This is a genomic window from Acinetobacter tandoii, assembly GCF_008867985.1.
Taxonomy (GTDB): domain Bacteria; phylum Pseudomonadota; class Gammaproteobacteria; order Pseudomonadales; family Moraxellaceae; genus Acinetobacter; species Acinetobacter tandoii.
In genome coordinates, this window is sequence record NZ_VXLD01000002.1 from 519,044 (window position 1) to 634,386 (window position 115,343).

At 40.8% G+C, this 115,343-nt stretch carries 96 protein-coding genes and 1 tRNA gene (1 of these 97 cut by a window edge); 42 read left to right on the forward strand and 55 right to left on the reverse strand.

The window, feature by feature from the left end:
* Positions 1-43, forward strand: partial view of a winged helix-turn-helix transcriptional regulator gene (locus F4W09_RS05480; RefSeq protein WP_016165779.1) — the 3' portion only. 344 nt of this gene lie to the left of the window's left edge; only the last 43 of its 387 coding nucleotides appear in the window; the start codon falls outside the window, past its left edge; the stop codon is at positions 41-43.
* Positions 44-70: 27 nt separating this feature from the next.
* Here F4W09_RS05480 and F4W09_RS05485 read toward each other — a convergent pair whose 3' ends face one another.
* The 8 genes from F4W09_RS05485 to rplU all read right to left on the reverse strand — a co-directional run bounded on the left by F4W09_RS05485 (position 71) and on the right by rplU (position 7,886).
* The gene (locus F4W09_RS05485) at positions 71-553 is read right to left on the reverse strand and encodes a tRNA (cytidine(34)-2'-O)-methyltransferase (protein ID WP_151504246.1); all 483 of its coding nucleotides are present in this window, start codon (positions 551-553) and stop codon (positions 71-73) included.
* Between the two features lie 106 nt (positions 554-659).
* Positions 660-2,033 carry a siroheme synthase CysG gene (cysG, locus tag F4W09_RS05490; RefSeq protein ID WP_151504247.1) on the reverse strand — a complete coding sequence of 458 codons (1,374 nt, stop codon included), beginning with the start codon at positions 2,031-2,033 and terminating at the stop codon, positions 660-662.
* A 75-nt stretch (positions 2,034-2,108) separates the two neighbouring features.
* Complete coding sequence (gene serS, locus F4W09_RS05495) at positions 2,109-3,380, reverse strand: serine--tRNA ligase (RefSeq protein WP_016165776.1); 1,272 nt, start codon at positions 3,378-3,380, stop codon at positions 2,109-2,111.
* A 129-nt stretch (positions 3,381-3,509) separates the two neighbouring features.
* A complete protein-coding gene (locus F4W09_RS05500) occupies positions 3,510-4,307 on the reverse strand; it encodes an RsiV family protein (RefSeq protein WP_044737316.1) in 798 nt (265 codons plus the stop codon).
* A 208-nt stretch (positions 4,308-4,515) separates the two neighbouring features.
* Positions 4,516-5,214 carry an outer membrane lipoprotein periplasmic chaperone LolA gene (gene lolA / locus F4W09_RS05505; RefSeq protein WP_044737328.1) on the reverse strand — a complete coding sequence of 233 codons (699 nt, stop codon included), beginning with the start codon at positions 5,212-5,214 and terminating at the stop codon, positions 4,516-4,518.
* Between the two features lie 220 nt (positions 5,215-5,434).
* A complete protein-coding gene (locus F4W09_RS17400; RefSeq protein WP_272482702.1) occupies positions 5,435-7,069 on the reverse strand; it encodes a YadA C-terminal domain-containing protein in 1,635 nt (544 codons plus the stop codon).
* A 228-nt stretch (positions 7,070-7,297) separates the two neighbouring features.
* Positions 7,298-7,555: a 50S ribosomal protein L27 gene (gene rpmA, locus F4W09_RS05515; RefSeq protein ID WP_044740894.1), complete on the reverse strand. Its 258-nt coding sequence runs from the start codon at positions 7,553-7,555 to the stop codon at positions 7,298-7,300.
* Positions 7,556-7,574: 19 nt separating this feature from the next.
* Complete coding sequence (rplU, locus tag F4W09_RS05520) at positions 7,575-7,886, reverse strand: 50S ribosomal protein L21 (RefSeq protein WP_151504248.1); 312 nt, start codon at positions 7,884-7,886, stop codon at positions 7,575-7,577.
* Between the two features lie 438 nt (positions 7,887-8,324).
* On the opposite strand from rplU, the gene sdsA reads away from it, so the two are divergent.
* From sdsA to F4W09_RS05565, 9 genes are all read left to right on the forward strand, one after another.
* Positions 8,325-9,302, forward strand: a complete 978-nt coding sequence (gene sdsA, locus F4W09_RS05525) for an All-trans-nonaprenyl-diphosphate synthase (RefSeq protein ID WP_044740895.1) — start codon at positions 8,325-8,327, stop codon at positions 9,300-9,302.
* 21 nt (positions 9,303-9,323) lie between these two features.
* Positions 9,324-11,375 (forward strand): site-specific recombinase, encoded by a 2,052-nt coding sequence (locus tag F4W09_RS05530; RefSeq protein ID WP_104441018.1) that lies wholly within the window; start codon positions 9,324-9,326, stop codon positions 11,373-11,375.
* Positions 11,376-11,508: 133 nt separating this feature from the next.
* Positions 11,509-12,108 (forward strand): phosphatase PAP2 family protein, encoded by a 600-nt coding sequence (locus F4W09_RS05535; protein WP_151504249.1) that lies wholly within the window; start codon positions 11,509-11,511, stop codon positions 12,106-12,108.
* Between the two features lie 37 nt (positions 12,109-12,145).
* The gene (locus F4W09_RS05540; RefSeq protein WP_104441019.1) at positions 12,146-13,402 is read left to right on the forward strand and encodes an efflux RND transporter periplasmic adaptor subunit; all 1,257 of its coding nucleotides are present in this window, start codon (positions 12,146-12,148) and stop codon (positions 13,400-13,402) included.
* Positions 13,403-13,414: 12 nt separating this feature from the next.
* The gene (gene adeJ, locus F4W09_RS05545) at positions 13,415-16,591 is read left to right on the forward strand and encodes a multidrug efflux RND transporter permease subunit AdeJ (RefSeq protein WP_104441020.1); all 3,177 of its coding nucleotides are present in this window, start codon (positions 13,415-13,417) and stop codon (positions 16,589-16,591) included.
* Positions 16,591-18,048, forward strand: coding sequence for a multidrug efflux RND transporter AdeIJK outer membrane channel subunit AdeK (adeK, locus tag F4W09_RS05550; protein ID WP_044740900.1), 1,458 nt, complete (start codon positions 16,591-16,593; stop codon positions 18,046-18,048). Before adeJ ends, adeK begins: the two co-directional genes overlap by 1 nt.
* Before the next feature lie 103 nt (positions 18,049-18,151).
* Positions 18,152-18,508, forward strand: a complete 357-nt coding sequence (locus tag F4W09_RS05555; RefSeq protein ID WP_016165763.1) for a YbjQ family protein — start codon at positions 18,152-18,154, stop codon at positions 18,506-18,508.
* A gap of 3 nt (positions 18,509-18,511) precedes the next feature.
* Complete coding sequence (locus F4W09_RS05560; RefSeq protein WP_016165762.1) at positions 18,512-18,949, forward strand: YbjQ family protein; 438 nt, start codon at positions 18,512-18,514, stop codon at positions 18,947-18,949.
* Positions 18,950-19,123: 174 nt separating this feature from the next.
* Entirely contained in the window at positions 19,124-20,158 is a 1,035-nt protein-coding gene (locus tag F4W09_RS05565; RefSeq protein ID WP_151504250.1) for an agmatine deiminase family protein, read from the forward strand.
* Positions 20,159-20,228: 70 nt separating this feature from the next.
* Here F4W09_RS05565 and F4W09_RS05570 read toward each other — a convergent pair whose 3' ends face one another.
* Positions 20,229-21,035, reverse strand: coding sequence for an SDR family NAD(P)-dependent oxidoreductase (locus tag F4W09_RS05570; protein WP_104441023.1), 807 nt, complete (start codon positions 21,033-21,035; stop codon positions 20,229-20,231).
* A gap of 33 nt (positions 21,036-21,068) precedes the next feature.
* On the reverse strand, positions 21,069-21,731 hold the full coding sequence (locus F4W09_RS05575; RefSeq protein WP_151504251.1) for a hypothetical protein: 663 nt from the start codon (positions 21,729-21,731) through the stop codon (positions 21,069-21,071).
* A gap of 182 nt (positions 21,732-21,913) precedes the next feature.
* On the opposite strand from F4W09_RS05575, the gene F4W09_RS05580 reads away from it, so the two are divergent.
* Positions 21,914-24,808: a valine--tRNA ligase gene (locus F4W09_RS05580; protein ID WP_151504252.1), complete on the forward strand. Its 2,895-nt coding sequence runs from the start codon at positions 21,914-21,916 to the stop codon at positions 24,806-24,808.
* A 108-nt stretch (positions 24,809-24,916) separates the two neighbouring features.
* Positions 24,917-27,202 carry a KAP family P-loop NTPase fold protein gene (locus tag F4W09_RS05585; RefSeq protein ID WP_151504253.1) on the forward strand — a complete coding sequence of 762 codons (2,286 nt, stop codon included), beginning with the start codon at positions 24,917-24,919 and terminating at the stop codon, positions 27,200-27,202.
* Between the two features lie 99 nt (positions 27,203-27,301).
* Here the strand turns inward: F4W09_RS05585 and F4W09_RS05590 are convergent, their stop codons facing one another.
* Positions 27,302-28,324, reverse strand: coding sequence for a coiled-coil domain-containing protein (locus F4W09_RS05590; RefSeq protein ID WP_151504254.1), 1,023 nt, complete (start codon positions 28,322-28,324; stop codon positions 27,302-27,304).
* Between the two features lie 641 nt (positions 28,325-28,965).
* Between F4W09_RS05590 and F4W09_RS05595 the strand changes: the two genes are divergently transcribed.
* The 5 genes from F4W09_RS05595 (at position 28,966) to F4W09_RS05615 (ending at position 33,744) form a co-directional block, all read left to right on the forward strand.
* Positions 28,966-29,907, forward strand: coding sequence for a transporter substrate-binding domain-containing protein (locus F4W09_RS05595; RefSeq protein ID WP_016165753.1), 942 nt, complete (start codon positions 28,966-28,968; stop codon positions 29,905-29,907).
* Positions 29,908-29,979: 72 nt separating this feature from the next.
* Complete coding sequence (locus F4W09_RS05600) at positions 29,980-30,723, forward strand: amino acid ABC transporter permease (RefSeq protein ID WP_016165752.1); 744 nt, start codon at positions 29,980-29,982, stop codon at positions 30,721-30,723.
* A complete protein-coding gene (locus F4W09_RS05605; RefSeq protein WP_016165751.1) occupies positions 30,723-31,406 on the forward strand; it encodes an ABC transporter permease subunit in 684 nt (227 codons plus the stop codon). Before F4W09_RS05600 ends, F4W09_RS05605 begins: the two co-directional genes overlap by 1 nt.
* Before the next feature lie 14 nt (positions 31,407-31,420).
* A complete protein-coding gene (locus tag F4W09_RS05610) occupies positions 31,421-32,146 on the forward strand; it encodes an amino acid ABC transporter ATP-binding protein (protein ID WP_171284982.1) in 726 nt (241 codons plus the stop codon).
* A gap of 410 nt (positions 32,147-32,556) precedes the next feature.
* Positions 32,557-33,744, forward strand: coding sequence for an ammonium transporter (locus tag F4W09_RS05615; protein ID WP_151504256.1), 1,188 nt, complete (start codon positions 32,557-32,559; stop codon positions 33,742-33,744).
* A 64-nt stretch (positions 33,745-33,808) separates the two neighbouring features.
* Here the strand turns inward: F4W09_RS05615 and F4W09_RS05620 are convergent, their stop codons facing one another.
* The gene (locus F4W09_RS05620) at positions 33,809-34,504 is read right to left on the reverse strand and encodes an HAD family hydrolase (RefSeq protein WP_151504257.1); all 696 of its coding nucleotides are present in this window, start codon (positions 34,502-34,504) and stop codon (positions 33,809-33,811) included.
* Between the two features lie 190 nt (positions 34,505-34,694).
* Between F4W09_RS05620 and F4W09_RS05625 the strand changes: the two genes are divergently transcribed.
* Positions 34,695-35,438 carry a phosphatase PAP2 family protein gene (locus F4W09_RS05625; RefSeq protein WP_151504258.1) on the forward strand — a complete coding sequence of 248 codons (744 nt, stop codon included), beginning with the start codon at positions 34,695-34,697 and terminating at the stop codon, positions 35,436-35,438.
* Between the two features lie 221 nt (positions 35,439-35,659).
* Here F4W09_RS05625 and F4W09_RS05630 read toward each other — a convergent pair whose 3' ends face one another.
* The 5 genes from F4W09_RS05630 to F4W09_RS05650 all read right to left on the reverse strand — a co-directional run bounded on the left by F4W09_RS05630 (position 35,660) and on the right by F4W09_RS05650 (position 42,009).
* Positions 35,660-36,991, reverse strand: a complete 1,332-nt coding sequence (locus F4W09_RS05630) for a sensor histidine kinase (protein WP_151504324.1) — start codon at positions 36,989-36,991, stop codon at positions 35,660-35,662.
* Between the two features lie 24 nt (positions 36,992-37,015).
* Complete coding sequence (locus F4W09_RS05635; RefSeq protein WP_151504259.1) at positions 37,016-37,693, reverse strand: response regulator transcription factor; 678 nt, start codon at positions 37,691-37,693, stop codon at positions 37,016-37,018.
* A gap of 15 nt (positions 37,694-37,708) precedes the next feature.
* A complete protein-coding gene (locus F4W09_RS05640; RefSeq protein WP_151504260.1) occupies positions 37,709-39,385 on the reverse strand; it encodes a phosphoethanolamine transferase in 1,677 nt (558 codons plus the stop codon).
* A 119-nt stretch (positions 39,386-39,504) separates the two neighbouring features.
* Positions 39,505-40,626, reverse strand: a complete 1,122-nt coding sequence (locus tag F4W09_RS05645) for a porin (protein ID WP_151504261.1) — start codon at positions 40,624-40,626, stop codon at positions 39,505-39,507.
* Between the two features lie 135 nt (positions 40,627-40,761).
* Positions 40,762-42,009, reverse strand: a complete 1,248-nt coding sequence (locus F4W09_RS05650) for an MFS transporter (RefSeq protein WP_151504262.1) — start codon at positions 42,007-42,009, stop codon at positions 40,762-40,764.
* Between the two features lie 141 nt (positions 42,010-42,150).
* On the opposite strand from F4W09_RS05650, the gene F4W09_RS05655 reads away from it, so the two are divergent.
* The 5 genes from F4W09_RS05655 (at position 42,151) to putP (ending at position 46,900) form a co-directional block, all read left to right on the forward strand.
* Positions 42,151-42,777 (forward strand): 1-acyl-sn-glycerol-3-phosphate acyltransferase, encoded by a 627-nt coding sequence (locus F4W09_RS05655; protein WP_151504263.1) that lies wholly within the window; start codon positions 42,151-42,153, stop codon positions 42,775-42,777.
* A gap of 60 nt (positions 42,778-42,837) precedes the next feature.
* Positions 42,838-43,764 carry a patatin-like phospholipase family protein gene (locus F4W09_RS05660; protein ID WP_151504264.1) on the forward strand — a complete coding sequence of 309 codons (927 nt, stop codon included), beginning with the start codon at positions 42,838-42,840 and terminating at the stop codon, positions 43,762-43,764.
* A gap of 99 nt (positions 43,765-43,863) precedes the next feature.
* Entirely contained in the window at positions 43,864-44,337 is a 474-nt protein-coding gene (locus tag F4W09_RS05665; protein ID WP_151504265.1) for an NfeD family protein, read from the forward strand.
* Positions 44,338-44,351: 14 nt separating this feature from the next.
* A complete protein-coding gene (locus F4W09_RS05670) occupies positions 44,352-45,206 on the forward strand; it encodes an SPFH domain-containing protein (RefSeq protein WP_016165738.1) in 855 nt (284 codons plus the stop codon).
* Between the two features lie 203 nt (positions 45,207-45,409).
* Complete coding sequence (gene putP / locus F4W09_RS05675; protein WP_151504266.1) at positions 45,410-46,900, forward strand: sodium/proline symporter PutP; 1,491 nt, start codon at positions 45,410-45,412, stop codon at positions 46,898-46,900.
* An 87-nt stretch (positions 46,901-46,987) separates the two neighbouring features.
* Here putP and F4W09_RS05680 read toward each other — a convergent pair whose 3' ends face one another.
* The 3 genes from F4W09_RS05680 to prpF all read right to left on the reverse strand — a co-directional run bounded on the left by F4W09_RS05680 (position 46,988) and on the right by prpF (position 50,506).
* A complete protein-coding gene (locus F4W09_RS05680) occupies positions 46,988-47,896 on the reverse strand; it encodes a polyprenyl synthetase family protein (RefSeq protein WP_151504325.1) in 909 nt (302 codons plus the stop codon).
* A 249-nt stretch (positions 47,897-48,145) separates the two neighbouring features.
* Positions 48,146-49,117, reverse strand: a complete 972-nt coding sequence (locus tag F4W09_RS05685; protein ID WP_151504267.1) for a GGDEF domain-containing protein — start codon at positions 49,115-49,117, stop codon at positions 48,146-48,148.
* 198 nt (positions 49,118-49,315) lie between these two features.
* On the reverse strand, positions 49,316-50,506 hold the full coding sequence (gene prpF / locus F4W09_RS05690; protein WP_151504268.1) for a 2-methylaconitate cis-trans isomerase PrpF: 1,191 nt from the start codon (positions 50,504-50,506) through the stop codon (positions 49,316-49,318).
* A gap of 317 nt (positions 50,507-50,823) precedes the next feature.
* Here prpF and F4W09_RS05695 point away from each other — a divergent pair, with 317 nt between their 5' ends.
* The 7 genes from F4W09_RS05695 (at position 50,824) to F4W09_RS05725 (ending at position 57,254) form a co-directional block, all read left to right on the forward strand.
* Entirely contained in the window at positions 50,824-52,179 is a 1,356-nt protein-coding gene (locus F4W09_RS05695; RefSeq protein WP_151504269.1) for an amino acid permease, read from the forward strand.
* Positions 52,180-52,262: 83 nt separating this feature from the next.
* Positions 52,263-52,338, forward strand: a tRNA-Arg gene (locus F4W09_RS05700).
* A 198-nt stretch (positions 52,339-52,536) separates the two neighbouring features.
* Positions 52,537-53,661 (forward strand): tyrosine-type recombinase/integrase, encoded by a 1,125-nt coding sequence (locus F4W09_RS05705; RefSeq protein WP_151504270.1) that lies wholly within the window; start codon positions 52,537-52,539, stop codon positions 53,659-53,661.
* 143 nt (positions 53,662-53,804) lie between these two features.
* A complete protein-coding gene (locus tag F4W09_RS17300; protein WP_244948550.1) occupies positions 53,805-54,791 on the forward strand; it encodes a hypothetical protein in 987 nt (328 codons plus the stop codon).
* Between the two features lie 140 nt (positions 54,792-54,931).
* A complete protein-coding gene (locus tag F4W09_RS05715) occupies positions 54,932-55,222 on the forward strand; it encodes a helix-turn-helix transcriptional regulator (protein ID WP_151504271.1) in 291 nt (96 codons plus the stop codon).
* A 2-nt stretch (positions 55,223-55,224) separates the two neighbouring features.
* Positions 55,225-55,446, forward strand: a complete 222-nt coding sequence (locus F4W09_RS05720) for a helix-turn-helix domain-containing protein (RefSeq protein WP_151504272.1) — start codon at positions 55,225-55,227, stop codon at positions 55,444-55,446.
* Positions 55,443-57,254, forward strand: a complete 1,812-nt coding sequence (locus tag F4W09_RS05725) for an AAA family ATPase (protein ID WP_151504273.1) — start codon at positions 55,443-55,445, stop codon at positions 57,252-57,254. Before F4W09_RS05720 ends, F4W09_RS05725 begins: the two co-directional genes overlap by 4 nt.
* Positions 57,255-57,546: 292 nt before the next feature.
* On the opposite strand, the gene F4W09_RS05730 is transcribed toward F4W09_RS05725, so the two are convergent.
* The 6 genes from F4W09_RS05730 to hsdR all read right to left on the reverse strand — a co-directional run bounded on the left by F4W09_RS05730 (position 57,547) and on the right by hsdR (position 66,246).
* On the reverse strand, positions 57,547-57,936 hold the full coding sequence (locus F4W09_RS05730) for a hypothetical protein (protein WP_151504274.1): 390 nt from the start codon (positions 57,934-57,936) through the stop codon (positions 57,547-57,549).
* Positions 57,937-58,161: 225 nt separating this feature from the next.
* Complete coding sequence (locus F4W09_RS05735) at positions 58,162-60,069, reverse strand: DUF262 domain-containing protein (RefSeq protein ID WP_151504275.1); 1,908 nt, start codon at positions 60,067-60,069, stop codon at positions 58,162-58,164.
* A gap of 26 nt (positions 60,070-60,095) precedes the next feature.
* Entirely contained in the window at positions 60,096-60,557 is a 462-nt protein-coding gene (locus F4W09_RS05740; RefSeq protein WP_151504276.1) for a hypothetical protein, read from the reverse strand.
* Positions 60,557-62,332 (reverse strand): restriction endonuclease subunit S, encoded by a 1,776-nt coding sequence (locus tag F4W09_RS05745; RefSeq protein ID WP_151504277.1) that lies wholly within the window; start codon positions 62,330-62,332, stop codon positions 60,557-60,559. The genes F4W09_RS05740 and F4W09_RS05745 overlap by 1 nt, the downstream gene beginning before the upstream one ends.
* 15 nt (positions 62,333-62,347) lie before the next feature.
* A complete protein-coding gene (locus tag F4W09_RS05750; RefSeq protein WP_151504278.1) occupies positions 62,348-63,823 on the reverse strand; it encodes a type I restriction-modification system subunit M in 1,476 nt (491 codons plus the stop codon).
* A gap of 56 nt (positions 63,824-63,879) precedes the next feature.
* Positions 63,880-66,246 (reverse strand): EcoAI/FtnUII family type I restriction enzme subunit R, encoded by a 2,367-nt coding sequence (hsdR, locus tag F4W09_RS05755; protein ID WP_151504279.1) that lies wholly within the window; start codon positions 66,244-66,246, stop codon positions 63,880-63,882.
* Positions 66,247-67,281: 1,035 nt separating this feature from the next.
* On the opposite strand from hsdR, the gene F4W09_RS05760 reads away from it, so the two are divergent.
* The 3 genes from F4W09_RS05760 (at position 67,282) to chrA (ending at position 70,897) form a co-directional block, all read left to right on the forward strand.
* Complete coding sequence (locus tag F4W09_RS05760; RefSeq protein ID WP_151504280.1) at positions 67,282-67,866, forward strand: hypothetical protein; 585 nt, start codon at positions 67,282-67,284, stop codon at positions 67,864-67,866.
* 755 nt (positions 67,867-68,621) lie between these two features.
* The gene (locus F4W09_RS05765; RefSeq protein ID WP_151504281.1) at positions 68,622-69,542 is read left to right on the forward strand and encodes a chromate resistance protein ChrB domain-containing protein; all 921 of its coding nucleotides are present in this window, start codon (positions 68,622-68,624) and stop codon (positions 69,540-69,542) included.
* A gap of 2 nt (positions 69,543-69,544) precedes the next feature.
* Complete coding sequence (gene chrA, locus F4W09_RS05770; RefSeq protein WP_151504282.1) at positions 69,545-70,897, forward strand: chromate efflux transporter; 1,353 nt, start codon at positions 69,545-69,547, stop codon at positions 70,895-70,897.
* Between the two features lie 95 nt (positions 70,898-70,992).
* Here the strand turns inward: chrA and F4W09_RS05775 are convergent, their stop codons facing one another.
* The 6 genes from F4W09_RS05775 to F4W09_RS05800 form a co-directional block, all read right to left on the reverse strand.
* Positions 70,993-71,697, reverse strand: coding sequence for a response regulator (locus F4W09_RS05775; RefSeq protein WP_151504283.1), 705 nt, complete (start codon positions 71,695-71,697; stop codon positions 70,993-70,995).
* Between the two features lie 10 nt (positions 71,698-71,707).
* The gene (locus tag F4W09_RS05780) at positions 71,708-74,353 is read right to left on the reverse strand and encodes an ATP-binding protein (protein WP_151504284.1); all 2,646 of its coding nucleotides are present in this window, start codon (positions 74,351-74,353) and stop codon (positions 71,708-71,710) included.
* Positions 74,354-74,366: 13 nt separating this feature from the next.
* Positions 74,367-75,002 (reverse strand): potassium-transporting ATPase subunit KdpC, encoded by a 636-nt coding sequence (gene kdpC / locus F4W09_RS05785; protein ID WP_151504285.1) that lies wholly within the window; start codon positions 75,000-75,002, stop codon positions 74,367-74,369.
* Positions 75,003-75,011: 9 nt separating this feature from the next.
* Positions 75,012-77,024, reverse strand: coding sequence for a potassium-transporting ATPase subunit KdpB (gene kdpB / locus F4W09_RS05790; RefSeq protein ID WP_151504286.1), 2,013 nt, complete (start codon positions 77,022-77,024; stop codon positions 75,012-75,014).
* Between the two features lie 16 nt (positions 77,025-77,040).
* Positions 77,041-78,738, reverse strand: coding sequence for a potassium-transporting ATPase subunit KdpA (kdpA, locus tag F4W09_RS05795; protein WP_151504287.1), 1,698 nt, complete (start codon positions 78,736-78,738; stop codon positions 77,041-77,043).
* Between the two features lie 617 nt (positions 78,739-79,355).
* Positions 79,356-80,132, reverse strand: coding sequence for a class II aldolase/adducin family protein (locus F4W09_RS05800; protein ID WP_151504288.1), 777 nt, complete (start codon positions 80,130-80,132; stop codon positions 79,356-79,358).
* A 474-nt stretch (positions 80,133-80,606) separates the two neighbouring features.
* On the opposite strand from F4W09_RS05800, the gene F4W09_RS05810 reads away from it, so the two are divergent.
* Entirely contained in the window at positions 80,607-81,575 is a 969-nt protein-coding gene (locus F4W09_RS05810; RefSeq protein ID WP_151504290.1) for an MBL fold metallo-hydrolase, read from the forward strand.
* Between the two features lie 53 nt (positions 81,576-81,628).
* Here F4W09_RS05810 and F4W09_RS05815 read toward each other — a convergent pair whose 3' ends face one another.
* Complete coding sequence (locus F4W09_RS05815; RefSeq protein WP_171069569.1) at positions 81,629-82,210, reverse strand: LysE family translocator; 582 nt, start codon at positions 82,208-82,210, stop codon at positions 81,629-81,631.
* Between the two features lie 463 nt (positions 82,211-82,673).
* On the opposite strand from F4W09_RS05815, the gene F4W09_RS05820 reads away from it, so the two are divergent.
* Positions 82,674-84,287 carry an oleate hydratase gene (locus tag F4W09_RS05820; protein ID WP_151504291.1) on the forward strand — a complete coding sequence of 538 codons (1,614 nt, stop codon included), beginning with the start codon at positions 82,674-82,676 and terminating at the stop codon, positions 84,285-84,287.
* Between the two features lie 125 nt (positions 84,288-84,412).
* Here the strand turns inward: F4W09_RS05820 and F4W09_RS05825 are convergent, their stop codons facing one another.
* Positions 84,413-84,604, reverse strand: coding sequence for an NF038215 family lipoprotein (locus F4W09_RS05825; RefSeq protein ID WP_044740934.1), 192 nt, complete (start codon positions 84,602-84,604; stop codon positions 84,413-84,415).
* 276 nt (positions 84,605-84,880) lie between these two features.
* Between F4W09_RS05825 and F4W09_RS05830 the strand changes: the two genes are divergently transcribed.
* The 5 genes from F4W09_RS05830 to F4W09_RS05850 all read left to right on the forward strand — a co-directional run bounded on the left by F4W09_RS05830 (position 84,881) and on the right by F4W09_RS05850 (position 90,482).
* Complete coding sequence (locus F4W09_RS05830) at positions 84,881-85,429, forward strand: TetR/AcrR family transcriptional regulator (RefSeq protein ID WP_151504292.1); 549 nt, start codon at positions 84,881-84,883, stop codon at positions 85,427-85,429.
* A gap of 12 nt (positions 85,430-85,441) precedes the next feature.
* Positions 85,442-87,091 carry an MFS transporter gene (locus F4W09_RS05835; RefSeq protein ID WP_151504293.1) on the forward strand — a complete coding sequence of 550 codons (1,650 nt, stop codon included), beginning with the start codon at positions 85,442-85,444 and terminating at the stop codon, positions 87,089-87,091.
* 33 nt (positions 87,092-87,124) lie between these two features.
* The gene (locus F4W09_RS05840; RefSeq protein ID WP_151504294.1) at positions 87,125-88,285 is read left to right on the forward strand and encodes an HlyD family secretion protein; all 1,161 of its coding nucleotides are present in this window, start codon (positions 87,125-87,127) and stop codon (positions 88,283-88,285) included.
* A gap of 63 nt (positions 88,286-88,348) precedes the next feature.
* The gene (locus F4W09_RS05845; protein WP_151504295.1) at positions 88,349-89,218 is read left to right on the forward strand and encodes a 1-aminocyclopropane-1-carboxylate deaminase/D-cysteine desulfhydrase; all 870 of its coding nucleotides are present in this window, start codon (positions 88,349-88,351) and stop codon (positions 89,216-89,218) included.
* 64 nt (positions 89,219-89,282) lie between these two features.
* Positions 89,283-90,482: a BaiN/RdsA family NAD(P)/FAD-dependent oxidoreductase gene (locus F4W09_RS05850; RefSeq protein WP_151504296.1), complete on the forward strand. Its 1,200-nt coding sequence runs from the start codon at positions 89,283-89,285 to the stop codon at positions 90,480-90,482.
* 89 nt (positions 90,483-90,571) lie between these two features.
* Here the strand turns inward: F4W09_RS05850 and F4W09_RS17105 are convergent, their stop codons facing one another.
* From F4W09_RS17105 to eat, 6 genes are all read right to left on the reverse strand, one after another.
* Entirely contained in the window at positions 90,572-90,715 is a 144-nt protein-coding gene (locus tag F4W09_RS17105; RefSeq protein ID WP_158654327.1) for a hypothetical protein, read from the reverse strand.
* 144 nt (positions 90,716-90,859) lie between these two features.
* Positions 90,860-91,015 carry a hypothetical protein gene (locus F4W09_RS17110; protein ID WP_016166005.1) on the reverse strand — a complete coding sequence of 52 codons (156 nt, stop codon included), beginning with the start codon at positions 91,013-91,015 and terminating at the stop codon, positions 90,860-90,862.
* A gap of 64 nt (positions 91,016-91,079) precedes the next feature.
* Positions 91,080-92,759, reverse strand: coding sequence for a mechanosensitive ion channel (locus tag F4W09_RS05855; RefSeq protein WP_151504297.1), 1,680 nt, complete (start codon positions 92,757-92,759; stop codon positions 91,080-91,082).
* A gap of 618 nt (positions 92,760-93,377) precedes the next feature.
* A complete protein-coding gene (eutC, locus tag F4W09_RS05860) occupies positions 93,378-94,193 on the reverse strand; it encodes an ethanolamine ammonia-lyase subunit EutC (protein ID WP_044740941.1) in 816 nt (271 codons plus the stop codon).
* A 15-nt stretch (positions 94,194-94,208) separates the two neighbouring features.
* Entirely contained in the window at positions 94,209-95,594 is a 1,386-nt protein-coding gene (locus tag F4W09_RS05865) for an ethanolamine ammonia-lyase subunit EutB (RefSeq protein WP_151504298.1), read from the reverse strand.
* A gap of 12 nt (positions 95,595-95,606) precedes the next feature.
* Positions 95,607-97,052 (reverse strand): ethanolamine permease, encoded by a 1,446-nt coding sequence (eat, locus tag F4W09_RS05870; protein WP_151504299.1) that lies wholly within the window; start codon positions 97,050-97,052, stop codon positions 95,607-95,609.
* Between the two features lie 241 nt (positions 97,053-97,293).
* Here eat and F4W09_RS05875 point away from each other — a divergent pair, with 241 nt between their 5' ends.
* The gene (locus F4W09_RS05875) at positions 97,294-97,716 is read left to right on the forward strand and encodes a hypothetical protein (protein WP_016166011.1); all 423 of its coding nucleotides are present in this window, start codon (positions 97,294-97,296) and stop codon (positions 97,714-97,716) included.
* 80 nt (positions 97,717-97,796) lie between these two features.
* Here F4W09_RS05875 and F4W09_RS05880 read toward each other — a convergent pair whose 3' ends face one another.
* Positions 97,797-98,558, reverse strand: a complete 762-nt coding sequence (locus tag F4W09_RS05880; RefSeq protein WP_151504300.1) for a ferredoxin--NADP reductase — start codon at positions 98,556-98,558, stop codon at positions 97,797-97,799.
* 85 nt (positions 98,559-98,643) lie between these two features.
* On the opposite strand from F4W09_RS05880, the gene gigC reads away from it, so the two are divergent.
* Complete coding sequence (gene gigC, locus F4W09_RS05885) at positions 98,644-99,522, forward strand: LysR family transcriptional regulator GigC (RefSeq protein ID WP_016166013.1); 879 nt, start codon at positions 98,644-98,646, stop codon at positions 99,520-99,522.
* Positions 99,523-99,572: 50 nt separating this feature from the next.
* Here gigC and F4W09_RS05890 read toward each other — a convergent pair whose 3' ends face one another.
* The 14 genes from F4W09_RS05890 to nuoC form a co-directional block, all read right to left on the reverse strand.
* Positions 99,573-100,328, reverse strand: a complete 756-nt coding sequence (locus tag F4W09_RS05890; RefSeq protein WP_151504301.1) for a cold shock domain-containing protein — start codon at positions 100,326-100,328, stop codon at positions 99,573-99,575.
* A 103-nt stretch (positions 100,329-100,431) separates the two neighbouring features.
* Complete coding sequence (locus F4W09_RS05895) at positions 100,432-100,725, reverse strand: cold-shock protein (protein WP_016166015.1); 294 nt, start codon at positions 100,723-100,725, stop codon at positions 100,432-100,434.
* An 84-nt stretch (positions 100,726-100,809) separates the two neighbouring features.
* Entirely contained in the window at positions 100,810-101,445 is a 636-nt protein-coding gene (gene upp / locus F4W09_RS05900; RefSeq protein WP_044740947.1) for a uracil phosphoribosyltransferase, read from the reverse strand.
* Between the two features lie 121 nt (positions 101,446-101,566).
* Positions 101,567-103,060, reverse strand: a complete 1,494-nt coding sequence (nuoN, locus tag F4W09_RS05905) for an NADH-quinone oxidoreductase subunit NuoN (protein WP_044740948.1) — start codon at positions 103,058-103,060, stop codon at positions 101,567-101,569.
* A gap of 3 nt (positions 103,061-103,063) precedes the next feature.
* Complete coding sequence (gene nuoM, locus F4W09_RS05910) at positions 103,064-104,671, reverse strand: NADH-quinone oxidoreductase subunit M (RefSeq protein WP_026441079.1); 1,608 nt, start codon at positions 104,669-104,671, stop codon at positions 103,064-103,066.
* A gap of 7 nt (positions 104,672-104,678) precedes the next feature.
* Positions 104,679-106,568 (reverse strand): NADH-quinone oxidoreductase subunit L, encoded by a 1,890-nt coding sequence (nuoL, locus tag F4W09_RS05915; RefSeq protein ID WP_151504302.1) that lies wholly within the window; start codon positions 106,566-106,568, stop codon positions 104,679-104,681.
* A complete protein-coding gene (gene nuoK, locus F4W09_RS05920) occupies positions 106,565-106,873 on the reverse strand; it encodes an NADH-quinone oxidoreductase subunit NuoK (RefSeq protein WP_044740950.1) in 309 nt (102 codons plus the stop codon). The genes nuoL and nuoK overlap by 4 nt, the downstream gene beginning before the upstream one ends.
* Positions 106,873-107,391 (reverse strand): NADH-quinone oxidoreductase subunit J, encoded by a 519-nt coding sequence (gene nuoJ / locus F4W09_RS05925; RefSeq protein WP_171069570.1) that lies wholly within the window; start codon positions 107,389-107,391, stop codon positions 106,873-106,875. The genes nuoK and nuoJ overlap by 1 nt, the downstream gene beginning before the upstream one ends.
* Positions 107,391-107,933 (reverse strand): NADH-quinone oxidoreductase subunit NuoI, encoded by a 543-nt coding sequence (nuoI, locus tag F4W09_RS05930; RefSeq protein ID WP_016166021.1) that lies wholly within the window; start codon positions 107,931-107,933, stop codon positions 107,391-107,393. The genes nuoJ and nuoI overlap by 1 nt, the downstream gene beginning before the upstream one ends.
* An 18-nt stretch (positions 107,934-107,951) precedes the next feature.
* Entirely contained in the window at positions 107,952-108,968 is a 1,017-nt protein-coding gene (gene nuoH, locus F4W09_RS05935; protein WP_044740951.1) for an NADH-quinone oxidoreductase subunit NuoH, read from the reverse strand.
* 3 nt (positions 108,969-108,971) lie between these two features.
* Positions 108,972-111,653, reverse strand: a complete 2,682-nt coding sequence (gene nuoG / locus F4W09_RS05940) for an NADH-quinone oxidoreductase subunit NuoG (protein WP_151504303.1) — start codon at positions 111,651-111,653, stop codon at positions 108,972-108,974.
* 11 nt (positions 111,654-111,664) lie between these two features.
* The gene (nuoF, locus tag F4W09_RS05945; protein ID WP_151504304.1) at positions 111,665-112,996 is read right to left on the reverse strand and encodes an NADH-quinone oxidoreductase subunit NuoF; all 1,332 of its coding nucleotides are present in this window, start codon (positions 112,994-112,996) and stop codon (positions 111,665-111,667) included.
* Positions 112,993-113,502: an NADH-quinone oxidoreductase subunit NuoE gene (gene nuoE / locus F4W09_RS05950; protein WP_016166025.1), complete on the reverse strand. Its 510-nt coding sequence runs from the start codon at positions 113,500-113,502 to the stop codon at positions 112,993-112,995. Before nuoE ends, nuoF begins: the two co-directional genes overlap by 4 nt.
* A 13-nt stretch (positions 113,503-113,515) precedes the next feature.
* On the reverse strand, positions 113,516-115,303 hold the full coding sequence (gene nuoC / locus F4W09_RS05955; RefSeq protein ID WP_016166026.1) for an NADH-quinone oxidoreductase subunit C/D: 1,788 nt from the start codon (positions 115,301-115,303) through the stop codon (positions 113,516-113,518).
* Between the last annotated feature and the right edge of the window lie 40 nt (positions 115,304-115,343).

Here is a 115,343-nt window from a genome sequence, read left to right on the forward strand (position 1 = left end):
ACAGGGTTTTGATCAGCGCCAAGAACAAGCAGAGTCGGTTTAAATCGACTCTGCTATTTTTGTTACTTTATTATTCTGCTAGTTGCTTAAAACCTTGCTGACGCCATGCTTCATAGACAATTACCGCAGTGGCATTAGATAAATTCAAACTGCGAGAATTGGCTGCCATTGGTAAACGAATCCAATGTTGCTGTGGAAACATTAAACGCACATGTTCAGGTAAACCACGTGTTTCTGGTCCCATTAATAATGCAACTGGTCGATTCAAATCAGAAGTATGTGGTGTTTCAGTTCCTTTAGTCGTTAAAGGATAGATAGCATCTTTATCCACACCTTGTGCCGCCAGAAATTCAAGACATTGTTCAATATTCTCCCAAATTTGCATGCGTGCCCATTCATGATAATCCAAACCAGCACGCTTTAATTTTTTATCATCCAACTCAAAACCTAAAGGTTTGACCAAATGTAGCTGCGCTCCAGTATTGGCACATAAACGAATGATATTTCCTGTATTGGCAGGAATTTCAGGCTCGTATAAAACAACATGGATCACAACATTTCTCAACTTAATAATTTTGCCTTATCTTCGATGAGCAGTTCATATCAGAACAATTCAATCTTAGATAAATAGCAGATGGAATGAAACAATGGCAATCGTGTTACTGCCATTTCAATTGTTCACGTAAACTCACCACTTCACCAATGATGGTTAAAGTCGGTGCTTGAATATGATGTTCGCTCACTTTACTCGCGATATCCGCCAAAGTACCAACAACCACTTTTTGCTCTGGTGTTGTACCTTTAGAAATCAAGGCAACAGGCATATTGGGACGTTGTCCATGTGCAATCAGTTGTTGGCAAGTATTTTCTAAGCCGACCAAGCCCATATACAACACCAAAGTTTGATTTTCATAGACCAGCTCATCCCAAGGTAACTCAGGCGAACCTTCTTTGAGATGCCCTGTTAAGAAACGAACACTTTGCGCATAATCACGATGCGTCAGTGGAATACCTGCATAAGCTGAACAACCTGATGCCGCAGTAATCCCTGGCACCACTTGGAAGGTAATGCCTGCATCAAACAACTCTTGAATTTCTTCGCCACCGCGACCAAAAATAAATGGATCACCGCCTTTTAGCCGACAAACACGTTTGCCTTGACTCGCATATTTGACCAATAATGCATTAATACCTTCTTGGGGTACTGAATGATTAGAACGCGCTTTGCCTACATATATTTTTTCTGCATCACGACGACATAAATCCATAATCGGCTGTGATACCAAACGGTCATAAATGACCACATCTGCTTGTTGCATTAAGCGTAATGCTTTTAAGGTCAAGAGTTCAGGATCGCCAGGTCCAGCACCGACCAAATAGACTTCCCCTTTCGGAGTTTTCCATTCTTGTAATGCCTGTTGAATTAGTTGATCGGCTTCAGCCTCATTGCCATTAAACACCCTCTCTTTGAGTGGACTTGCATACAAATCTTCCCAAAAAATGCGACGCTCATCAGGATTGGTAATTTTTTGCTTTACTGTTGTACGCCATTTACCCGAAAACTCTGCCAGTTTACCCATCCCATGCGGAATTAAGGTTTCTAACTGCGTCCGAATTTGGCGAGATAAAACGGGAGATGTGCCATTGCTTGCCACAGAAATAATCAATGGTGAACGATCAATAATGGCAGGAACCATAAAGCGACAATGTGGAGGGTCATCTACACTATTAACAAGAACCTTTTCCGCTTCACATGCTTCAAACACCTGCTGATTGACAACAGCATCATTCGTTGCAGCGATCACGAGGCGATAATCGCGTAAATTGACCTGTTGCTGAAAATCTTCAGCAATATACTGACCTTGGGTTTGTTGTACCAAAGTCAGTAAATCTGGTTCAATTTCAGGTGCAATCACATGCAGAGTTGCCCCTGCTTTGGCCAATAAAACCGCTTTGCGGTAAGCGATACGCCCACCGCCGACAATCAGACAAGGTTGCTGTTGCAGCTTTAAAGAGATTGGAAATATCTCCACGGAATACCTCTAATATTTACATCTGATCATCTAAAGCAATTTTCGTGCACAAATGTACACCCATCGAATAATTAATTAATCGATGTATTCAGCACCACCCATATATGGACGCAATACTGCTGGAATTTCAATCGATCCATCAGCACGTTGATAGTTTTCCATCACTGCCAATAAAGTACGTCCTACCGCCAATCCAGAACCGTTCAAAGTATGTACAAATTCTGTCTTTTTCTGATCGGCACGGTAACGAGCTTTCATACGACGGGCTTGGAAATCCCACATATTTGAGCACGAAGAAATTTCACGATAAGTATTTTGGCTTGGTACCCAAACTTCAAGATCGTAAGTTTTTGCTGCACCAAAGCCCATATCTCCGCCACATAACGTGATTTTACGGTAAGGTAAGCCTAACGCTTGCAAAATACCTTCTGCATGACCTGTTAATTCTTCTAAGGCTTGCATAGAATCTTCTGGTTTTACAATTTGCACCATCTCAACTTTGTCAAATTGGTGTTGACGAATTAAACCACGCGTATCACGACCATAAGAACCAGCTTCGCTACGGAAACATGGCGTGTGCGCTGCATATTTTAATGGCAAACGATCAGCATCAATAATTTCATCACGGACAAAGTTGGTGACTGGCACCTCAGCCGTTGGAATTAAATAGTATTCTTTTTCGCCCTGTAATTTGAATAAATCTTCTTCAAATTTAGGAAGTTGTCCAGTACCACGTAAAGAATCAGCATTTACTAAATATGGCACATAGGCTTCGGTATAACCATTTTTCAAGGTATGCGTATCGAGCATAAATTGAGTTAAAGCACGCTGTAAACGTGCTAAAGGTCCTTTGAGGACGCTAAAACGAGAACCCGTTAATTTAGTAGCAGTTTCAAACTCCAAACCACCCATCCATTCGCCAAGGTCAGTGTGATCTTTAATCTCAAAGTCAAAGCTACGTGGTGTGCCCCATGTATACACTTCAACATTATCACTCTCATCTTTACCTTCTGGCACAGACTCATGTGGCATATTCGGAATTGAAAGAAGTTTTGCTTCAAGTTCCGCTTGTAATTCAGCTAAAGCAACCTCAGCAGCTTTAATTTCATCACCAATAGCACCCATACGTGCCATGATTTCCGATGCATCGCCACCAGATTTTTTAATTTGACCAACTTGTTTTGCGCCCGCATTACGCTCAGCTTGTAACGCTTCAGTTTTGGATTGTAAATCTTTACGGCGAGCTTCTAATGATGCCCACTCTGCTACATCCAATTGAATGCCACGTTTTGCCAAGGCTAAATTTACAGCCTCAATATTTGTTCTGATTAATTTCGGGTCGATCATAGCCAGTCTTTACTAAAGAAAAAAACTGGCTATAGTGTAAGCTGTTCATGCCAAAAAATACAGTCAGCAACGTTCTAGCATCACCACATTCAGGCAATAATCCATCAATTAGACTTATTCATGCATTTTTTAATGCTCAGGATATTGCGGCAAACTTGGTAAATATTCAGGGCGTACAAATTTTTTCAATGTGTAGTACGGCAATGTCAACTCACTCATGCCTTCAGCATAAGAGGCGAGCTCATAAAGCGGATACACAAATACCAAACCATTTGCACCATAATAAAAATTATCACTAAGTTGAAGTTTTGCCTTTTCTATATTGTGTTCTTGCAACCAATTTTGGTTATTGTCATATAGCGCATCTAAAACTTGTGCATCAACACCTTTAATTAAAACATCTTGTAGTGCTAAACGTTTTTTCTTGCTCAGATCAAAATTTACGAATTCTTGATGATACATTCCATGTGCCGCACCAGCCGAATAGCTATAACTTTGCATTGCAAAAGTTGCGAAATTATCGTTTTGCCCTACATAACGCACATAAGTCGAACTTTGATTTAAACCCGGCTGTGTCCCTTCCTCAATACGTACTTTCTGGTTAGGTTGATCTGAAAATGCTATTGGGTCGGCTTTTTTAATCCGATCCATAAAATACTGATCAATCCATTTAAAATTGGTTTCAACCGTTTGAATATCGTATTGCGTACATCCTTCCGTTTCACACGCTTCAGATTTAGCCAATTTAACAGGTACGACTTTTGCCTGAATTGCAGGAATGACTTGCGTAGCCGATGCTTCGGTGGCTGTAGTTTTGGCTTCCACAGATTTCTGTGAAGCATCTTTCGGCTGACAACCTGTAAATAAAACCACTGAACACAACAGCGGTAAAACTAAATTTCGTTGTTTTAATTGGTAAGTATTCATAAATAAACCTTATATTCAGTATCCTCAAGCGATGTATTTCACTATACAAACTCTAACTTTAAGATGAAATTACAAAATGTAGCCCGACGTATTGACTACTTATTCAAATGAATATTTCAATCGGGATCATTTATTGAATTATTAATGTAAAAAATGCAGCACTTAGGCTGCATTTTTATCAATCGTCATTTGATATAGGTTTTCAGATTTATTGATCAATAATATCTGTACCCTTTGGCGGAGTAAAATTAAAAGTCGATGCTGGAATTGCAGCATTCACCTTAACATTATTAAATTTCACATAAGTCGTTTGCCCCAATGAGTCTTGTAAAATCATCAAATTCGGAGCTTTGTTGCCACCAAAACTAATGGTTAAACTTTGGAAAGCACCATCATCACGCTTTGGATAAAGCGTGTAATAAGTTTTTCCTTTATTCGGTTGAGTCACGCGGTAAGATTGCATAATCTGGTTGGTATTACCTGATAATAACAACGCTGGTGTATTGGCGACTTGTTCATCTAGACTTTGACGAACTGCCTGTTGTAAGTCTGGGTCGTAAATCCACACTGTTTTACCTGAAGTTACGATGGTTTGTTTTGCTGGTGTGGTTGTCTCCCAATAGAATTTCCCTGGGCGTGCAACTTTCATCGTCCCTTTAAAAGTTTGGTTCATATGTTGCGCAGCTAAGCCTTTTTTTTGCGCCTTGTTAGCACCACTTGAGGCCTTTGTTGTCTGCTCAAAATTAGCCGATAAACTTTGAATACCACTTAACTGCTTGACCAAATTTGCAGTTGCTTGTTGCTCCGATGCCGCTACAGGTGCTGCAAAAACAGTAGTACTGATCATCGGCGCTAGTGTCACTGCACCCAATGCTACAGCACACATGGTTTTACGAAGCATGTTCATGTCATCACCTTTTTTATTTGCTATGTCGCAATCTATTGAAAGCCCCATCTTAAACCAAATCCAGCGGCTAATAATTGAGAAAATAAGAAGATTTGTATAAATATTAATGTTTAATGTAGTGCTACATCCATCATGATGAAGATCTTTTTTTAGCTCATATGCAAAAAAGCCCCTGAAGTTCAGGAGCTTTTCTGCTTGAGCTACTAAGATCAATTCACACTTATTTCCATTGGTAGCCTACAGAAGCACCGCCACCAAAGTCACCTTGGCTATTACCTGTCAACGCAACTTTATAGACATATTTATTATTTTCAGTCACACCACTTACACCGAAGGCATAACCTTGCTCACCTTCCCAGAACCCAACACCGCCACTCACCATGCTCATACCTGCTTCAGTCGGTTGTGGTAAAGAAGCAATTGCGATACTAGAAGCTACAGCAGCATATGTCCGATCTTCCAAATCTCGCAGGTCTCGATTCAATGCATTCACTCGACTATCAGTATAAGCTTTTGCATCATTCAATGTTTGCTGACCAACTTGGTTTATATAAGTTTTGGCTTGATTCAATATGGTGGTATCCGCAGCAGCCATTTCCTCTGGAGTAATGCCATTTGTACCATCAGCTCCATTTGCACCTTTCAGACTTGCCAACCATTGGGTAATAGTTCCAGCATAACCATTGTTTACTGCTAACTGATAAGCACTAATACCATTGGCTCCTGTAGTACCATTGGCTCCTTTAAGGCTTGCCAACCACTCAACCACTGTACCATCAAAACCATTTTCCACAGCTTGTTGATAAGCATTTAACCCTTGTGCACCGATTGCACCTGTGGCTCCCGTTGCACCTGTTGCCCCAGTATCACCTTTTACACCTTGGATACCCTGAGCACCTGTAGCACCAGTGGCTCCTGTAGCACCCGTTGCGCCTGTAGCACCAGTGGCTCCCGTTGCACCAGTATCACCTTTTACACCTTGGATACCTTGAGCACCTGTAGCACCAGTGGCTCCTGTGGCTCCCGTTGCACCTGTTGCCCCAGTATCACCTTTTACACCTTGGATACCCTGAGCACCTGTAGCACCAGTGGCTCCTGTAGCACCCGTTGCGCCTGTAGCACCAGTGGCTCCCGTTGCACCAGTATCACCTTTTACACCTTGGATACCTTGAGCACCTGTTGCACCTGTAGCACCTGTAGCACCCGTTGCGCCTGTGGCACCCGTTGCGCCTGTGGCACCCGTTTCACCAGTTGCCCCTGTGGCTCCCGTCGCGCCTGTAGCACCCGTTTCACCTGTGGCTCCTGTTGCACCTGTGGCTCCCGTCGCGCCTGTAGCACCCGTTTCACCTGTGGCTCCCGTTGCACCTGTGGCTCCAGTTGCCCCTGTAGCACCCGTCGCGCCTGTAGCACCCGTTTCACCAGTTGCCCCTGTAGCACCCGTCGCGCCTGTGGCTCCGACAAGTGATGCCAACCATTGTTCTTCAGTACCTACAAAACCACTATCAACAGCAACTTCATATGCACTTAAACCATCAGCCCCAGCGGGACCAGTAGGACCAGTAGGACCAGTCGGTCCTGGTATTCCACTCTCAGGACAACTCCCTGTGTCTTGATTAGAATTACATGAGGTTGCAAAAACATTTGTATTCGCTGTCATTAAAATTGCACTTAAAAGAAGTACTTGCACAGCAAACTTTTGTTTACGAACATAATGATTTGGCTCAAGTGCTTGTAGATTCATGGCAGCAGATACTGCAGTACTAATATGGTTTTGTTCTTTTTGTAACTTATTTTCTAAGGCTTTCGTCATCTGACTATTCGGAACACCGAAGACATTTTGATTTAATTTTTTCATGTCCTTCTTCCTTATCCTTCTCCTATTTCATCTATTACACGCTCAAATAAATGTGACGTACATCACTATTTTTTGGTATTTTGTGACTATAGATATCTTAGTAAAGAAAAGTGTTTTGAAGAATAATGCTGCCGTTCAGCGCTTGACTTAAATCATTTTGAAAATAAACCCACCTAAAAAATATAAAAAAACCCGCATAAAATGCGGGTTTTTCTGAACTTTTAAAACTTATGCAGTTTCAACAGTTACATAGCGACGGCCAAATTGACCTTTCACTTCAAATTTAACTACGCCGTCAGCAGTAGCAAATAAAGTATGGTCACGACCCATACCAACATTTGCACCAGCGTGGAATTCTGTACCACGTTGACGAACGATAATGTTACCAGCAGTCACAGTTTGACCACCGTACATTTTAACACCTAACATCTTAGGATTTGAGTCACGACCGTTCTTAGTCGAGCCACCGGCTTTTTTAGATGCCATGTCTATATACTCCTAGCGATTAGCCTGCGATACCAGTAATTTTTAACTCGGTAAACCATTGACGGTGACCAGTTTGCTTACGGTAGTGTTTACGACGACGTAACTTAACGATACGGATTTTGTCGTGACGACCATGACCAACCACTTCTGCAGTTACTTTCGCGCCAGCTACAACTGGAGCACCGATTTGAATGCTGCCACCATTAACAACCATTAATACGTCATCAAACGTAATAGTCGCGCCAGTTTCAGCTTTCAATAATTCAACTTTAAGGGTTTCACCCTCAACTACACGGTGCTGTTTACCACCGCTTTGGATTACTGCGTACATAATGTACTCCAACTTGCCCGTGTCGCCGTGCCGATAAAGGGATATATCGATCTTAAAACGACCGCCACTGGGGTTATACAAGGGGACAGATTTTAAGTGATTATTGCATAAACAACAAGCCACTTACACAAAAAAACCTAAACTTAGCCCTAAGTTTGTTTTGCAGCGCTAACATGTTAAATTAAAATAGAATGAAACACATACGACTGTGTAATAAAGAATAGATTTTTAAAATCAATTCGCTACTATAGTCAGCAGATACATTTTTGATGTCATCCAAAACATCGTTTACGTATTTATGGTAATCAACCTGTCTAAATTATCGAACATCAGTAATCCTGTTTACTGTGTCATTTTTTGATTCTAATTTTTGATTACACTATAGATAATGACGCTACCTTTGCAAACATCACTTAACCAATAGAGGTTTCTATTCCTATGGCCATCGATTTTAAGCAAGATATTCTCGCCCCTGTAGCTCAAGACTTTGCTGAGATGGATACATTTATTAATGAAGGAATTACCTCTAAAGTGGCATTAGTGATGGCAGTCAGTAAACACGTGGTTGAAGCAGGCGGAAAACGCATGCGCCCGATTATGTGCTTACTCGCAGCCAAAGCCTGTGGTGCTGAAGATTTAACACAACAACGAAAATTAGCTGCCATTATTGAGATGTTGCACACTGCAACGCTTGTGCATGATGATGTTGTCGATGAGTCTGGTTTACGTCGTGGTCGTCCAACCGCAAATGCAACATGGAATAATCAAACAGCAGTTTTAGTCGGTGATTTTCTGATCTCACGTTCTTTCGATTTACTGGTCGATTTGAACAATATGATGTTATTAAAAGACTTTTCTACAGGAACCTGTGAAATTGCTGAAGGTGAAGTATTACAGCTACAAGCTCAACATCAACCTGATACCAATGAACAAACGTATTTAGATATTATCCACGGTAAAACTTCACGTTTATTTGAGTTAGCAACTGAAGGGGCTGCTATCCTTACAGGTACACCAGAATACCGTGAACCCCTCAGAAAATTTGCAGGCCATTTTGGCAATGCCTTCCAAATTATTGATGACATTTTAGATTACACATCTGATGCTGAAACGCTTGGTAAAAATATTGGCGATGATTTAATGGAAGGTAAACCCACTTTGCCTCTCATCTCAGCACTACAACTTACTACAGGTGAACACCACCAAATTATTCGTAAGAGTATTGCAACTGGTGGTACAGCACAACTCGATCAAGTCATCGACATCGTACAACAGTCTGGCGCATTAGATTATTGCCGCAAACGCGCCACAGAAGAAACGGAAGCTGCTTTAGCAGCACTTATGGCCTTGCCTGATACACAATATCGTCAAGCATTATCTAATTTGGCACAATTGGCTTTACACCGAATTCAATAAAGTAGACTTACTTATTTGCTTATGCATATACAATTTAATGATGTATTGCGGAACATGCAGCAACAGCTTGAGCTTTCTCAGGCTGTTGATGATGTTTTGCTGATTGAACTGGTCAATCAAATTCGACCCAGTGACAGTAAGAACATAGATGAAATAGAACAAAAATTTCAGCAATTTATTCAAATCCTTTTACTTACACCCCATGCTGCAATTACCTTACAAAGTTTTCTTCTACGCCTAATCAATCAATACAAACAAACCAGTTTATTTGCCGATACAGGCATTTTATCGCTTGATGGTTTTTGGAATCAGTTGGCTCAGCGTGTAGGTGCTCACTTTTTACCCTTAATCCATGATGAAACCCAACTTCAAGAACTGGTTCGACGAGTGTTTCATCAGCCGAATGACCAATACTGGCTAGATCAAATTTCTGAAAAAAATTGGCAGCAGCTATTTCAACTTTTAAATCAAGGGCATAGCAATCAGAAAGAAAAGCTCAAAATTAAAAGTGAGCTGATTAAAGCAATTACCGTAATTTCATATCGAATTAGTGGCATTGGCTTATACCCTGAATTTATTAACGCTCAACCTGAACTGACTGAATACGAATCTCCATTTTTAGAACAAAATCGTGAGATTATTGAATTTATTCAACATTATAAAAAATTGCATCAAAATCGGGATGAATTTGCGGTCATTGCACCACCCGATGCTTCACAAGCCTTGGTCATGATTGATCAATGTCGAGAAGTAGTTTTAAAAATTCGACGTGCCACCAAAAGGATTGGGGTGAGTATCAGCCTCACCTATTTGCTCTCATTATTAGAGCAATGTCTTGATCGGGTTGAACTCCTTTTGCAAATCATTGTTGAAGAAGATGAGCTTCGTTACCACGCGATAGGAAGCCTGCTCACCGATATTAGCCAAGCGATTTACAATGAACGTAGTGTTCGAGCCTTGTTGGCAAACAATAGTGAACTTATTGCATTACAAGTCACTGAAAATGCAAGTAAAACGGGTGAACACTATGTAAGTACGGATAAAAAAAGTTTTTGGTCTATGTACCGCTCTGCTGCAGGTGCTGGGGTAATTATTGCCATCATGGCGACCCTAAAAACTTTAGCCTCTCGTGTAGTCATGGCACCGATTATGCAAGCGTTTGTGTATAGCATGAATTATGCTTTTGGTTTCATGCTTATTCATATTGTACATTGTACCGTTGCAACAAAACAGCCGGCCATGACCGCTGCCGCACTTGCATCGACCGTACAGCATCGCAAAGGCTCTAAGACAGCTCAAATTGCTGAATTAGCCGCTTTAATTATTAATATTATTCGCACCCAGTTCATCGCAATTATTGGCAATATTTCTATAGCCATTCCAACAGCGGCATTGATTGCTTGGCTATGGCAAACAGGACTACATGAACCGTTAATGAATCATGTCAAAGCGGCAAAAACATTACATGATTTAAATCCATTTACCTCTTTAGCAATTCCACATGCAGCCATTGCAGGGGTATGTCTGTTCTTATCAGGGTTAATTGCTGGATATTTCGATAATATGGCAGTTTACCGAAAAGTTGGCCCTAGACTTAAAGCACATCAAAAATTGAAATTATATATAGGGCAAGAACGCTTAAATAAGCTTGCAGAGTATGTAGAACGAAATTTAGGTGCGCTCGCGGGTAATTTTATTTTTGGGATCATGCTCGGCAGCATGGGCACTCTAGGTTTTATTTTAGGTCTCCCTTTAGATATTCGACATATTGCCTTTGCCTCAGCCAACTTTATACAAGGTCTCATGAATATTAATGATAGCCCTGATATTGGCCTAATTATTGTATCTTTTTTAGGCGTACTTTTAATTGGTCTAACCAACTTATTTGTAAGTTTCACCCTCACGATTATTGTTGCTTTGAGGGCACGTCGCGTTCGTTTTGAGCAATGGAAACCGTTAGCAAAGTTAGTACTGACCCATTTTTTAACACGTCCAAGTGATTTCTTTTGGCCACCAAAATCACCTTTAGTCGTTGACGAAACTACAAATACTCACAAAACTTTAAGTAAATGATTTGTTATATTTCAACACTACTATAGAGAAATTTAATCGAGTTCACACAGGCTTGAAAAAAAGTGTACTGACAAGTACACTTTGACCCAAATGTTAACTGGGGAGTCCGGTTAAACGAACAAGAGGTTAATGCATGCCGTACTTGTTGCTTATTATTGGTTGTTTTTTGTTATTTTTCAGTGTCTTGATTTTAAACACTCCCAGTTTGCTTTCATTTGATCTGGCTATTGTCGAATGGGCAAGTCATCATCGTACTGAAAGTTTAAACCAAATAACAACGCTACTATCAGCAATTGGGGGGATGCCAGCTGTACTTTTTTTTACCACTTTATGGTGTTTCTATCTAACTTGGTATAAAAAATACACATATATTTTGCTAATTTGTTTAGGACTTGTTGGAAGCGGAGCCGTTGCTTGGCTACTTAAATACTGGATTGCAAGACCACGCCCACCTGAAATATTTCATTTGGTTCAAAGTTATGGGGCTTCTTTTCCAAGTGCGCACAGTGTTTATGCTGCTGCTTTAAGTGGTTTAGTTATTTATTTATACCGTGAACACTCCAAATACTCATATATTTATTGTTTTGCAGTTATATGGTTCATTTTAATGGGGTGCTCAAGAGTGTATTTGGGCGTACATTTCTCTTCTGATGTTCTTGCAGGTTGGGGCATAAGTTTTATTTGGATTACCCTGCTATACATAGTGTTACAACACTCTATGAAGCAAAAATAAATTAATTTTTAGATAATAATCTAACCGAGGTGGAACAATGATGTCTGCAAAGCTTTGGGCTCCGGCCCTCACCGCTTGCGCATTAGCAACAAGTATTGCACTTGTTGGTTGTAGCAAAGATCAAAAAGATGCGCAGCAAGCTGGTGCATCTCAACAAATGCCGCCAACAGAAGTTGGTATCATTGTTGCGCAACCGCAAAGCGTCGAACAGTCTGTAGAGTTATCTGGTAGAACCACAGCATTTGAAGTATCAGAAGTTCGCCCACAAACCAGTGGTATTATTCTGAAACGCTTATTTGCCGAAGGTAGTTATGTCCGTGAAGGTCAAGCACTTTATGAGTTAGATTCTCGTACAAACCGAGCTACACTTGATAATGCAAAAGCTGCCCTCTTACAACAAGAAGCCAACTTAAGCTCTCTGAAAACAAAACTCAATCGCTATCAACAACTGGTTTCAAGCAATGCAGTTTCGAAGCAAGAATATGATGATTTAGTCGGTCAAGTTAGAGTGGCTGATGCTCAAGTTGCGGCTGCGCGTGCACAAGTCAAAAATGCCGAAGTAGATTTAGGTTATTCAACCATTCGCTCTCCAATTTCTGGTCAAACTAACCGTTCAACGGTAACAGTAGGTGCACTTGTAACGGCGAATCAGGCAGATCCATTAGTAACGATTCAACGTTTAGATCCAATTTATGTGGATATTAACCAGTCTAGTACCGAATTGTTACGCCTACGCCAGCAGCTCAGCAAAGGCAGTTTGGACAGCAGCAATAACACACGTGTGAAACTTAAACTTGAAGATGGTAGCTACTACCCAATTGAAGGTCGCTTAGCATTCTCAGATGCCAGTGTAAATACAGAAACAGGGACTGTCACAATTCGTGCAGTATTCCCAAATCCGAATCACTTGTTATTACCAGGTATGTTTGCCAATGCGCAAATTGTACAAGGTGTGATACCTAATGCAATTTTAATTCCTCAAGCGGCAATTACGCGTACCCCAACTGGTCAAGCAATGGCCATGATTGTGGATGCGAAAGGGGCAATTGAGGCACGTCCTGTAACCACAGTGGGTGTTCAGGGGCAGAATTGGATCGTGACTGAAGGTATTAAAACGGGTGAAAAAATTGTGGTGGATGGTATTGCGAAAGTAAAAGCAGGACAAACCGTTTCTGCAAAACCATATCAACCTCAAACTGAAGCACCAAAAGCATCGGCGCCAGCTTCTGCTGAAAAACCAAAAGCACAACAAGCTGAATCTAACACTGAACAAAAAGCTACTTCACACGCATAAGGGGTAGACTGAATGGCTCAATTTTTTATTCATCGCCCCATTTTTGCGTGGGTGATTGCACTGGTCATTATGCTGGCGGGTATTCTAACTCTCACCAAAATGCCTGTTGCTCAATATCCTACAATTGCACCACCAACGGTGACAATTTCTGCGACATATCCTGGTGCATCTGCACAAACTGTAGAAAATACAGTCACTCAAATCATTGAACAACAAATGAATGGTTTGGATGGTTTGCGTTATATTTCATCTAACAGTGCAGGTAATGGTCAAGCATCAATCAACTTGAACTTTGAGCAAGGGATTGACCCAGACATTGCACAAGTTCAAGTACAAAACAAATTACAATCGGCAACAGCGCTTTTACCTGAAGATGTACAACGTCAAGGGGTAAAAGTCACTAAGTCTGGTGCGAGTTTTATGCAGGTTCTTGCATTTTACTCTCCTGATGGAAGCTTATCTGCTGCCGACATTAAAGACTATGTAAACTCTAACATTTCTGAACCGCTGAGCCGTGTCGCAGGTGTAGGCGAAATCCAAGTTTTTGGTGGTTCTTATGCCATGCGCATTTGGTTAGACCCTGCCAAAATGACCAGTTTACAAGTCACGCCAAGTGATGTTGCTGCTGCAATTAATGCTCAAAACTCGCAAGTGGCAGTAGGCCAGTTGGGTGGTGCACCAGCTGTAAAAGGTCAAGTACTGAACGCAACAGTAAATGCTCAAAGTATGTTGCAAACACCTGAGCAGTTTAGAAATATCTTTCTGAAAAATACGGCCTCAGGTGCTCAAGTTCGCTTAGGTGATGTTGCTCGTGTTGAACTCGGTTCAGATAACTATCAATTCGACTCTAAATTTAATGGTAAAGCTGCTGGTGGTGTTGCGATTAAACTTGCAACAGGTGCCAACGCACTCGATACTGCGGCAGCCGTTGAAGAACGCTTAAGTGAACTTCGTAAAAACTACCCAGATGGTTTAAAAGATCAACTGGCGTATGATACGACGCCATTCATTAAGCTTTCGATTGAAAGTGTAGTTCATACTTTAATTGAAGCCGTATTCTTGGTATTTATTGTCATGTTCCTGTTCTTACAGAACTGGCGTGCAACGATTATTCCTACGCTTGCGGTGCCTGTTGTTGTATTAGGTACATTTGCAGTCATTAATATTTTTGGTTTCTCAATCAACACGCTCACCATGTTTGCGATGGTACTAGCCATTGGTCTTCTGGTCGACGATGCAATTGTCGTGGTCGAGAACGTTGAACGTGTCATGCAGGAAGATCATTTGGACCCTGTAGCCGCGACTGAAAAGTCGATGCAACAGATCTCTGGTGCATTGGTTGGTATTACTAGCGTATTAACTGCTGTATTCGTTCCAATGGCCTTTTTTGGTGGTACGACTGGGGTAATTTACCGTCAGTTCTCCATTACCCTTGTAACCGCAATGATTTTGTCATTGATTGTGGCATTAACATTTACTCCTGCCCTGTGTGCGACCCTGTTAAAACAACATGATCCAAATAAAGCAGAAAGTAACAATATTTTTGCTCGTTTCTTCCGTTGGTTTAACAGCAGCTTTGAAAAACTGTCAGTAAAATACCAAGGTGGTGTCAACCGTATGACCCATCACAAAGTATTCTCTGGTGTCGTTTATATTCTGGTCATTGCTGGTTTAGTTGGCCTTTACAAAGTCTTACCTTCTTCGTTCTTACCAGATGAAGACCAAGGCGTGGTGATGACTCTAGTTCAGCTTCCACCAAGTGCAAGCCTCGAACGTACCGACAAAGTCATCACTACCATGACAGACTACTTCTTGAATAAAGAAAAAGAGAATGTAGATTCAATCTTTACCGTTTCTGGTTTCTCATTCACTGGTGTAGGTCAAAACGCAGGTCTTGCCTTTATTAAACTCAAAGACTGGGATGAACGTACTTCTCCAGAATCTCAGATTGGTGCAATTATTCAACGCGGTATGTCATTGAATATGATCAAAGATGCCTCTTACATCATGCCATTGCAATTACCAGCAATGCCTGAATTAGGTGTAGCATCAGGTTTTGATATTCAGTTGAAAGACGCAAGTGGTCAAGGACATGACAAACTGATTGCTGCGCGAAACGCTATTTTGGGTATGGCTGCACAAGATAAACGTCTTGCAGGCGTACGCCCAAATGGTCAAGAAGATACACCTCAATATCAAATTACTGTTGACCAAGCGCAAGCAGGTGCAATGGGTGTCAGTATTGCCGATATTAACTCGACAATGGGTATGGCTTGGGGTGGTTCTTATATCAATGACTTCGTTGACCGTGGTCGTGTGAAAAAAGTTTATGTACAAGGCGAAGCAAATACACGCATGATGCCTGAAGACCTAAACAAATGGTACGTGCGCAATAACGTCGGTACGATGGTTCCATTCTCAGCATTTGCAACTGGGAAATGGACGTATGGTTCACCACGTTTAGAGCGTTATAACGGTGTATCTTCGGTGAACATTCAAGGTACTCCTGCACCTGGTGTAAGTTCGGGTGATGCGATGCTCGCAATGGAAGAAATCATTGGCAAACTACCATCTATGGGCTTACAAGGCTTTGACTATGAATGGACAGGTTTATCTTTAGAAGAACGTGATTCAGGTAGCCAAACAGGTCCTTTACTGGTTCTTTCAATGTTAATCGTGTTCTTATGTCTTGCCGCATTATATGAAAGCTGGTCTATCCCTGTTTCAGTATTACTGGTTGTACCTCTAGGTATTATCGGTGCCTTTACTTTGACATGGTTAGGTATGATCATTAAAGGCGATCCGAACCTGTCATTTAACATCTATTTCCAAGTTGCAATTGTTGCCGTTATTGGTCTTTCTGCAAAAAATGCGATCTTGATCGTAGAATTTGCGAAAGAATTGCAAGAAAAAGGTGAAGATTTATTTGATGCAACTTTGCATGCTGCAAAAATGCGTTTACGCCCAATTATCATGACTACCCTTGCCTTTGGTTTTGGTGTACTTCCGCTTGCACTTTCTACAGGTGCGGGTGCAGGAAGTCAGCATTCAGTAGGTTTTGGTGTACTTGGTGGTGTGATTAGTTCTACACTTTTGGGTATTTTCTTTATTCCAGTATTCTTCGTTTGGATTCGTAGTATCTTTAAATACAAACCTAAGAAACAAAATAATCAGGAGCAAACATCGTGATGCAAAAAGTATGGTCTATTTCAGGTCGTAGCATTGCGGTATCTGCACTTGCGCTTGCTTTGACTGCATGTCAAAGCATGCGTGGTCCAGAACCCGTCGCTCAAGCGGATATTCCAACAGGATATATTGGTTCAACAACAGGTCCTTCTGTTGCTGAACAAGGCTATAAAGACTTTTTTGCTGATCCACGATTAGTACAAGTCATTGAAATGGCTTTAGCGAATAACCGTGATTTACGTACTGCAACCTTGAATATTCAACGTGCGCAGCAAACGTATCAGATTAGCGAAAACAACCAATTACCAACCATTGGTGCAAGTGGCAGTGTACTTCGTCAAGATACCCTGAGCAGCAACAAACCGATGACAACTTATAATGTTGGTCTCGGTGTGACTGCTTATGAGTTAGATTTTTGGGGTCGTGTTCGTAGCCTAAAAGACAATGCCTTAGATAGCTATTTAGCGACTCAAAGTGCTCGTGATGCAACGCAAATTTCACTGATTGGTCAAGTTGCACAAGCATGGCTAAGCTATTCGTTTGCCAATGCCAATTTGAAACTGGCAGATCAAACCTTAAAAGCTCAGCTTGAATCTTACAACCTGAACAAGAAGCGTTTTGATGTCGGTATCGATAGCGAAGTCCCTGTACGTCAAGCACAAATTTCGGTTGAAACTGCACGTAACGATGTTGCTAACTACAAAACCCAAGTTGCACAGGCACAGAATCTGTTGAACCTGCTGGTGGGTCAACCTGTACCTGCAAACTTATTGGCTTCACAACCTGTTAAACGCATTACCCAAAGTACGGCGTTGACAGCGGGCTTGCCAAGTGATTTGTTAAATAACCGTCCAGATGTCCGTGCTGCGGAATACCAATTGTCTGCTGCGGGCGCCAATATTGGTGCGGCAAAAGCAAAGTTGTATCCAACCATCAGCTTAACGGGCTCAGCAGGTTATGCATCAACAGATTTAAGCGACTTGTTTAAATCTGGCGCTTTTGTTTGGTCACTCGGTCCAAGCTTGGACATCCCAATCTTTGACTGGGGTACACGTCGTGCCAATGTCAAGATTTCAGAAACTGACCAAAAAATTGCATTGTCAGACTATGAAAAGACGATCCAAACTGCATTCCGTGAAGTAAATGATGCTTTGGCTGTACGTGAAAATATTGGTGATCGTCTAGCGGCGCAGCGTCGCCTTGTAGAAGCCACCAATACCACATATAAACTGTCTACTGCCCGCTTCCGCGCTGGCATCGACAACTACTTAACAGTACTGGATGCACAACGTACATCATACTCTGCAGAACAAGGTTTGCTATTGCTTGAACAAGCAAATTTAAACAACCAAGTAGAAGTATATAAAACCCTCGGTGGCGGGGTAAAAGCCAATACTTCTGATCAAGTGGTGAAACAACCCTCTTCTTCAGATTTAAAATATAACAAAACTGCAAAATAAACCTTGCAACATGAAAAGCTCACTTCGGTGGGCTTTTTTATTGCTTTTTTACAGGCTTTTTCCTATCTTCAAAGAGAATCAAATCATTTAAAAATTGAATATTATGCTTTTAAGTAACCTTGAGTCCGTTCCAGGACATACGATTTCCCAGCAACTGGATGTGGTCTACGGCAGTACCGTTCGGAGTAAACATGTGGGGCGTGACTTTCTGGCGGGTTTAAAAAATATTGTTGGCGGTGAACTTACGGCATATACCGAGCTTTTAGAAGAATCACGTCAAGAAGCCATGAGTCGTATGATTGCAAAAGCTCAAGCTTTAGGGGCCAACGCCATCGTAGGAATTCGTTTTTCAACCTCAAATATTGCTCAAGGTGCTTCAGAATTATTTGTTTATGGTACCGCAGTCCGTGTTACCCCATTAAATAATCATCTCCCTGATCCATTTCCTACACAGGTTTAAACAATGGAAAGTTTAATTTTCCAGTTACTCATCTTTGTGGTGCTATTCAGTGTTGGTTTTGGCTTTGGCCGTTATAACGAACGCAAACATCTGGCAGAGCTTGAACACAATGAAAGACGCCTCGCCTACATCACCGTAGGGAATTTGCGTAAAGTGAGTTTTGAGCAGTCTGGGCACATGATCAGCAGCAATGTTGTAATCTCACATGATTATTTCAAATATGTACTGGCCACCGTGCAAAACTTTTTTGGGGGTAGACTTACCAGCTATGAAAGTGTCGTGGATCGTGCGCGTCGTGAAGCGGTTGTCCGACTCAAACTTGAAGCAGAAAAATACGGTGCAACGCATATCGCCTGCATAAGACTAGCGACCACCGAAATGGGGATGCAAGGTGGCATGGTTGAGGTTTTTGCTTATGGCACAGCTATTTTAAAACCCTAATTTTTCAACTCCCCGCTAGAATGACTGACAAGTAACCCAGACCGTCTGAAAAGTCTTGTAAGCTTTTGCTGTTCTGAGACATGCTTTAGTGAAGATAGCTCACTAAAGCAGCGTCCCCTACACTGTTCACAATAAATACCCACATGGTTCACTGACTTAAAAGCATCGAGAGATATGAAATCTTTAGCATTTAAAATAAGCATAGCTGCGCTCACCATGGTTCCATTTACAACTCAAGCCGAATTAATTGTCTTAGCATCTCCGCAAAGTCATGATGCCTACTATGCAAAAGTAATCGATGATATTTTTGATTTTCATATAGATTATGCGAAAAAAATTATTAAAAATGGAGACAATGTCGTTATTTTAACAGACCAATATCTTTACCCCGAGTACGTTAAAGCATTGGGCAAAAAGCATGTGGCGATCACCCCGATGCAGGATATTTGGATGCGTGACTTTACCAGCACCAATCCTGCGCAACCTGTGATGTTCCGCTATACCGCCGCGGGTCAAGGTGGAGGAAAGAAAGGGCAAGCCATTTCAGATGAAGTGCAAGACGAATTTAAATATTATAGCCAGAAGGCAGGTTTACAGTTTACTCAAAGTAAGCTGTTGAATGATGGTGGTAACTGGGTTGAAGATGGTTATGGCAATGTCGTGCTCGGCACCAAATTTTTAACTGATAATAAGCTAACTGAAAGCGAGGCTCGGAAAAAACTGATAGCCTTAACAAATGCCAAACAAATTGCATTTATTGAAGCCGATGAACAAGGCGGCTTAGAACATGCCGATGGTGTGGTCAGTTTTATCGATCAAAATACCTTGGTAATTAACTCCTACCCTGAAGATCCGGACTATGCCAAGCGACTCATGGTAGATTTAAAACGCGGTATTCCCAATGTGAAAATTCATGAAATCATTACACCATATGATGGCAGCGAAATTTACGATGAAAAATTTGGTTCAGCTTGCGGCTTGTACACCAATATGCTGGTCACCCCTGAACGGATTTATTTTCCACAGTTTGGAATTAAAGAAGATGCTATCGCCTTAAAACAAATTCGGAGTATAACTAAACGGACTGTCATTCCCGTACAGTCCTCAAAAGTCTGCCATATGGGCGGTGGCGTACGTTGTATGTCTTGGCAAGTTCGTAGCAAAAATGCAGAATTATTCTTAAATTATTTAAACAAAATCAGCCAATAGATCATTCATAAATTTATTTAGCTTTAATCAAAAAGGAAGAAAGCATGGCTTTCCCCCCAGGCTTCCCAATTTACTTGACTTTCGCTTTACGAATCATTCGATACAGAGCACTTGGTGATAAACGTGAAACCAGTACGCCTAATTTTTCTTTACGCCCACCAATCACAATATATTCATCACCTTGCATTAATGATTTAACCGTATATTGTGCAAATTCATCTGCTTCTAGACCATTAGCTGTTGCTTCATTATCAAAGCCTTGTGCCTGACCCGCTCCATTTAAAGCATTAATGGAAACGTTGGTTTTTACAAAACCTGGAAAAACTACCGAAACATCTACCCCATCTTCAGCCACTTCTGCTCTTAGACTGTTTGCCCACATATGTATGGCTGCTTTTGCCGCAGAATAGGAAGCACGATATTGCGTCCCTAATAATCCTGCAATACTCGAAACAAAAACCACTCGACCTGACTTTTGTTTTAAAAGTGTAGGTAAAACAGTTTTGGTTAAAAATACCTGCGAAAAGTAATCAACTTCCATAATGGTACGTTCAGTTTGCATGGTCGTTTCAGTAATCAGGGCACGCTGACTTAAACCTGCATTATTAATCAGCCAGTCAATACGTCCTTTGGCAGCCAAGACTTGTTCATACGCATGTAAGACTTGAGCTTCATTGGTAATATCTGCACAAATTGAAAGATGTAAATCTGGATTTAACAATCCAACACGCACCTTTTCCAATTCATCGATGCGACGGGCAGTCAGCACCACTTGTGCACCTTGTAATGCACACTCTTGTGCCAAGGCTTTACCTAAACCTGAAGATGCCCCAGTAATCCATACCACCTTATTTTCTAAACTGTCTAGCTTAGCCATTATTGTCTACCCTGATTCGATTACGGCAATTGCCTAATTGTTGGTTGAATTTTCTAAAAAAACAAGAAAATGATTGAAATAATGACTCATGGTTTTAGCATCATATTGCATACCCAATTTATCAAAACGCTTATAGCCCATTTGAGTGGTGACATGAATGACCCCATTTAGAGTCTTATCCACCACTACATTAAATTTCAGCATTGTTTTCGGAACCCGAATTAAATGTGTCACGCCCTGATCCACAATTTGAGTAAATGCCTGTAAAGCAGGAATCACTGCAGCATTATTACCTTGTTGCATTTCTTCAGCAGAACTGAGCAACGCTTGAACACTGTCTTCATCGACTGGATAGGATAAATAAAATTCACCCTCTTTTTGATACATCAGTTCGTGCAGATAATTCACCATCGGCAGCAAACGCTCATTACCAAAAAATGACACCGACCATGGCATATATTTACGCGTGGTTTCCATAATGTGCTGGATTACTTTGGCAGATTCATTGTCTCCCGAATGCGAAACACGGGTCATCTCTCCAAAAACCTGATCAATCACCTCATAAGAAATGTCTGCCAGCACATCACCCAATGCCTTGGCTAAACTCTCTGTTTGACCTTGATTAAGTTGTTGATGAATATCCTGAAAACGTTGATGGGTTTCTGATTTCAACTTAAGTGAAATAACATAACTCATTCTATTTTTTCCTTTTTATCAAGTTCTACGATCTTATGCGCAGTCGTTATACAGACTTCATCATAAAACCTCTCACTTGCCGTGACAATTGCAGAAACAAAGCATTTGACGAACATCCCAAAGCCGTTATTTTTTTGCTACACTAGGTGCAATTTTTTATTCACTTTTTATCTGTTCTGACTATGACTGATTCTGCGCAAAATATTGCTACGACTTACGATCCGACTGAGATCGAGAAAAAATGGTACCAAACTTGGGAAGAGCGTGGCTATTTCAAACCATCTCAACAAGGTGAATCATTCTGTATCATGATTCCGCCACCAAACGTCACTGGCAGTTTGCATATGGGTCATGGTTTTAACAATGCCATTATGGATGCCTTAACACGCTACAACCGTATGTCAGGCAAAAACACCTTATGGCAACCGGGTACAGACCATGCGGGTATTGCCACACAAATGGTGGTTGAACGTCAATTGGGTGCTCAAGGTGTAAGCCGTCATGACCTTGGCCGTGAAAAATTCATCGAAAAAATCTGGGAATGGAAAGAGCAATCTGGCAACACCATTACCCGTCAAATCCGTCGTTTAGGTTCATCTGTAGATTGGTCTCGTGAACGCTTCACCATGGATGAAGGTTTATCCAATGCCGTAAAAGAAGTGTTCGTGAAATTACACGAAGACGGCTTGATCTACCGTGGCAAACGTTTGGTAAACTGGGATCCAAAATTACAAACTGCGCTTTCTGACCTCGAAGTTGAGTCGGATAAAGAAGAAGCAGGTTCATTGTGGCACTTCAAATACTTCTTTGAAGATAAAAACCTACGTACCCACGATGGTAAAGACCACATCGTTGTTGCAACGACGCGTCCTGAAACATTGCTCGGTGATACAGCGGTTGCTGTTGCACTAGATGATGAACGCTATACACACCTTGTGGGTCAGAACATCATTCTACCAATTACAGGCCGTGCTGTTCCAATAGTGAAAGATGAATATGTAGATAAAGAATTCGGTACAGGCTGTGTGAAAATCACCCCTGCGCACGACTTTAACGACTATGAAGTCGGTAAGCGTTGTGAACTCCCAATCATCAACATCTTCAATAAAAATGCAGAAGTGTTGGCAGAGTTTGAATACATCGCGAAAGCGGGCGAGCAAATTTCTAAAACCATCCCTGCTCCTGCGGACTATATTGGTTTAGAGCGTTTCGAAGCACGTAAAAAACTGGTTGAACAAGCAGAAGCAGAAGGCTGGTTAGACCAAATTCAACCGTATACCTTGAAACCACCTCGCGGTGACCGTTCAGGTGTGATCGTTGAGCCATTATTGACGGATCAATGGTATGTGAAAATTGCACCATTGGCGCAACCTGCCATTGAAGCGGTTCAAGATGGACGCATCAAGTTCGTGCCTGAGCAGTACAGCAATATGTACATGGCGTGGATGAACAACATTCAAGACTGGTGTATCTCTCGTCAACTTTGGTGGGGTCACCGTATTCCAGCTTGGTACGATGCTGAAGGCAACATCTATGTAGGTCGTAACGAAGAAGAAGTACGTGCCAAAAATAACATCCCTTCTGATGTTGCGCTTAACCAAGACGAAGACGTGCTGGATACTTGGTTCTCTTCTGCGCTGTGGACATTCTCAACTTTAGGTTGGACTGGCGATTCCAAGAAAGATGCGGAAAACTATTTCCTCAATACTTTCCACCCAACTGATGTATTAGTGACTGGTTTTGACATCATCTTCTTCTGGGTTGCTCGTATGATTATGTTTACGATGCACTTCATGAAAAATGAAGATGGTACGCCACAAGTTCCATTTAAAACGGTCTATGTTCACGGTTTAGTCCGTGATGGCGAAGGTCAAAAAATGTCGAAGTCGAAGGGCAACGTGCTTGACCCATTAGATTTGATTGATGGTGTTGACCTTGAGACTTTGGTACAAAAACGTACTACAGGTCTAATGAACCCGAAACAAGCGGCGAAGATTGAAAAATCAACCCGTAAAGAGTTCCCAGAAGGCATTCAAGCTTATGGTACGGACGCAGTACGTTTCACCTTCTGTGCACTTGCGAATACGGGTCGTGACATTAAGTTTGATATGAAACGTGTTGAAGGCTACCGTAACTTTGCTAACAAAATCTGGAACGCAACCCGTTTCGTGATGATGAACTGTGAAAATCAAGAAATTGGTAGCGAAGTTCGTCAAGACCTTTGGGAATTGCCTGAACAGTGGATCGTGAGCCGTCTGCAAAAAGCAGAAGCTGTGGTACAACAAGCTTTCGCGACTTATCGTTTAGACTTGGCTGCACAAGCGATTTACGAGTTCATTTGGAATGAATACTGTGACTGGTATGTCGAACTCACCAAACCAGTTCTGAACGATGCTGAAGTGTCTGAAGAACGTAAAGCTGAAGTTCGTCGTGTACTCCTTGCGGTGATGGAAGCATCTTTACGTCTTGCACATCCATTAATGCCGTATTTGACTGAAGAAATCTGGCAGACGCTTGCACCGAAACTCGGTATTTCTGGCGAAACGATTATGTTGGCACAATACCCTGTTGCCAATCCTGAGCGTGTAAACGAACAGGCTGAAGCCGATATGCAATGGCTTCAAGGTTTGATTGGTGCAGTACGTAACATCCGTGGTGAAATGGGCTTGGGTAATGCACGTTTATTACCTGTGTTGCTACAAAACACGACGGAAGCTGAGAAAGCTCAAATCACGCGTATTGAAGCGTTGTTTAAAGCTTTGGCGAAAGTAGAAAGTATTACGTTCTTGGCTGATGGCGAACAACCGCCATTGTCTTCTTCTTCTGTGGTTGGACATGCGTCTGTCTTTGTTCCAATGAAGGGTTTAATTGACCCGAAAGCGGAATTAGGTCGTTTACAGAAAGACTTAGACAAAGTGCAAAAGCAGCATGACCAAATTGCGACTAAACTGGGTAATGAAGGTTTTGTGGCGAAAGCACCCGCGGCTGTGGTTGAAGGCGAGAAAGTGAAACTGGCTGAGTTTGCTGACCAGTTAGCGAAAATTAAAGCGAATATGGAGCAGATTGCAGCGCTTTAAGGTGTTGTTAATTTGATTTTAAAACCCCTCCATTGAGGGGTTTTTTATTAAAAATCATAAATATATTTGATAATATGCACTTATTGAAATTTCAAAAAATACTTAGATATGACAACTACAGATAAATATGGATTTTCTGCCGACAGACCAATTAAAAGTTTGCAAGAGGATTTATTAGGTAGAGCCGATTTTTCTAAAAATTTAAGTGATGCTATTTCTCAATGGAAAGGTGATGATAGTTTAGTTATTGCTCTGCATGGGGATTGGGGTGCTGGAAAATCATCTATAAAAAATATGGCTTTAGCACATTCAAAACAACAAGCAAACTCTCCCACAATTATAGAATTTTCGCCTTGGGAATGGTCTGCACAGGATAAGATTATTCAAGCTTTCTTTGATGAAATATCAAAATCTATCGGAAGAAAAAATTCCTCTCAAGAAGATCAAAATTTAGCAAACATATTCTCTAAATATGGTAATCATTTATCAACAGCTCACACTTTTCTCAAAGGTGCTAATCTTGCTTTACCACTAATTGTAACTGCAATATTAAGTACTGGTGTAATTAGTAGTTACTTTACAGAAAATGTCCAATTACCAATACTAATTGCAACTATTACCTCTTTTATTACTTTAATTTTACCTGCAACTGAAAAAGGTGGTGAATTATTGGGGAAACTTTCTGAAAATTATGAAAAGAAAGCAAAGTTAAATGAACAGAATTTAACAGAAATTCGTGAAGAGCTTATAGAAGCTTTAAGTAAAAGGAAGACTCCACTTTTGATTGTTATGGATGATTTAGATCGTCTTACAACTACAGAATTACGGATGATCTTTCAGTTAATTAAAGCAAATACTGATTTTCCCAATGTAATATTTTTACTTTTATTTCAAAAAGATATTGTAGAAAATAAACTCACTGATAGTACTCAATCTGGTGAGAATTATCTAGAAAAAATTATTCAAATTCCTTTTACAATTCCTCAAATTCAACAGAAACAAGTACATGAGGTCTTATTTAAATTACTAAATAATGTAATCAATAGTCACACTGACGCAGACAAAAAATTTGATAAAGAAAGATGGACTGAAATATATCATAATGGTTTTAAAAATTATTTTAATAATTTAAGAAATGTATATAGATTCAACTCAACTCTTTCTTTTAATTTTAATCTATTCAAAAATAATGATATTTTCGAAGCAGATCCAATAGATTTAATTGCTATTGAATGCTTAAGAGTATTTGAACCAACTGTCTATATAAAACTTTCGCAATCCAAGAGAGCTTTCACAACCTTAAGTTCTAGCTATGGTGATAATCAATCACAAAAAGTAAAATACTTAAGAGTTATTGAAGATGTAATCAATAGTGCATCTGAAAAAAATAAAGAATCTGTTAAAAAAATTCTAACATCTATTTTCCCTACGATTAGATGGATTATAAGCAACTATTATCATGATCATAGTTCATATCAGGAATGGTTCACTCAACTGAGAGTTTGTCATAAAGATCACTTTGATAAATATTTCAAACTGAGTTTTGATAGTGAAGATTTTTCTACATCAGATTTTATAAATTTCATCCAACTAACGGTTTCTAGAGAAAAACTTAAAGAAAAAATACTTGCCCTAGATGCCAGAAATGTATTGGAAGACTTCCTATCCAAATTTGAAGCCTATAGTAAACAGGTACCTCAAGAAAACTTTGAATCATATCTATATGCAATGTTAGACAGTGCTGATGGTATCAACAGCGAATCTAACCAATTTTTTGGCTTTTCATCGCAAACCTATTTATTTAGATTATCATTTTGGTGTTTAGAAAATATTCAGGATAAAAAAGAAAGAGCTACGCTTTTAAAAAAGTACATTAATCTAAATTCGAATTTTTCATTCATTAATTATTTTTTATTTGAAGAACAGAAAAACAGAGAGGAAAATCAAGAAATTTTACTAGATGATTCTGATTTTCAAGCACTCAAAAATGATTTTATTGTTCAATTAAATCGCTTCGCTAATTCATGTCCTGATAAATTAATTCAACATCATTCTTTCCTTTCATTGATGTACCGTTGGAAAGAATGGGAAAATTCTTCAATTGTATTAACTTGGTTTGAAACACAAACTCAAAATATTGAAGGAATATTAAAAGTACTTCAAAGTATGATTTTAGTTACTAGATCATCTAATGATTTTTATACTATCTCAAATATCAAAAAATACATAAAAGCTGATACAGTTGAAAACTTCTTAGACATTACACGCATATTAAATATTATTGACTCTACCAATACTTCTATTCTTTCAGACGAGGAAAAAGAGTTAATAGAAATGTTGAGGAAAGGAATAGAAAATAAAGCAAACAATAGGGATGATGATTTAGATGACTGACCCTCATCTCAACCCTCTCCCTGAGGGAGAGGGAGCATTCTTTATTAATTTAATAGTTATTCGATACGCAATGAAGTCCCCTCTCCTTCTAGGAGAGGGTTACAAAACCCCATGCTCCAATAACATCTCCACCCCACTCACCTTTTTCATATGCTTTAAACGCTCTTTTTCCCACTTCACCTGCTGTTTTAACTCAGCAGCATCCTTATCAATCACCTTATACACATCACTCATTTTGAGCTTTTTAGTGTTGATATGACTGCTCAAGTGAAAAGACGCAAAAATCTCCTCTAACTGGCTTTGCAAATTCTGACTTTGCGCTTCCAAAGACAACTGGTAAAACTTCACTTGCTCAGAACTTAAAGCTTTTGAGCTTAAGCCTTTATTAGTCTCTAGTTGTAGCTGGAGTTTCAGTAAGTAAAATAAATCCTGCTCTGCATAAACTTCGTTTACCTTCTGCAAAAGCTCAGTTTTTTCCAACTTCTTCGCTTCGTCAGGTTCACGGTCAGGGTGAATCATCGCAGTAATTTTTAAATACACGGTTTTTAGTGACTGCGCTGCCATTTTGGCAGCCTGCTCACGCTTTTCTTGTTGTTTTAACTGCTTGGCACGTTCTCTCTCTGCTTCATACTGGGCAGAATCATATTCATAATTTTCCCAGTCTACATCCACGTTTTGTTCTACCGTTTCAGCGAGATCATGATTTTGTATTGAGTTTGCTTTGGCTTTCTTCCCGCGTATATGCTCTGCATGCTGCATATAGAAAGTGTCAATTTTCTCTACCAGTTCTTGTTGCGCGGAAGTTAGCCTCTGTGATTTTTTTAGCATCTTGGCTAAAGCGGCTATTTTGGTGTCAATTTGTGCCAAATCTGCTTTGCTAAAGGCATCGCTGGCTAAGTGACTCCATAGAGTATCGAGCTGTGCAAATAAAACTGTATGTAACTCTGTATAAACGGGTAAAAGCTTGCTGCGTGTATAGTTTTGAATGTCGGCTTGCGCATTTTTCCATGTCGCCAGTTCTTGTTTTTGTTGTTCAATCTGGTCAATTAAGCGATTTAATTTTTTCTGCTGTGGAGACTGCTCAGCCCTGTGCTCTAAGCTGATTTTGAGATTGAAGGACATACTCATCCATACATTGCAAAATAAAAGCACTATAACAAGATTACCCCAATGATAGAACGTCCATGCCCGATATAGCCCAATCTAAATCGTTGATTCACTTCAACAGAAATAAATGCACAATCACAGTGCCTTACAAGGTACAACATACAAATAACACTCTTGCAACATCACGGCGAGGTCAGTGTTTGCATATTTTCCAATCTATTTTTAACTGAACCATGAATAATGCATATATACGTGTGTAAGCAACCCTGATTTTTTAAAAAAACAACCTAAAATCATATATTTAAATTAAAATAAAAAGTTTACTGTCGATTTATCAATTTGGAATACTCTGACAACGAATTGTTTATTTTTATTAAACACAGTATTTTATTAAATTATGTAATGCTATTCAGGCATAGATTCTGCTTTGTTCACTCTAAATTTTATTTATTGGCTTTAAATCTGTTTAAAACTTAAATATTTATCGTTAACAAAGCATCAACAATCTGACCTGCGCAACTGATTAAAACTCGCGCTAAGATGAAGTTAAATCTGTTTGTTAAACAAGCAGTCAATAATGCAAAAACAAATAAACTGATGGAAATTCAGTCAATAAATAAAGTGAAAGATGAAAACAAAACACAAGGAGTTTACCCATGTTATTAAAACGGCCCCTGACTTCCCTACTCTGTGCCAGCACGTTGGTATTCGGTTTAAGTGCCTGTAGTGGCGACAAAACACCAAGTAGTAATGATTCTGCGGGTAAAGAAAGTTCCGCATCGGGAACGCTAGAAAAAATTAAACAGTCAGGAACCATCGTGTTGGGTTATCGTGACTCTTCCATTCCATTTTCTTATATTGCCGATAATCCTAATCAACCTGTGGGCTATGCACATGATTTACAACTAAAAGTTGTAGATGCTGTGAAACAAAAACTAAATATGCCCGATTTAAAAATTCGCTATAACTTGGTCACTAGTCAAAACCGTATTCCATTGGTTTCTAATGGTACCGTTGACTTAGAGTGCGGCTCAACCACTAACAACAAAGAACGCCAACAACAAGTCGCTTTTTCCGTGGGGTATTTTGAAGTGGGTTCGCGTTTACTCACCGCGAAAGACTCTGGTGTGAAAGACTTTGCCGACTTAAAGGGCAAAAAACTGGTAACCACCGCGGGGACTACCTCTGAACGTTATATTCGCCAACATGAAAAAGAACTGGGAATTGGTGAAATAATTTCTGCCAAAGACCATGCTGAATCGTTCCTGATGCTACAAAACGGACGAGCTGCCGCATTTATGATGGACGATATTTTACTTGCAGGGGAAAAATCGAAAGCAAAAGACCCTAATCAATGGGTGATTGTAGGTACAGCACCTATCCATGAAATTTATGGCTGTATGCTTAGAAAAGGCGACCCTGAATTTAAGCAGGTGGTAGATGATGCAATTAAAGCAGTCTATAGCTCAGGTGAAATCAACAATATGTATAAGAAATGGTTCGAACAACCTATTCCACCTAAAAATATTAACCTGAACTTCCCAATGTCGGAACAATTAAAAGCTCTTATTGCGTCACCACATGACCGTGATCAGTAATCTAAGCTGATCATTCTCTCAATGATTATCAGGTAGTGCTTTCACCTACCTGATTAAAAATCTGGAGCTCCTATGAACTATAGCTGGAACTGGGGCGTACTATTTCAATCTACCGGTGTCGGTGACAGTAGTTATCTCAACTGGATTTTAATCGGCTTAGGTTGGTTACTGTTTATTGCCATCGTGGCATGGTCTATCGCATTTGTCTTGGGCAGTATGCTCGGTATTATGCGTACGCTTCCGAATAAAACTGCACGTGCGATTGGCACAGCCTATGTGACCATATTTCGCAATATCCCTTTATTAATACAACTGTTTATTTGGTTTTATGTGGTGCCCAATTTTTTACCCGCAGGGCTGAAAGATTGGTGGGTGAACGATTTAAGTGCCAATACCAGTGCTCTTATTTCTGCCAGTATTGGTTTGGGTTTATTTACTGCTGCACGGGTTTGTGAACAAGTCCGTACAGGAATTGAAGCCTTACCCAAAGGACAAATTAATGCAGGCTATGCCATGGGGTTCAGTACGGCACAATTGTACCGTTACATAATTTTGCCACAGTCTTTCCGTACCATTTTACCTCCGCTCAGTTCTGAACTAACCAACTGCGTAAAAAACACGTCTGTTGCTTCGCTGGTTGGTGTGGCTGAAATTATTTCGCAGATGAAAACGATCAGTGAGTACACACAAAATACCATCGAGATTTATACCTATGTCACCATTATTTTTATTGTGATTAACATCTGCTTAATTCAATTTATGAGTTTTCTGGAAAAACGCTTGCGTATTCCGGGCACAATTGCAGGAGATAAATAATGGACTGGCTCACTGCATTTATTCAAGATTTACAACTCTCTGCGCCAGCCCTATGGCATGGCCTCAGCATTACCTTAAAAGTTGTTTGCATAGCGACCGTAGGCGGTATTTTTATTGGCACATTGTTGGCTTTAATGCGTCTATCTTCTATTCGGATACTGAATCTAATCGCACAAGCCTATGTCAATTTATTCCGCTCTATTCCGCTACTGTTGGTACTAATGTGGTTTTACTTTGCGGTACCATTTTTCTATACCGCAATTACAGGCAATTATTTAACTATCGATACAGCTTTAGTTTCGAGTATTGTTGCCTTCATGCTATTTGAAGCGGCCTATTTTTCTGAAATTGTCCGCGCTGGGATTCAGTCTATTCCTAAAGGGCAAAACGCCGCAGCCTATGCACTAGGCATGAGCTATGGTCAATCCATGCGTCTAATTATTCTGCCGCAAGCCTTTCGAAAAATGACGCCATTGCTACTCCAACAAACCATTATTCTGTTCCAAGATTCAACCATGGTCTATGCAATTGGCTTACTGGATTTTTTCCGTACCAACTATGTCCGTGGCGACCTGATGTCATTATTGACCCAGTACATTCTATTTGCAGGTCTGGTCTACTTTAGCATCAGTGCATTAGCAACATTTATTGTAAAAAGAATACAAAGGAGATTAAAAGTATGAGTGGCCCCAAAATAATGATTGATCTCCAAAACGTCAGTAAATGGTATCAACAATTTCAAGTCCTGACCGATTGCACCACACAAATTTGCCAAGGTGAAGTGGTGGTGGTTTGTGGACCTTCGGGTTCAGGTAAATCGACGCTCATTAAAACTGTGAATGGTTTAGAACCCTTTCAAAAGGGCCAAATTTTTGTGGATGGCGTCCCCATTGCAGACCCAAAAACCGATTTAAATAAATTGCGTAGCCGCGTAGGCATGGTGTTTCAACACTTTGAATTATTTCCACATTTAAGTGTGACTGAAAATTTAACTATCGCCCAGATCAAAGTTTTAGGGCGTAGTGCTGATGAGGCGAAGAAAAAAGGACTGGCTTATCTAGACCGCGTCGGATTAAGTTCGCAAGCCGATAAATTCCCTGCCCAGCTTTCTGGCGGGCAACAGCAACGTGTCGCGATTGCACGTGCATTGAGTATGGACCCGATTGCGATGTTATTTGATGAGCCTACTTCTGCACTTGACCCCGAAATGATTAATGAAGTACTTGAAGTGATGGTCAGTCTGGCGAAAGAAGGCATGACCATGATGTGTGTTACTCATGAAATGGGCTTTGCACGCCAAGTGGCAAATCGAATTATCTTTATGGATCAAGGCAAAATTGTCGAAGACTGCTCCAAAGAGGAATTTTTTACCACACCTCGTAGTGCACGAGCACAACAATTCCTCGAAAATATCTTACATTAATTACGAACATATTCATCAAGTCGGGCTTAGCCCACTTGATGAAGTTTTATTCTGATATTCAATCAATAAAAATACGTTTTCATCTGCTGATCTGGAACATTTGAGTAATATTAAAAATCTGAACAATTATTCAATTTATATCTATGATTTTTAATTTAATTAAATAGAAACTAAAATTTTATGTTATTTTAAATTGCAACATAGAGCACTCTTTTAAGCCGATATGCACTATTTTTCATCGAATAATTCATATTTTTATCTGAATTGGTGCATTTTTTGCTTAATTATTTGCATGAACGGAGTGTTCGGTTGCTGAACTCCAATTTTTAGATTTACTAAACTATTTTGGTGCAAATTCCCTTCCCAAATTTGTACCTAAAGTCGTATTTAGCACTTTTTTCGAGCAAACTATGCAAGATATCGATTTACTTTTTCTACTATTAGGAGCAGTGCTGGTACTGGCCATGCATGCTGGTTTCGCATTTTTAGAACTAGGCACAGTTCGACATAAAAATCAGGTGAATGCCTTAAGTAAAATTCTGACAGACTTTGCGCTTTCAGCAATCGCTTACTTTTTCGTAGGTTACTTCATTGCCTATGGACATCATTTCTTCCATATGGGAGCAACTTTGGCGGCAGATCATGGCTATAACCTGATGCGCTGCTTCTTTTTGCTAACTTTCGCTGCGGCTATTCCTGCAATTATCTCGGGTGGCATTGCGGAACGTGCCAAAATGCGTTCCCAAGCATTAGCAACACTACTCTTAGTTGCATTGGTATATCCATTTTTTGAAGGCATCGTATGGAATGGTAATTTTGGCATTCAAACATGGTTAGAGCACACATTTGGTGCACCCTTTCATGACTTTGCAGGCTCGGTGGTTGTGCATGCCATGGGAGGCTGGATTGCTTTGGCCGCTGTCATTTTACTGGGTGCACGCCATGGTCGTTACAAGAAGGATGGCCGTGTCAGTGCACACCCACCTTCATCCATTCCCTTCCTTGCCTTAGGATCTTGGATTCTCATAGTTGGTTGGTTTGGCTTTAACGTTATGAGTGCACAACGTTTAGATGCGATTTCAGGCATGGTTGCCATTAATTCATTAATGGCTATGGTAGGTGGAACCATTACGGCCAACATGATCGGTAAAAATGACCCTGGCTTCTTGCATAATGGTCCACTTGCTGGCTTGGTTGCTATCTGTGCAGGCTCGGATATTGTGCACCCTTTCGGTGCGCTTGTGATTGGTGCCATTGCTGGGATTATTTTTGTCAAGTTCTTTACCTATACCCAAAACAAACTCAAGGTGGATGATGTACTGGGTGTATGGCCACTACACGGAATTTGCGGTGCCTTTGGTGGACTTGCAGTCGGTATTTTCGGTCAACAATGGTTAGGTGGGATTGGTGGCATCTCCATGATGTCTCAAATCATAGGCACCTTATTCGCTATTGTGGTTGCTCTTGCGGGTGGATTCGCAGTATATGGTGGTTTAAAAGCTTGCATCGGCATTCGTTTGTCGCAAGAAGATGAGTTTCGTGGTGCTGATTTATCCATTCACAAAATTTCAGCAAATTCGGACGATAGTATGTTTTAAATTTTCTAAATTTCCGCATATTGCGAAGCGATTCTCAGGAATCGCTTTTTTTATGCTATCAATTTTATGCTTGCTCTAAATAGGTATATAGCTCATGTAAGGTCTGGATACGAGGAACTTGTAAACGTTCATCTTCAGGGTGAAAACCTTGTAACCAGATGGCCTGCATTCCTGCTTGTTGTGCGCCCCAAATATCATTCACGGGATGATCACCAATGAACAAACATTCTGAAGGATGTACCCCTAAGTTTTTCGCAGTATGCAGAAAAATCTGCGGATGAGGCTTACTCTTCCCTGCTTGTTCGGAACTCACGATCACATCAAAATAATTCTTGAAGCCAAGTCCAGTTAAAATATTCAAACGAGTGGCATGTCCACCGTTCGACACCACTGCCAATACATAATCTTGTTGTTTCAAGCTTTGTAACAACTCTAATGCTCCAGACATGGCAACAGCACACTGTCCAAAATACTGAAACCAGAAATCGGTTAAGTCTTGAAAATCTACCTTAGTTTTCCACGCCAACTCTTGCAATAAAGCAAATGCAACCGATGCCCCAATGGTCGGGTGAGTCAGTTGTTCTTGCTTAGGATATCCGCCATTATCAATTCGGCGGATAATTTGCTGTATTTTCGCCAGATCAGGTGCAAGTATGTATGACTGAAACTGTTCTAGCAAAAACTCACTATAGCGCCGAATACTTTGGTCACGATGGGTTAAAGTGTTGTCCAAATCAAATAATACTGCACGAATAGGCATAAGATTCTCAGGCGACTTTTGCCTTTTAATCTAGCATTTTAAACCATGTTTGCATTACAGATTATCTGCTAAGTTCTACATCAAATCTGTTAAATACATCAGCTCCTCTATCTGCTTTTAAGATTCAATTAAGTCCGATTTAAGCTTGCTTTGCTCTAATCAAAGTCCTCCAAATCTCGTTTGTACGACCATGTCTGAATTACAACGTTTTAGCCTCAAACAAGGACTGATTTTGCTGTTCAGTTTTGTTCTACTGCAACTGCTTTTTCCTGTTGCGGGTCAACTTGACCTGATGTTGATCCAGCCTTGGACAGGCACTCATGGACAATTCCCATGGCGTTATGACTGGTTTTTAGAAACTCTCAATCATAAATATGTTAAAAACCTGCTCATCCTTTGTGATATCAGTTTTGTGAGCCTTTGGCTTGCGAGTTTTAAAATCGAACGCTTGGCAGCAAAGCGCTGGCAATATGCTTATTTATTCTGGATTTTAATTCTAAGCACCACTGTGGTGGGTATTCTTAAATCACAATCAGGACATGCCTGCCCTTGGAATATGACCCAAGCGACAACGACTGGTTTTTTCTGGAACTTTAACCTTAGTCATGGGCATTGCTTCCCTGGCGGACATGCAGCAACCGGTTTTGCCTTAATGACAGGCTTCTTTGCTTTTAGGAAGACTGCGCCTAAACGTGCTTATTTCTATCTTGTTGCAGGCTTGATATTGGGCTTTGCTATGGGATGGGCGCAAATGATGCGTGGGGCACACTTCCTCAGCCATAACCTCTGGACTGCTTGGGTCATTTGGTGCTGTAACGTTGCACTTTATCCATTTTTCTATAAACGACTTGTTCCAGTTCAAACCTTAGACATGGAACAGCCCCCTGCTTTTATTCAACAACCTACTACGGAAAACACTCAAGAAGCCGCTTAATACCTTAGATAAGCCACAGTTATAAGTAAGATAATGATGGTTGAATCTACACTGTATCTCGGTTATTCAACTCTAGCCGATATGCATTTCTTTTAGCACTTACCATACTTTGGTGAGTGCCTAATTCTAAAACAACAGCATAACATTGGACATTTGCTAAAAGACAGAATCTAGCAAAAGTGATCTAAGTTAACCTTTACTTTAATTCAGCTCATTCCAGCTTAAAGAGATGGCTGTACTGATTTCATTTGTCGAGGAAACTGTACTTGAACAAATAAGCCACCTAAAGTCTGGCTTTTTCCAAACTGGATTTTTCCACCTAAATGTTCCGCTGCTTTTTGCACAATCGAAAGACCTAGCCCACTTCCCATCTCTAAGTGATGATGAATGCGATAAAAGCGTTTCATGATCTGTTCATACAAAGCAGGATCAATTCCTGGACCACTATCCTCAACCTGAATCACCGCATCATTGCCTTGTGAAAAAATTGAGACATTGATTACGCCATTTTTAGGTGTGTATTTAATTGCATTATCAATCAAATTATAAATAATAGATCGTGCAGCAGATTCTAAACCATTCACCACGACTTCTTCTTGGCGCTCCATGCCTAAATCAATCTCTTTCTGCAAAGCCACGTGAATCAGTTGTTCTACACAATTTACTGCCACTTGATTTAAGTAAAATGGCTGTTGTTGCATGATATGCAAGCCACTTGCATCTTGCTTGGCTAAATCGAGTAACTGGCTAATTAAATGCTGAATACGAATTAAACCTTGGCTCAAATTTTCTAATGCGATGTTTTCTGGAAACTCACGCAATAGAATCTGCATCTGTAAATTCAGTGCAGTAATCGGTGTTCTGAGCTCATGCGCTGCATCGGCAATAAACTGGCGCTGTTCTTGTTGTGCTGACTCAATCCGTTCAAATAAATAATTCATTTCCTGAATTGTAGGTATTAACTCAACAGGATATCGACTCAGTTTAATGGGTGTTAATTCATCTAGATCACGGCGGGCAATTTCTTGTCTAAATTCATCCATAGGTCTTAGACTGCGTAAAATTACCCAGCCCAAACCCCATAAAATAAACGGAATCATCACCAGATAGGGCACAAACATACTGGTGGCGAGTTCCAAGGCTAAATGACTTCGCGCTGCAAACGGTTGGCTGACCTGAATTTGATACTTTTCTGTCGGTAGCACATACATTCGCCACACCCCTTGCGTGGTGGAGCGATCATAAAATCCAGCCTGATTTACACCATGTAATAACAAATCAAACTGATGCTGCGGATGTACTTGTTTTTCCCATACATCGATAAATAAGTCTTCTTCATGATAGCGCTTATGAATATCAAAATGACTTTTGATGGGTGCAGGGTCATGAGCGGCCACTCGTTCCGCAAGGTTTTTCATTTGGGCATCAAGAATTTCATCCAGTTCACCCAATGAAATCCAGTATGCGGTTGCAATCAGCACGCCACCCAACAGTAAACTAAAACCTGAAACAAAAATCAGCAATCGTTTCTTTAACGATGTTTGTGTTGGCATTGCGTGCAGTTGCTGCATAAAAGCTTAATCCAATTTACCTAAGCGATAGCCCATACCACGAATGGTGCGGATAAAATCTTTACCCAACTTTGCACGCAAATGATGGACATAAACCTCAATAGTGTTGCTATTCACTTCACTGTCGAAATCATACAGCTTATCTTCTAAATTGGCTTTGGAAAAAATTTTATTGGGATAACTGACCAAGGGCACAAGAATTGCCCATTCACGATTGGAAAGCTCTACCTCTTGCCCATTCAATAACGCGATATGTTGTTCAACATCTAACTCCAAATCGCCGTAACGCAATACTGTAGTTTCCTTCGATGGCATTTCTTGCATGCTTCGACGCAATAAAGCTTGAATACGGGCCAATAGTTCTACAAATTCATAAGGTTTTACTAGATAATCATCTGCGCCCTGATTCAAACCATCTACCCGATTCTGCACCTGATCTCGCGCAGAAATAATCAAAACCGGTAAATTTGGAAAACTTTGACGGATTTTTGTCAACACCTGCATGCCATCCATCATCGGCAAGCCCAAATCCAACAACACCACATCAAAACATTGCTGTTGTAGGAGCTTTAAAGCATCAAGCCCATTATTTACCCATTCCACCTGAAAATCATGCAATTCCAATAACTTTTTGCTAGATTCAGCAATCATGAAATCATCTTCGATCATTAAGATTTTGGTCATTCTGCTCATCTTAACTTAAGCCTTTCCTGTTGGATTAGTTGCACATTGTTTTAACATATCATTTTTATCATCAATCACTTGGGTTTTCACATCCAATAAGGACAATAAAGTTGGAAATAAATTATCCTGACTGCGTGCAGCTTGTTTTTGCTGCTGTAAACAACTGACTTGGCTTGCATTGTGCTGTTGCCATGTTGGTGAGAACCACATAATCATTGGCACATGAGTTTGCTGAGTTGGTGCAATTGCATAAGGCGCACCATGTAAATACATCCCACTTTCACCTGTCGACTCCCCATGATCCGATAAATACCAAAAGCCTGTTTGATGATTTGGTACCTCTTTAATGGTCTGAATCACCTGATTTAGAATATGGTCTGTATACACAATCGAGTTGTCATAGCTATTCAACAATTCATCTCGGCTACAACCCTGAATGGCATTGGTCGCACACATTGGTTTAAAAGGTTGGAACTGCTCTGTCGAACGTTTGTAATAAGCAGGTCCGTGGCTTCCCATTTGGTGTAGCACGATCAGTTGCGGTGTTTTATCTTCCGTTGGAATGCTTGCCAAATAAGACTTCAAGCTATCTACCAAAACTTCATCCATACACTCGCCTTCAGCATCACACCACTTTTGTTTTAATGCAGCTGGAATTTCAAACTGATGTACACGATCACAAGCACCTTTACAGCCTGAATTATTATCAATCCATGTCACTTTATAGCCTGCGCGTTGTGCAATATCGAGTAAACCTTCTCGATGACCTGCCAACTGTTCATCATAATCTTCACGCGGCATTCCAGAGAACATACATGGCACTGATACTGCGGTCGCTGTCCCACAAGAACTCACTTGGCTAAAGTTAATGACATTCTGTTTAGATAATTCGGGATTGGTATTCTTTGCATAACCATTCAAAGAAAAACTTTCTGCGCGAGCTGTTTCACCCACCACCAAAACCATAAGTTTAGGCATTCCTTCTGCACTGGTATTCACCACTCGGTGAGCATCTGTACCATATGTCACCAAAGGTAAATTTTCTTTAGGCTTCTGTTTACGGTAATACGATAAAGTCGAAGCAATAGTATTCTGTGGTGAAATCATGCCTTTTAAATCACGATGTTCACGGAAAATCGCAGCAAAATCGACATAGAACACAAACAGTAACCCACCAATAACGGCCAACGAACCCACAACATGCAAGCCCTTGCTCAAGAGTTGTTTCGATAGCGGTTTGTTTTCAATCCGAATCAGTGCAATCAACACCATTGGCAGCACTACCATAAACATGCTCCACACCACAAACTGTATGGAAAACAAATCCAATGCCTCTTTGGTGTCAGTTTGCATCATGTTTTGGACTTGCCCAGGTGAAATAACAACACCCAAACTATTCACAAAATAAGCTGTTAATCCACCTACAAAAACTAAAAATAACGCCAAAATTTTAGCATTCCATTTCCACTGGAATAACTGCAATATCAGGTTATAGAGCGCAACCACAACCAAGACCGTTGCAGATAAAAATGCATAGGCTTTAAAACCTTGATAAGGTGTGAGTAATTGAATTTGCTTATAAAATGCAAAATTCAGAGCAACACCTAACCAAAGTGCAAGTAACAAATTAAATTGATGTAAAGCCAACGGGGGGAAAAACTGTTTCAGACGTTCGAGGCGAGACAAATTCATTTTGAGCGATTCGATGATTAATATCCTTATTATTAATATATAAATTAAAACTTAAAGCTGACTTAAAATAAAAAAAGGACGCTACTTTTGCACCGTCCTTTTGTATGTTTTTTTAAAAATTAGAATTTGAATTCTAAGCCAGTACCAACAACTGGCTGTTTAGTTTCAAAATCACCACGCTCTAGTTTTAAGTAACCACCGTAACCGTATGCTTTCACTTGTTTGCTAAACGCATAATCTACGCCAGCAATAATTTGGTCAGCATCATAATCATCTGAGTTGTCTTTAAAGCTAGTCGTGTTCGCACTGTATTGTGCTTTGATCGTCCATGCTTTTGCAGATGGAATGTTATATTCCGCACCTACTAACCAACCTTGTGAATCATCAATATTGGCAGCTGCGGCTTCATTGCCATTCGCTTCTTCTACTTCAGAAGTTTGATAAAGCGCTTTTAAAGCCAAGCTATTGTCGAGCACATTTAAACGACCAATCGCACGTAGAGTATTCGCAGCTGCAAATGCAGTACCAGCAACACCACCCGTCACTTCTGGCGCAGATGCATTTGTAATACCACGACCTGCAAACGTCGTTGGAACCGCTTTATCATATGCTACACCCGCCACAAAAACTGGGCTGTCATACACCAAAGATGCAGACCAAGTATCGCCTAAACCACGACCAGCCGATTTAGAAGCACCATTGCCTTTTGCAATACCGCTGTCTTCGCCAGTCGCAAGCAATGCATTTAATTTGATTGCACCTGTAGGCAATGTAAGCGCTGGAGATTCATAGACCACAACGTTTGCAAGACGAGTTTCACCCGTCATAATGCCTGTGATGTCCGCTTTATTGTTTACATAGTTATTGAAAGTATCTACAACACTTGAGAGTTGCTTCAGCGGTGTATCATGCGCACCCACTTTCACAGTACCTAATTTTGCATCTTTTAAACCGACATAACGGTTACGTGCAGACCAATCTGATCCTTCGCCATCAGCGTTAAATGCCCATTCAGCTAAATAAACAGCACTTAAACGGTCATTTAATTTTTCGTCACCTTTGACACCAAGGTAAGAACTATTTGAACTGACTTCTACAACATCTTTATCTGGAGTGCCTGACTTATTGTCTTCTGGTAAATAGTCCACACTCGCATCAATTTCACCATAAAACGTTGGTGCCGCAAAAGTTGAACCCGCTAACAAACTTAAAGCAATCGCTGCTGCAATTTTGGTTTTCATTAAATCATTTTCCCTGGTGTTAATTTTGTTACAAATATTACATTGCAGTCACATATTACAAAAGGATTAAATTTTTATTTATATATATGTTTTAATACTTTAGGCTAACAACAAGCAAGTAGCTGAATTGTAAAGTTATTTTTCAAATTTCATCCATCGGAAAATTGTAACAAGACAGAAAATTGCGATAAAAACGATCAAAAATAGATAATTTGTATAGCCTAAAACATCACCAATCAAACCACTCAAGCTATATAACACACCACTGACCGTTGCCATAACAGCGACCTGAAAGGTGAAATCGGTTGCTGCATATTCTAAACGGCTGTATTGCATGACTAAGGTTAACATGACCACCAACAGCATGGCGGAAACTGCATCTTCCGCAGCATTAATCACATAAATCACAACTGGAGCTATCGCCTGTTGCTGTTCATATTGATAAGCCAACCAAGTGTAAGTTGCTAAACAGATAATTTTTAAACCTGAAAATAAGCACAGGGCCTGAGAGCGGCGCAAGATTTTAAGTAATGCACCAGCAAAACCCGCCCCCAATAAAGCGGCAAATGCGCCTAACATGGTGACATATACGCCTATTTGAGTAAAACTCAAACCCAAATCGACCATCAACGGTTTAAGCAGAGCTCCTGTTAGTCCATCTGCCACTTTAAAGGTCAATAACACCCAAAACCACCGCCATAACACGGGACTGCTGCGGTAATACTTTAAATATTGAGCAATTGCTTTGCTTTTCTGTCGCCATGAAGTTGAAGGCTGATGCACCGCCTGTACTGGTGTGGACTCCCGATACAACCATACGGGCAATATATTCAGTAAGACCAATCCCGCCAACAGTAAAAAAGTTGTTTGCCATTCAAACCCATCTAGCATCCAGAGCATCGCTCCGCCACCAACAATAAACCCTAAGCGAGAACCAATTACTTGAAAGGTGTTACCCCAGTGCTGCTGTTCAGATTTTAAAATACGAACCGCCAGCCCATCTGTTGCAATATCCTGCGTCGCACCTACAAAGTTCAAACTTAGTAACACAATAAAAAATAAGAATAAATATTGAGGCTCATTCAAAGCATGAATAGGTAAAAATGATAATGCAATCAATACCATGACCGTGAGCAATTGTGTCGGAATAATCCAACTACGATAATGCCCACGCTGATGGTTGCCTAATCGGTCTACCCAAGGTGCCCAAAGGATTTTAATTGACCACGGCAACATTAATAAGCCAAAACCACCAATATGCGCCAATGACACCCCTTCTGCACGTAGAATGACAGGCAGCGCATGTGTCATAAATCCCACAGGCAAACCCTGCGCCCAATATAGAGAGAACAGCAATAAATAAACATTTTGTGCAATAGGCATAAGCCGTAATCCTACGATGGGTTCTTGGTGCACTGCGGTGAGCATTTTTGCACATCGAAGCTCACATTTTGCCAATGAAGCCATTATTTCGAAAGCGTAATATCAAGAAAAACCAAGAATATTTGTCAGGATGACAAGCTCATGTCCGCTTCATATTTTCCTGTGCTACCGCCCCACGTACCCGCACGAGGCACAGCATTCAGCAAGCGTTTTTTCAGACAGCTCTTTCTCGCACAAGGCTGGTCTTTTTCTGGTGAGTTTCCAGATTTACCCAAAGCAGTTGCGATTATCTCCCCTCACACCTCGAATATCGATGCGTGGCATGGCTTTACTGCACTTTTGGGTTTAGGCATTCAAATTACCGTATTCGGCAAACACACGCTGTTTAAAACACCGCTAAAGCCCTTATTGGACTGGATCGGTGTGATTCCTGTGAATCGCGCTAGCCCGCATGGACTCACACAGCAAATCATTCAGATTATTCAGGATAAAGATAAAATTTGGGTGGGTATGGCACCTGAAGGCACCCGAAAAAGTGCCAGCAGTATTAAAAGTGGATTTTACCGAATTGCAGTTGGAGCACATATTCCAATTGTCATGTTCGCTTTTGATTATGATGAAAAAACCATTCGTTGTTTAGGTGTCTTTTATCCAAGCGGAGACTTTAGCCAAGATTTGCCCAAAATCTTAGCCTGTTATGCAGGAAAATTCTCTGCGAAAAATCCAGAGTGGTTGGCAAAGCCGTTACAAACTCTCGTCAAAAAGTGACTGGAAATATGTGTCAAAATTTGATCTGATATGCGCAATTTTTCTCCTATTTAGAGTGCAATGTCTCACCTACGCTTTATTCAATATGGCCTGATTGGCTTACTCGGCTTTACCCTTGCTGGTTGTGATAAAACAGCAACCAAACCACCTGTAACCACCCCGATTAAGGCACGTGAACCCGTTATCGCAATTGCTCTCGGCGGTGGTGGTGCCAAGGGTTTTGCACATATTGGCGTACTTAAAGTGCTCGAATCGCATGGCATTAAACCTAAAATTGTCACTGGTACCAGTGCAGGGAGTTTTGTTGGCAGTATTTATGCCAGCGGCAAAAGCCCTTATCAGCTGCAACAGCTCGCACTGCAATTACAAGAGTCCGATCTGCGTGACTTGACCTTAAATAGTCAAGGCATTGTGTTGGGGCAAAAACTACAGAACTATGTCAATAAAAATGTCGGCAATCAGCCCATCGAAAAATTTCCGATCCGCTTTGCTGCGGTTGCAACTCGTTTGGACAATGGCAAAAAGGCTGACTTTATTTCAGGCAATGCAGGTCAAGCTGTTCGTGCATCCTGCAGCATTCCAAATGTCTTTGTCCCTACGACTATTCGGGGGAGTAAATATGTCGATGGTGGCTTAGTTAGCCCGATTCCTGTGACTACTGCGAAAGCGATGGGTGCAGATATTGTCATTGCAGTCGATATTTCTGCCCGTCCCGTTGGTAATAAACCACTGAATATGTGGGGTTTACTCGACCAAACCATCAATATTATGGGGCAACAAAGCATTAATACAGAGTTGAATCAAGCCAGTATTGTGATTCAACCTAAAGTTGGGCATGTCGGAACTTTAGACTTAAAAGCCAGCAATGAATCCATCCTTGAAGGCGAAAAAGCTGCACAACTCAAAATTAAAGCGATTGAAACGGCTATTAGTAACTTTAAGAAGTCTCCCGCAGCATTTAAACCTGCACCGAAGGCAAAATTCTAAATAAACACTTTTTTAATATTCATCATCTTAGACATCTGTTACAGTGAATAATGATACCTTTATAAGCACTATTCACTAACACAATACACGAGTAGATGTATGGAATTTGTTTTTGAACCGTGGCACTGGTTTGTCCTCGGTGTTTTATTAATGCTGTCCGAATTAATCATTCCCGCTTTCGCTGCGTTGTGGTTTGGGATTAGCGCCGTTTTGGTGGGTATTTTATTGTGGATTTTTCCTGCCCTCGACTCAACAGTACAATTAGTACTGTGGATGATTCTGTCCATCCTTTGCACCATCGCATGGTTTAGATTCATCAAACCACTCTCCATTGATAAAACCAAAGCTGGGCTTTCACGCGAAGCAACCATTGGTCAAATCGGAATGGTCATTCAAGTCAATATGGAACATGAACAAATTCGCGTCAGGTTTCCAATGCCCGTTTTAGGCTCAGATGAATGGAACTGTCGCACTCTCACAAGTGTGAATGTTGGTGATCGGGTACGTGTAGTCGATATTCTGGGGAATGATCTTGTGGTACAGCCACATCGTCCAAATCATGACAATCAATAAAAGCGAGTAAAACTATGTCAGCAGGATCTATTATTGTTATTGCGTTGTTGGCTTTTGTCGGCATCACAATTTTTAAGGGGGTTCGTATTGTTCCCCAAGGCTACAAATGGATTGTACAGCGTCTAGGTAAATACCATACGACATTAAGTCCTGGTCTAAACTTTGTCATTCCATATGTGGATGAAGTGGCTTACAAAGTCACCACCAAAGATATTGTTTTAGATATCCCATCTCAAGAAGTAATTACCCGTGATAATGCTGTATTGGTCATGAACGCAGTAGCATACATTAATTTAACCACCCCTGAAAAAGCAGTCTACGGGATTGAAAACTACACATGGGCGATTCAAAACTTGGTGCAAACCTCGCTTCGCTCTATCGTAGGCGAAATGGATTTAGATGATGCACTCTCTTCACGTGACCACATTAAAGCCAAACTCAAAGCCGCCATTTCCGATGATATTTCAGATTGGGGGATTACTTTAAAAACCGTTGAAATTCAAGATATTCAACCTTCTCAGACCATGCAGTCAGCGATGGAAGCACAAGCTGCTGCTGAGCGTCAACGTCGTGCAACAGTAACCAAGGCAGATGGTGAAAAACAAGCGGCCATTTTAGAAGCTGATGGTCGCCTTGAAGCCTCACGTCGTGATGCAGAAGCACAGGTGGTACTCGCAGAAGCATCACAACGAGCAATTGAAATGGTTTCATCTGCGGTAGGTGATAAAGAAATTCCAGTTGCTTACCTATTGGGTGAACAGTATATCAAAGCTATGCAAGACATGGCGAAATCCAATAATGCCAAGACGGTAGTTCTACCTGCGGATGTTTTAAATACCATTCGTGGTGTGATGGGTCGCAACAATTAATCCGACAAATGATATCCCTTTGCATTTCAGTAGAATAGGCAGTTTGTGACTGCCTATTCTTTTTTTTAGAACAAAAAAAACAGAAAACTTTGTGAATTTATGTTTAAATCCCGCGCTTATTTTCAGGATATTGTTTGCTTTTTGTAACAATTTGAACAAAAAGCTGAATTTCAGTTTGTGATTTAACTCCCAAGGATAAGCGTATGAGTTCACTGAATCCGACCTTAATCACTTTTTTCTTTTATATCATTGCTATGGTATTTATTGGCTTGATGGCTTACCGCGCAACCAATAACTTTGACGATTACATCTTAGGTGGTCGTAGTTTAGGAAGTTTCGTGACTGCACTTTCGGCTGGTGCATCCGACATGAGTGGTTGGTTACTCATGGGCTTACCTGGCGCAATCTTCTTGTCTGGTCTTTCAGAAATGTGGATTGGTATTGGTTTAATTATTGGTGCTTGGCTCAACTGGCTATTGGTGGCTGGACGTTTACGTGTGCATACCGAAGTACAATATAACGCCTTAACCTTACCTGATTATTTTTCCAATCGTTTTAACGATCACAAGAAAGTCCTGCGTATTGTATCGGCCTGTGTGATTTTAATTTTCTTCGCGATTTATTGTGCTTCTGGCATGGTGGCTGGTGCACGATTATTCGAAAACATGTTTAGTATGTCTTATACAACTGCACTTTGGGTCAGCGCGATTGCAACCATCAGCTATGTATTTATTGGGGGTTTCCTTGCTGTAAGTTGGACAGATACCATTCAAGCCACTTTAATGATTTTTGCCTTGATTTTGACCCCAATTGTTGCCCTGCTCAGCTTTAGCGATACGCAAGAATTAACCATGGCACTTGAAGCAGCTCGCCCTCAAGCCATGAACCTGTTCGGTGACTTGAGTATGGTAGCTATCATTTCGTTAATGGCTTGGGGGCTAGGCTACTTTGGGCAGCCGCACATTTTAGTACGCTTTATGGCAGCAGATTCTGTGAAATCAATTCCAAATGCTCGTCGTATTGGTATGGCATGGATGACCTTCTGTTTAGGCGGGGCTGTGGCTGCGGGCTTCTTTGGGATTGCCTACTTCCAACAACACCCTGAATATGCTGCTGTTGTCAGTGCTAACCCTGAAACCGTATTCATGGAGTTAACCAAAGTTCTGTTTAATCCATGGATTGCAGGGATTGTACTTGCAGCAATTTTGGCAGCTGTGATGAGTACTTTAAGCTGCCAATTATTGGTATGTTCTAGCACCTTAACTGAAGACTTCTACAAAACATTTCTACGTAAAAATGCTTCGCAAAAAGAATTGGTTTGGGTTGGTCGCTTGATGGTTCTATTGGTTTCTGTCCTTGCCATTTGGATGGCTGGGAATCCTGACGCTAAAGTCCTTGGGCTTGTGGCATACGCTTGGGCTGGTTTTGGTGCAGCGTTTGGTCCACTCATCATACTCTCTTTATTCTGGAAACGTATGACTTTAACAGGTGCACTGGCAGGTATGATTACGGGTGCAATCATGGTTATAGTTTGGAAGAATGCCTTCGGTGCGACTGGTATTTATGAAATTATTCCTGGTTTCATTTCTGCCACCATCGCAATCATTGTGTTCAGTCTGTTCAGTAAAGCACCTGAAAAAGACATTACTGATCGATTTGAACAAGCTGATGAGCTTTACAAAGCATCTAAATAATTGCTGTAAAAAAAAACGCTATATCTTCAAAGATATAGCGTTTTTACATTTCAAATGTCTTTAAAACTTATGTTTTAATACATGTCATTAAAACTGTCTTGCCAATAAGAACTGAGAAATTTGTTCTAATTCTTGTGCTTGTCCTTCAAAAAACTGCAAAGCGGCAAAAGCTTGATCATGTAAATTTTGCGCATAAGCTTTGGCTTGCTCTAGGCCCATTAATGCAGGATAGGTCGACTTTTCGACTTGCTCATCTTTACCCGCAGTCTTACCGAGCTGTTCTGTATTGGCGATAATATCTAAAATGTCATCCTGAACTTGAAAAGCCAGACCGATATTTTGTCCATACTGACGTAATTGCGGAATTGCAGGCTCCGTACCCTGAAAAATTGTCACAGCCGCCATCATAATTGCCGCAGTAATTAAGGCACCCGTTTTATTCCGATGAATGGTTTCTAAAGCTTGCTGATCAATTTGCTTGCCTTCCGCCTGCAAGTCTAACACTTGCCCACAGACCATTTTGGACGAAGCTGTCGCTAGAATTTGCATTTGCTTAAGAATCACCGACTGATCAACCGCTTCACCTTGGTCAAACAAACGACTGCCCAAAATTTCGAATGCCATGGATTGTAAAATGTCACCTGCTAAAAGCGCAGTATCTTCTCCATAAGCGACATGACAAGTTGGCTGGCCACGGCGCAACTGATCATTGTCCATGCAAGGTAAATCATCATGTGCCAAGGAATAGCAATGAATCAATTCTACCGCTACGGCTGCACGACGTACTGCTGCTCTGTTTTGATTCGGACGAATCGCCGCTGTTGCGTAGCATAAAGCTGGTCGTACTCGTTTCCCACCCAACATCACGGCATGATGCACTGCACTTTTTAAAGGCTCTGGCAAAGAAAAAGCCTGTAATGCTGCAAGAAGATCTTGCTGAATCTGCTGTTGCGCTTGATGCAACGTATTATTTTGTACGTCAGTTAAAGATGACACATTTGCCTCGAGTATTTTTGCTATACAGCGCCAAAGATGCTGCATGACCATCAAAGTTCGGATTGCTTGTGATTGTACGCTAAATGCGAAGCCTGCCATACACCTTGATCTAGATTTGATACAAGTTAATCTTATAAATAACGATGCTATAGGTCATATTTTTCATCCAAGCCAAGCAACTTAAAAACATTTTGCATTTAAATTTATCTAAGTCGACGTGTTTCTCTACATGAAATTCTTCTTTATCACTTATATACAACACTCACCTTTCTGACATCGCTGATGTTTAGGATAGGAATAACATCCATTATGGTTGGTATAATAAACACAATTTTTAAGTCCTTTTTTAGCACAAGATAAGGCTTTATTCGCTAGTTCATAAAATGACTGAGCAAACATAAATTCCCGAGTACTTACCACCCCCACTGAAATCGATAATTCATGCAAAATTTGACCTCGGAAATGCTGTCCTAAAATCTCAACTGCACTTCGATAAATTTCTGCCTGCTCACAACCTTGCTGTAAAGAAAAGTTCGGCAACAAAATCGCAAACTCCTCCCCACCCACCCGATAAATATGCTGTGAAACTTCAATCGGGCTCACATTCGATAAAGTTCGAGCCAAAGCTTTAAGCACATTGTCTCCCAAACTCTGCCCATAAAGATCATTCATTTTTTTAAAGTTATCTACATCAACCAACAATAGGCTCAGTTCGGATGCTTCATGTTGTGTCATAGCATGCAAATAATGTTTTAATTTCAAATCAAAGGCACGACGGTTGGCTAATCCAGTAAGATGATCCTTTTCATTACCACGCCGAAATTCTAAATTGCTCGCCTCAAACTGAATTTTTTTATGCATTAAATTAGAAATATCTGAGCTACATAATAGAACAGATTGCAGCTCGCCATTAATACTATAATTCGGTTTTAAGATAACCCAGTAATAGCGACCAAAGACTTGATACTCAAAAGGTTCAACTGAAAGCCCTTGTCTAAATCGCAACACATTTTGGCTAAACACCTGAAAACATTCTTCAGAAAATTGTGCAAGATTTTGCAAATGCATCTGCTCAACAGAAAGATCAAAGCTGCTGGCAAAAAACTGATTGGTAAATAAAATGTCCCCAGTTGGAGAAAACAATGCGGTTGCCAAAGGCAAAGAATCTAACACTTCATGGGTGTTAATATTCAAACTATTTTGAAGAGAATGTGCATCCATAATACATACATTTTTTTAGGTTAAAGCTACGCAAAATGCTACCAAAAAATAGCTATTCCTCATTCGAATATAAAATGAATAGCTTATAAAAATATAAGATATATAAATTTAAGATTTACTTATTCATTTTTAAGAAATAAAGAATAAAAAAAGCCCTTATCCAAAGATAAGGGCTTTTAAATAACAGTTAGATATAACTTATTTTAGACAATCTTCTGGCACACGCACCCAGCCTTCCATGAGCACACGAGCACTACGGCTCATAATGGCTTTTTTCACTTGCCACTGTCCGTTTTCCAGCACCGCTTGTGCACCCACTCGTAATGTCCCTGAAGGATGACCAAAACGAACTGCTTCACGTTCCCCACCACCTGCTGCCAAGTTCACCAATGTCCCTGGAATGGCAGCCGCTGTACCAATCGCAACTGCAGCTGTCCCCATCATGGCATGATGCAGTTTACCCATAGATAATGCACGAACCAGTAAATCGCTATCAGCTTCGGTAATGGCTTTACCACTCGAAGATACGTAGGCTTTCGGTTTGGAAACAAAAGCTATTTTCGGGGTATGTTGACGTGTAGCAGCTTCTGAGATGTCTTTAATCAGCCCCATTTGTTTTGCACCATATGCACGAATAGTTTCAAAACGCTTCAAGGCTTCAATATCACTGTTGATCGCTTCTTGGAGTTCGGTCCCCGTATAGCCAATATCTTCAGCATTTAAGAAAATAGTCGGAATACCCGCATTGATAAATGTCGCAGGAAAAGAGCCTATCTCAGGTACGTCCAAGGTATCCACAACATTTCCTGTTGGGAACATGGCACCACCATCTTCACCATCATCGGCAGGGTCTAAAAATTCAATCTGGACTTCCGCCGCAGGAAAAGTCACGCCATCAAGTTCAAAATCACCTGTTTCTTGGACTTGTCCATTGGTAATAGGAACATGGGCAATAATCGTTTTTTGAATATTGACCTGCCAGATTCGTACTGTACAAATGCCGTTTTCAGGAATTCGCGCTGCATCGACCAATCCATTTGAAATTGCAAATGAACCGACGGCAGCAGTTAAGTTACCGCAGTTTCCACTCCAATCTACAAAAGGCTGGTCGATAGATACTTGCCCAAACAAATAATCAACATCATGCTCGGCTTGGGTACTTTTCGCTAAAATCACGGTTTTACTGGTACTAGATGTTGCTCCGCCCATTCCATCAATTTGTTTTGCATAAGGATCTGGACTACCAATGACGCGAAGCAAGATTTGATCGCGAATTTTACCTGCGATCTGTGCAGCTTCTGGTAAATCATCTTGTTTAAAAAATATGCCTTTACTGGTGCCACCGCGCATATAAGTCGCTGGAATTTTAATTTGAGGAGCGAAACTCATTGTTTTTTAATCCTTGCTGAACCGTTGTTTTGACACATGCTAAAAATTTTAACCTCATCCATCATACTGCTTTTTAAGAAAAAAATTTGCCGTGCATGACTTAAGTATAAAAAAGCAACGCTTGATCATTATTTTTTAAACCAAGCAGAACGATAGAGTCATTTTTTAAATAAATCTAAATAATTGATTCATCATTCAATTTTATATACAAAAGGTAAAATACTTCTAGTTAAATCATTTGACCAATCGTTCATCTACTAGGCTAAGTGTAATCAATCCTTTACAATCCCTATACATTCATCGTCGGGCTGAGAACTTTGAACAATAACTCTTCACAACTTCAGCGTGGCTTAAAGAACCGTCACATCCAACTTATCGCCATGGGTGGCGCAATTGGTACAGGCTTATTCTTAGGTTCCGCACAGGTTATCCAATCTGCAGGTCCATCCATCATTTTAGGTTATGCCATTGGTGGTTTAATTGCTTTTTTAATTATGCGTCAGTTGGGAGAAATGATTGTCCATGAACCTGTTGCTGGTTCATTTAGTCATTTTGCTTATCGATACTGGGGTAAGTTCCCTGGCTTCCTAGCTGGTTGGAATTACTGGATTCTGTATATTTTAGTGGCTATGACCGAGCTAACTGCAGTCGCTAAATATATCAATTACTGGTGGCCTTTTATTCCTGCATGGGCGTCAGTGCTGTTCTTCTTCGTTGTCATTACCCTTATTAACTTGGGTAATGTAAAGTTCTATGGAGAGTCGGAATTCTGGTTAGCAATTATTAAAGTTGCTGCCGTAATTTCCATGATCGTTTTCGGTGTGTATCTATTACTTACTGCAGATGCAAACTCGACTGCTTCATTTAGTAACCTTTGGACACATGGTGGATTCTTCCCGAATGGCTTTGAAGGTCTATTCTATATGTTGGCTTTCTTAATGTTTGCCTTCGGTGGGATTGAGCTGATTGGGATGGCTGCTGCTGAAGCAAAAGATCCTGAAAAAACCATTCCTAAAGCCATCAATCAAGTGGTCTTCCGTATCCTCATTTTCTATGTGGGCTCGTTAACCATTCTGTTATCTTTAGTGCCTTGGAACCAATTGGATTTGGGCGGTTTAGACAAAAGCCCATTTGTGATGATTTTCAGCCAAATGGGTATTCAATGGGCTGCACATTTACTGAATTTCATTATTTTGACTGCTGCATTGTCTGTATATAACAGTGGGATGTATGCAAATAGCCGTATGTTGTTTGGTTTAGCGGAACAAGGAAATGCGCCAAAAGTTTTCTTGAAAGTGAACAAGCAAGGGGTACCTATTCCAGCAGTATTGTTCTCTGCATTACTCATTTTCGGTTGTGTATTGTTGAATTACTTTGTACCTGAAGATGCACTCGGCCACTTGATGTATGTAGTTGTGGGAGCATTGGTATTGAACTGGGCAATGATTAGTTTGACGCATTTAAAATTCCGTCAAGCGATGAAAGCCACTTCAACTCAAACCAAATTCCCTTCACTTTGGTCACCAGTGAGTAACTATTTAGTTCTGATCTTTATTGCGACTGTGCTATACATTATGTGGACACAAGGCTTTAAAGAATCTGTACTGATGATTCCTGTGTGGATTGTACTGATGGCGATCTTCTTTAAAATGATCAAACCAACCAAGAGCTAAATAGCTTTTGACTGGATTAAAAAGTTATTGTTTCGACAATAACTTTTTTTATGCTTAAAAATCAGTTACATTGTTTTCGTTTTGCGCCCTTAGCTTAACTGGATAGAGCAGTTGCCTCCTAAGCGACCGACGTGGGTTCGAGTCCCGCAGGGCGCACCAAATATTAAATAAATGCAGCTACTCGCAACGACCTAAAGGCTTATTCTGCAATAGATTAAGCCTTTTTTATTGTCTATAGCAACGACATTCAATAGAATGGAAATACCCCTTGTTCGGGGGTACAAATGGGGGTAGTTATGAATACCCCCAAAACTAATACCCCCACCCAATATTTAAGCACATCAAGATAGGTCGGCTATGGGCAACTTGACTGATTTAAGAATACGAAAAATCAAACCAACAGATAAAAATGCGAAGTATTCCGATGCAGGTGGCCTATATTTAATGGTCACGCCTAAAGGCTCTTACTACTGGCGTTATAAGTACCGATTCGAGAAGAAAGAGTATGTTCTAGCGTTGGGGGTATATCCTGACGTGTCATTAGCAGATGCGCGGTTAAAACACCTTGAAGCTAAAAAACTATTGGCAATAGGTATAAACCCAAGTGCAGACAAACAGGCGAAGAAACAGGAAAAGAAACAGGAGCAGCCTTTCTCTATGGTTGTTCAAAGTTTTCTTGAGAATGAAGCAATCAAGCACAAGGGCTATAAATGGGAAATGCTTCGATTGAACAAGATCATGCGTGACTTCCCAGAGCTGGCCAATAAGCCTATCAACCTGATCAACAAGTCTGATCTGATAAGCTTCCGTAATAAACGCTGCCTAGAAGTACAAGGCACATCAGTTAAAAGAGAAATGCAGCTGTTGGGTAGCGTATTCCGTTATGCCATTCGTGAACTGTTGATTATCGAACATAGTCCACTGACCAATGTTGATAAGCCAAAAGAGAATCCACATCGAGAAATGCGCATAAGCCAAGATGACGTTGATACCCTACTAGAGGCTTTTCAGTATTCAACGGATACGCCGTTATTTCTCAAGAAGCATCAAACCGCATGGGCTTTCTTGTTCGCACTTGAAACATCAATGCGATTAAGCGAAATCACCGGTATGCGCTGGGAACATGTCGCTGATGATTATGTATTACTACCAAGTACCAAGAACGGTTCATCTCGCAAAGTGCCTTTAAACAGAAATGCACTGGCCTTACTTGATAAAGCTAAGGGGTTGGACGGTGAATCTGTTTTGACTATTAGTTCAGATAGCCTATCTACGACATTCCGTAAGTATCGTGATACCACCCCACTAAAACATATTAATTTTCATGACACACGCCACGAAGCTTGCACAAAGTTCGCACAGATGATGCCAATTCAGGATTTAGCCAAAGTTACGGGACATAAGGATATGGCAATGCTGATGCGTTACTACAATCCAACAGCGAGCGAACTTGCCCAGCGCATGAATGAGAAATTAAATTAGAGTGTTAAGTCAAATCATGCAATGACTATCAATTACTTGATTATTTGATATATTCAGTTTGCTAAGTCTAGGTTAGCTCCCGAAAGTCGGACACCCAATTCGATTGGCTTAGCAGCTTATTGGGGATGCTGTAGGAGGCATTGATGGCACTAAATTTATATGAGGATGCAGACTATTACTCATTGCATGAGGCATCCGAATATCTTAATAAAAAATATAATAAGTTTGTTTTTTCAAACACATCTCTTTTAAAGCAGATTATCTCTTTCAATATTCCGATTCATATATACAGCTATGGCCTAACAGCTAAAGCTGATTTTAGTTTAATTGACGGTAAAAGGGATTCAAGAAAACCAAAATGGAATAAATGGCTATCCACTTTTTGTATGACTACCGGACTTTGGCTAAAACTGTCAAAATTAGATGCCATCCAATTATTAATGCAGAATCAAATCATTGCAAATGAATTTGATGATGCTGTTCCTTTTGTTTATTCAAATAGAGCTAAAAACATAAAAGAAACTGTAAATTATATCCTTAAGCAAGAAGCTACATTCTTGAATAGAGATGACTTAAGAGAGGAAATAAAAATAAAAATATTGGAAAATAAAGAATTTCTTACGAGTTTTATGGACTTACATCGGATATATCTACTTAAAAACACCACAGATGACCCTTTTGTCTTACATTCCCCAAAACCGCAAAGTGCAACTCTGCAATGTAAAGAATTATTAGAAGATTCTATTTATTACTCAGAAATCAAAATTGAAGATATAACCTTATTAAAATCGAATTTAATGCTTTTAGAAAAATACATTATAGGAGAGGAGGTTTTTTCCTCATCTGCCATAGATGACTTTCTATCTATTCCAAAACATAGACACCCAAAAGGGAAAAGCAGAGCAAAAGAACATGCCCAATTAGCGGCAAGAGCAATTGCAAGCCATTTATGGAGAAATGACAAAGAGCAACAAATAAAAATAGGTGCAATGTGTCAACATGTATGGAATACGCTGTATGAAACTGAACACATGCAGCAGCTACCAGATATGCCAATATCATTAAAAGATTGGATTAAAGATATTGCTCCTGAATATGCTAGAGAAGCTGGCAGACCAAAAGAAATGTAGAGCAAGTGGAACTTAATCTACATTAAGTAGAACTTCCTTTATTTTTATCATTAAAAAACAAAAACATACTCACACCCATCAAGCCAATGCACCGAACCGCAACGGCTTTCTATTTCAATCTATGAAAAGGATGGGTGTATATGTCATCGCAACAATTCTACGAAGAATTTCTACGAATGAAGCAACTCGCTTCATATCCTGCCAAAGAAGCCACCACTCACACGTATAAAAGCGGTATCAACAAAGGAAAAACCAAAAACATTAATGCACGTCCTGCCTCCAAAGGTCTGATCGGTGTATCTGATAAAACCATCTGGCAATGGGTTAAGCGTGGTGAATTTCCTGCTCCAATTAAATTAAGTGACAACGTCACTGTATGGCGTTTATCCGATGTTCAAGCCTGGATGCAATCAAAGGGAATAGAGGCTTAAACATGAATCAGAGCACTCAATACAACCAAATCCTGGCTCATCTCAAGCAAAGCAAAACCATTACACAGGCAGAAGCCATACAGTTATTCAATTGCTATTGCCTTAGCTCGGTCATTTCTCGTCTACGCAAAGCTGGACATGACATCGTGACTCACTATGAACCCAACCTAGTGAACAAGGGCACTCATGCACGCTATGAGTATAAAATGAGGGATGAACAATGAATGTGAAACCTTATTTGGATTCCACCGTTGATATGTTCACTGATGAGAAACCAGTGTTTGCAAGTAGCACTAACCCTTTAAGCGGCATGCAAATTATCTGTAAAAATATTGCAGACTTTGAGCAGAACATCTTAACCCAGACCACCAAAAGTGATGTCAAATCGATAAATGCAGAAAGCTTTTTAGATGCCCGAAATCCAGAGCATGATTGTGCTGGATGCAAAGCCTACCCACTCACCAATCCCAAAGACCTAACCCAGATTACTGGCTATCACATCTTTGGAACAGCTAGACAATGGGATGCCAGCAAAGAACCTTACAAATTAATCAATGAAAAGACCGTATCTTTTCCGATTGGTTCGGGAGTGATGGCAAGCCACACAAATAAAAAATACCTGCCTTATGTCATTGGTACGGACGATATCAAATTATTTGTGCAGATTGCCGAAGCTGGCGAGGCTGTTGTCTATCAACAAAGCATTGATGCTGCATATCTGACGATCAATAATGGCCTACCTGAAACCATCTTTAGAGTGATGGCTGGATATAATCCACCTCAATACAATAAAGACTTATTCATACAGTTGCATGATGATTTTAAGGCATTATCAGACAAAGCACTTAAAGAGTTTTTCAGACAAAAAGTGCAACAACTCCAAAGATCATTTGAGCCTGAGATGCTTGATCAGTCAGAAGTCCAGACAGCAGGCAAAACACCTCAAACAGAGCAACCGACCCAACCAGTGAAAAAGACTGCATCACTTCAAATATTGAACATGAGCAGCATTAAGGCACAGCCGATCAATTGGCTTTGGGAAGGGTGGCTACCACTTGGGAAACTGACCATTCTGGCAGGTGCAGGAGGATGCGGAAAAACAACCTTGCTACTTAGTTTGATTGCTACTATTACTACAAAGGGACAATTTCCCGATGGCACACAATGTAAACATGCTGGCAGCGTTATTATTTTTTCTACCGAAGATGATCCAGCAGACACCTTAATTCCGCGACTGATGGCAGCAGGCGCAAATCTGAGGAAGGTTTACTTTGTTCAAGGTCATGTTAATGAGAAAGGAGAAAAAAAACCTTTCGACCCCTCAAAAGATATGGATTTATTGCTGGAGTATGCAAAGAAAATCGATGGCTTAAAATTATTGATGATCGACCCGATTGTTAGTGCAGTTGGTGGCGATATGCACAGAGCAAATGATGTTAGACGTTCATTACAAACTATTATTGATTTTGCTCAAGATATTGGGTGTGCAGTCATCGGAATTACTCACTTTGCAAAAGGTACAGCAGGAACGATCCCAGTAGATCGAATTATCGGCTCACAGGCATTTACAGCCCTTGCTCGTATGGTGTGGACAGCAGCAAGACGCGAGGATGAAAATGACTGCATTTTAGTTAGGGCAAAATCTAATATTTCCGAGCTGGATGGCGGTATCAGATATGAAATTGAGCAATGCACCGTATCTGACAATATAGAAGCAACTAGAGTCAATTGGCTTGGCCCAATAGAGGGATCAGCTAGGGAGCTACTAAGTGATGTTGAATCTACAGAGAATGATGGTAGTGGCTCAATTATCGATATGGCTATGGAGTTCTTAATTGGCTTGCTAAGTCCAATTGAAAAAATGCCTTCTAAAGAAGTTCATGCACAGGCTAAAGAAGCTGGATTTAGTCCGGCATCTGTCAGACGAGCTCAGGTAAAATTAAATATAAAACCATTTAGGCCAAGCGGTGAAACTGTTTGGTTTTGGTCATTACCAAAAATTCATAGATTGGATGAACCAACCCATTTTTGAACACTACCACCCAATGAGCAACTTGAACAACATGAGCGACTTGGAGCTAACTTATTGAAGTATATATACATTCAAGTCGTTCAAATAAAAAACACTTTAGCAACATGATGCACAACTTGATTTACAAATTAAATCATACACTTAAAGCCAACTTGCTCAACTTGTTCAATTTGCTCAAAGGTACAGATAATAAATTTAAAAGATTGAGCCAATCCCAACATCCTTGTTGGGGAATAAAACCAGACTATCAGAATGCCCTCAAGGTATTCGCTATTGACGCAATCTTATGAGACTAATAAGTCCATTTCCGGTCGCTGTGAAAATCTCGTTTCAGTTGATTGCAACTTCGTACGATTTCCATGTAATCGACATCCTTGGCACTATCAGCACGATAAAAAACCAGCGGGCTTTTATACAAATCTTCATACGTCAAAAAGGCCATCATCAAAGGATGGTTTAAATCACTATCAGTTCTTTGAGCAACCTCATCATAACTCAACCGCAGTGCCATTCTTCCCACGCCGTTACGGGTGAATATATCGCAATAGTACATAAGCTGCTCAGCATCACTGAATGATAGTTTTTCCCCTTGTGTGGTCAGACATCCGTCTGAGCATTTTGAGCTACAAGAAATTTGTGTGACAAGTGTCAACAGTAGAAGCCCTAGTATTTTAAAGTTCATGTTTACCTTCTTATGGGTATTTAAAATAATCAGCAGTTACGAAATACAGTGCTTATTTATAGAGTTAGACTATTCAGGTCCTATATAAAATCAGATATGACATACCCTTGGTATTTGCTGGATGCTTACATAAATATTCTGAGTAAGTATCATTAAAAACGAGCTGTACCTCAAAGACACGTCATCAAATACGGCTTGAGGTACTTGTTTAGTTTATTTCAAATGTTATTTTTCTTCGGTTTCACTGCACGTTGATGGATCAATTTTCCAGTAATCACCCCAGATATGGTTACATATTTCTAGATATAAATTCTGTCTTTGATCTACATCTTTTTTAGTAAATAACTCTATGTTTTCACTGTCACTAGGCGATTGAATTTTAAAAGCCTGGAATGGCAATTTATAGAGCTGTATTGCCTTAGTAAAATTAGGGTTATTCTTATAAGCTTCTTCACTTAAAGATTGAGCCAGTAAATTTTCCTTTAAGTAATGAGGAACCTTTTTAGAAACAGGCATATCCTTAAAAGACTGATTGGTACCATTTGGCAAAAGAAGTAAATCACCTATACGATTTCTATATTCTTCAAATGCACGTTTATCAGTGAAAGAGCCTTGATGTCGTTCATATTTATTTGCCCAAATATGCTCTATCTCAAATGGTTTTCCTTTAGATGGCTCATAATATTGTATGAAATTAGTCTGCATTCCTGATATTTGTTCTACAAAAACAGTCATTCGAGTCAGCAGAAATTTCACAAAGCGATAATTTTGCCCATGCAATCTAAATCCTACAATTCCTTCTATCTTTTGCGGCATTTTATCCAGCTTTTCAGCAAGAATTTTTTTAACTTCTATTAGATCTTTCTGTCTAATTTCTTTAACCAAGCTATACATTGTGTATCGAATAGAAGTTGCCGAAAATAACTTAAAATTCAAAGACCTTCTAACAGAAAATGTTTCGATATAACGGGCAACCAAGTCTATTTTTTGCTTAACTATTGCATCATCATCTGAAAGATTTAATGGTGCCAGCATTAAAGGAATACTTAAAGTAGGTGCGATTCCCCATCGATGTATATAGAAAACGTGCTCAAGCCCTTCCGTTAAAGTCTTTTGAGCATCAAGGATGCTACGGTAGGCTTTCAAAAAGAATTTAAATTTTGTATTCACAAAAGATTCAAAAGTAGTTGAATCACTGTAATCTAAACCAACTTTTTCTGGGTTATCGCGTACCCAACTATGAAAACGCGTACCAATTTTCTCAAAATCTTCATTTTTTGAGCCTGCTGAACCTTGACGAATTGTGTCAGCATATTGAGCACGAAACCAAGATTGGAAAAACTTTTGGTCTTCATTTTTCTCAAAATTTTTCAGATTTTGAATTTCAGACTTCCAAGTTTCATCCGCTTTTTTACGTTTATTTTTATCGCTAAATTTAGATAGCAAAAAGCCTTTTAACATTTCGGATGGTGTTAAATTTAAGCCACGATCATTCATCGTTTCAAAAATCGTGTAAGCATTTTCATCCGAATACGCCGTAATTTGAACAAGAATTACTTTTTCTTTAAGCCAATCAATAAAATTAGCAAAACATTGAGTTATTTCATCAGGAAAAACTTCTGCAATATCTTCATATCGTGCAGCCATGTTTAAAGATGACTCGTCAGCATCACTATCTGTAAATTTACCTGTTTCAAACAAAGCATTAAAACAAGCCAAACGTTCCTCAACCTGTATATTGAAAGTTTTCTCGCCAAATTTCTCTGAAAAAATCATTGGTGCAATATTAAGATTTTCGCCCAATTCTTTTTGATAATGATTTAAAAAAATTAAAAAAAGTGTCAGTGAGGTTAATCGTTGCTGACCATCAATAATGCTTAGGCTTCCATCTTCGGCTGCTGAAACGACAAATGGTCCTAGATAGTAACTGTTATAGTTCTGAACATTTTTACGTAAGTCACCTTCTGTATACTCATTTAAAAAGGCAGACGTTAAGTCCATTACTAATTGTTGAATATGTGTTTTTTGCCAAGAATACTCTCGTTGAAAATAATCAACCGAATATTTCTTTTCATTCAATACCTGATACAGTGACTGATGTGCTGCTTCAATTTTATTGCTAATATTTGACACGAATCCCCCTAAATTATTTTTAAAAACTATTTCATCAATAAATTAAATAACTTGATGACTTTAAGATATGAAACTTGACTTAAAACGAACACACGATTTTTCAAGGAAGGTGTTAAGGTTTTAACTTCCGACCTCAAAATAGTGGTATTGGGATTGTTATGTTCACTATGTGGATAAATCCAACCACCACTTTCTTTAAGTTTAATAGAATCGATGATTTCTTTAAAATCGGCATCAGCCAATAGACAATCATTCACTACACGTTCATTCAGATAAAATGTTGGAGCAGTAAAGTTCAACATTATACCCACTTCAACACCATTCATTAGCCTATAGCAGACCGTTACATTGCCACCCTCTGGGGTATTCACGACTAAAGGTTTTGCTCCAAGCACTTTTTCAAGATAATGTAGTAATTGCTCTTGATCTATATCAACCTCAAAGGCATCCGTTTTTCCATCTTTATCTTTGAAAGACGTCCACTTCATCACGCCCCCTCCACCGCATTCGCCACTAAAACATCAGCCAAATGTAGTTGGGTTTGTCGTGCTTTAGCTTGCAGCACTCGAAGCTGATCAATAATAGAAAAAAGTTGATTTACTTTTCCAACGATACGTTTCTGCTCTAGCATGGGTGGTATAGGAATAATAAATTTAGCAATATTACCCATGCTCAAATTTGGTCTGGCATTATCTACTTGTTTATCAAACATATAATACTTACATATTTGAGAATTAAAAAAATGTAGGATAAATTCTTTATCTAAATACTCTAAGAATAATCTGATAAGACATACAGCTTGATTTATATTCGAAACTTCATCCAAATCATAAATTGCTGTTCTACCAATAGACCCCCCTACAATATTCATCAGAAAATCATTTTTTTCCAAGATGGATCTAGGCTCAATTTGATTGAATTTTTCTTCGACATATTTGAGATTATCTAATATTAATGAATAAGATCCGACATTCTCACTTGTAATAAATAAAATCCCTTCATTAACATAATTTACTCCTTGCCATTTAGGAGAAGAGCCTTTCGTTATTAGTGAGGATATGTTTTCTAATGGTGTCCACGCCCACCCACTTGGCAGCTCAAATGGCTTTTCATCATCCGTAATTTCAGGCAAAGGTTTCGACTTTTTAATCTTCCCTTCTTTAACTAACTTCGCTTTTTCTTCAGCAATCTGTTTGAGCAACTCACTTGCAGGCTCATCACTTGGATCTTGTTTGACCAACTTACCCATTACAGCCAACTGCAAAACCGTTTGTTTTAACTGTTCAATGCTGTAGTCAGTGGTAAATAACAGATCAAAATTGGCTGAAATACGCTGCCAGTTTTGCTGGAATTCATCTGCATTTGCCGAATTGGTTAAAGCATTTAGCAATACATCTACAAGTTGTTCATGCGCTTCTGTACTTAAATTTTGCTGTTGTTCAAGCTGGTCGCAAAGCTGCATCAGTTCATCAACTTTAGCAACGATACGTTGTTGTTCTTTTAACGGTGGTAATGGCAATACAAGTTCTTTGACTTTATCTGCATTTAAATTCTGTACCACTGCACCTGCAGCTGCTTTTGTAAATTGTTTTCGAGCATAAGGTGAACGTAGAAGATAATATAAGAATAATTTATTTATTTTATCTTTCGGCGTCCTGATCACAAGCCATCCATCATGAATACAACCTTCAATATTCATAATATATGGGTAACCAAAACTCATAGAGTTAGACAAAATAAGATCATCTGGATACACCATTCGAGATGAAGAAACCCCAGCGGCCTTTATTTTTTCTGAAGTGGAATTTATATAAATAGTGCCTCTTTCAGAATCTCCAATTTTGATCCAGTTAACCCCATCAGGATCATTTTCATCCGTCAAAAAACTTTTTATTGGTCGTGGAGAACCACCACGAGCAATCGCTGCAATTTCATCGAATACACAAATATGCCAATTTTTAGGTATTTCAAAGCCCAATTCTATATTTGTGGGTTTATTGTCTAATGTTTTAAAATTTTGCTGCTTTTGCAACTTGATCGCATCTTTATAAAGTTCTACAAATTCTTGGTGCGCATCTTCATTAGGATCTTGTGTAGTTAATTTACCCAAGACAGCTAGCTCCAAGATTAATTCACGAAGTTTTTGAACTCCATAAATCGAACTACTTGCCCCAGAACTACGCCCACGTCCTGACTTTTTCTCAGTTTCCGCAGTCAGCCAAATATCTAGATGCTCAGTAATGAGCTGTTTCACGTCTGTCATGTCACTCACCCTGAATTATTGGCTTAACGCTTCGTCTAAAATGGCTTTTAACTGACGGCGAATCACCGCAATTTCATCTTGCAAGTCAGCATAGTGCTTGAGCAACTCTTCAGGGTCTTTGCTTTCTTCTTCAGTCTGATGCGGGTTCTTGATATCCAGGTTGTAGTTACGCGCTTTAATATCCTCTATTGATACTTTCCACGCCTGTTCGTTTTCTACACGGCTAGCAAATCCATCCGTCTCATGGCCCCACCACGCCTTTAAAGGATCAAATTCTTTAAGCTGAATCGGTTTAGTCTTATTGTAGGCTTTGACCCCTTGCGGTAACTGATGTTCATAGAACCAGATCTGCTCGGTCTGTTTGCCTTTGGTGAAGAACAGGATATTGGTACTGATAGTGGTATAAGGTGCAAACACAGTCTTGGGTAAACGTACAATGGTATGCAGATTACAGTCATGCATTAACTTTTCTTTAATGGCGGTTTTAATGCCTTCACCAAACATAAAGCCATCAGGCAGAACCACGGCTGCACGGCCATTGGCTTTGAGCAACTGAATCAGCAGCACCATAAACAGGTCGGCCGTTTCACGGGTCTGGAACTTGGCAGGAAAGTTCTTTTCAATACCCTGTTCTTCTGTCCCCCCAAATGGCGGGTTGGTCAGAATCACGTCTACCCGTTCCGCAGGTGTCCATGAAATATAAGGACGGGCCAGCGTATTATCCCTACGGATTTTCACAGGCACATCAATGCCGTGCAAAATCATGTTGGTGGTACACAGCAAATGCGGTAACGGCTTTTTCTCGATGCCGTTGATACTGTTTTGCAGGACTTTCTCATCCTCTGCATTTTTTACATAGTGCTCACGCACATGCTCAATCGCAGACGTCAGGAAGCCACCTGTACCACAAGCCGGATCGAGGATGGATTCCCCCAGTTGCGGATCGAGAATTTGTGCCATAAAGCTGGTGACCGCACGCGGCGTATAGAATTCACCTGAGTTCTTTGCGGCTTGTAGATCACGTAGTAACTGTTCGTAAAGATCACCAAAGGCATGACGTTCTTTAGATTTATTGAAATCAAAACCCTTTTGAATCTGGTTAATCACTTTACGGATTAAACCACCCGACTTCATATAGTTATAAGCATCGGAAAAGACTGCCTGCACCACCTGAGCACGAGGATCATCGCTATTGGCAGTTAGATTTTGCAGGCTTGGGAACAGCTGATTGTCAATAAAATCTTTGAGTTCGTCACCTGTCATGCCTTCATCATTGGCAGCCCAGTTACGCCAGCGGAAAGACTCTGGAATCGGTGATTTAAAGGTTTCACCATTAATAAAAGCAAGTGTTTCCGCTTCTTTTTCACGGTCATCGACCACTTTCAGAAACAGCATCCAGACTAACTGACCAAGGCGTTGCACATCACCATCTACGCCCACGTCTTCTCGCATGGTGTCTTGAATTGCTTTGATTGTTCCTGAAATATTCATAGCTTGACTATATTTGTACTAAATAAAATTTGTGGGGGATTGTAGCAATTGAGAGTCTAGGAAACATCGGCATAAAGCTGATTTTCGAGCTCTTTCAATGCATCTGTATAATCTTGAGGCGAACCGAAAGCTTGAATAATTTCGACAATTGACCCCATTTGATTAAATGGCGGAACATGCAGAATTTTCACATCTTCAATGGGTTCAATGCCCTGATCCGCATACTTGTCTAACAGCGCATCAAGGACTTGCCGTGCCTGCTCGTTATACTTGGTAAAGTAATTGCGTTTACGCACATTGTTCGCCCGTTCTTTTTTGGTCAATGCAGGCTGGTCATAGGCAATGTGGCAGATCAAATCAAAGGCATCGAAGTCTTTACCCACTTCATCTTCCAGTGCTTCAAAGATAATGCCCTGCTTTTTAAACTCTTCAATAATCAGTGACTTTTTCTCGGCACCTTTCCATTTCCGCAGGAAAGTATCCAGCGACTGATAATCTTTGAGAATATGCTGACGGGTGTAATCTTTCAGTGACTCGGTGACCAGCTTGCCATCATTATCATAGAACTGAACACGCTCACCAATCACATTGACGGCGACACCATCAACCACATATTTTTTGGGTGCTTGATTATCTGTATCATCGTCTGTATCCGTACCCGATCCTGAATGGGTTGAACCTGGCTCTGGTTGCTCTTCTGTATCCAGGGATTGCTCTTCATCTGGAGGAATAACCGACTCATCCCCCTTGGGTTCAAAAATCACCACTGGCTCGCCATCAAAGGTAGGATCACTAAACAGTTCAGTGGCTTTTTTGAAGTCCATAATCGTGAACCAAGTCTTGCCGAAATCTTCATTAATCCGTGTACCACGTCCAATGATTTGCTTGAATTCAGTCATGGACTTGATGTGCTGATCGAGCACAACCAGCTTGCAGGTTTGAGCATCGACACCAGTGGTCATCAATTTTGAGGTAGTGGCAATGACAGGATAACGCTCTTCAGGATTAATAAAATTATCCAGTTCAGCTTTACCTTCTTTATCATCGCCGGTAATACGCATCACGTACTTACGGTTTTCTTTTACTCGCTCCGGATTCAGGTTGACCAATGCCTGACGCATACGTTCTGCGTGATCTATGTCATCACAGAACACTATGGTTTTTGCATAAGGATCCGTCTTGGATAAAAACTCGGTAATCTTCTTCGCCACCAATTCAGTACGCTTTGTCAGCACCAGATTGCGGTCCATATCTTTCTGGTTAAAGATGCGGTCTTCGATTTCATTGCCGTGTTTATCTCGCTGTCCCTTCGTGGGTCGCCAGCCTTGTAAGTCCTTGTCTATATCGACACGAATCACTTTATAGGGTGCAAGGAAACCATCCTGAATCCCCTGTTTCAAGGTATAGGTATAAACAGGTTCGCCAAAATAGGTGATATTGGAAGTGTCTTTCGTTTCCTTGGGTGTTGCGGTCAAACCTACGTGGGTTGCAGAGCTAAAATATTCCAGAATCTCGCGCCATGCAGAATCTTCCTTGGCACTGCCACGGTGACATTCATCAATCACGATCAGGTCAAAAAACTCAGGTGAGAATTGTTTGTAGATGTTCTTTTCTTCTTCCGAACCTGTCACAGCCTGATACAGAGACAAGTAGATTTCATAGCTCTTATCAATTTTACGGTTGGTGATTTTTGCCATGTGCTGGCCAAAAGGTTTGAAATCATTATTTTTGGTTTGATCGACCAGGATATTGCGGTCAGCCAGGAATAAAATGCGTTTCTTCGCACCTGACTTCCATAAACGCCAGATGATTTGAAAGGCGGTATAGGTTTTCCCTGTACCCGTTGCCATCACCAGTAATACACAATCCTGTCCACGCGCAATCGCCTCAATGGTCTTGTTGACCGCATTCACTTGATAATAGCGAGGGGTTTTTCCTGAACCATCATCATAGTAGGGATATTCTACAATCTGTTTGGATCGTTCTGACTCAATCCCATGGTGTTGTTCGTAGAGTTTCCAAAGATGTTCCGGAGACGGGAACTCATCGAGGGATAACTCTTGTTCAACGGCACCAAACAACCCCGTGTGATCATGGAACAGGAACGCATCGCCGTTGCTAGAAAATACAAAGGGAACGGCAAGACTATCTGCATAACCCAATGCTTGCTGCATACCAGCACCTACACTGTGGTTATTATCTTTGGCTTCAATAACAGCTAATGGAATATTCTTTTTATAATACAAGACATAATCTGCGCGCTTCCGCTCGCCACGGGTATGCAGCTTCCCACGCACCATGATTTGACCATTGGTGAAAGTCACCTCTTCACGGATTTGCTGAGCAGTCCATCCTGCTTTCTCTAATGCAGGGTTAATAAACTTGCTACAAATATCACGTTCAGAGAGCTTTTTCTTATCCATCTGAGAGACTACCCATTATTTATTGTGTTATTAATCAAGTAAACAGAATACTCAAAAATGGAATATTAAGAAAGCAGGTAAATCCCAGATAAAAATAAAGTTTTTGAGGTATCCAATTAAATTTAGAAAATATTCATTTCTATGGATACCAGCTTGGATACCGAATTAAACTATGTCTATACAGCGTAACCAATACTGTAACCGTAACTAAATATGCTGTCTTAAAAGATACTTTTTCACACTAACCTAACTGCTAACCAGTATTTTACTAACTAATTACAGCATCCAAAAACATGCTTTTCTATGATAACCAACTTGGTAACCTATTTTGGTAACCACACCAAAGACCTACCATTTTAAAACTTGATTCGAATGCATACCGCCTTGGATACTAAACGAAAATTCTCATTTTTATGTGTAACCAATATTGTTACACGTAACCAGTGCGCACTATTTAAAAACATGCTTTTTCATGCGCACATGATTGCGCACACAATTATTTATCCATTCATTGGCTGATAACATACTTCTGTGGTAACCATCTTGGTAACCAACATTTTGAGCATAAATAAAAACAGCACTTTCCCTGTTCACCTAACTGTTCACCTGTAAGTGTTCACCATACAAATTAAAAAAACATACGTTCCCGTGGAAACCTGATTGGAAACTTGGAAAGGTTCGCAGTAAAAATATGGTTTTGCGTGCGAGCCACTCACACCAGCATATACTTATTAAAAATACTCTAGTTTTTCCCAACCAAAATCATGCTTTTGTCAGTCAGTTTTGTCAGTTCACAAATTGACTGTTTTCAAAGAATAAGGAAGATTGAACGGTAATCCCCCTAAAAATTGAAAGCTGTTTTCTACCTATTGGGGAATTAACAATAAAAACATGGCACATTCTCTACGTCCGGCACTGCCTAAAAGTTGCAGAATCATAGAATGAGAAAAGCGGATGGCCAGTGTGGCATGATTGCTTTGATTATCTGAGTAGCTGTTAGCAGATTGATTATGTTGTCCTGAGCGAGGTTCTAAGTTGATAATTGAACATTTAAATACATATAACGGCGCTATACAGGCTATAGCAGCAATATTGAATCTGTTTGTGATTGGATTCCTGACATATAAAGCTAATAAGCTGCAAAAGCTAAGTTATCTAAACACACAATATGCAATTTACCAGCAAGAGGTCTACGATTGCTTAAACACACTGGATGAATCTGTACAATATTTTCATTCTCAGGAATTAAGTACTTCTAAATATTTGTATGACCTTGAATTGAGTTGTGATGCCCCCTCTAACAAAGACTTATCAAATCAAGTACTCAAAAATCTACGCGATATTTTATATAAAGTAGAAGTCATCAAAGTCACACTCAGGGACAATTTATTGTCTATCAACTCATACGGCTTAAATGAAAAGCAATTGTCTTACAATATCTCTGTGCTTAAAGGCTTTAGATCATGCCTAATTGATAACAATCCAATGAAAAAATATGACTTTTTGATTAATGGTGCGGAGTCTGTTTGGTTAGATGCAGAGATCAACATGACTAATGCATTTGATGAGACCATGAAAACACTAAATGATTTATATGAAGAGGTGAAATATCTTAGGTGATAGGATGGCCGATTAATTTTGATAGCTGTGAGATCAGTAAATATAGCTGATTACTTAATTTAGTAGCACACTAAAAACCTTATGAAATGGTATTTTACGAAAATCTTTATGTGCTACGCCTTTTAGAATTCAGCTATAGTAACGCCAAAGATGCTACCGCTTTGTTCAAAAATTTAAGAAGCACATATAGGGAGTAGTTCTACTCTCAAACAGAGAATAGAACTCAAAAATCTTTAATTCATATGTTTTTTTATAAATTGGGGGTATTTTTTGGGGTATCAAATTTTAGTAATTTCAAATTAATAAATCTATTCAATAACTTATAAAATTAGTTTATGTCCCGCAGGGCGCACCATTTTATGGTGGATTTTAGTCTTTAACGCTCGAAATTAAATATAAACGGAAAATAGACCTTATATTTTGAGCCAATCCAACAAACCTGCTCCCTTAACCACATTCAACACTTAACAAATAGAAAAAAGTCTATTCACGACAATTTTATTAGGATGAAATCAAATGACCATTTGACATCATTAAGTCATAATTTTTGCCATACAATAAGCTTAGATACAGCAATCTTTAAATTATTCTAAAAGTTTTCAAATCAATTGCTCATCTCTGTTTCTAAAACAAATCAGAAATAAGCTTTGTTAACGATTAGGTTCATATCTATTTTGTATATATTCTTTGCAGAAAATATGATCTACCAATTATAAAAATAAAATATACTTAACAAAATATGTTGAGTATATAACATGAAAATATCTTTACTCATATCTTCACTTCCCACACAAAACACAACGACACGTATGAGGGTATGGCGATCTCTTAAGGCAAGTGGTGCGGCAACCCTTCGAGATGGTGTCTATGTACTCCCACTTGCACATAGCGAGAAATTTGATGCTATTGCTCATGATGTCATTTCTGAGCAAGGAACTGCTTATATATTCCATACAGAGTCCCTTTCAAATCTTGATCTTTCGAGTATGTTCAGTCGAAAAGAAGAATACGATGCTCTTTATAAACAACTTACTGCATTACGAGACCACCTGACTCAAAATCAAAAGAAAGAGCTACTCAAGCAAGTTCGTAAACTCCGAAAAAGTATCGATGCACTTGTAGAAATTGACTATTACCCTGACGAAACTCAGGCACAAGTGCTAAACGAACTTTCATTATTGGAACGCGCTATTGCCCGACTCGGTGAAGTTAACGAACCCCAAGCAATACAAACTCATATTCAACTTTTAGACAAAACAGATTATCAAAACCAAATTTGGGCAACTCGAAAAAGACCTTGGATAGATCGGCTAGCTTCTGCATGGCTGATTAAGACTTTTATCGATGCCACACCGACCTTTATGTGGTTAGAAACCCCCACTGATTGCCCCGAAGAAGCCTTAGGTTTCGATTTTGATGGCGCGAGGTTCAGCCACGTCAATCACTGGGTCACTTTTGAAGTTCTTTTACATAGTTTTAATTTAGAAACACCAGCACTCAAGAAAGTTGCTGAAATTGTGCATTACCTTGATGTCGGCGGGATTGAACCACCAGAAGCAATAGGGATTGAAAAAGTCATGCAAGGTCTTCGAAGCCAAATAAGCAATGATGAACAATTATTTGAATTATCCAATCATATTTTTGATGGCCTCTATGCCAACCTATCCAGAGAATAATCATGGAACAAGAACGGAGTACACTCCCCGAAGCAGAAATACAAGCTGTTTCATTTTGGCAAGCCTTTCTGTTTTGGCTTAAATTAGGCTTTATTAGTTTTGGTGGTCCCGCAGGTCAAATCGCGGTCATGCACCAAGAACTGGTAGAACAAAAGCGTTGGATTTCCGAGAAACGTTTTTTACATGCTCTGAACTATTGCATGCTCTTACCAGGCCCTGAAGCACAACAGTTAGCGACTTATATTGGTTGGTTAATGCATAGAACTGCTGGGGGTTTAGTTGCAGGCATTCTTTTTGTACTACCATCACTTTTTATTTTAATTGGCCTTTCATGGGTCTATGTCAAATTTGGTGATGTTCCTATTATTGCCGGACTGTTTTACGGTATCAAACCCGCCGTTGTTGCTGTTGTTTTTCATGCAACACATCGAATTGGGAGTCGATCACTCAAAAATAAATTCTTATGGTTGATTGCAGCACTTTCATTTATTGCGATTTTTTTCTTCAATTTACCCTTTCCTTTAATTGTGTTATCGGCTGCGATCATTGGATATCTGACCAGTAAAAAATATCCCACCTTATTTTCTAGCGGAAATACGCATCAGCAGAGTAAAAAAGATTATGGACGTGCGTTCATTGATGATGATACGCCTACGCCCGAACATGCGATATTTAACTGGAAACGTTTGGGCAGTATTTTACTAATGGGAGGGCTACTGTGGTTTCTTCCGATCCTAAGTCTAAGCTTAACGCTTGGGTGGAATCACGCCTATACGCAAATGGCTTGGTTCTTTACTAAAGCGGCCCTGCTCACCTTTGGCGGTGCCTATGCCGTATTACCTTATGTTTATCAAGGCGCGGTTAACTATTACGGTTGGTTAAGCCCAACTCAAATGATCGATGGCTTGGCACTAGGCGAAAGCACACCTGGGCCTTTAATTATGGTGGTTGCTTTCGTTGGTTTTTTGGGGGCATTTAACCAAGCCCTCTTAGGCCCCGATCATCTATTCTTGGCAGGTGCGATTGGAGCAACAATCGTGACTTGGTTTACCTTCCTATTTTCCTTTATTTTTATCCTCGCTGGTGCACCGATTATAGAATCGACACATAATGAGCTCAAATTTACAGCGCCCCTAACCGCCATTACAGCAGCGGTTGTCGGCGTGATTCTTAACCTCGCACTATTTTTTAGTTATCACGTGCTCTGGCCAACAGGATTTAGTGGCTCTTTTGATATCGTTGCTGCTTCAATCGCACTTGCAGCCCTAATTGGACTGTTCTATTTTGAGTTGAAAGTCATGTATGTCCTTGCTGCTTCTGCGTTAATCGGCTTACTTTGTTTTAGCTTTCTTTAATGTATATCAATTGAATGAAGGCCTTCTTTTGTGGGATGTGATTGAATCAATCCCACACTATTTTTAAACCCCTTATCTTCTATTGAAGTTGATCGTTAGGATTCACCCAGAAAACGCAATCCCACGCCTGCAATAGTAAAAATATACTTTGGGTTCATCGCTGAATCTCCGATTTTGGTTCGGAGTTTTTTCACCAAGATTCGAAGATAATGGGTATCTTCTTCATGCGTGATGCCCCATAACTCCGTCATGATTTGTTTTTGAGTCACGATCTTACCTTGATGACGAATCAGCAGTGCCAACAGTTGAAATTCTTTTTTGGTGAGAATAATTTCTTCATGGGCTAATTTGACGACATGCTCAGCCACATCGACGGATAATTGACCATCATCAAAGACAATGTTCAGTCCAGATTGCTGCGGTTTATTACGAAACATCACTCGAATACGCGCACATAATTCCTGAATGCTAAACGGTTTGGTGACATAATCGTTTGCACCTGCATCTAACAATTTAATTTTTTGATTTTCATCAGGGCGTGCAGATAACACAATCACAGGAATATCCGACCAGAGTCTCATCTCGGTCAATACCTGCTGTCCCTCCATATCAGGTAAGCCCAAATCTAAAATCAGTAAATCCGCACCACGGGTTGCCAAAATTTCTAAGCCTTGCATGCCATTTTCAGCGACATGCACCTGATAGCCTTGTGCGCGTAAGGCAATGTCCAAAAATTTTCGGATTTGAGGCTCATCATCAATAATCAGAATTGATGCATTGGGATGAATTGTTTGTGGCATAAAAATGTTTTTAGTCCTGATGTAACGGTAATCGTATGCGAATTAAGGTGCCTTGACCATCTGTTCCGCCAAAAGCTTCGATACTGCCCATATGAGCGCCAATAATGGCTCTGACAATCGCCAGCCCTAAACCTGTCCCCGTTTTCCCACGATCACCACGCTGCATGGTATAGAACATATCAAAAATTTGTTCACGTTCATCTTCAGGAATGCCGATCCCCTGATCGATAATGTCAATTTGCAGAAATTGTTGCTCTTGCTGAATTTTCAATTCAATCGGAACATTCTCTGGTGAGAACTTGGCGGCATTTTCCAAGACATTAAAAATGGCTTGTTCAATCAAAGCAGGATGCACATACAATTGCGGAAGTTCTTCCGCCAAAACAACTTCGATTTTCACCTCAGGCTGATAGCGTTTCAGTCGTTGAGTTGCCGAGCCAATCAGCTCATCCACACCGATCCAAGCACGACTCAAAGTCAACCCTTGATGACCTAATCGAGTCATATCCAACAGGTTTTGAATATAACGATCAAGTCGTTCGCCCTCGATATGAATGGTATCTAATAATTCATGCCGATCGCTTTCAGGCATTTGTTCACCATAATATTTAAGCGTATCTGCTGAACCAATCATCGCGGCTAAGGGTGAACGTAAATCATGCGAGACCGAAGAAAGTAAGGCGGAGCGGAGCTTTTCCGTTTCAGCCACCACACGAGAATTTTCTAACTGTAAAGAGAGCTGAACCCGAGCAACAGTTTGCGCAATGTCTTCAATCATCAACTCAGTTAAACGTTGCAATTCAAAACTGATGCTTTGAGCGTTTTGATGAAACCGAATTGCAATCACCCCATATTCTTTCACCAAATTTAACGGAATAAACCACCAATCAGAATTGGTCAGTGTATTGGTAAAACGTCCACAGGGTTTCGCATTCTTTTGTGTCCAATCTGCGGCAATCTGATCTTTTTCATTTAAAGCAGAGAAATCCCCTAAAGACTGATTTTCAACTTTTAACCAGACCGTCGCATTTAATGAAGTTTCCAAATGTTGTTTGGCCACGGTTAATACCTGTTCAATATCTACACAAGTCGATAGCTTGCGCTCTAATTCTTGTAATTGTAACGAGACTGAATTTGCTGCGCGTAAACTCAACACCTGAGCACGTAATTGATTGGCTAAACGCCCGACCAGTAAGGCTGAAATAATGAACGTGATAATGGTAATCACGCCGCGTTCAGCACTGATCATAAAGGTAAAGCGAGGTTCGATAAAAAAGTAGTTGTAGAGTAAAAAACAGATGAATACGCTGATAATTGTAATCAACATACGGGCACGTATCGCAACCAATAATACAGTCACAATAAAAATCAAGGCTAAGTCGCTATACCCAATAAAATGATCACTGATTGCCGCCACAATCAGTCCTAGCCATACAATAATGATACTTTCGAATACTTCGCGTCGATTAAAAGCCAAGCCTTGTTCTTGCCAAGATGAATGAGCTATATCGTTCGGGCTGGTCTGATTATTTTGAGCTTTTAAAGGTTGAACAAAAGTGATTTCAAAAGGATGCTGTTTTTCTAACAGTTGGTCAGCAATATGATCTGAAAATAAGCGTTGCCATAGCGATTTTTGAGGGCTTTTGCCAAGTAAAATATTGGATGCACCATAATCGTAAGCCGCCTGTAAAATGGTCGATGCAATATGATTGCTATACAGCAAATAGGTATCTGCACCGAGCTTACGCGCTAGGTTAAAAGCCTTCGTCACCGTAAAAATTTGCGTCGTTTCGGCTTTACTTTTTTGAATCGAAATGACGCTCCACGTTGCATTGCGTCTTTCCGCAATCCGATGGGCACGGCGCACCAAATCTTCTGAAAACTCAGAACCATCTATCGCCAACAGGACGTGATTTTGAATCGGGATAATCTGCCCTTGCGCAACAAATTTTTCTCGATAATCAATATCGACCTGCCCTGCAACAGTTTGAATCGCCAGATCACGTAACGCTGTCAAATTCGCAGCTTTAAAAAAACCTTGTAATGCATGGGGTGCAACATCAGCGAAATAAATCTTGCCATGATTCATCCGTTCTAATAATTCGGGAACAGGTAAATCAACCAGTCGAATGTCTTTCAAACGTTTCAGTAATGCATCAGGGACGGTTTCAGTTACCCGAATCCCAGTAATTTGAAAAACCACATCATTAAGGCTTTCCAAATGCTGAATATTTAAGGTGCTATAGACATCAATACCTGCATCCAACAACTCATTGACATCCTGCCAACGATATTCATGCCGACTATTGGGTACATTACAATGTGCAAGTTCATCAACAAGCACAATTTGAGGCTTTAATTTAAGAATTTGGTCGAGATCCATCTCGTCTAACATTCGCCCTTGATATTCCACAGACTTTCTTGGAATAACATTCAGCCCTTGAATCAAACGTTCGGTATCAGATCGACCGTGGGTTTCTACGACTCCGACCACCACATGCTGCCCTTGTTGCATCAGCTCATGTGCTCGGGTCAGCATGGCATAGGTTTTCCCAACCCCAGGTGCTGCACCCAAGAAAATGGTTAAACGTCCAGATTGTTCACGTTGACTATGTGCCAACCATGCATCTGCTTTATTGTTTCGGTCGATCTGCATAAGGTCTGCTCTATCAACGTATGGTCGATGACAATTGCTCTAAGGCTAAATTTAACCGCAACACATTCACTCGCGCTTGCCCATATACGCCGAACTGTGCAGGCTGAATTTGTTGTTGTACCAAATCACGAACTTGTTGCTCAGGTAAATGACGTTGCTGTGCCACTCGTTTCACTTGTAAAAAAGCACTTTCAGGTGATATATCAGGGTCAATCCCACTGCCTGATGCCGTAACCATATCGTTCGGTACCTTCTGCTCTAAAATATGATTGTCTTGAGCAAATTGCACCGTTCTTTCCTTAATTTGTTTTTGTAAGTCAGGATTGGAAACTGCCAAATTACTGCCCGCCATCCCATCAACACTGTAACTTACCGCACTTGGCCGTCCATGGAAATATTGTCCACCGACAAAATTCTGCCCTACCAAACTTGACCCCACTACTTTACCATTCAGTTCAATGACACTGCCATTGGCTTGTTTCGGAAAAATCAACTGCGCAATCGAAACACTTGCTGTAGCGTACAACATGCCTGCAATCAAGAAACCAACCGTAACCAAACCGAGGCTTGGGCGTAAAACCGAATGAACAGGATTCGATAATTGAAGATTTTTTTGGTTCAATTGCTCATGCTTCAATAAAGTATTCATATCTCACTCCTAAATCCACAATGACACAATAAGGTCAATGAGCTTGATCACAATAAATGGAAAGATCACACCACCTACACCGTAAATCAGCATATTACGGCGTAACAATTGCAGCGCACTGGCAGGTTTGAATTGAACGCCTTTGAGTGCCAATGGAATGAGCATTGGAATAATCAAGGCATTAAAGATCAAAGCGGAAATCACTGCACTGCTTGGACTACTAAGTTGCAAAATATTCAATACCCCAAGTTGTGGAATTGCCACCGCAAACAATGCAGGTAAAATGACAAAGTACTTAGATACATCATTTGCCAAAGAAAAAGTGGTTAATGCTCCACGAGTAATCAATTGTTGCTTACCAATTTCGACCACATCTAGCAATTTGGTTGGATCAGAATCTAAATCCACCATATTGCCCGCTTCTTTGGCTGCTTGAGTACCTGAGTTCATAGCTAAACCAATATCTGCCTGTGCCAAGGCTGGTGCATCGTTGGTGCCATCACCCACCATTGCGACTAATTTTCCTGCTGCTTGTTCGTTACGAATACACGCCAATTTGTCCTCAGGTCTCGCTTCTGCAATATAGTCATCCACCCCTGCTTCGGCCGCAATCGCAGCCGCAGTCAATGGATTGTCTCCCGTGACCATAATGGTTTTGATGCCCATTTCACGTAACAGTGCAAAGCGTTCTTTAATGCCTTGTTTGATCACATCCGAAAGTTCAATCACACCTAAAATATTGTGATTCGAAGCCACCACGAGTGGTGTTGCACCTTTAGAAGCCACTTGCTCTACACGAGTTTTAAGCTCAATGTTGTCTTGAATATTTTGATGGGTAAAGTTAAGAATGGCATCGACAGCACCTTTACGAATCGTTTGTCCAGTTGCTAGATTTACTCCTGAAAGACGAGTTGATGCACTAAACTGAATGAATTCGGCATCTTTCGGCTCTTGGATACTTTCACCTAATTCTTTCCCAAGGCTGATGACCGACTTCCCTTCAGGCGTTGGATCGGCAAAAGAGGTCAGCATCGCTGCTTGGCGTAACTCACTGGGTGTCACACCTGCCAATGGATAAAAAGCAGTAGCTTGGCGATCTCCATAGGTGATCGTGCCTGTTTTATCCAAGAGCAACACATCAATATCACCCGCAACTTCAACCGCTTTACCTGATTTGGCTAAGACATTGGCTTTTAAAGCACGGTTCATCCCTGCAATCCCAATTGCAGGCAGCAAGCCGCCAATCGTGGTTGGAATTAAACAGACCAACAGTGCAATCAGCAAAACCATACTGATTTTGATCCCAACCATTGAACCAATAAAAGGTAAGGTTGCCACCACCACAATAAAGGTGATGGTCATGATATTGAGTAAGATACTCAGTGCGATCTCATTCGGTGTTTTCTGACGGTTGGCACCTTCAACTAGGGCAATCATACGGTCCAAGAAGCTATGCCCTGCTTCATTACTGACTCGAATAATAATTTCATCTGACAAAACCTTAGTCCCACCAATCACCCCTGAACGGTCAGTATTGGCTTCACGCAGTACGGGCGCAGATTCACCTGTAACGGCTGATTCATTGATGGTCGCAAAACCCTGAATAATTTCACCATCCGCAGGAACAATTTCACCTGCTTTAACGATGACTAAATCATCCTTTTTCAGTAAATTTGCAGAAATCACTGTCGGTACGGCATTTAAATCGAGAATACGATTTGCAGTTAAATTTTCACGCGCCTGACGTAAAGATGCAGCTTGTCCACGTCCCTTGGCTTCTGCAACCGCCTCGGCATAATTAGCAAATAAGACCGTGACCAATAAAATCAAGCTTAGGACTAAGCCAAAACCTAAACTGGCATTACCCATCAAAGTGGCAACAAGGGTTAAAACTGTTCCTACCCACACACATGCCATCACTGGATTTTTAAACGCGTGTTGAGGCAGCAATTTATGGAAAGTTTGCTGAATAATTTCTTTATTCAAGATATCCATCTGTTGTGTCGCATTTGAATGTTTCATTGTGCTTGCTCCACGCTTAAACTTTTATCGACAAATAGTCAGCAATTGGCCCAATCACCAACACTGGCATGAATTGCAACAAGGTCAGAATCAGCACGATCCCGATTAAAGTCAGGGCAAAGGTTGGAGATTCGATCTGTAAAGAACCTTTGCTTTCGGCTGCTTGCGGTTTGGTTGCTAAACTCACTGCAATCAAAACAGGAATAATCAATACGCTATAACGCCCTGCCAATAACGCCACACTGGCACTTAGGTTCCACCAAAGCGTGCTATCACCTAAACCTTCAAAGCCCGAACCATTATTGGCATAGGCAGAAACATACTCATAAAACACTTGGCTAATGCCATGAAAAGCTGGATTTGAACTCCCTGTCATGGATGGAAAGGCAATCGCGATGGCCGTCAAACTCAGAATCACTACAGGCTGTAATAGAATCACCAACGCTAATAACTTAATTTCAGTGACTTCAATTTTTCGACCAAATAGTTCAGGAGTACGCCCTGTCATCAAACCTGCGATAAATACGGCAAGAAACAGGTAAATAAAGAACTGTAATAGCCCACAACCAATCCCGCCCCAAATGGCATTGATCAGCATATTGCACAGTTCAACCAATCCCGTGAGTGGTGAAGCCGAGTCATGCATCATATTGACTGAGCCGTTATTGACTTGTGTAGTCAAGCTTCCCCACAGTGCGGATGCCTCAGCACCAAAACGGGTTTCCTTGCCTTCCATCCATGCCATATTGGGAATTAATGAGGATTTTTCTGTCCACAGAGTGAATACTGTTGAAGACAGTGACATCAACAACATGCTGCCAAAAATCATCCACATCAGTTTTTTGCGTTGAATAAAACGCCCAACCATAAACACTGCAGAAAGTGGAATCAGTAAAATCGCTATCATCTCAATCACATTGGACAATGGTGTTGGATTTTCTAAAGGCACAGTACTGTTTGGTCCATACCAACCACCACCATTACTACCCAGTTGTTTAATCGCCACCATCGGTGCAACGGGACCCAGTGGGATATGCTGAGTTTTAATTTCTGTGCTTTGCTCTAAAACTTGTGCTGTTGGACCCGCAGATAATGTTGCTGGGACGCCTTGAAAAGTGAGCAGCAAAGAAAAAATCAAACCAAGTGGAATGAAGAATCGAAATAAGGGGCGGATGATATCCATCCAATAATTGCCCAGATTGATACGATTCCATTTGTTTTGCTCTGAGTTTTCTGCTTGAGCTGATTGTAAAAATAAAGCTCTTAACATCGCGACCAGTAAGGCAAGTCCCATGATTGGCGACAAATATTGCAATCCTACAATCACGGTCATTTGTGATAGATAAGACAATTGTGCCTGCCCAGAATAATGCTGTTGGTTGGTATTGGTCAGGAAGGAAATAGTAGTGTGTAAAGCCAAGTCCCAATTCATATTGGGAATATGGTCTGGGTTCAATGGTAACCAGGCTTGAGCCATTAAAATAGCGACACTTGCCCCCAGCAATAAAATATTGCTCAGAACAAAAGCTCCCAAATATTGTCGCCAGTTCATCCCACTGCGCTTGACGCCGAGTACCGCATAAATCGGTTGCTCAATCCATTTAAAAAAACGGTCACTTTTCATTGGCTTGGCTTGCATCACATCCGCAAGATAAGCACCAAGCGGGTAAGCCAGCAATAATGAAAAGACAAATACAGTAATAAATTCCCACATAGCAAATGCCATTTAAAATAGGTCAGCATTAGTATGGAAATTGAGGGCGTAAATTCTCTATATTGAAAAAAGTCAGCTGCGTAAATTTCGCGTAAATTTTTAAATGATTCAGATTAGGGATAAAAAATTGACTTTAAATAAGAAGGGAAAAATCATCAGTGAACTAGCGCAGAGAATGTCTACAATCGGCACATCGGTTATTACTCATCACCAACAAAATGTTAGAACAAAGGGGTGGAAAGCTAAAAATCAAAATTTCAATGTTAAAAATACGCTCTAATCTGTTCTGCATCATTGAAAATATCTATATTACAGTTTTTACCCAAGATTTTACTTGAATAACTTCTGCATCTGCTTAGTCGCATCAAAATCACATATTACATCTGTTTAAAATTAATCGAATAATGATACATTCTTCATGTTTGAATTTGAAACCAAGCATTCGCTTGAAATGAATACTGAATTAAGCAGAATGGAGGGCAAACCAAATGATAAAAAATTATTTATATAAATTACTTACTCGAATATAGGTTCATCCGTTTAGAGCAAACTGAATTCATGTCTAAAATACCAGAACATGAATCAAGTTTGCTCAAAGCGTTCAATATTTTTATGATTTAGGAACAGTATTCATCACGCTGATTTTCAATCAGAGAAAGCGCAGCATTCCATGCTTTCAGCATTACCATCTCAATAATGTCCGCCTCAAATTGTTGTGCAGTATGTTGACGTACCGCTTCTGACGGAACATGTAACTCTGCTCCACCTGCCATGGCTTTAATTTGTGCCTGACACGCACGCTCTAAAAAATAGATTTCATGGAAAGCACGCTGAATGCTATCACCTGTGGTTAATAATCCATGATTACGTAAAATCATGGCACGATTTTGCCCCAAATCTTTTACCAAACGCTCACGTTCCTCTGTACACAATGCCACGCCTTCATATTCGTGATAACTCACTTTGTTATAAAATTTTAGGGCATGTTGAGAAAGTGGTAATAAACCATGTTTCTGAGCGGAAACCGCAATACCATCTGCGGTGTGAGTATGAATGACGCAATGCACATCTTTACGTGCATGATGGATGGCTGAATGAATCACAAAGCCAGCCGTATTCACCATTTTACCTTGGTCATAATCTGCGACAGTATTACCGTCATAATCAATCTTAACCAAATGCGAAGCCGTCATTTTTTCAAATGGAATACCATATTGATTAATGAGGAAATGACCATCTTCATCAGGTACACGCAAACTAATATGTGTATCAATTAAATCTGTCATACGGAAATGTGCAATTAAACGGTATAAGCCAGCAAGCTGGCAACGTGCTTCCCATTCCGTTTCAGATACGACATCTTTTAGACTTTTCATTGTTTGTAAACTTGTCATCCCTTAATCCCTGTTTTATATCGCTGACTCATACTTGAGTAAATTAGAAAAAATAGCATCAACCCATTATTTCAAATAAAGTTAGTTCTTTATGCTTTCACTGACCTAACCTTCAAATGAATCTTTCGCTTCTTAGCCATTCAGCATCTGTCCATCGAAACTTTAATGAGCTATCGCAGTAACAATCCATGCTTAAAAACATTCTTTATCATAGCGTTGTTTGAGTCTTGAACGATTCTGCTATTTTTTAATCTTATTGTCTTTGAATTGGCATCGTCATTCGTATTCCTTTACTGTGGACATGATGCGTATTACTTTTATGTGAATATAAATTGCCCTTTATCCCTCAATAGCAAAATAAAACATCCGCCTTTAAACTTGAAAATCTAATGCCTAAAACAGAGTCATTAAATTGCTGTGAAATCATTTACATGTTAAAAATAAAGAACTTTATAATTTTATATATGAATCCCAATGAATAAATATATTGCTGCAACTCTCATCTGCGCAAGTGTGATTAGTCATGCTGCTTTTGCCACTTCTCCACCCGCTCCAATTCAACAGCAAAAACAAATCGCAGGTTATTACCAATATCAAGCGGGTGATGTGCAAATCACGGCTCTCCTTGATGGTACCAACTTTATGTCACCGACTCTTTTTAAGAATCTGCCTGAAAAAGAAGTCCATGAAATTTTAAAGAAATACTATGCCGACCAAGCTAAAGGCATACAAACCTCGATCAATGCCTTTTTAGTCAATACAGGCAATTCACTGGTTTTAGTAGATAGCGGAGCTGCGAGCTGTTTTGGTTCACATTTAGGTTCAGTCGTAAACAACTTAAAGGCTTCTGGCTATAAACCTGAACAAGTCGATACTATTTTACTTACGCATTTACACCCAGACCATGTTTGTGGGATCAGCAAAAATGGTGTTGCCAACTTCCCCAATGCCACAGTTTACGTATCAAATGATGAAGTCAATTTCTGGCTCAGTCCAAAGCAAGTCGAAAAACTACCGAAAGAGAAACAAGCAGGCTACTTAGGAACTGTAGAAAAAATTCAGCAAGCTATAGCCCCTTATCAAGCTAAACAGCGTTTTAAAACTTACAAACTTGGCGATAAGATTCAGGGATTTGATGTAATAAATACTGCTGGACATACCCCAGGACACTTCAGTTATGCGCTAAAAACGAAAGATGAAACGGTGGTATTTATTGGTGACATTGTGCATTCACATACTGTGCAATTCGATAAACCTGAAACCGCTATTGAATACGATATTGATCCTAAACAGGCCGTTGCGACCCGCTTAAAGCAGTTTGCAGGGTATGCAAAAAATGGGGAAACCATTGCTGCACCACATTTACCATTCCCAGGAATTGGACACATCTATTCAGTAGATGGAAAAAGCTATCAGTGGATTCCTGTGCATTTTAAGGACTAGTCTATAACTGAACCACCCTCTCCGTTTAGGAGAGGGTCAACGATGTAAAACTGTTACTTCATTCCAAAAATAAGTTTTAACCCAAGTAAAGTCATAACCCCACCTGCTACACGGTCAAAAATCGCTTTCGATTTTAAATAAACTTTCCGTGGACCTTCTGCTGACAAAGCAACTGCCACCAATGAATACCAACCTGCATCAATAAAGAAACACAACATCGGTAATACGACATAAAAATAGGTCGGAATATCTTTTGGCAATAAAGCGGTGAAAATACTGGCCAACACAATCGCAATTTTTGGGTTACTCATTTGTGTAATTAAGCCCAATCGGTACGCTTGTTTATAGCTCATTGGAGCTGTTTCACCATTCGTGGTTTCCATTGGCTCCTTAGCATGCTTAATAATTTTAAATGCCAGCCAAAGTAAATATAAACCACCACAGATTTTTAAAGCGAGATATGCCGAAGGCACGGCTAATAGAATGGCTTGTAAACCCATCACCGCCAATAAACCGAACAACGCTGCACCTGTTCCTGTACCCAATGCAGTAAACAAACCGTGTTTACGCGAAATCGCAATTGAGTTTTTCGCCACATAAATAAAGGTCGGCCCAGGGCTAATTGCGCCTAACATTAAAGCTAAGGTAATTGAACCTAATATAATGAGCGATTCCAAAGCGCACCTCGATGCATTGGGATAAAAATGGGTGCATTATTTTAGACAAAATTTGCACCAAAACCTATCAAAAAATGTGTTTAGCGAAATAAAAAACACTTTAAATCCTATTATCCCAAGCGACTCTATTCCCTTTAATATTGTTATTTAAATACACATGTAAAGTATCTATTAATACCAAAATGATGAACTCAATTAGAGTAATTATTCAATATAATATTTATTATCATATACTTAAAATTATAACACAGAAATTTTACATTTTAATTTAATTACTTTTTTCTCTATAAAACCATTTTTTTAATCAAAATTTCACATTAAATTTTCACATTTCTTTCCTAGTATTCTTACACCAACAATCACATACTAAAAATATGGTTTTATTTTACTTTCTGATAAAAATGACACAAGAGGGTTGATCATGCCGAATAAAAAAACATTCGACGCTAAACACACACATCTCTGGATCGTGGGGGGTGGCATTGCAGGTATGGCCGCAGCAGCCTTTGCCATTCGTGATGCACAAGTCCCTGCCCAAAACATTCATATACTAGAAGAATTAAACCTTTCGGGTGGCTCGATGGATGGCGGTCAAACTCCTGAAGCTGCACATGCGTGGGTTACACGCGGTGGACGGATGCTGACTGATGAGACCTATTTATGTTTATGGGATTTATTTTCGAGTATTCCCTCTTTAGAAAACCCAGACATTTCTGTACGTGAAGAATGTCGTGAGTTTAATGAGCAAGTAAAAACCCACGCCAATGCACGATTAATTGACGCCAAGCACAATATTTTGGATGCAGAAAAATTAGGTTTAAGCAATTTGCATCGAGCCCAAATGCTACGCTTATTAGCATCAAAAGAAGAAAAAATTGGCAGCCGTCGTATTGATGAGTTTTTTGATGACTCTTTTTTTCAAAGTAATTTTTGGCGCATGTGGCGAACCACTTTTGCCTTTCAAAAATGGCATAGCGCGGCTGAATTAAGACGTTACTTCTTACGCTTTATTCAAGAACTGCCTCGCATTCATACTTTGGCTGGGGTAAAAAGAACCAAATATAATCAATATGATTCGATGATTCTGCCGTTACAGCGTTGGTTAGTTGAGCAAGGCGTTGATGTGCGCTTTGGTAATTATGTCACCGATGCAGATTTTCATACTGATGAGACCACACAAGAGCGTCGCGCGACCAAACTTTATGTCACATTACCTGAAGGCAAAGAAGAAATAGAGCTAAAGCAACATGATCTTGCCATTTTTACCTTGGGTTCAATCACTGCCGACTCACGTTATGGCAGTAACGATGATGTTCCCGCACTCATTCGAGATCGCCAAGATCATGGTTGGCGTTTATGGGAAACGCTTTCTAAAAAAGCACCTGATTTTGGACGTCCTATGAGTTTTTATGGCAATGTGGATGAACATAAGTGGGAGTCGTTCACACTGACCATGAAAGATGATGTGCTCCTGAAACGGATTATCGACTATACAGGCAATGAACCTGGTACTGGTGCCTTAATGACTTGGTTTGAATCAGGTTGGCATTTGTCGATTGTGGTTCCCGCACAGCCCCACTTTGCCAATTTGCCACAAGGGACTTTTACCTTATGGGGTTATGGTTTCCAAATAGATCATCAAGGTGACTACATCGCTAAACCTATGAGCGCATGTACAGGCAAAGAAATTTTGACTGAATTAATTCATCAATTAGGTTTCGAGGACATCTTAGAACACGTACTTGCTAACACTGAGGTCACAACAGTCATGATGCCGTATGCGTCAGCCCTATTTGCTTGCCGTAAATCAGGAGATCGTCCTTTCGTGATTCCCAAAGGAGCCCAGAATTTTGCATTCTTGGGACAATTTGTAGAAATTGAAGATGATGTGGTCTTTACCGTCGAATATTCAGTTCGTGGGGCAATGCTTGCCATTTATGCATTCTTTGGGGTCGAACGTAAAATCCCAGAGATTTATAATGGTTTACTCGATCCTAAAGTTGGATTAAAGGCTTTAGAAGCAGTTTTCCACTAATGACTTGAATTAAAAAAAAGAGCATCCTTCAGATGCTCTTTTTTTTAATCTGTTTTGAATCAGTCCAATTTTTGCCTTCGTATTGGCAACTAAAATCAAGTCAAATTCATCCACAATGAAAAATACTAAGGTTGTGAATGATCGACGTGGGATGTTTGATCACGAGCCATCGACTTATAATCATGATCAGCCACAGGTACGCCCCCAATGACCATGGTTCTAACCATCGTTTGAGGTTTATTCAGATCATCCTTTGCATCACAAGCTGTGAGCAACCCTGCCATAATACAGATCAGTATCAAGGATATTTTGTTCATCACATCCCCTTTTTTCTTTCTTATTGTTTATTCAGCATAGCACTTTTATTTTTCCAATCCTATTAACTTTGTTACAACTTTTATCCTTCGACATGAGCAGTTTTAAGGCATTTTATTTCTTTTAAAAATATTAATTATATAGTAAAAACAATAATATAAGTAAATTAAATTAGAAACCTATAAAGTCATTTACAAAATCTTACAGGACTGAATATTTACAACGGACATTTTTGTCCGTTAAATTATAGTACTCCCAAATCAAATGAAATAATCACCATGACCAGTCGTCAACAGCGTGCTGCACAAAACCGTGAAGAATTACTCGAAGCCGCAGTTCAGGTTTTTCGCACTCATGGGATAAATGCACCGCTGCAAATGGTCATTGATGCAGCCAACGTCGGACGAGCAACTTTTTATCGTAATTTTGAAGACCGTCGTGCGTTGGTGATTGCACTTATGGAACAAGCTTTGGAACGGCTTGCACTCCGTGCTGAAGCGTTTTCTCAGTATGACGATGGCTTTATTCGTTTAATTGAAAACCATGTCTACAACTTACCTTATTTAACTGCACTGATGGAATATTGGCGGGTGATTGATCGTGATGATCCCATCATGGTCGATATTTACGCACGTCGCGATGCAATTTTACAGCCTTTGATTGATCAAGCCGTTCAGCACGGCGTGTGTCGCCCCGATTTGACCACAAAAGATTACGCCATGATTACGGCTATTTTAAGGACTTCATTTCAAGGACTGACCGATAAAGAGCAACAACAACTTGCGCAACGTGCGATTGAGCTACTCCTCAATGGTATTCGATCATAAGGGGCTCCAATCATGACACAGCCCCCACGCCTCCTCGAACCTGCGCCAAACTGGACGCCCGAAGAAAAGCCAACCCTACCTGGTTCCCCAGCCGTAATTGCTCACTCCAATACCAAACGTATTCTATATTTTTGTATTGGCTTGTTTATCGCACTGTCTGCAAGTCTGAGTAATGGTTTTATTACCGCAAATTTGCCCTTAATTCAGGGTGAATATGGACTCACTCCTTCTGAAGTGGCTTGGATTCCTGCTGCTTATGTCATGGCAAACGTCAGTTCTAATCTGATTTTGTTTAAAGCCCGCCAACAATATGGTTTACGTCTCTTTTCTGAAATTGGCCTACTCATTTTTATTGTGGTTTTGGTTTTACACGTCTTTGTACATACCTTTGAAATGGCAGTGTTGGTACGTTTTATTAGCGGCATGGTTGCTGCACCTCTCAGTTCTTTAGGTATGTATTACATTATGCAGGCCTTTAAGCGAGAGGATTTTGGTCGCAGTATCTATTTAGCTTTAGGCTTCCAACAGCTCGGCATTCCCTTGGCGTGGATCATTTCTCCATACCTCATTGATGTGAATAACTGGAATGTCCTATACACCTTTGAAATTGGTTTAGCCCTATGCTGTTTTGCAATGGTGGTGTCTCTTAAATTACCCCGCAGTTTAAGAGTGGCTGTTTTTGAAAAGCAGGACTTTTTCACCTTTGCTCTGCTTGCGCCCGGTTTTGCCTTTTTGTGTATCGTGTTAACCCAAGGACCAATCTTGTGGTGGTTTGATGTGAAATGGCTGGCTTACCTTTTAATTGCAGGGTTCAGCCTGATTGTGATTGGTTTGGTGTATGAACATTATCGGGTCAACCCTCTCATTATGACCCGTTGGTTGGGTACATCATCCACGGTGCGTTTTATCATTGGTGCCTTTGCAATTCGCTTCTTAATGTCGGAGCAAAGTTATGCTGCGGTAAGTTTTCTCAAAACCATGGGCATGGGACCCGATCAATTTGTTCCGCTCTATGTGGTGATCTTTTTAGGCATTGTGTCTGGAACCTTATTTAGTGCGATCACCTTTTCACGTGAACGGATTATTTGGCACCTACTGTTAGCTGAAGCTTTGGTATTGGTTGCTTGCGGACTGGATTTCCATCTCACTAGCGATGTTCGTCCTTCCAACTTTTATGGCAGCCAATTTTTGGTCGGCTTTGCCAGTGGAGTATTTATTGGTCCATTGCTGGTTACAGGAATTTTAAGTGCCATGCAAAAAGGCCCCACCCATATTGTCACGTTTATTGTACTTTTTTCAGCAACCCAAACTTTTGGTGGCTTAGTCGGTTCATCCTTTTATTCCACCTATCAACAGGTTCGAACCCAAAACTACCGTGCCGAAATCATTCAGCAGCTCCCAGAAACCAACCCTTTAATTGCTCAACGAATTTTAACCTATCAGCAAAGCTCACAACGTTACACGCTCGATCAGCAATTAGAACAACAACAAGCCTTAAAAAACTTAAATCAAGTGGTGACTCGAGAGGCCCAAGTACGTGCCTATAACGATGTGATTAGCTTCAATGGCATTGTCGCCATGCTGCTGTTGCTATGGGGGACATTCCTGATTGCACGGAATCAATACCAACTGCGGCAACAAGCGAAAATCGGTCAAACCTAATGCCACCGCTCCCTATTTATTTGAGAAATTGTTATGTCTGATGATCAAAAACCAGTAGCTCCCACTGAAACAAATGTAACTTCTGAAAATACCCCTCAGCCTGAACAGACCGTGGCAGCAGTAACACCGATTACGCCACCTTCGAGTAAACTGATTCCAACAGCGAAACGTACCTTGATTTTGATGTTTTTAGTACTGATCATCGGTATTGGCATTATTTTATGGGCATGGAAAATTGGACCTTTTGACAGTGCAGTTGAGTCTACTGACAACAGCTACATCAAAGGCAAAACCACGGTGTTATCGTCTCAAATTAACGGCTACGTCAAAGATGTATTGGTCAGTGATTTTGATCACGTCAAAAAAGGCCAAGTACTGATGCACATTGATGCTACGACTTATGATCAGAAAGTGACGCAGGCGGAAGCTGGAGTAGATCAAGCTAAAAACAACCTATCCAATCAAAGCCAAAATATTGCACAGCGTAAAGCCGATATTGTCGCGGCAGAAGCTAAAGTCGAACAAGCGCGAACAGCCTACCAACTATCATTGGCACAACAGCAGCGTTATCAACAGTTGGGGGACTCTGGTGCAGCATCTAAATCAGAACAAGACAAAGCCGTTGCAGATACGCAAAATAACTTAGCCCTATTACAACAGGCGCAAGCCAATGTACTGGTTGCTCAAGAAGCGTTAAAAACCGCACAAGTCGCTGAAACTGGACTCAAAGCGCAAGTAACCAATGCCGCTGCACAACTGGATCAAGCCCAAACCACCAAAAATTACAGCAGTATTATTGCCCCAATGGATGGACAACTCGGTGAAGTGAACCCACGTGTGGGACAATATGTGGCGGCAGGTACACAGTTGCTCTATCTGATTCCACAACAAACTTGGGTCACTGCCAACTTTAAAGAGACTCAAATTGCCAACATGAAAATTGGGCAAAAAGCATGGTTTACGGTGGATGCCCTCAATCATCAAAAATTTACAGGTCATGTCGAGCAAATTTCCCCTGCGGCTGGCTCAGAGTTCAGTGTGCTTAAAGCCGATAATGCTACGGGCAACTTTACTAAAGTGGTTCAACGCATTGCAGTACGTATTGCGATTGACCCGAATCAAACGGGCATAGAAAACTTACGTCCTGGCATGTCCGTGATTAGTTCAGTCGATACCCACTCTGCACAACGTTAATCTTGTGCAGAAAAAATTCATTTTCATTTACACTATGCTCTGAGCCAAGTTGATAAAAATTCTATGTTTGACCAAATTGCCCAAACCATTCCCTATCAGCAAATTACTGTCGAAGGATTTGAAATTAGCATCAAACGTTTGGACTTGGTTCATCCACATATTTCAGGCAATAAATTTTTTAAACTCAAATACAACCTGTTAGCGGCACAGCAACAAGGCTATAAAAAACTGCTGACCTTTGGTGGGGCTTATTCCAATCATATTGCTGCGACGGCCTATGCAACACAGTTATTTGGATTTGAAAGTCTAGGCATTATTCGAGGTGAAGAGCTAGCCAGTAAACCCTTAAACCCAACTCTACATACGGCGCAACAATTTGGTATGCAGTTGCAGTTTGTAACGCGAGAAGCCTATCGACACAAGCAAAGCTCAGCCTACTTAGCACAGTTACAACAAGATTACCCTGACTATTATGTGATTCCTGAAGGAGGAACAAATCCCCTTGCCATTCAAGGCTGTACAGAAATTCTCTCTGATGAAAATCAACAAAATTACGACCTGATATGTTGTGCAGTAGGTACAGGAGGAACGATCACGGGGTTAATTGAAGCCAGTCATTCACAACAGCATGTTTTGGGCTTCTCTGCGCTCAAAGGAGATTTCTTGAGCACAGAAGTTAAGCAACTCACCCCAAAACGGAATTGGCAAATTACCGATCAATATTGTTGTGGGGGCTATGCCAAAACCACGCCTGAACTACTGCAATTTATTCAAGACTTTGAGCAGCAATATGACATTCCACTGGAACAGATTTACACAGGCAAAATGCTGTTGGGCTTAACCGATTTAATTCAACAAGGTGAATTTCCAGTAGATCATCGCATTTTAGTGATTCATTCTGGCGGGCTTCAAGGCCGTTTAGCTGCGCTTTAGATAGTCCTGAAAAAGCAAAAAAGATGGTCTATAATGCCCTGCTTTATTCTCCCGTGAGTGTGTCATGTCCACAAATCAATATGATGTCTTAGTTTTAGGTGCTGGTGCATCTGGCTTAATGACAGCCTATATGGCAGCTCAACGCGGACGTAAAGTCGTGGTGGTAGAAAAAGCCAATAAAGTCGGTAAAAAAATTCTCATGTCGGGTGGTGGTAAATGTAACTTTACCAACCTCTATGTCGAACCAAGCAACTTTATTTCACATAATCCGCACTTTGTAATTTCAGCCCTGACCCGCTATACCAATTGGGATTTTATTGGCTTAGTTTGTGAGTACGGCATTGAATATGAAGAACGTAAACATGGTCAACTCTTCACCCTCAATGGTGCTAAAGAGATTTTAGCCATGCTATTAAGTGAGTGTGAAAAAACAGGTTTGGTCGATATTAAAACCAACTGTGAAGTGAAAGCCATCACTGCACTTGATGAACAAGGTTTTCAAATTGCCACAACACTGGGTTATTTTGAAGCTGAATCTGTCGTGGTTGCATCGGGTGGCTTGTCTATTCCAACCTTGGGAGGGTCAGGCATTGGTTATGAAATTGCGAAACAATTTGGTCATCATGTTTATCCGACTCGTGCAGGTTTAGTACCTTTCACCTTCTCGGACAGCTTTAAAGAAGTAACTACACGCTTAAGTGGCAACGCTGTAGATGCAACTTTATCGAATGATTTAAATTCTTTCACCGAAGCTCTTTTATTTACCCATCGAGGACTCAGTGGGCCAAGCTCGCTACAGCTTTCAAATTATTGGGATATTGGGCAAAGCTTCAAAATTGACTTCTTGCCAAGCATAGATTTGCAAGATTACTTAAAAGCGAAAAAACAGAGTCAACCTAAAGCCCTACTGCGTACTTTACTGGGTGAGCATTTCCCTAAAAGCGTGGTGGTTGAACTACAAAACCTCATTTGGCCTGAACTGGCTGAAACTGCGATTGGCCAATTGTCGGATGAAAAACTGGAACACATTGCAACGCGCTTACATGCATTTGAAGTCAAACCATCAGGAACAGAAGGCTACCGTACTGCTGAGGTGACTTTAGGTGGCGTAGATACCACTGAAGTTTCATCGAAAACCATGGAAAGTAAAAAGCAAAAAGGCTTATATTTTGTGGGTGAAATACTCGATGTCACAGGACATTTGGGAGGATTCAACTTCCAATGGGCATGGTCATCAGCACATGCTGCTTCGCAATATGTTTAATCTTTCTCAAACAAAAACAGGCAACAGATGATTTCTGCTGCCTGTTTTTATTTGACCCAAATTTCAAGTGATAGATGAAATATCAACCGTTACTCTAAATAGTCCGTACGCAATAAATGCACTTGTTGATTGGTATGCACACGCTCAATCGCTTTTTGCATTTGGTCTAAACTCTCTTGTGTATTCGCAACTTTAGTCAATGCATTTAAACGGATTAATAAGAATTTAAACATTGTTATTCCCTTCCTTATCTATTTTTAGTTCTAAATTTAATTCAGAAATATGTCAGCAGTATTAAACTAAATACTAAATGATACTGAACATTTTCTATCAATAGCACAATCAAATTTAAAATGCGACTCTTTCAGCATAAAGTATTAGGATTCCTGTTTTAAGGGATCCTCTTCTTCAGTGGCATTCGCTTGTGTTGATTGTTGGGCAAAAATAAATTTATAGGCACTCACTAAAAATCCGAAGGTAATTCCTGCAATAATGATTGGGGCAATAATCGTATTTGGTCTTTTAATTTTCATCATTTTTCCTCATTTACAAGATCGACCTGCCTAAGCATGATCGATCTTGGTAAAATTAAACACGTTATTTCGGGTCATCTTTTGGCTGAATATCGACATCTTCTTCAGCTTCTCCCGTAGAACCATATGGGTTATTCAACGGTTTATGCTCAGGGTCGACCAATAGATCATCTGGAACAACCTGATCTGTAGGTGATGTTGCAGCGGTTTGTGGCTTGACCTGTGTAGATGCCATTGGTGTCGACGTTTTCGGTTGAGGATTAGGTTCTTTGGCCTGCTTTTTCGCACAGTCAATCAAGTCAGTCAAAATACGTTCCGCAGGTTGACGACCTCCTAAGCCAAATGCCAGTGCAAATGCCACAGCGACAGCACCCAGAGTTAAACCAAATGCCAGATTTACAATCGAATCGGCAATTCCCATTGCTCTTAAGCCCATGGCAACGACCAATCCCATAATGAGCACACGAACCAGATTGGCTAACCAAAGCGAACTCTGATATTCACCACGTTGTACAATATTTGCCACCAAATTGGCCAACCAAAATCCAATCACTAAAATGACAGCGCCTAATAGAATATTGGCACCAAACTGAATAAACATGGAAATCAGTATACTGACTTGCTCTAGACCCAAGCGATTGGCTGCTTCAGACACTGCAAACAGCATGGTAAAGAATACAATCAGATAACCCAACACACATGAAATTTTCGTAGTGCCTAAAAAGCGCTGTAGATCAAGTTTGGCAGGAATATCATCCACGCCAGTTCCAGAAACAACATCTACCACCAGATTTGCCACAAAACGTGAAACGACATAAGCAATAATCAAAATTAGCCCAGCCGCAATAATCTGCAGAATCGCATTCATAATTTCGTACAACATAGCTGTTGCGGGTTGCGAAATTGAATCAATACCCAAGGCTTCAAATGCAATAATTAAGGCGGTAATAATAATAATGGCGAAGACAAATGATCCCAGTACATGAGCTAAATTCGAGTTCTTAAACAATCCGATTTTTTGCGCTTGCTTTTGTAGATCTAAACTTTTTATCAATCCTTCCAGAATACCTCGAACAATTTTTGCCAAAATATAGCCGACAAATACAATCACAATAGCAATAAACAAGTTTGGTAGATATGAAATGGCTTCATTCAACATATTTTGAATTGGGAACAGCAAACCATTTAAACCTAAAATCGACAGAACAATCGGTAAAAATAGCAATAGAATCAGCCAGTAAACAATCTCACTGATATTTTGACTGATTGGACTGACGCCTACATCTTCACTCAATTTTTCATCGAGCTGAGTTCGATCCAGTAATTTTTTCAGCCCAACTTTCACTAAGTTGGCAAAAATCCAACCAATAAAAGCAACGGCTGCCGCTGCCAAAAGTTGAGGAATAAACAATAAGAACTGCTGAATCATATTACTGAATGGACCACTGACGCTGGTCAGATTTAAAACATTCAATGCACCAATTACGGCGATCAGCAGTACAATCCAAAAGACAATTCTAGACACGATGTTTTCAATATTGGAACGATGTCCCGTTGCACCCGAAAGCTTTTGATTGGTGCCTAATTTAGATAACACCTTCTTCACTGCAGCAGCGATCACTAAAGCAATCACCCAACCAATGAGCAAGATAGCAACAGCAGACAAAATTGGATGCAACTGATCCCAGTAATACATTCCATTCATTTCAGGGGGTCTCATTCCCCCTTCAAAAAACTCATTCATGTCTATTCCCTCTTCTTATTTCTGTTCATAACCGACTCCATCAGGAGCTTGATTGTTGTTGTATTCATAAAAACATGGAGGTACTCAATAACCTTAGAATTTGTATTTTTTTTAATCAACACTCATATGCAGAATTACAACAAAAGGGCACATTCAAATAGCAAAAAAGCCCTAGCTTATTGAGCTAGAGCTTTTATCGAATAAAAAATCATTTAGTTAAATCGTCTGTTTAACTCAAGCAAATCCACCCCGAATTATTGCATCGAACCCCGTCTTCTCACATTGTTTCAAAGACTTTCCCCGTTGCACATTCTTAACTTGGCGTTCCGCTTGAAAGCATATAGACCACAAGTGCCAAGAAAAAGATACCGACTAAGATTAGCATGTACACTGGTAAGCGTTTTTTTTGTCTTATTTCTTCAGCACTCGTGACATGAGGCGGTTTATTGAAATCATGTACCATGTTCCCCTCACAAAAGTCATCCCTTGTTGAATTTTTATACTAACAACAAAAACTATAAGATTGTGTGACAAAGCATTATTTGATCGTGAGCGCTTGTAAATTATCTATAGAAAAATAACTTAGCTTTCATTTCTGTAGAGCAGGATCTCGCTTTTTTAAAAAATTCCATGTAGCAATTGGGGTTGCCCCTGCTCAATGACCATTTCATGCTCATCTTTTAAATTCACACCAGAAAATTGTAATTGTTTGGACTTCGACATGAGGGCAACAAGGCGTTGCACCGCTGTCACTTCATCTAAGCCTGCTGGACGCACATTCGAAATACAATTACGCATGGCATCATGACAGCCTTTTTGAGCTTGCCACGTATAATAAATACCCATGCTATCTGGAGAACTCAAGCCTGGGCGCTCTCCAATCAACATGACCAACATTTGCGCATTTAAAATTTGGGCAATTTCATCCCCCAAAGCCACTCGGCTTCCTGTTGCGATAACAATAGGGGCGATGCTCCAACCTTGTTGGGCACACGCCTCTAACATTTTAGCAATAAAACTCACCGCATTATCTTCAATCGCACGTGCAGATAAGCCATCGCCTGCCACAATTAATACATCATATTGTTTTTGTTCTGATTGCATTGCTGTAAGCATTTGCCTTGAAGTCGCCGAAAGTTCTCGCCCCAAATCAGGACGTTTCAAATAGGTATCTTTGTCGACTGCACAACTACTAACTTGCACAAAAGGAATGGTCTGCTGTTCAAATTGCTGGCTTAATAATTCAATATCAAGAGGTTTTAATACGGCATCTTTAGCTTGGGCATGAGCCAGTTGAAACTCTAACAGTGGACGAGTTGGTAGACTTCCGCCTGTACGCCCCAAGGCAATTCGAGCATCGGTAAACTGTTTCAGTTGTTCCCAACTATTTTTTTCAAATTGCTGTGGATATTGAACATCATAATGTAACTTCATCCATATCTCCCTAAACTAAGACATCAGCAAGCGTGAAAATCTTTCAGGCATGTGCTGAGGCCATTCCAGTCTTGAACTTTGCTGTTTTAAAATGCCTTGCTGTTCAAGCCAATTATTAAATTCAGGTGCTGGCGCAAGTCCTAAAAGCTGACGAATGTATAAAGCATCATGAAACGATGTGGTTTGATAATTCAACATCACATCATCTGAACCTGGAATGCCCATAATAAAGTTAATACCTGCATTGGCTAATAATGTGAGCAGAATATCCATATCATCCTGATCTGCATCGGCATGGTTGGTGTAGCAAATATCGCAGCCCATCGGGACACCAAGCAATTTTCCGCAGAAGTGGTCTTCTAAGCCTGCACGTATAATCTGTTTGCCGTTATAGAGATATTCAGGACCAATAAAGCCAACCACGGTATTGACCAAAAAAGGATTATATTTACGTGCCACTGCATAAGCTCGGGTTTCAATGGTTTGTTGATCTACCCCATGATGGGTTTGACTGGAAAGCGCGCTGCCCTGACCTGTTTCAAAATACATCACATTTTGTCCTACGGTTCCTCGCTTTAAGCTGAGTGCAGCCTCATAACCTTCTTGGAGTAAAGCTAAATTAATCCCAAAGGCGCTATTGGCTTGCTCTGTTCCTGCAATCGACTGAAACATCAAATCTATTGGAACATTTTTATTCGCCAGTTGAATACCTGAGCTTACATGCGTCAGCACACAAGACTGCGTCGGAATATCATATTCTTGTATAATGTAATCTAGCAGCTTTAATAGTTCTGACAGGTTTTGCAGGTTATCAGTTGCAGGGTTTATCCCAATCACCGCATCACCATTGCCGTACATCAAACCATCCAAAATACTCGCAGAAATCCCTAAAACATCATCGGTGGGATGATTGGGTTGTAAGCGTGTCGACAAATGCCCTTCTAAACCAATAGTATTGCGAAACTGGGTAATCACACGGCATTTTTTTGCGACTAAAATCAAATCCTGATTGCGCATAATTTTACTTACAGCAGCCACCATTTCTGGCGTTAAACCCATCTGTAGTGCAGTCAATTTTTCCGTAGTAGCATCGGCACTCAATAACCAATTTCGCAAGTCACCTACTGTAAAATGCGAAATCGGATAGAATGCTTCAGCCTCATGTTCATCCATAATCAGTCGGGTCACTTCATCCTGTTCATAAGGAATCAGCGCTTCATTCAGAAACTGTTTGAGTGGTACATCTGCCAAACACATTTGTGCCGCTACACGCTCGGTTGCATTCTGTGCCGCAATCCCTGCAAGCTGATCACCCGAACGTTCAGGTGTCGCCTTTGCCATAAGTGTTTTTAAATCTGAAAAAACATAATGTTGATGTGCAACATCAATCCGATAGATCACTGCCCAGACTCCTTAGGTATTGAGTTCTTGTTCTGCTGCCTGAATATTGGCAAATTCTTCTTCTGGAGTGCCTGCGACCAAATGATGACGGCTATAAATTAAGAAATACAGGATAAAAACCGTGTAAATTGCGGCTGCCATAAACCACACTTTTGGATCGACTACAAAGCCTGCAACCGTCGCTATTGCTGCTAAAACTAAGGCAATCGAAGCGGTGACAATTCCACCAGGAGCTTTGTAGGGACGAGGCAGATGCGGTTTAGCAATTTTCAATTTAATATAAGCCATCATCATCAATACATAAGAAATGGTGGCCCCAAAAACTGCCATCAAAATCAGTAGATCACCTTCACCTGATAAAGACAGCATAAACCCAATCACCCCAGGAATAATGATGGCTAAATGTGGTGCATGGTTTTTATTTGTTAATGAAAGTTTCTTAGGTAAATAACCTGCGCGAGACAGGGCAAAAATCTGGCGTGAATAAGCATAAATAATCGAGAAGAAGCTCGCAATTAAGCCTGCTAACCCCACAAAATTAACAAAACCTGCTAACCAAGTATTTTCGCCATAGACCACTTTTAACGCATCTACCAATGGTGCACCAGACTCTTTTAAGGTATCAGCGCCTGCGGCACCCGCACCCAAAAATAAAATGGCTAAGGCAAACACAGCTAAAATCAGCATTGAACCGATCAAACCACGTGGTAAAGATTTATGTGGCTCCTTGGCTTCTTCTGCCGCCAAAGGCACACCTTCCACCGCCAAGAAAAACCAGATGGCATAAGGCACAGCCGCCCAAATGCCTAAATAACCCAAAGGCAAAAATGCGCTAGCCCCAACTGCATCGGTTTTGACAGGAATATTGAGTAAATTCTGGCTGTCAAAGTGTGGCAACATCGCCACAATAAAAACCAGTAATGCTACGGCAGCCACGGCGGTAATAACGAAAATAATTTTTAAGGCTTCTCCCGCACCTTTAAGGTGAATGCCCATAAAAAACAGATAACAAAGTAAATAAACGAACCAGCCACCAACCCCAAATAAAGATTCACAATAGGCGCCAATAAACACGGCAATTGCAGCAGGAGCAATCGCATATTCAATCAGGATTGCGGTTCCCGTTAAATAGCCCCCCAAAGGTCCAAAGGCAGTCCGTGCAAAGCTATAACCTCCTCCCGCTGTAGGTAGCATGGTCGACATTTCCGACATGGCTAAACACATACATAAATACATGATGGCAACTACAATCGTGGCAATAAACATGCCACCCCATCCACCTTGCGCCAAGCCAAAATTCCAGCCTGCAAAGTCCCCAGAAATAACATACGCAACGCCTAACCCAATCAGTAATAGCCATCCGACAGCCCCTTGCTTCAGTTTGCGTTGAGCAAAATATTCTGTATTGGAATGATGATCTGAATGAGTGTCAGCAACTATACTTTTGACATTTGACATAGGCACCTCGCATTTGCTTGATGCTAAAAACAATGCATAAGCCATACCAATTTTAACTTTTTGTTCAAATTGATTTGTCTTTATAAAAAAGCAGATGGTCTGCTTTAAAACATAAACGTTTTTGCTTGATGGGGGATATTGTTACAGCTCAGCGCACGTCAAATAATATGTAACCAATCTGCCGCAATATTGCGAAACTAGAGTATAATTATGCACCTCATTTTAAATGCTCCTAATCTTTATGGCGTATAGTCAACAAAGTGTCACACTTGATCTTGACACCGACGTCACACATCAATGTTCACTACACTACACACGTGATCAGCATCTGATTGGTATTATTGAATTTACCAAGCCAAGCTATGTGCTGAAATGGGGTGATTTAGAATATTTTCGTCGTCGTACTGAAGAATTTTCAGTCATGCCTTTTCCAGAGTGCGTGAATGCCATGATTGTGGACATTCGCAATATAGCGGCATTTTTAGATAATGAAGTGCCAATTTTGCCTTGGCGTTTAGTGGAAGAGGAATGCCCTGTCCGTTTAGTGGTGCCACAAGATCGTCTGGAATATTATGCAGGCTTTTTTGAACCAACATGGCTCAGCACAGATTTAGACAGTGCCATTTATGAAATTCGCGATTTCATGGATATGTTCGTGCACTAAGTTTTAGTGACAAAAAAATCCTCCTAAATGGAGGATTTTTAATGTTCATTCAAAATGCTGATAACCGATGAAATTGGGGTTTACCAATAATTTTCTACCGCGATATTGCCCTCACCACGGCGATTCATTGTTAAGCCACGAGCTTTCAACGCCTCTTTGGTATCTTCTACCATTTGCGGATTACCACACAACATCACATGACTTGTTGCAGGATTCAGTTGGTAGCCAACAGCTTGTTCAAGTGCACCATTCTCGATCAATATTGGCAAACGATCATGCAATACGGCTTGCGGATCACGGGTCACAATCGGCACAAATTTAAAACCTGTATGCCCTTCACCAAAAGTCTGTGCAATCTCTTGAATACGCTCAACATAAGCCAATTCGGAAGCAGTACGAACACTATAGACCAAATAAATATGTTGATATTTGCTCCATGTCTCAAAGTCTTGCAGCATGGAAACAAAAGGTGCTAAGCCTGTGCCTGTTGCCAATAGCCATAAATCCTGAGGTAATGGCAACTGATAACGGGTAAGCGTTAAGAATCCGTAAGGGATTTTTTCTAAATACAGTTCATCGCCCACTTGTAAGTGTTGCAAATTGGACGTAAATGCCCCATCAGGTACTACAATTGAAAAGAATTCTAAGGTTTCATCAAACGGTGAAGACACAATTGAATAGGCTCGAACCACCAATTCATCGCCGACTTTTAAGCCAATACGGGCAAATTGACCTGCAGTAAACTTAAAATGTGCAGGACGTGTCATGGTGAAACTAAATAAAGTATTGGTCCAACGCTGAACAGATAAAACCTTTTCTACGCTAAATTTTTCAATTGACATGATTTCGACGTGGCATCAAAGACTGCGCTCATGTTAGCATGACAATATAATTTATTAATATTTTTTAAATGTTAAGGCTACATTCATGCGCATGACTTTACGCCAATTGGCTGTTTTTGTAGCAGTCGCTCAGGAAGGCACCGTCACCAAAGCCAGCGACGCGGTGAAGTTGACTCAAAGTGCTGCAAGTATGGCACTGGCAGATCTGGAAGACGGCTTAGGGGCTCCTTTGTTTGACCGTTTGGGTAAGCGTCTGCAATTGAATGATCTAGGTCGTTTCTTATTGCCACAAGCCCTTGAAATTTTAGGACGCTGTGAAGCCTTTGAACAAGCGGCAAAAGGTGAATTACAAAGTATCGATTTGCGTTTAGGGGCAACCTTAACCATCAGTGATTACTTAATGCCTGATTTAATGGCAGATTTTTTACAAATTCAACCACAAGCACATTTACAACTTCAGGTGGGTAATACCCGCCAAATGATTGAGGCAGTCAACCAATTTCAGTTAGATCTGGCGTTGATTGAAGGTTCATGCCACTTACCTCAGCTCCAATGTATCCATTGGCGGGATGATGAACTGGCGGTCTGTTGTGCCCCCAATCATCCCTTGGCACGCTTGAATCGTGAACTCAGTCCTGCTGACTTTGACAATGTCGAATGGATTCTCCGCGAAGAAGGTTCGGGGACTCGTGAAGTGTTTGACAATGCCATTTTGCAAGATTTGCCTGATGCCAATATCCGCCTGACCCTTGGACATAACGAAGCAATTCTTAAAATTGTTGCGGGTGGTTTGGGCATGTCCTGTATTTCTAAACTCGCGATTGAACCTTTACAAGAAAAAGGACACTTAGTGGTACTGAATACACCATTCTGGCAACTCTCACGACCATTATTCATGTTAGTACATCGCCAAAAGTATCAAGGGCCTGGTTTAAAAGCCTTTATGAAGTTCTGTGAAGGTTAATCTGCTATTGTAAAAATGCTCCTAGACAGGAGCATTTTTTATTTCAGAATTTATCTTCTAAACTGCTTCTCACATGGCTCACCATCATGATTGCCATCCATTTGTGTATTTGGGCAATTTCTTATGAAAAATACGGCTTCATCATAAGATCGCATCTGACTACAGTGTGTGCGTCCATCACATTTAAAATCAGCAATCGGCTCATTTTTTTGTACAATAGCTAATTTTGAAACTTCAGATTGGGGCGATACACTTATATTCCTCTGTTGCGTATTCACCGCATATCCAACTGTATCTAAGTTTTTGCGTCCCTGAACCGAGAGAATTCGATCAGGTAAATGACCCAATGCTTCTCGCTGTTGCTCCACAATTCGCTTTTGTTCTTTAATGAGTTGTTCTGCTTTTAATTGTTTGGCTACGCGATGATCCTGCACTTTTTGATAGGCGACAAAACCTAATCCAGCAATGACAATCAGAACGAATAAAACCATATATTTTAAACGTGATACAGATTTTCTTGGCAGAACAATTTTCTCTGCAGGCGGTACTGATCTGTAATTGAAACTATGTTGCTCAAGAAGCGGTTGTTCTTCAGGCTTTAAATTTAAGCGTACAATATCAGATGCCTTAAATTTCCCCTGTTCTTCGATTACGCGAAACTTGAGCAGTTCTCCCTCATTGGGTTTAATGTGCCAGCTTGGGAAATCTTTAATGTGGAAAAAGATGTCTTTCGGCTCATCTTCAACCTGAATAAAACCAAAACCACGTGTAGAATTGTAGTGCTTAATCTTCCCCTCAAGAAACATAATTTGCCCTAAACTTTTTTATTTTTTCTATTCTAATCAATAAAAAAGAGACCCTAAAGCCTCTTTTTAAAATTCAAAAAGAAATAATTCTATTAGTTCGTGATCAACGTCTAAAGTTTGACAATAAAGCTGAAGTAATCGATTTATTGTGTGTCGACACTTTAGACTTTTTCGCTTTGGCAGAATTGTCTGCTACACGTTCAATTTTAATTGCTTTGAATTTGTTGCCATTCTCGACGACTAAAAATTTCACCCGTTCATTGCGTTTCGGCTCACCGTCTGCAAGCGGAAAATCAGAGATATGAAAGAAAATATCTTGCTCAGGCGTCGTAATAAAACCATAGCCTTTATCTGCGTTGTATTGGGTAATTTTCCCTTGTTGAAATTCAGATTTCATTCATTTCCACCTATTCTGCCAACATGCTGGATACAGTATATAAAAAAGAGGCTGTTACAGCCCCCATTTTCAGCCATAACACTATTAATCTTTTTGCACTGAGCCAAAGATTTTGTCACCAGCATCACCTAAACCAGGCACGATATAGCCTTGTACATTCAAACCCTCATCAACAGAAGCAGTAAAAATCGTCACATCTGGATGTGCAGTTTCCACCTTTTTAATACCTTCAGGTGCTGCAACCAAAACCATGACACGAATATCTTTACAACCGCTGGCTTTCAATACATCAATGGCCGCAACCAATGAAGAACCCGTTGCCAACATTGGGTCAATGATCATCGCAATACGGTTTTGAACATCTGGAACCAATTTTTTATAGTAAGTACGCGCTTCTAATGTTTCTTCATCACGCTCTAACCCCAATACTGAAACTTTCGCACTTGGAATCAGATTTAAGAAACCATCCAACATGCCAATCCCTGCACGTAAAATTGGTACCACGGTAATTTTTTTACCCGCAATACGTTGTGTCGTGACTTTACCCGCCCAACCATCTACTTCATGATCTACCACAGGTAAATCTTTGGTTGCTTCATAAGTCAGTAACATGGTCACTTCCTGTGCCAATTCACGGAAATTCTTTGTACTAATATCAGCACGACGTAATAAACCAAGTTTATGTCGAATCAGAGGATGACGAATTTCATGAATAGCCACGGGAGTACACCTAAAAAGATCTAAATATAATTCATCTTATTATAAATGTTTTTTATAAATCTTATAAGAAAAAAAGCCTCCGACTGGCGGAGGCTTTTTAATTAACACAATAATTTTTCAATTATTGACGCGTTAACATGAAATGCAATGGAGATAAAATCTCAGCTTGTAAAGCCATTTTGATAATTGGATCTGGATAGATACCAATAACCAATACTGCAAGTGCTGCGAGTAATACCATAATACCACCCACTTTTTGACCCCAGTGATCAACAGCATCAATACGTGGCGTATCTGGTGGAGTCATGTACATCACAACCATTACACGGAGATAGTAGTACAAGCCGATACCTGAACCTACCACAATCATCGCAGCCAAGAACCAGTGCTGAGTCGTTACTGCAGCCATCACCACCAAGAACTTACCAATGAAGCCAGCAGTTAATGGAATACCCGCTAAAGACAACATCATGACAGTTAAGGTTGCAGTTAACACTGGACGGCGCCAGAATAAACCACGGTAATCAGCCAGACTTTCTGCTTCATCAACGTTGTTGTAAGGGCTAGACATTAATGCAACTGCACCGAACGCACCAATTGTCGTTAATACATAAGTGATCACGTAAACTGATACGTTGCCCAAGCTTGCATAAGTCATGCTGATTAAACCAATCAACAAATAACCAAAGTGTGCAATCGATGAATAACCCAGAATACGTTTCAAGTTCACTTGACGTACTGCCAAGAAGTTACCCACTAAAATCGAAAGCACAGCAATAATAGTAATGATCGTAACTAACGATTCAACCAAAATTGCGCCAGAAGTTAGTAAGTAACGTACAAATAAACCAATCGTCGCAACTTTTGCAGCAGTTGCAAGGAAAGTCGCAATCGGAGCTGGCGCACCTGCGTAAACATCAGGCGTCCATTTGTGGAATGGTGCCAATGAAAGCTTAAAGCCCACTGCAAAAATAATCAGCGCTAAACCAAGGAGTACCATTGGTTGACGAATATTTTGCATTAATGCTTGGAAAGATTCGTAGAAAGACAATGAACCTGTATAAGCATAAATGTACGCCATACCCATCAGCAACATTGCCGAAGCTGTTGCAGAAAGAACCAAGTATTTAATACCTGCTTCTAATGAGTTTGCACGCTGATGCGTATAAGCCAACATACCGTAAACAGGAATCGACATTAACTCTAAGCTAATGAAGAAAGACGCATAGTGCGAACTTGCTACCATTAACATTGCACCCGCTACCGAGCACAGCATCAAGATATACAGTTCTTCACGGTTATCTTTATAAGTTTCAATATAAGCATGTGACAAAGTACAACATGCTAGCGATGCAACCAAGATCACCAATTGGTAGAGCATGGTGAACGGATCCACCATGAACATACCCATCACGTTTGATGGCGCAAATTGCCCACCAAACATGTTCAATAAAATATTTGCCGCAGCAAGGTTTAAACCGACCACAGAAGCTGTTGCGATTAAATTATGATTACGTTTAATCGAAGTGAGAATCATCACAACGATCGCGGTCAACGCCACGATCATTACAGGAGCTAATGGCATAAGCTCAGAAAAAGACATTGTGAAGTTCATGGCTTATTGCATCTCCACATTTTCGAGTTGAACAGATGCTTGATGCACAACGTCAACGACTTCTTGAACTGGAATGTAGCTGTTTGCTAACCACGCCATGCTTGAATTTGAAATATCAAGGAAGGTTTGTGGGTAGAGACCAAGCCAAAGCAGACCAAATGCACAAATTAATAGAATACCAACTTCACGCGCATTCAAATCTTTCAGTGGACTTGCATAATGCTCTTTTTGTGCTTCATTTGGTGTACCAAATAGAGCTTTGTGAATCAAAATTAGACCATAAAGCCCAGCGAATACTAAGCTGATTGCAGCCAAAATCGTGAATACTGGGAACTTGGCATAAGAACCCATCAAGATCAGGAACTCACCAATGAAGTTACCTAAACCAGGAATACCCACTAACGCCGCTACGAAGAACATGAGGAAGAATGAAAGGTATTGGAATTGACCACGAATACCGCCCATTAAACGCATGTCACGTGTATGTAAGCGCTCATAAACCTGACCACACATAATGAACAGTGCAGCAGAAGATAAACCATGCGCCAACATCATGATCATCAGACCTTGGAAGGTCAAAATGTTACCTGCATACAATGCAAGTAAGATGAAGCCCATGTGTGAAATTGAAGTATAAGCCAACAGACGCTTCATATCGGTTTGCTGGAAAGCACACCAAGCACCGTAGAAAATACCAATTAGACCCATGATGATTGCGATGTCTGCAAACTGTGCAGAAGCCGCTGGGAAGAACGGAATAACGAAACGAAGTAAACCGTATGCTGCTGTCTTAATCAAGATACCCGCTAAGTCTACAGAACCTGCTGTAGGTGCTTGCGCATGTGCATCTGGTAACCAGCCGTGTAATGGGAATACAGGAAGTTTTACTGCAAAACCCACAAACAAACACAACATGAAGGCATAAGCTACCGCAGGAAGCTGTGCATCAAGCGTATTCGCTACACCTAACAAGTAGTTGTAATCAAAGCCAATCATACCTGTCATCATGTATCCATAAACCACTAGGCCTAGAATACCGATGAGCATGATTAAACCAGCAACTTGCGTATAGATGAAGAACTTGGTTGCAGCGTAAACACGTGATTTACCATCTGCACCACGGTGTCCCCAAAGTGCAATCAAGAAGTAGATTGGAACGAGCATCATCTCCCAGAAGAAGAAGAACAAGAACATATCAATCGAAATGAATACACCGATGACGCCGCCCAATGACCATAACAGGTTCAAATGGAAGAAGCCTACGTTCTTTTGAATCTCACCCCAAGAACAACCAACTGCCAAAATACCCAACAGCGCAGTTAAGCCCACCATTAATAATGATAAACCATCAACTGCTAAATGGATATTGATGCCGAGGGTTTGAATCCACGGCAAGAAAAACTCTGCAGACCATGTTGGGACTTTTGCACCCAATTCATAGCTGTAAGTACCCGTTTGCCATAAAGCGACCGTTAAGCCCAAAGTAACGAGCATACCTACAAGCGCAATATAGCGTGGTAGTTGTTGGTCGAGCTTATCGACCAACCAACATAAAAAACCTGCAATGAACGGTACGAGGATCAGCGCGGGCAAAACCATGTTGTTTGTGATTTCCATCTTATTTCCCCACTACCTGAATCACGACTAAGATCATCAGTAGAACCACAATGCCCAGTGACATGCTCGATGCGTATTCACGCAATGAACCTGTTTGACGAGAGCTTGTAAAGCCGTTACCAGCTTTCACAATTGCAGGTAATACCAGCCATAAACCATCAATTGGGTCACGACCACAAATCTTAGCAATCAGTAAATATGGTTTTACGAAAATCAGGTCATACAAGGTATCGAAACCGAGTGCATTGCGGCAAATATTCGCCAAACCTGCACCCAATGAAGTTTTCGCAAAACTTTTCACTGCACCGTAAGCAAAAGCAAATAAGATTACACCAATCACAAGACCAGCAAGCGCGATACCCACGGCAATATGTTCCGCACCGTGCACACCTGCTTCCATCGCTTCTGGAATAATCACTGCTGGAATTTTTGCAGCATTCAAAATGCTTTCTACTGGTGCTTTAAGTGCTGCACCAACGAAAGTTGAAAGAACCGCTAAAATTGCCAAAGGCCCCCAGTACGTCACGCCTTTGATTTCGTGATATGGCGTATTTTCTTTACCAAAGAATACAACCCAGATTAAACGGAATGTATAGATTGAAGTTAAGAAAGCACCTGCAACACCTGTCCAGTATAAGCAGTCATATAAAGCCACTGCCTGACCTTTCATCCATACTGCACCCAAGATTGCATCTTTCGAGAAGAAGCCGACAGTAATGAATGGAATTGCAGCCAATGCACCGCCACCAATGGCGAAGCAAGCGAACAGGAATTTATTCTTGTAGAACAAACCGCCCATTTTGAAAATGTTTTGTTCGTGGTGGTAAGCCAAGATCACCGCACCAGAAGACAAGAATAATAATGCCTTGAAGAATGCGTGAGTCAACATATGGAACAGACCAGCTTGGTATGCTTCAGCACCCACTGCCATAAACATATAACCCAACTGACTCATAGTTGAGTAAGCCAAGATACGTTTGATATCGGTTTGAACCAATGCAGCAAAACCAGCCACCAATAAAGTCACAGCACCCGTAATCGAAATGAACATCATCACTTGAGGTGCCATTTCAAATACAGTGAACATACGGCAGCAGAGATATACACCCGCAGTTACCATTGTCGCTGCGTGGATCAATGCAGATACTGGTGTAGGACCAGCCATCGCATCTGCCAACCATGTTTGCAGTGGAATCTGTGCAGATTTACCTGCAGCACCTAGGAACAACATCAATGCTGTCCAGATGGCCATCGATGAACCTTGCGTTAATACTGTAGGTGCCGCAGCAACCACTTCCGCAATGTTTAATGTACCGAACTGTTGGTAGATTAAGAACAATGCAATCAGTAAGAACACATCACCAACACGTGTAACCGTAAATGCTTTGATTGCAGCAAAACCGTTTTCTGGGTTTTGGTAGTAGTAACCAATCAGCAAGTACGAGCACAGACCTACACCTTCCCAACCTAAGAATAACAATGCCAAGTTATCGCCAAGAACCAGCAACAACATGCTTGCAACGAACAGGTTGAAGTAAGAGAAGAAACGTGCAAAGTCTTCTTCACCACGCATGTACCATGACGCAAAAATATGAATCAGGAAACCTACACCTGTAATCATGCCCATCATCAATAATGATAAGCCATCTAGGTGCAAGCTAATGCCTGGTGCGAAATCACCAACTTGGAACCAAGTCCACAAGTGTTGTACTTGTGGCGCAGAACCATTGTTAACGAAATCCATCCCCGCAATAAGGGCAAATAAAGCAGATAGACCTACAGCCCCAACGCCAATAATCGCTGCAACTTTCTCAGGTAAATTCTGGCGCCCCGCCGCTAATAAGACAAAACCGATTAGCGGGAATAAAACTGTTAAATATAAATAACTCATCCGCGCATCTCACTAGCAGCATCCACATCCAAATGATGGAAGCGATGATAAAACTGAAGGACGATCGCAAGACCGATACAAGCCTCTGCTGCAGCAAGGGTCAAAATCAGAATGAACATGACTTGCCCATCTGGTTGTGCCCATGCGCTACCCGCCAAAACGAATGCCAACGCAGCAGCATTCATCATAATTTCAAGGCTCATTAACATAAATAATAGGTTGCGTCGAACCATTACACCGTAAAAACCCAGTGCAAAAAGAATGGTCGCAACGATCAAACCATGTTCTAAAGGGATGTTGCCCATTATTCTTTGTCCTCTTCTGCACTTGGCTCACGTTTACCTAAGTGGAATGCTGCAACCAGTGCTGCAAGCAATAACATCGCGGCAACTTCTACCAATAATAAGTAGTGAGTAAAGAGTGCTTGACCAACGGCTTTCGGACCTACGATTTCAGTACCCATCACAGGGCCTGCTGTAGTGTAGTCTGAACCTAACATCCAAACTAGAATCAAGCCCATTAGGAAGCTCATAAGTGCTGGATATGCCCATGCCGATGATGTTAACCATTTGCGTTCTTGATCAACTGTATGTTGACCAAGGTTCAGCATCATCACCACGAACACGAATAACACCATGATCGCACCAGCATAGACGATAATTTCCAGTGCACCAGCAAATGGTGCCCCCACAATCATGAACATCCCTGCAACAGCAAGCAAAGACACGATCAAGCTAAGTAACGCATGTACAGGGTTCGCGTTAGTAACAACACGAACCGTAGAAACGATGGCCACGAGTGCCATCAAATAAAACGGCCACATCATGGTAATAGACTCCGTACATCAACAGGTGCGCTTTCACGTTGCGCCTGACCTTTTTCTTTACCTGTTACAGCCATACCTGTAACACGATAGAAGTTGTAGTCTGGATATTTACCAGGACCTGAAATGAGTAAGTTTTCTTTCTCATAAACTAGGTCTTGACGAACGTACTCACTTAATTCGAAATCAGGTGTCATCTGAATTGCAGTGGTTGGACACGCTTCTTCACACATCCCGCAGAAAATACAACGCGAGAAGTTAATACGGAAGAATTCTGGATACCAACGACCATCTTCTTTTTCAGCTTTTTGTAGTGAAATACAGCCAACTGGACATGCAACAGCACATAAGTTACATGCCACACAACGCTCTTCACCATCTGGATCACGCGTTAATACAATACGACCACGGAAACGTGGTGGTACGATTTCTTCAGCTGGTACTTCTGGATATAAAATCGTGTCACGTTTACGTGTCACGTGGCTGAATACCATCCACAATGAACGTACAATTGACCCAACTCCAGCTAGAAACTTAAACATTTTGTTCTCCCTGCTGTCTTAGGCCTGATTCATCAGAATCACAGCACCAGTCACAAGTAAGTTGACCAATGCCAATGGCAAGCAAATTTTCCAACCAAAGTTCATCACTTGGTCATAACGTGGACGCATTAATGAACCACGCGCCAATACAAACATCATTACGAAGAATGCTGTTTTGATAATGAACCAGAATGCTGGTGGAATGAACGAAATCTCAAGGTTGAATGGCGCTAACCAACCACCGAAAAATAAAGTCACGATAAGTGCAGAGATTAAAACGACGTTGACGTATTCCGCAACGAAGAACATCCCCCATTTCATACCGCCATATTCGACGTGGTAACCTTCAGCCAATTCTTGTTCTGCTTCTGGTTGGTCAAATGGATGACGGTGAGTTACCGCAACACCTGCAACCACGAAGATCATGAAGCCTAAGAATTGAGGAATAACAAACCAAACATCACGTTGTGCTTCTACAATTTCACGCATGTTGAATGAGCCTGCAATTGCGACTACACCCATAAGTGAAATACCCAAGAATACTTCGTATGAAATTGTTTGCGCAGCTGAACGTAAACCGCCTAGTAATGCATATTTGTTATTTGAAGCCCAACCACCAAATAACACTGCATAAACTGCAATACCAGCCATTGCCATAAAGAACAATAAGCCAATGCTCATGTCTGCCACACCCAAATATGGGCTAACAGGAATCACCATGAACGACAGTACAGCAGTTGCCATCGCAACTGCTGGCGCTAAACGGAAGGTTAACTTGTCGGCGAATTTTGGTGTCCAGTCTTCCTTAAACATGATTTTCAACATGTCGGCAACAATCTGGAACATACCGCCAGGACCAACACGGTTTGGACCGTAACGGTCTTGCCATAAGCCGAGCAAACGACGCTCGATAAATGACATCAATGCTGCAATCAGAACCACCACCAATAAAATGACAACGGCTTGAATAACAGAGTACGCAATTGGCCAGTTTTCAGCCCAGAGCGGTGTTTGACGTATAATTTCTTGATTCATGAATTACACTCCTACCGCGACTGAAACTGGTTCTGCTAAAGAAACAGTCGGTGCAAGACCAATTGGATAACCGATATAGCCTGCTGGTAAATATTCAATGACTTGAACTGGCAGGCTAATGCTCGTTTCGCCTGCTTTCACCGTAATTTGTTGTCCATTTTGAACATTCAAACGTGCTGCATCTTGTTCACCCACAGCAAACATTGCTTCAGGAATACGAGACTGCATAGCAGGTGTTTTCACCGTGAATTCACCAGAAGCAAAAATGTGATGCATCGGCACTAGACGGAAGCTTTCAGGGTTAACAACAACTGCTGAAGGTGCAACATAAGTACGTGCTGGACGTTTCGGTAAACGATCGAATAAACGAACACCCGAATCACCACCTTTTAAATGACCACCCACATTGTCTTGGAATTTATTCCATGCTTGTGGAGAGTTCCAACCTGCTGACCACGCAAATGGCACAAGTGCTGACGGTGTTTGAGTCCCCACATAACCTTCCATAGAGAATGTTAATGCAGAGTCAATGTCAGTCGGTTGTTTTGGCTCGTGAATCGATAACGGTGCACGAATTGCAGTACGACCTGAATAACGACGTGGTTCACGTGCGATTTTCAAACCATGAACACGGAAACCAGCATCTGGTGCAACATCTTCAATTGCTTGTAATGCTGGAACATTCTTCGCAACAGTTTCAATCACATCATCAAGCAATGTCCAAGAAATTGCTTTGCCTTTTAAGCCAGTTTCAATGGCATGTAACCAACGCCAAGATTCTTTGATCGCATATTCAGGTTTGTAGTAGCTTGGGTCATACACTTGGTAGAAACGTTGTGCACGGCCTTCTTGCGAAACAACAGTACCATCACCTTCAGCGAAGCTTGCAGCAGAAAGTATAATCGAAGCTTTCTTCACAGTTTCAGTTTCAGAGTGATCAAGCACAATCACATCTTTTGCTTTGTCAAGTGCTGCATCGACCTGAGCTGTAGGTAAACGACGGTAAAGATCGTTTTCAACCACAATTACAGTGTCATAATCTTGTGCAAATGCTTGCTCCAAGCTTTGACCACCTAAGATTGCCAAGCCCATTGAGTTCACTTCTGGAACAGTCAAGGTCAAGCCAGCGTTACCCAAGTTTTGAGCAACTTGTGCAGCGGCTTCCATGATTGCAGGATCTTGTAAGCTTGTACCTGAAATCACTAAAGGTTTCTTCGCTGCTTTTAACGTGTCTGCAATGGTTTGCGCAAATGCTTTCGCATCTTCAGCCAAACCAGAAACCACTTCACCTTTCAATGCCGCAGCAACTGCAAAACCTAAACGTGCGATATCATTTGGAGAGGCAACTACCTCGCCTGTCGCAACGTCCGCTAAACGAGTTTGAGTTGCAGCCAAGATATAAATTGGAGATTTTGCATCTTGTGCAATACGTTGTACAGGTTCAGCCAACCAATCTTGGGTACGACGTTCTGCGGCCATTTCTTTAGCTTTATTTTTCGCTGCTTGACGAACAGACAATGCCATACGAGGTGCAGTTTGTGTTAAATCTTCACCTAAGATTAACACCGCGTCATAGCTTTCAATTTCACGCATGTTCGGGTTGTAAACACCCTCGGTTTGCATGATTGAAGCAGCTAATTCAACCAGATTTTGCTCTTTTTGAGACATACCCGTTGAATAGTTGTCTTGACCGACTAATTCGCGAAGTGCGTAGTTCGATTCGAGCGATGCACGTGGAGAACCAATACCTAAGACTTTTTTGCCTTGGATATTTGCAATCACGGTGTCTAATGCTTGATCTACAGAAACAACAGTTGCTTCAGCACCATCACGGAATTGTGGTTGACGTGGACGATCTGCACGGTTTACATAACCCGTACCGAAACGACCTTTGTCACACAAGAAGTATTGGTTTACTTCACCGTTGAAACGGTTTTCTACACGACGTAATTCACCATAACGCTCACCCGGTGAAATGTTACAGCCTGAAGAACAGCCTTGGCATACGCTTGGCGCATACTGCATATCCCATTTACGGTTGTAACGTTCAGAATGAGTCTTATCGGTGAATACACCTGTAGGACAAACTTCAGTCAAGTTACCTGAGAATTCAGATTCTAAAGTTCCTGATTCTGGACGACCAAAGTAAACGCGTGATGCATTTGCATAAACGCCGAAGTCCGTACCGCCAGCATAGTCTTTGTAGTAACGAACACAACGGTAACATGCGATACAACGGTTCATCTCGTGCGCAATAAACGAACCTAATTCTTGGTTGTAATGCGTACGCTTGGTGAAACGGTAACGACGACGGTCATGTTGAGTCATTACAGTCATATCCTGTAGATGACAGTGACCACCTTCTTCACAGACTGGACAGTCGTGTGGATGGTTCGTCATCAAAAACTCAACAATTGACGCACGGAAGTCTTTCGCTTCTTTGTCTTCAATCGAGATGTAGGTATTGTCAGATGCAGGTGTCATACATGACATGACCAAACGACCACGCGTATCTTCTGGATTCGCGTATTGAGTCACAGCACATTGACGGCATGAACCGACAGAACCTAAGGATGGATGCCAACAAAAATATGGGATGTCGATGCCAAGGCTTAAACATGCTTGCAGCAAGTTTTCAGAGCCGTTGACTTCATACGATTTTCCATCGACATGAATTGTAGCCATAGTCGAATTCCTTAAGCTTGTTCTACGTTGCTAGTTCGAGCGGCAGCATCTACTACCTTGGCTTCAAACTCGCTACGGAAATATTTAAGTGCGCCCATTAACGGTTCCATTGCACCTGGAGCATGTGCACAGAAAGTTTTACCAATCCACAACTTACGCGTCAGTTCTTGTAAGTGATCGATATCTTCTTTCTTACCCGTGCCATCTTCCAATGCTTTAAGCGCTTTAACCGCCCAAGGTAAACCATCACGACAAGGCGTACAGAAACCACATGACTCACGTGCAAAGAATTCTTCTAAGTTACGTGTAGCAGAAACCATACATTGAGTTTCATCAACCACCATCAACAAGCATGTACCTAAACGTGAACCTGCTTTCATGATGCTCTCCGCATCCATAGGAAGGTCAATGTGTTCAGCAGCCAAGAAGTCTGTAGATGCACCACCTGGTAACCAAGCTTTTAACTTAAGACCATCACGCATACCACCCGCATGCTCTTCGATCACTTCACGTGCAGTCGTACCAAATGGAAGTTCCCATAAACCAGGGAATTTAACCTTACCTGATGCACCATAAATTTTGGTGCCTGGATCTTTCGATTTACCAGCAGAAAGGTTGATATACCATTCAGGACCACGCAGCATGATTGCTGGTAAGTTGTTGTAAGTCTCTACGTTGTTGACAATCGTAGGACGCCCCCAAGCACCTGCAACTTGCGGGAATGGCGGTTTAGTTCGTGGGTTGGCACGACGACCTTCAAGCGAGTTAATCAATGCAGTTTCTTCACCGCAGATATAACGACCCGCACCGGTATGCACATGCATTTCGAAGTTCCAGCCAGTTCCAAGGATGTTTTCACCCAAGTAACCTTTGGCACGGATTTGCTCTAATGCTTCATTTAAGTATTGAGCAGCTTCAATGTATTCACCACGGATGAAGATATAACCATGCGTTGCTTCAAGGGTATAACCCGCAATCAACATCCCTTCGATCAATTGATGAGGAAGTTTTTCCATCAACAAACGGTCTTTAAAGGTACCTGGTTCCATTTCATCGGCATTACAAATCAGGTAACGTGGACCTGAGTTGTCATTTGGTGCCATCAGTGACCATTTGATCCCTGCTGGGAAGCCCGCGCCACCACGACCTTTAACGGTTGCAGCTTTAATAACTTCAAGCACATCTTTTGGCGGCATGGTTAATGCTTTTTTAAAGCCCGCATAACCTTCAAGCGCTTCATAGTCATCTGCACTATGAACAAACTCTTGTTTACTCAAACGCCAAGTTAATGGATGAGTTTCTGGGTTACCGTCGCCATAAATTGGTTTTGGTTCGGTATTCATACATACTTCTCCAATAACTGTTTCACTGAAGTCACTTCAACTAGACCGTGTGTGTCTTCATCAATCATCAGTGTTGGACCCTTGTCACAGTTGCCTAGGCAACAAATTGGTAACAAAGTAAAACGACCGTCTGCAGTCGTTTGACCAAACTGAATACCCAACTCACGCTGGAATGCCTCAGCCAATGTTTCCGCGCCCATCAAGAAGCAAGCAATCGAGTCACAAAGCAAAATTACGTGACGACCTACTGGTTGACGGTAAATACGGTTATAGAATGTTGCAACACCTTCAAGATCTGCAACGCTCATGCTAAGCATTTGAGCAATCGCATTCATTTGCGCATCATCTACCCAACCATTACGGCGTTGTACACACTTCAGCGCGTCAAGGCAGGCTGCACGTGGGTACGGATAGTGATCAATGTGATGTTCGATATCGTGAATTTCTTCCGCAGTCAAAATTCCTTCAACGTTCACACGTGGCTTTTTATCAGTCAAAATCATCATAATGCGTTACCCCTTAGCGATCCACGTCAGCCATTACGACGTCAATTGTCGCCAAATAAATGATCAAGTCAGATACCAGACTGCCGTTAATCACTGAAGGCATTTGCTGTAAATGGGTGAAAGTTGGTGTACGAATACGGGTACGGTAACTCATAGTCGACTTGTCAGAAGTCAAGTAGTAGTTACTTGCACCTTTCACCACTTCAGCCATCACAGAGGCTTCACCAGCAGGCATTACAGGACCCCAAGATACGCTTAAGAAGTGCGTAATCAAGGTTTCAATATCTTGTAAAGTCTTGTCTTTTGGTGGTGGAACAGCCAATGGGTGATCCGCTTTGTATGGACCAGATGGCATGTTATCCAAGCACTGTTTGATGATTTTCAACGACTGTTCGATTTCACGGTAGTGAACGATAACACGCGCATAAGCATCGCCTTCGTACTCTACTGGCACTTCGAAGTCATAGTTTTCATAACCACTGTATGGGCGGTATTTACGAACGTCAAAGTCGATACCTGTTGCACGAAGACCTGTACCTGTTACACCCCAAGCTAATGCAGATTTTGCATCGTATTGCGCAACATTACGGGTACGACCTTCAAATACAGAGTTTTTAAGCGCTGCTGTATGGTATTCCTTCAAACGTTTAGGCATCCATTCAAGGATTTCACGAATCAAGTGCTGCCAGTTGTTTGGAAGATCATGTGCCGTACCACCGATACGGAACCATGCTGGGTGCATACGGTAACCTGTAATCGCTTCAATTGCGTCATAGATTTTTTGACGGTCAGCGAACATATAGAATACAGGGGTCATACCACCCGCATCCTGAATTGCAGTACCAATATATAACAAGTGGTTATTGATACGGAACAACTCAGACATCATGACACGGATACATTGCGCACGATCAGGCACTTGAATGCCCGCAAGCTGCTCAACACCCATCACGTATGGCATGTTTTGCGCACAACCACCTAAGTAGTCAACACGGTCTGTATACGGAATGAATGAATGCCAAGTTTGACGTTCAGCCATCTTTTCCACACCACGGTGGTGATAACCGATATCAGGCACACAGTCTTTCACTTCTTCACCATCTAACTGCAAGATCACACGGAATGCACCGTGCGCAGATGGATGGTTAGGACCTAAGTTCAGGAACATGAAGTCTTCGTCAGCATTTCCGCGTTTTAGACCCCAATCTTCAGGGACAAAACGCAAGTGCTCTTGCTCGAAGTCTTGTTTCGCTTGGTTCTGCATGTACGGTGTATATTCCGTAGCACGTGCAGAGTATTCCTTGCGTAGCGGATGACCTTCCCAATAGGTTGGCAACAAAATACGACGGAGCATTGGGTGCCCTTCGAAATTAATGCCGAACATATCGTAAGCTTCACGCTCGTACCAGTTTGCATTTGGCCAGATATTAGTTGCAGTTGGAATATTGAGATCACTCTCATTCAATGCAACTTTAATACGAATATCCGTATTGCGCTCTAATGACAATAAGTGATAGAACACTGTAAAGTCAGACGCAGGCAAACCGTCACGGTGAGTACGTAAACGCTCATCTACCGCAGACAAGTCAAACAGCATCACGTAAGGACGTGACACTGTACGCAAGAACATTAAAACTTCTTGTACGCGTGCGCGCTCAACCCAGACCGTTGGAAAATCTTCACGAGTCGTTTGCACATAGAAGTTCTCACCAAATTTGGTTTTAAGTTCTTCTATGATTGCAAATGCTGGGCGTGAATCAACTGCTGTTGATTCTGGCATAGCAATGTCAGTTTCAGCCATTGGCTTGGCTTCCTATTTAATACAAATTCAGTCAACCTTA

Bases quoted from the DNA above. Each gene is read 5' to 3' on its own strand.
- F4W09_RS05845 (WP_151504295.1), top strand. From the start codon at position 88,349: ATGTTTGACCAAATTGCCCAAACCATTCCCTATCAGCAAATTACTGTC.
- F4W09_RS05605 (WP_016165751.1), top strand. From the start codon at position 30,723: ATGGACTGGCTCACTGCATTTATTCAAGATTTACAACTCTCTGCGCCA.
- F4W09_RS05825 (WP_044740934.1), bottom strand. From the start codon at position 84,604: ATGAACAAAATATCCTTGATACTGATCTGTATTATGGCAGGGTTGCTC.
- F4W09_RS05625 (WP_151504258.1), top strand. From the start codon at position 34,695: ATGTCTGAATTACAACGTTTTAGCCTCAAACAAGGACTGATTTTGCTG.
- F4W09_RS17110 (WP_016166005.1), bottom strand. From the start codon at position 91,015: ATGAAAATTAAAAGACCAAATACGATTATTGCCCCAATCATTATTGCA.
- F4W09_RS05650 (WP_151504262.1), bottom strand. From the start codon at position 42,009: ATGCCTATTGCACAAAATGTTTATTTATTGCTGTTCTCTCTATATTGG.
- nuoC (WP_016166026.1), bottom strand. From the start codon at position 115,303: ATGGCTGAAACTGACATTGCTATGCCAGAATCAACAGCAGTTGATTCA.
- F4W09_RS05890 (WP_151504301.1), bottom strand. From the start codon at position 100,328: ATGTTTCTTGAGGGGAAGATTAAGCACTACAATTCTACACGTGGTTTT.
- F4W09_RS05590 (WP_151504254.1), bottom strand. From the start codon at position 28,324: ATGTCCTTCAATCTCAAAATCAGCTTAGAGCACAGGGCTGAGCAGTCT.
- F4W09_RS05830 (WP_151504292.1), top strand. From the start codon at position 84,881: ATGACCAGTCGTCAACAGCGTGCTGCACAAAACCGTGAAGAATTACTC.
- kdpB (WP_151504286.1), bottom strand. From the start codon at position 77,024: ATGAAACATTCAAATGCGACACAACAGATGGATATCTTGAATAAAGAA.
- chrA (WP_151504282.1), top strand. From the start codon at position 69,545: ATGGAACAAGAACGGAGTACACTCCCCGAAGCAGAAATACAAGCTGTT.
- F4W09_RS05670 (WP_016165738.1), top strand. From the start codon at position 44,352: ATGTCAGCAGGATCTATTATTGTTATTGCGTTGTTGGCTTTTGTCGGC.
- F4W09_RS05835 (WP_151504293.1), top strand. From the start codon at position 85,442: ATGACACAGCCCCCACGCCTCCTCGAACCTGCGCCAAACTGGACGCCC.
- adeJ (WP_104441020.1), top strand. From the start codon at position 13,415: ATGGCTCAATTTTTTATTCATCGCCCCATTTTTGCGTGGGTGATTGCA.
- kdpC (WP_151504285.1), bottom strand. From the start codon at position 75,002: ATGAATACTTTATTGAAGCATGAGCAATTGAACCAAAAAAATCTTCAA.
- F4W09_RS05620 (WP_151504257.1), bottom strand. From the start codon at position 34,504: ATGCCTATTCGTGCAGTATTATTTGATTTGGACAACACTTTAACCCAT.
- F4W09_RS05565 (WP_151504250.1), top strand. From the start codon at position 19,124: ATGAAATCTTTAGCATTTAAAATAAGCATAGCTGCGCTCACCATGGTT.
- F4W09_RS05530 (WP_104441018.1), top strand. From the start codon at position 9,324: ATGCATATACAATTTAATGATGTATTGCGGAACATGCAGCAACAGCTT.
- F4W09_RS05535 (WP_151504249.1), top strand. From the start codon at position 11,509: ATGCCGTACTTGTTGCTTATTATTGGTTGTTTTTTGTTATTTTTCAGT.
- F4W09_RS05645 (WP_151504261.1), bottom strand. From the start codon at position 40,626: ATGAAAACCAAAATTGCAGCAGCGATTGCTTTAAGTTTGTTAGCGGGT.
- F4W09_RS05880 (WP_151504300.1), bottom strand. From the start codon at position 98,558: ATGTCAATTGAAAAATTTAGCGTAGAAAAGGTTTTATCTGTTCAGCGT.
- rplU (WP_151504248.1), bottom strand. From the start codon at position 7,886: ATGTACGCAGTAATCCAAAGCGGTGGTAAACAGCACCGTGTAGTTGAG.
- nuoJ (WP_171069570.1), bottom strand. From the start codon at position 107,391: ATGTGGCCGTTTTATTTGATGGCACTCGTGGCCATCGTTTCTACGGTT.
- adeK (WP_044740900.1), top strand. From the start codon at position 16,591: ATGCAAAAAGTATGGTCTATTTCAGGTCGTAGCATTGCGGTATCTGCA.
- F4W09_RS05730 (WP_151504274.1), bottom strand. From the start codon at position 57,936: ATGAACTTTAAAATACTAGGGCTTCTACTGTTGACACTTGTCACACAA.
- lolA (WP_044737328.1), bottom strand. From the start codon at position 5,214: ATGAACATGCTTCGTAAAACCATGTGTGCTGTAGCATTGGGTGCAGTG.
- nuoK (WP_044740950.1), bottom strand. From the start codon at position 106,873: ATGGGCAACATCCCTTTAGAACATGGTTTGATCGTTGCGACCATTCTT.
- F4W09_RS05555 (WP_016165763.1), top strand. From the start codon at position 18,152: ATGCTTTTAAGTAACCTTGAGTCCGTTCCAGGACATACGATTTCCCAG.
- F4W09_RS05765 (WP_151504281.1), top strand. From the start codon at position 68,622: ATGAAAATATCTTTACTCATATCTTCACTTCCCACACAAAACACAACG.
- sdsA (WP_044740895.1), top strand. From the start codon at position 8,325: ATGGCCATCGATTTTAAGCAAGATATTCTCGCCCCTGTAGCTCAAGAC.
- nuoG (WP_151504303.1), bottom strand. From the start codon at position 111,653: ATGGCTACAATTCATGTCGATGGAAAATCGTATGAAGTCAACGGCTCT.
- F4W09_RS05745 (WP_151504277.1), bottom strand. From the start codon at position 62,332: ATGACAGACGTGAAACAGCTCATTACTGAGCATCTAGATATTTGGCTG.
- F4W09_RS05595 (WP_016165753.1), top strand. From the start codon at position 28,966: ATGTTATTAAAACGGCCCCTGACTTCCCTACTCTGTGCCAGCACGTTG.
- F4W09_RS05840 (WP_151504294.1), top strand. From the start codon at position 87,125: ATGTCTGATGATCAAAAACCAGTAGCTCCCACTGAAACAAATGTAACT.
- F4W09_RS05560 (WP_016165762.1), top strand. From the start codon at position 18,512: ATGGAAAGTTTAATTTTCCAGTTACTCATCTTTGTGGTGCTATTCAGT.
- F4W09_RS05850 (WP_151504296.1), top strand. From the start codon at position 89,283: ATGTCCACAAATCAATATGATGTCTTAGTTTTAGGTGCTGGTGCATCT.
- F4W09_RS05740 (WP_151504276.1), bottom strand. From the start codon at position 60,557: ATGAAGTGGACGTCTTTCAAAGATAAAGATGGAAAAACGGATGCCTTT.
- F4W09_RS17105 (WP_158654327.1), bottom strand. From the start codon at position 90,715: ATGTTTAAATTCTTATTAATCCGTTTAAATGCATTGACTAAAGTTGCG.
- F4W09_RS05750 (WP_151504278.1), bottom strand. From the start codon at position 63,823: ATGAATATTTCAGGAACAATCAAAGCAATTCAAGACACCATGCGAGAA.
- F4W09_RS05655 (WP_151504263.1), top strand. From the start codon at position 42,151: ATGTCCGCTTCATATTTTCCTGTGCTACCGCCCCACGTACCCGCACGA.
- F4W09_RS05600 (WP_016165752.1), top strand. From the start codon at position 29,980: ATGAACTATAGCTGGAACTGGGGCGTACTATTTCAATCTACCGGTGTC.
- F4W09_RS05720 (WP_151504272.1), top strand. From the start codon at position 55,225: ATGAATCAGAGCACTCAATACAACCAAATCCTGGCTCATCTCAAGCAA.
- nuoI (WP_016166021.1), bottom strand. From the start codon at position 107,933: ATGTTTAAGTTTCTAGCTGGAGTTGGGTCAATTGTACGTTCATTGTGG.
- F4W09_RS05500 (WP_044737316.1), bottom strand. From the start codon at position 4,307: ATGAATACTTACCAATTAAAACAACGAAATTTAGTTTTACCGCTGTTG.
- F4W09_RS05615 (WP_151504256.1), top strand. From the start codon at position 32,557: ATGCAAGATATCGATTTACTTTTTCTACTATTAGGAGCAGTGCTGGTA.
- F4W09_RS05810 (WP_151504290.1), top strand. From the start codon at position 80,607: ATGAATAAATATATTGCTGCAACTCTCATCTGCGCAAGTGTGATTAGT.
- F4W09_RS05575 (WP_151504251.1), bottom strand. From the start codon at position 21,731: ATGAGTTATGTTATTTCACTTAAGTTGAAATCAGAAACCCATCAACGT.
- nuoH (WP_044740951.1), bottom strand. From the start codon at position 108,968: ATGAATCAAGAAATTATACGTCAAACACCGCTCTGGGCTGAAAACTGG.
- nuoL (WP_151504302.1), bottom strand. From the start codon at position 106,568: ATGAGTTATTTATATTTAACAGTTTTATTCCCGCTAATCGGTTTTGTC.
- F4W09_RS05775 (WP_151504283.1), bottom strand. From the start codon at position 71,697: ATGCCACAAACAATTCATCCCAATGCATCAATTCTGATTATTGATGAT.
- F4W09_RS05715 (WP_151504271.1), top strand. From the start codon at position 54,932: ATGTCATCGCAACAATTCTACGAAGAATTTCTACGAATGAAGCAACTC.
- F4W09_RS05800 (WP_151504288.1), bottom strand. From the start codon at position 80,132: ATGACAAGTTTACAAACAATGAAAAGTCTAAAAGATGTCGTATCTGAA.
- eat (WP_151504299.1), bottom strand. From the start codon at position 97,052: ATGTCAAATGTCAAAAGTATAGTTGCTGACACTCATTCAGATCATCAT.
- F4W09_RS05635 (WP_151504259.1), bottom strand. From the start codon at position 37,693: ATGACCAAAATCTTAATGATCGAAGATGATTTCATGATTGCTGAATCT.
- hsdR (WP_151504279.1), bottom strand. From the start codon at position 66,246: ATGGATAAGAAAAAGCTCTCTGAACGTGATATTTGTAGCAAGTTTATT.
- F4W09_RS05685 (WP_151504267.1), bottom strand. From the start codon at position 49,117: ATGGATGCACATTCTCTTCAAAATAGTTTGAATATTAACACCCATGAA.
- rpmA (WP_044740894.1), bottom strand. From the start codon at position 7,555: ATGGCATCTAAAAAAGCCGGTGGCTCGACTAAGAACGGTCGTGACTCA.
- F4W09_RS05630 (WP_151504324.1), bottom strand. From the start codon at position 36,991: ATGCCAACACAAACATCGTTAAAGAAACGATTGCTGATTTTTGTTTCA.
- nuoE (WP_016166025.1), bottom strand. From the start codon at position 113,502: ATGATGATTTTGACTGATAAAAAGCCACGTGTGAACGTTGAAGGAATT.
- nuoF (WP_151504304.1), bottom strand. From the start codon at position 112,996: ATGAATACCGAACCAAAACCAATTTATGGCGACGGTAACCCAGAAACT.
- F4W09_RS05815 (WP_171069569.1), bottom strand. From the start codon at position 82,210: ATGTTAGGCGCAATTAGCCCTGGGCCGACCTTTATTTATGTGGCGAAA.
- F4W09_RS05580 (WP_151504252.1), top strand. From the start codon at position 21,914: ATGACTGATTCTGCGCAAAATATTGCTACGACTTACGATCCGACTGAG.
- F4W09_RS05855 (WP_151504297.1), bottom strand. From the start codon at position 92,759: ATGAATGAGTTTTTTGAAGGGGGAATGAGACCCCCTGAAATGAATGGA.
- F4W09_RS17400 (WP_272482702.1), bottom strand. From the start codon at position 7,069: ATGAAAAAATTAAATCAAAATGTCTTCGGTGTTCCGAATAGTCAGATG.
- prpF (WP_151504268.1), bottom strand. From the start codon at position 50,506: ATGAGTTTCGCTCCTCAAATTAAAATTCCAGCGACTTATATGCGCGGT.
- F4W09_RS05780 (WP_151504284.1), bottom strand. From the start codon at position 74,353: ATGCAGATCGACCGAAACAATAAAGCAGATGCATGGTTGGCACATAGT.
- F4W09_RS05705 (WP_151504270.1), top strand. From the start codon at position 52,537: ATGGGCAACTTGACTGATTTAAGAATACGAAAAATCAAACCAACAGAT.
- nuoN (WP_044740948.1), bottom strand. From the start codon at position 103,060: ATGAACTTCACAATGTCTTTTTCTGAGCTTATGCCATTAGCTCCTGTA.
- gigC (WP_016166013.1), top strand. From the start codon at position 98,644: ATGCGCATGACTTTACGCCAATTGGCTGTTTTTGTAGCAGTCGCTCAG.
- F4W09_RS05540 (WP_104441019.1), top strand. From the start codon at position 12,146: ATGATGTCTGCAAAGCTTTGGGCTCCGGCCCTCACCGCTTGCGCATTA.
- serS (WP_016165776.1), bottom strand. From the start codon at position 3,380: ATGATCGACCCGAAATTAATCAGAACAAATATTGAGGCTGTAAATTTA.
- F4W09_RS05640 (WP_151504260.1), bottom strand. From the start codon at position 39,385: ATGAATTTGTCTCGCCTCGAACGTCTGAAACAGTTTTTCCCCCCGTTG.
- F4W09_RS05875 (WP_016166011.1), top strand. From the start codon at position 97,294: ATGGCGTATAGTCAACAAAGTGTCACACTTGATCTTGACACCGACGTC.
- putP (WP_151504266.1), top strand. From the start codon at position 45,410: ATGAGTTCACTGAATCCGACCTTAATCACTTTTTTCTTTTATATCATT.
- F4W09_RS05660 (WP_151504264.1), top strand. From the start codon at position 42,838: ATGTCTCACCTACGCTTTATTCAATATGGCCTGATTGGCTTACTCGGC.
- F4W09_RS05585 (WP_151504253.1), top strand. From the start codon at position 24,917: ATGACAACTACAGATAAATATGGATTTTCTGCCGACAGACCAATTAAA.
- kdpA (WP_151504287.1), bottom strand. From the start codon at position 78,738: ATGTGGGAATTTATTACTGTATTTGTCTTTTCATTATTGCTGGCTTAC.
- F4W09_RS05570 (WP_104441023.1), bottom strand. From the start codon at position 21,035: ATGGCTAAGCTAGACAGTTTAGAAAATAAGGTGGTATGGATTACTGGG.
- F4W09_RS05665 (WP_151504265.1), top strand. From the start codon at position 43,864: ATGGAATTTGTTTTTGAACCGTGGCACTGGTTTGTCCTCGGTGTTTTA.
- eutC (WP_044740941.1), bottom strand. From the start codon at position 94,193: ATGAAGTTACATTATGATGTTCAATATCCACAGCAATTTGAAAAAAAT.
- F4W09_RS05610 (WP_171284982.1), top strand. From the start codon at position 31,421: ATGATTGATCTCCAAAACGTCAGTAAATGGTATCAACAATTTCAAGTC.
- F4W09_RS05725 (WP_151504273.1), top strand. From the start codon at position 55,443: ATGAATGTGAAACCTTATTTGGATTCCACCGTTGATATGTTCACTGAT.
- F4W09_RS17300 (WP_244948550.1), top strand. From the start codon at position 53,805: ATGGCACTAAATTTATATGAGGATGCAGACTATTACTCATTGCATGAG.
- F4W09_RS05820 (WP_151504291.1), top strand. From the start codon at position 82,674: ATGCCGAATAAAAAAACATTCGACGCTAAACACACACATCTCTGGATC.
- F4W09_RS05895 (WP_016166015.1), bottom strand. From the start codon at position 100,725: ATGAAATCTGAATTTCAACAAGGGAAAATTACCCAATACAACGCAGAT.